The sequence below is a fragment of the Acidobacteriota bacterium genome (genome assembly GCA_016196035.1).
GTDB lineage: Bacteria > Acidobacteriota > Blastocatellia > RBC074 > RBC074 > JACPYM01.
In genome coordinates this window covers 115,344-228,282 of sequence record JACPYM010000015.1, presented here as the reverse complement: position 1 = coordinate 228,282, position 112,939 = coordinate 115,344, and the positions used below count along the sequence as shown (strand labels likewise).

At 58.0% G+C, this 112,939-nt stretch carries 90 protein-coding genes and 1 pseudogene; 27 read left to right on the top strand and 64 right to left on the bottom strand.

The window, feature by feature from the left end:
- Positions 1-478 precede the first annotated feature (478 nt).
- From HY011_05845 to HY011_05710, 28 genes are all read right to left on the bottom strand, one after another.
- Positions 479-3,562, bottom strand: coding sequence for a hypothetical protein (locus HY011_05845; GenBank protein ID MBI3422442.1), 3,084 nt, complete (start codon positions 3,560-3,562; stop codon positions 479-481).
- A gap of 254 nt (positions 3,563-3,816) precedes the next feature.
- Positions 3,817-5,043: a glycosyltransferase family 4 protein gene (locus HY011_05840; protein ID MBI3422441.1), complete on the bottom strand. Its 1,227-nt coding sequence runs from the start codon at positions 5,041-5,043 to the stop codon at positions 3,817-3,819.
- Positions 5,044-5,092: 49 nt separating this feature from the next.
- Positions 5,093-6,994, bottom strand: a complete 1,902-nt coding sequence (locus tag HY011_05835) for an amidotransferase 1, exosortase A system-associated (GenBank protein ID MBI3422440.1) — start codon at positions 6,992-6,994, stop codon at positions 5,093-5,095.
- 144 nt (positions 6,995-7,138) lie between these two features.
- On the bottom strand, positions 7,139-7,369 hold the full coding sequence (locus HY011_05830; protein MBI3422439.1) for a DUF4926 domain-containing protein: 231 nt from the start codon (positions 7,367-7,369) through the stop codon (positions 7,139-7,141).
- Positions 7,370-7,374: 5 nt separating this feature from the next.
- On the bottom strand, positions 7,375-9,327 hold the full coding sequence (asnB, locus tag HY011_05825; GenBank protein MBI3422438.1) for an asparagine synthase (glutamine-hydrolyzing): 1,953 nt from the start codon (positions 9,325-9,327) through the stop codon (positions 7,375-7,377).
- Between the two features lie 92 nt (positions 9,328-9,419).
- On the bottom strand, positions 9,420-10,718 hold the full coding sequence (locus tag HY011_05820; GenBank protein MBI3422437.1) for a putative O-glycosylation ligase, exosortase A system-associated: 1,299 nt from the start codon (positions 10,716-10,718) through the stop codon (positions 9,420-9,422).
- Positions 10,719-10,794: 76 nt separating this feature from the next.
- Complete coding sequence (locus HY011_05815; protein ID MBI3422436.1) at positions 10,795-11,349, bottom strand: cob(I)yrinic acid a,c-diamide adenosyltransferase; 555 nt, start codon at positions 11,347-11,349, stop codon at positions 10,795-10,797.
- A gap of 137 nt (positions 11,350-11,486) precedes the next feature.
- On the bottom strand, positions 11,487-12,617 hold the full coding sequence (locus tag HY011_05810) for a glycosyltransferase (GenBank protein MBI3422435.1): 1,131 nt from the start codon (positions 12,615-12,617) through the stop codon (positions 11,487-11,489).
- A complete protein-coding gene (locus tag HY011_05805; protein ID MBI3422434.1) occupies positions 12,610-14,412 on the bottom strand; it encodes a hypothetical protein in 1,803 nt (600 codons plus the stop codon). The genes HY011_05810 and HY011_05805 overlap by 8 nt, the downstream gene beginning before the upstream one ends.
- Positions 14,413-14,427: 15 nt before the next feature.
- The gene (locus HY011_05800) at positions 14,428-15,351 is read right to left on the bottom strand and encodes a glycosyltransferase family 2 protein (GenBank protein ID MBI3422433.1); all 924 of its coding nucleotides are present in this window, start codon (positions 15,349-15,351) and stop codon (positions 14,428-14,430) included.
- Positions 15,352-15,445: 94 nt separating this feature from the next.
- The gene (locus HY011_05795) at positions 15,446-16,435 is read right to left on the bottom strand and encodes a glycosyltransferase (protein ID MBI3422432.1); all 990 of its coding nucleotides are present in this window, start codon (positions 16,433-16,435) and stop codon (positions 15,446-15,448) included.
- A gap of 342 nt (positions 16,436-16,777) precedes the next feature.
- A complete protein-coding gene (locus HY011_05790) occupies positions 16,778-17,671 on the bottom strand; it encodes a class I SAM-dependent methyltransferase (GenBank protein MBI3422431.1) in 894 nt (297 codons plus the stop codon).
- Between the two features lie 144 nt (positions 17,672-17,815).
- Entirely contained in the window at positions 17,816-18,721 is a 906-nt protein-coding gene (locus HY011_05785; GenBank protein MBI3422430.1) for a glycosyltransferase, read from the bottom strand.
- Positions 18,722-18,774: 53 nt separating this feature from the next.
- Positions 18,775-20,034 (bottom strand): ABC transporter ATP-binding protein, encoded by a 1,260-nt coding sequence (locus tag HY011_05780; protein MBI3422429.1) that lies wholly within the window; start codon positions 20,032-20,034, stop codon positions 18,775-18,777.
- A gap of 66 nt (positions 20,035-20,100) precedes the next feature.
- Positions 20,101-21,018 carry an ABC transporter permease gene (locus HY011_05775; protein MBI3422428.1) on the bottom strand — a complete coding sequence of 306 codons (918 nt, stop codon included), beginning with the start codon at positions 21,016-21,018 and terminating at the stop codon, positions 20,101-20,103.
- Between the two features lie 16 nt (positions 21,019-21,034).
- Positions 21,035-21,235 carry a DUF2283 domain-containing protein gene (locus HY011_05770; GenBank protein ID MBI3422427.1) on the bottom strand — a complete coding sequence of 67 codons (201 nt, stop codon included), beginning with the start codon at positions 21,233-21,235 and terminating at the stop codon, positions 21,035-21,037.
- A gap of 273 nt (positions 21,236-21,508) precedes the next feature.
- Positions 21,509-22,738: a glycosyltransferase, exosortase A system-associated gene (locus tag HY011_05765; protein ID MBI3422426.1), complete on the bottom strand. Its 1,230-nt coding sequence runs from the start codon at positions 22,736-22,738 to the stop codon at positions 21,509-21,511.
- A 7-nt stretch (positions 22,739-22,745) separates the two neighbouring features.
- Complete coding sequence (wecB, locus tag HY011_05760; protein MBI3422425.1) at positions 22,746-23,834, bottom strand: UDP-N-acetylglucosamine 2-epimerase (non-hydrolyzing); 1,089 nt, start codon at positions 23,832-23,834, stop codon at positions 22,746-22,748.
- Positions 23,835-23,910: 76 nt separating this feature from the next.
- Entirely contained in the window at positions 23,911-24,948 is a 1,038-nt protein-coding gene (locus tag HY011_05755; GenBank protein ID MBI3422424.1) for a polysaccharide deacetylase family protein, read from the bottom strand.
- Positions 24,926-25,708: a methyltransferase domain-containing protein gene (locus tag HY011_05750; protein ID MBI3422423.1), complete on the bottom strand. Its 783-nt coding sequence runs from the start codon at positions 25,706-25,708 to the stop codon at positions 24,926-24,928. Before HY011_05750 ends, HY011_05755 begins: the two co-directional genes overlap by 23 nt.
- A gap of 95 nt (positions 25,709-25,803) precedes the next feature.
- Complete coding sequence (locus HY011_05745) at positions 25,804-27,114, bottom strand: TIGR03087 family PEP-CTERM/XrtA system glycosyltransferase (GenBank protein ID MBI3422422.1); 1,311 nt, start codon at positions 27,112-27,114, stop codon at positions 25,804-25,806.
- 258 nt (positions 27,115-27,372) lie between these two features.
- A complete protein-coding gene (locus HY011_05740) occupies positions 27,373-28,527 on the bottom strand; it encodes a FemAB family PEP-CTERM system-associated protein (protein MBI3422421.1) in 1,155 nt (384 codons plus the stop codon).
- 131 nt (positions 28,528-28,658) lie between these two features.
- Positions 28,659-29,558 (bottom strand): DUF3473 domain-containing protein, encoded by a 900-nt coding sequence (locus HY011_05735; GenBank protein ID MBI3422420.1) that lies wholly within the window; start codon positions 29,556-29,558, stop codon positions 28,659-28,661.
- A gap of 611 nt (positions 29,559-30,169) precedes the next feature.
- Positions 30,170-31,582, bottom strand: coding sequence for a hypothetical protein (locus HY011_05730; GenBank protein ID MBI3422419.1), 1,413 nt, complete (start codon positions 31,580-31,582; stop codon positions 30,170-30,172).
- A gap of 819 nt (positions 31,583-32,401) precedes the next feature.
- Entirely contained in the window at positions 32,402-32,968 is a 567-nt protein-coding gene (locus tag HY011_05725) for a hypothetical protein (GenBank protein ID MBI3422418.1), read from the bottom strand.
- A gap of 14 nt (positions 32,969-32,982) precedes the next feature.
- A complete protein-coding gene (locus HY011_05720) occupies positions 32,983-33,480 on the bottom strand; it encodes a DUF2085 domain-containing protein (protein MBI3422417.1) in 498 nt (165 codons plus the stop codon).
- A gap of 21 nt (positions 33,481-33,501) precedes the next feature.
- Positions 33,502-34,560 carry a class II fructose-bisphosphatase gene (gene glpX, locus HY011_05715; GenBank protein MBI3422416.1) on the bottom strand — a complete coding sequence of 353 codons (1,059 nt, stop codon included), beginning with the start codon at positions 34,558-34,560 and terminating at the stop codon, positions 33,502-33,504.
- A gap of 194 nt (positions 34,561-34,754) precedes the next feature.
- Positions 34,755-35,324 (bottom strand): thymidine kinase, encoded by a 570-nt coding sequence (locus HY011_05710; GenBank protein ID MBI3422415.1) that lies wholly within the window; start codon positions 35,322-35,324, stop codon positions 34,755-34,757.
- Between the two features lie 488 nt (positions 35,325-35,812).
- Here HY011_05710 and HY011_05705 point away from each other — a divergent pair, with 488 nt between their 5' ends.
- The gene (locus tag HY011_05705; protein ID MBI3422414.1) at positions 35,813-37,441 is read left to right on the top strand and encodes a Do family serine endopeptidase; all 1,629 of its coding nucleotides are present in this window, start codon (positions 35,813-35,815) and stop codon (positions 37,439-37,441) included.
- A 107-nt stretch (positions 37,442-37,548) separates the two neighbouring features.
- On the opposite strand, the gene HY011_05700 is transcribed toward HY011_05705, so the two are convergent.
- Positions 37,549-38,178, bottom strand: coding sequence for a superoxide dismutase (locus HY011_05700; GenBank protein MBI3422413.1), 630 nt, complete (start codon positions 38,176-38,178; stop codon positions 37,549-37,551).
- Between the two features lie 93 nt (positions 38,179-38,271).
- Complete coding sequence (locus tag HY011_05695; GenBank protein ID MBI3422412.1) at positions 38,272-38,595, bottom strand: TMEM14 family protein; 324 nt, start codon at positions 38,593-38,595, stop codon at positions 38,272-38,274.
- A gap of 828 nt (positions 38,596-39,423) precedes the next feature.
- Here HY011_05695 and HY011_05690 point away from each other — a divergent pair.
- The 3 genes from HY011_05690 to HY011_05680 all read left to right on the top strand — a co-directional run bounded on the left by HY011_05690 (position 39,424) and on the right by HY011_05680 (position 43,315).
- A complete protein-coding gene (locus HY011_05690) occupies positions 39,424-41,907 on the top strand; it encodes an adenosylcobalamin-dependent ribonucleoside-diphosphate reductase (protein MBI3422411.1) in 2,484 nt (827 codons plus the stop codon).
- A gap of 106 nt (positions 41,908-42,013) precedes the next feature.
- Positions 42,014-42,976 (top strand): hypothetical protein, encoded by a 963-nt coding sequence (locus HY011_05685; protein MBI3422410.1) that lies wholly within the window; start codon positions 42,014-42,016, stop codon positions 42,974-42,976.
- A gap of 111 nt (positions 42,977-43,087) precedes the next feature.
- Positions 43,088-43,315, top strand: a complete 228-nt coding sequence (locus HY011_05680) for a DUF433 domain-containing protein (GenBank protein ID MBI3422409.1) — start codon at positions 43,088-43,090, stop codon at positions 43,313-43,315.
- A gap of 44 nt (positions 43,316-43,359) precedes the next feature.
- Here HY011_05680 and HY011_05675 read toward each other — a convergent pair whose 3' ends face one another.
- Positions 43,360-44,865 carry a BON domain-containing protein gene (locus HY011_05675; GenBank protein ID MBI3422408.1) on the bottom strand — a complete coding sequence of 502 codons (1,506 nt, stop codon included), beginning with the start codon at positions 44,863-44,865 and terminating at the stop codon, positions 43,360-43,362.
- 24 nt (positions 44,866-44,889) lie between these two features.
- On the bottom strand, positions 44,890-45,669 hold the full coding sequence (locus HY011_05670; GenBank protein ID MBI3422407.1) for an SDR family NAD(P)-dependent oxidoreductase: 780 nt from the start codon (positions 45,667-45,669) through the stop codon (positions 44,890-44,892).
- Positions 45,670-45,957: 288 nt separating this feature from the next.
- Between HY011_05670 and HY011_05665 the strand changes: the two genes are divergently transcribed.
- Both HY011_05665 and HY011_05660 read left to right on the top strand, forming a co-directional pair.
- The gene (locus tag HY011_05665; protein ID MBI3422406.1) at positions 45,958-46,734 is read left to right on the top strand and encodes an enoyl-CoA hydratase/isomerase family protein; all 777 of its coding nucleotides are present in this window, start codon (positions 45,958-45,960) and stop codon (positions 46,732-46,734) included.
- A 156-nt stretch (positions 46,735-46,890) separates the two neighbouring features.
- On the top strand, positions 46,891-48,117 hold the full coding sequence (locus HY011_05660; GenBank protein MBI3422405.1) for a hypothetical protein: 1,227 nt from the start codon (positions 46,891-46,893) through the stop codon (positions 48,115-48,117).
- Positions 48,118-48,434: 317 nt separating this feature from the next.
- Here the strand turns inward: HY011_05660 and HY011_05655 are convergent, their stop codons facing one another.
- Positions 48,435-49,244 (bottom strand): hypothetical protein, encoded by an 810-nt coding sequence (locus tag HY011_05655; protein MBI3422404.1) that lies wholly within the window; start codon positions 49,242-49,244, stop codon positions 48,435-48,437.
- A 395-nt stretch (positions 49,245-49,639) separates the two neighbouring features.
- On the opposite strand from HY011_05655, the gene HY011_05650 reads away from it, so the two are divergent.
- On the top strand, positions 49,640-51,115 hold the full coding sequence (locus HY011_05650; protein MBI3422403.1) for a magnesium chelatase: 1,476 nt from the start codon (positions 49,640-49,642) through the stop codon (positions 51,113-51,115).
- Positions 51,116-51,155: 40 nt separating this feature from the next.
- On the opposite strand, the gene HY011_05645 is transcribed toward HY011_05650, so the two are convergent.
- Entirely contained in the window at positions 51,156-51,887 is a 732-nt protein-coding gene (locus HY011_05645; protein ID MBI3422402.1) for a carboxypeptidase regulatory-like domain-containing protein, read from the bottom strand.
- A 31-nt stretch (positions 51,888-51,918) separates the two neighbouring features.
- Between HY011_05645 and HY011_05640 the strand changes: the two genes are divergently transcribed.
- Complete coding sequence (locus HY011_05640) at positions 51,919-52,947, top strand: VWA domain-containing protein (protein ID MBI3422401.1); 1,029 nt, start codon at positions 51,919-51,921, stop codon at positions 52,945-52,947.
- Between the two features lie 21 nt (positions 52,948-52,968).
- Here HY011_05640 and HY011_05635 read toward each other — a convergent pair whose 3' ends face one another.
- The gene (locus HY011_05635; protein ID MBI3422400.1) at positions 52,969-53,154 is read right to left on the bottom strand and encodes a hypothetical protein; all 186 of its coding nucleotides are present in this window, start codon (positions 53,152-53,154) and stop codon (positions 52,969-52,971) included.
- Between the two features lie 704 nt (positions 53,155-53,858).
- On the opposite strand from HY011_05635, the gene HY011_05630 reads away from it, so the two are divergent.
- From HY011_05630 to HY011_05605, 6 genes are all read left to right on the top strand, one after another.
- Entirely contained in the window at positions 53,859-54,170 is a 312-nt protein-coding gene (locus HY011_05630) for an HU family DNA-binding protein (GenBank protein ID MBI3422399.1), read from the top strand.
- A 172-nt stretch (positions 54,171-54,342) separates the two neighbouring features.
- On the top strand, positions 54,343-55,206 hold the full coding sequence (locus tag HY011_05625; protein MBI3422398.1) for a DUF1223 domain-containing protein: 864 nt from the start codon (positions 54,343-54,345) through the stop codon (positions 55,204-55,206).
- Between the two features lie 21 nt (positions 55,207-55,227).
- Positions 55,228-55,959: a TVP38/TMEM64 family protein gene (locus HY011_05620; GenBank protein MBI3422397.1), complete on the top strand. Its 732-nt coding sequence runs from the start codon at positions 55,228-55,230 to the stop codon at positions 55,957-55,959.
- Positions 55,956-57,494: a mercuric reductase gene (locus HY011_05615; protein MBI3422396.1), complete on the top strand. Its 1,539-nt coding sequence runs from the start codon at positions 55,956-55,958 to the stop codon at positions 57,492-57,494. Before HY011_05620 ends, HY011_05615 begins: the two co-directional genes overlap by 4 nt.
- 223 nt (positions 57,495-57,717) lie before the next feature.
- Positions 57,718-59,088, top strand: coding sequence for an FAD-dependent oxidoreductase (locus HY011_05610; GenBank protein ID MBI3422395.1), 1,371 nt, complete (start codon positions 57,718-57,720; stop codon positions 59,086-59,088).
- Between the two features lie 2 nt (positions 59,089-59,090).
- Positions 59,091-60,125: a radical SAM/SPASM domain-containing protein gene (locus tag HY011_05605; GenBank protein ID MBI3422394.1), complete on the top strand. Its 1,035-nt coding sequence runs from the start codon at positions 59,091-59,093 to the stop codon at positions 60,123-60,125.
- Between the two features lie 174 nt (positions 60,126-60,299).
- On the opposite strand, the gene HY011_05600 is transcribed toward HY011_05605, so the two are convergent.
- Positions 60,300-61,370: a class I fructose-bisphosphate aldolase gene (locus HY011_05600; GenBank protein ID MBI3422393.1), complete on the bottom strand. Its 1,071-nt coding sequence runs from the start codon at positions 61,368-61,370 to the stop codon at positions 60,300-60,302.
- A 318-nt stretch (positions 61,371-61,688) separates the two neighbouring features.
- Here HY011_05600 and HY011_05595 point away from each other — a divergent pair, with 318 nt between their 5' ends.
- Positions 61,689-63,416 (top strand): transglycosylase SLT domain-containing protein, encoded by a 1,728-nt coding sequence (locus tag HY011_05595; protein ID MBI3422392.1) that lies wholly within the window; start codon positions 61,689-61,691, stop codon positions 63,414-63,416.
- Positions 63,417-63,634: 218 nt separating this feature from the next.
- Here HY011_05595 and HY011_05590 read toward each other — a convergent pair whose 3' ends face one another.
- The 12 genes from HY011_05590 to HY011_05535 form a co-directional block, all read right to left on the bottom strand.
- On the bottom strand, positions 63,635-64,534 hold the full coding sequence (locus HY011_05590) for a dihydrodipicolinate synthase family protein (protein MBI3422391.1): 900 nt from the start codon (positions 64,532-64,534) through the stop codon (positions 63,635-63,637).
- Positions 64,535-64,538: 4 nt separating this feature from the next.
- Positions 64,539-65,825 (bottom strand): NAD(P)/FAD-dependent oxidoreductase, encoded by a 1,287-nt coding sequence (locus tag HY011_05585; protein MBI3422390.1) that lies wholly within the window; start codon positions 65,823-65,825, stop codon positions 64,539-64,541.
- On the bottom strand, positions 65,818-66,066 hold the full coding sequence (locus tag HY011_05580; protein ID MBI3422389.1) for a (2Fe-2S)-binding protein: 249 nt from the start codon (positions 66,064-66,066) through the stop codon (positions 65,818-65,820). Before HY011_05580 ends, HY011_05585 begins: the two co-directional genes overlap by 8 nt.
- Complete coding sequence (locus tag HY011_05575) at positions 66,059-67,222, bottom strand: FAD-binding oxidoreductase (GenBank protein ID MBI3422388.1); 1,164 nt, start codon at positions 67,220-67,222, stop codon at positions 66,059-66,061. The genes HY011_05580 and HY011_05575 overlap by 8 nt, the downstream gene beginning before the upstream one ends.
- Positions 67,219-68,154 carry a 4-hydroxyproline epimerase gene (locus HY011_05570; GenBank protein ID MBI3422387.1) on the bottom strand — a complete coding sequence of 312 codons (936 nt, stop codon included), beginning with the start codon at positions 68,152-68,154 and terminating at the stop codon, positions 67,219-67,221. Before HY011_05570 ends, HY011_05575 begins: the two co-directional genes overlap by 4 nt.
- Positions 68,155-68,300: 146 nt before the next feature.
- A complete protein-coding gene (locus HY011_05565) occupies positions 68,301-69,530 on the bottom strand; it encodes a glycine C-acetyltransferase (protein MBI3422386.1) in 1,230 nt (409 codons plus the stop codon).
- 81 nt (positions 69,531-69,611) lie between these two features.
- Complete coding sequence (locus HY011_05560; GenBank protein MBI3422385.1) at positions 69,612-70,796, bottom strand: alcohol dehydrogenase catalytic domain-containing protein; 1,185 nt, start codon at positions 70,794-70,796, stop codon at positions 69,612-69,614.
- Between the two features lie 249 nt (positions 70,797-71,045).
- A complete protein-coding gene (locus HY011_05555) occupies positions 71,046-72,257 on the bottom strand; it encodes a threonine ammonia-lyase (GenBank protein ID MBI3422384.1) in 1,212 nt (403 codons plus the stop codon).
- Between the two features lie 126 nt (positions 72,258-72,383).
- Positions 72,384-73,619 (bottom strand): S8 family serine peptidase, encoded by a 1,236-nt coding sequence (locus HY011_05550; protein MBI3422383.1) that lies wholly within the window; start codon positions 73,617-73,619, stop codon positions 72,384-72,386.
- 49 nt (positions 73,620-73,668) lie between these two features.
- Positions 73,669-76,515, bottom strand: coding sequence for a CHAT domain-containing protein (locus HY011_05545; protein MBI3422382.1), 2,847 nt, complete (start codon positions 76,513-76,515; stop codon positions 73,669-73,671).
- A 21-nt stretch (positions 76,516-76,536) separates the two neighbouring features.
- Positions 76,537-77,193, bottom strand: coding sequence for a hypothetical protein (locus HY011_05540; protein ID MBI3422381.1), 657 nt, complete (start codon positions 77,191-77,193; stop codon positions 76,537-76,539).
- Positions 77,194-77,297: 104 nt separating this feature from the next.
- Positions 77,298-77,876, bottom strand: a complete 579-nt coding sequence (locus HY011_05535; GenBank protein MBI3422380.1) for a sigma-70 family RNA polymerase sigma factor — start codon at positions 77,874-77,876, stop codon at positions 77,298-77,300.
- A 220-nt stretch (positions 77,877-78,096) separates the two neighbouring features.
- On the opposite strand from HY011_05535, the gene HY011_05530 reads away from it, so the two are divergent.
- From HY011_05530 to HY011_05520, 3 genes are read left to right on the top strand one after another with little or no spacing between them, the layout of a single operon-like run.
- Positions 78,097-79,077, top strand: coding sequence for an ABC transporter permease (locus HY011_05530; protein MBI3422379.1), 981 nt, complete (start codon positions 78,097-78,099; stop codon positions 79,075-79,077).
- A gap of 20 nt (positions 79,078-79,097) precedes the next feature.
- On the top strand, positions 79,098-80,156 hold the full coding sequence (locus tag HY011_05525) for an ABC transporter permease (GenBank protein ID MBI3422378.1): 1,059 nt from the start codon (positions 79,098-79,100) through the stop codon (positions 80,154-80,156).
- Between the two features lie 34 nt (positions 80,157-80,190).
- Positions 80,191-81,900 (top strand): ABC transporter substrate-binding protein, encoded by a 1,710-nt coding sequence (locus HY011_05520; protein MBI3422377.1) that lies wholly within the window; start codon positions 80,191-80,193, stop codon positions 81,898-81,900.
- A gap of 124 nt (positions 81,901-82,024) precedes the next feature.
- Here the strand turns inward: HY011_05520 and HY011_05515 are convergent, their stop codons facing one another.
- The 3 genes from HY011_05515 to HY011_05505 are packed head-to-tail and all read right to left on the bottom strand — an operon-like array spanning position 82,025 to position 83,696.
- Positions 82,025-83,086 carry a mannose-1-phosphate guanylyltransferase gene (locus HY011_05515; protein ID MBI3422376.1) on the bottom strand — a complete coding sequence of 354 codons (1,062 nt, stop codon included), beginning with the start codon at positions 83,084-83,086 and terminating at the stop codon, positions 82,025-82,027.
- 32 nt (positions 83,087-83,118) lie between these two features.
- Positions 83,119-83,433: a type II toxin-antitoxin system RelE/ParE family toxin gene (locus HY011_05510; GenBank protein MBI3422375.1), complete on the bottom strand. Its 315-nt coding sequence runs from the start codon at positions 83,431-83,433 to the stop codon at positions 83,119-83,121.
- Positions 83,434-83,438: 5 nt separating this feature from the next.
- Entirely contained in the window at positions 83,439-83,696 is a 258-nt protein-coding gene (locus HY011_05505; protein ID MBI3422374.1) for a type II toxin-antitoxin system ParD family antitoxin, read from the bottom strand.
- 186 nt (positions 83,697-83,882) lie between these two features.
- Here HY011_05505 and HY011_05500 point away from each other — a divergent pair, with 186 nt between their 5' ends.
- Positions 83,883-85,430: a YifB family Mg chelatase-like AAA ATPase gene (locus HY011_05500; GenBank protein MBI3422373.1), complete on the top strand. Its 1,548-nt coding sequence runs from the start codon at positions 83,883-83,885 to the stop codon at positions 85,428-85,430.
- Between the two features lie 324 nt (positions 85,431-85,754).
- Here the strand turns inward: HY011_05500 and HY011_05495 are convergent, their stop codons facing one another.
- From HY011_05495 to HY011_05475, 5 genes are all read right to left on the bottom strand, one after another.
- On the bottom strand, positions 85,755-87,410 hold the full coding sequence (locus HY011_05495) for an alpha-amylase family protein (GenBank protein MBI3422372.1): 1,656 nt from the start codon (positions 87,408-87,410) through the stop codon (positions 85,755-85,757).
- A gap of 388 nt (positions 87,411-87,798) precedes the next feature.
- Positions 87,799-88,260, bottom strand: a complete 462-nt coding sequence (locus HY011_05490; protein MBI3422371.1) for a PA2169 family four-helix-bundle protein — start codon at positions 88,258-88,260, stop codon at positions 87,799-87,801.
- 229 nt (positions 88,261-88,489) lie between these two features.
- Positions 88,490-90,523 carry a glycogen debranching enzyme family protein gene (locus tag HY011_05485; protein ID MBI3422370.1) on the bottom strand — a complete coding sequence of 678 codons (2,034 nt, stop codon included), beginning with the start codon at positions 90,521-90,523 and terminating at the stop codon, positions 88,490-88,492.
- Positions 90,524-90,550: 27 nt separating this feature from the next.
- Positions 90,551-92,509, bottom strand: a complete 1,959-nt coding sequence (treZ, locus tag HY011_05480; protein ID MBI3422369.1) for a malto-oligosyltrehalose trehalohydrolase — start codon at positions 92,507-92,509, stop codon at positions 90,551-90,553.
- 14 nt (positions 92,510-92,523) lie between these two features.
- Positions 92,524-92,766 (bottom strand): DUF2934 domain-containing protein, encoded by a 243-nt coding sequence (locus HY011_05475; GenBank protein MBI3422368.1) that lies wholly within the window; start codon positions 92,764-92,766, stop codon positions 92,524-92,526.
- Between the two features lie 545 nt (positions 92,767-93,311).
- Between HY011_05475 and treY the strand changes: the two genes are divergently transcribed.
- Positions 93,312-96,269 (top strand): malto-oligosyltrehalose synthase, encoded by a 2,958-nt coding sequence (treY, locus tag HY011_05470; GenBank protein MBI3422367.1) that lies wholly within the window; start codon positions 93,312-93,314, stop codon positions 96,267-96,269.
- 75 nt (positions 96,270-96,344) lie between these two features.
- On the opposite strand, the gene HY011_05465 is transcribed toward treY, so the two are convergent.
- Together HY011_05465 and HY011_05460 are read right to left on the bottom strand one after the other, a co-directional pair.
- Complete coding sequence (locus HY011_05465; GenBank protein MBI3422366.1) at positions 96,345-97,682, bottom strand: aspartate ammonia-lyase; 1,338 nt, start codon at positions 97,680-97,682, stop codon at positions 96,345-96,347.
- A gap of 2 nt (positions 97,683-97,684) precedes the next feature.
- Positions 97,685-97,992: pseudogene (locus HY011_05460) on the bottom strand (plasmid stabilization protein).
- A gap of 494 nt (positions 97,993-98,486) precedes the next feature.
- Here HY011_05460 and HY011_05455 point away from each other — a divergent pair.
- Together HY011_05455 and HY011_05450 are read left to right on the top strand one after the other, a co-directional pair.
- Positions 98,487-100,763, top strand: a complete 2,277-nt coding sequence (locus tag HY011_05455) for a response regulator (GenBank protein MBI3422365.1) — start codon at positions 98,487-98,489, stop codon at positions 100,761-100,763.
- Positions 100,764-100,804: 41 nt separating this feature from the next.
- Positions 100,805-102,373: a sigma-54-dependent Fis family transcriptional regulator gene (locus HY011_05450; GenBank protein MBI3422364.1), complete on the top strand. Its 1,569-nt coding sequence runs from the start codon at positions 100,805-100,807 to the stop codon at positions 102,371-102,373.
- On the opposite strand, the gene HY011_05445 is transcribed toward HY011_05450, so the two are convergent.
- A complete protein-coding gene (locus HY011_05445) occupies positions 102,318-104,903 on the bottom strand; it encodes a response regulator (GenBank protein MBI3422363.1) in 2,586 nt (861 codons plus the stop codon). The two genes, HY011_05450 and HY011_05445, sit on opposite strands and share 56 nt — an antisense overlap.
- Positions 104,904-105,473: 570 nt before the next feature.
- On the opposite strand from HY011_05445, the gene HY011_05440 reads away from it, so the two are divergent.
- The 5 genes from HY011_05440 (at position 105,474) to HY011_05420 (ending at position 108,758) form a co-directional block, all read left to right on the top strand.
- Positions 105,474-105,626: a lmo0937 family membrane protein gene (locus HY011_05440; GenBank protein MBI3422362.1), complete on the top strand. Its 153-nt coding sequence runs from the start codon at positions 105,474-105,476 to the stop codon at positions 105,624-105,626.
- Between the two features lie 59 nt (positions 105,627-105,685).
- Positions 105,686-106,390, top strand: a complete 705-nt coding sequence (locus HY011_05435; protein MBI3422361.1) for a lipid-binding SYLF domain-containing protein — start codon at positions 105,686-105,688, stop codon at positions 106,388-106,390.
- 443 nt (positions 106,391-106,833) lie between these two features.
- On the top strand, positions 106,834-107,076 hold the full coding sequence (locus tag HY011_05430) for a hypothetical protein (protein ID MBI3422360.1): 243 nt from the start codon (positions 106,834-106,836) through the stop codon (positions 107,074-107,076).
- A 128-nt stretch (positions 107,077-107,204) separates the two neighbouring features.
- Positions 107,205-107,480, top strand: coding sequence for a hypothetical protein (locus HY011_05425; protein MBI3422359.1), 276 nt, complete (start codon positions 107,205-107,207; stop codon positions 107,478-107,480).
- Between the two features lie 417 nt (positions 107,481-107,897).
- Entirely contained in the window at positions 107,898-108,758 is an 861-nt protein-coding gene (locus HY011_05420; protein ID MBI3422358.1) for a BON domain-containing protein, read from the top strand.
- Positions 108,759-108,845: 87 nt separating this feature from the next.
- On the opposite strand, the gene HY011_05415 is transcribed toward HY011_05420, so the two are convergent.
- The 5 genes from HY011_05415 to HY011_05395 are packed head-to-tail and all read right to left on the bottom strand — an operon-like array spanning position 108,846 to position 112,855.
- A complete protein-coding gene (locus HY011_05415; GenBank protein ID MBI3422357.1) occupies positions 108,846-109,391 on the bottom strand; it encodes a hypothetical protein in 546 nt (181 codons plus the stop codon).
- 56 nt (positions 109,392-109,447) lie between these two features.
- On the bottom strand, positions 109,448-109,897 hold the full coding sequence (locus HY011_05410; GenBank protein ID MBI3422356.1) for a hypothetical protein: 450 nt from the start codon (positions 109,895-109,897) through the stop codon (positions 109,448-109,450).
- Positions 109,898-109,929: 32 nt separating this feature from the next.
- Positions 109,930-111,771, bottom strand: a complete 1,842-nt coding sequence (locus tag HY011_05405) for a carbon starvation protein A (protein ID MBI3422355.1) — start codon at positions 111,769-111,771, stop codon at positions 109,930-109,932.
- 31 nt (positions 111,772-111,802) lie between these two features.
- Positions 111,803-112,282: a hypothetical protein gene (locus tag HY011_05400; GenBank protein ID MBI3422354.1), complete on the bottom strand. Its 480-nt coding sequence runs from the start codon at positions 112,280-112,282 to the stop codon at positions 111,803-111,805.
- Between the two features lie 27 nt (positions 112,283-112,309).
- Positions 112,310-112,855 carry a hypothetical protein gene (locus tag HY011_05395; protein ID MBI3422353.1) on the bottom strand — a complete coding sequence of 182 codons (546 nt, stop codon included), beginning with the start codon at positions 112,853-112,855 and terminating at the stop codon, positions 112,310-112,312.
- Positions 112,856-112,939: the final 84 nt, after the last annotated feature.

Here is a 112,939-nt window from a genome sequence, read left to right as displayed (position 1 = left end):
TAGCGCGACACGGCCAACCACCAACCAGCCCAGCAAAAGGCCCAAGGCACCCGCCAACAGCCGTGCAGTCAAGCAACGACGTGTGTAAATCTTGGGATGCATAATGGGAAAGTAATCAGTAGTCAGTAGTCAGTAGTCAGTAGTCAGTAGCGGCAGGCAAAGACAATGCGAAGATCAGGTAGAGATTTCAAGAAAAAGAATTTCCGAATCGAACCCGCGAAGCGGGTGGCCAGAGTGTAGCCCAGGGTGGAGGCGTAGCCGCAACCCTGGGTATCGGTGCAGTGAATTACAAGCCCACGAAGTGGGCGACAGACAATGGTCTGCCGCCCGTTTCACGGGCTTATAACTTACGCCATCGCTACCCAGGGCTAACGCCCTGGGCTTTATGCTGCCGCTCGCCTTCGCGGGCTTGCTGCGGAAAAGCATTTTCTTGAAATCTATAGTTTAACGTTAAGAGCTACTGACAACCGACCACCGACTACTTAATCTGCATGGTCACCGTGTTGGCGGTTTTGCCGTCCACGGTCAGCACGATGTTTACCAGTCCGCGCCCAATGAGGCTGCGGGGGATGCGTGCGTTGACTTGATCCAGCCCGGCCAAATCGCCCGCTGGCCCGGCAAAATTGATTTCAGCGGGGGCCTCGCCGATCCGCGCTTGTACAGCATTCAAACTGCTGCGCAAACGAATCCCGGTGCCGAACAACAACACAAAGACGCGGTCTGTTTCCGGCCCCAAATCAACTGGAATTGGCACGTAGACGTTTTGGGCCGTATCGAAGCGCGAGATCAATTCAAAGCTTTGCGAATTATCGGCCTTGATGCGCAAGAGCACGGCGGCGGCCACGCCGCTGCCATTGGCGTTCGCGGTGAACAAGCCGGGCGCGACAGTGGCGACAGTCAGCGTGCCGACCGAGATAGTGCCATCACCGCTGGTTACTGTCACGGTCGCCAGCCCATTTTGCGTGCCCGCCGGCACTAAATAATTGACTTGCCCAGGCGAAACAAAAAAGAGCGCCGCATCACGTTCGAGACCGGCGCTATCACGGACTTTGACATAAGTGCCCGCCAGCGCCGTCGGCAACGGCAAACTGGTGGCGCTCTCGGCGCGCGTTGCCAGATTCGCGCCGAAGGCCGCGATCATCGAATCGCTCGCGACCTCGGCGCCCAAATAACTGGCGGCTGAAAGGTTCGTCACCAGTGGCCGCGCGCCGGGTTTGAGCAACCGTATGCGGTGATTGCCCGTGTCGGTAAACAAAACCTCGCCGTTGCTCAACGCCACGAGATTGGCCGTCAGTTGAATGTCATTGTTCGAGGTGCCAATGGGGGGAAAGTTCAGCCGCGCTTGCGCGCCCGGCCCATCATCGCCCGAAAAGCCCGCCGTGCCATTGCCCGCCAACACGCGCGTCGTCCCCAATTGCTGGGCGGGCGCAAGCAATTCCAACACCTGGTGCGTCCCGGCATTGGTGATCAGGATGCGGCCCGTGTTATCCACGGCCAGGTCGCGGGGCGTGCGGATATTCTTTGTCTCATCGGCGATCACGGCGAACGTCGTGGCCCCGGCATCCTGGCGCAGGATGCGATTGTTGCGCGTGTCCGCGATCAACAAACGGCCCGTGCCATCCAGGGCGATGCCCGTCGGACGGTTGAGCGTGGCGGCCTGTCCATCGCCATAGGCCGTGCGCACGACGCCTTCGCTGGCGTCAATGCGGCGAATGCGATTATTGGCCTGATCGGTCAGCAAAAGAGTGCCCGCGCTGTCCAGCGCCAGATCGGTCATAAAAATGGCCACGCGGTTGGCCGTCAACCCATCCCCAAGAATTTGCGGATTGGCGGGCGGACGCACCCCCGCCAAATCTTTGACTTGCCCCGGCGGCACGATCACCCGCGCATCGCCGCCGTTCGGGAAAAAGGTCACTGCCTGACTCGAGGTATTGAGGAAGCGCAAGACGCCGCTGCGCCGCCCGGAAACCGAATTCGGCGGAATTTTGATCAACGCGCCCGCCTGCGAATCCACGATAAACACGCCTTTGTCGGTCGCCAGCAAGCCTTGCGGCGAACTGAAAGTGGCATTCGTGATGCGGTCGTCCAATTGCGGTTCGCCTGCGCCATTGTTGAGCGTCACGATTTGGCCCGGTTGCACGGTCACGGCTGCCGGTGAAGCAATGAAGAGCGTCACCGGTTGCGTGCCGCGATTGACGAAGCGCAAACGATTGGTGCGCGTGTCGGCGATATACAGATTGCCCTGCGGATCAACCGTCACCCCCGCCGGTTCGCTCAATTCGGCGCTCGTCGCCAACAACCCGTCATAGGGCGCTTCGAGGCCGCTGCCGGCGATGGTGTTGATTTGCAGCGGGTTGATCGTCGTGCCCAGAATCTGCGCGCCCGCGCCGCTCAAATTGATAAAGCGCACGCGCCCAAAGCGGTAATCCGGCAAAAAGATGCCGCGATTTTCCGCCGCGAAAACCAACGTTTCGTTGGCCGCGCTATCCGGCAAATTCAATGCGGCATCGGTCGCCCGCCGGCCATCCCCACAGGTCGGATTGGCATTCGGGTCGCAAGCCAGCAGCGAACTGTTGCCAGCGACCAGCGTGCGCGTCCCAGTCGGAGCAATGCCGATGATTTGTTGCGCATTCCCCAGCGCCGCATAAATGTTGCCGTTCGGCGCGGCGGTCACGCCGGTCGGGAATTCCAAGCCCCCCGCCACTGTGCTGATCGTGTTAGTGCCACTGACCCGCCGCACCGCGCCATCGGGATTGCTCGAACGCGGGTTGCCTCCTTCGGCAATCAGCAAGGTATTACCGGCGTCAAAGGCCAGGCCGCGCGGATTGACCAGGCGGGCCTGGCGCGCCGGGCCGCCATCACCATTGCCCGTCGGCGGCGCGCCGCCACCCGCAATAGGCGTAATCTCGCCCGCGTTATCAATACGGTACACCGCTGATCCGGCAATGAAAAAGACCTCGCGCGAAAGCGGGTGGATGACCACACCACGCAAATCGGCAAACTCCGGCGCGGCCAATGTCCCAATCGTGCCCGGCGCAAAGCTGCGTCCGCCCAGCAGGTAATTTTGCGCGCCGACATTCACCACCCGAATCGCATTGAACGCGGGCAACGCCAACAGCAAAGCATTGCCGGTGGGGTCTGCCGCGAGGCCCGTCACTTTGGCCAAATCGGCATCGCGCGCGGGCGTGCCGTCTTCGATGCGCACCCCACCACCCGCAATCAGATTGATGTTGCCCGGCAAGACCGTCGTCCCGGCGAGCGTGACCGGTGTGGGCGAAGTGTTGACGAAGCGCAACAGGCTGGTGCCATCCACATCGTCCACCACATAAAAGCCGCGCCCGGGCGGATCGAAAACGAGCGCGTGCGGCAATTCCATTGGGGCCTGGCGCGCCTGTGCATTCGCACTCAAGCCGCCACCCGCCACCGTCGAGATAATCACCGGCGGCGCTTGCGCCTCTTGCGCGTGCAGGCGCGGCAATAAGTTGTTGGTCAGGGCGGCGCTGAGCGCAACCCATAGAATGACGCTTCCCCCTAAAAAACGATTTGTATAACGGTAAAACATAACGTCCCAAACTCCTTCTGACAGAACATCAATCAAGCGAACGGGGGATGACTGTATGAGGGGCCTTGCGCGGGATCACGAGGCGAGATAGCGCGACGAATAAAAAAGCAGGTAACAAAGAAATCGCTGAAAGCAGCGGCGGGCTTTGCCAATGAGCACAGTTGACCGTCTTTCAGCAGGCGCGTCATTACACCACTGTGGCTGCGAACAAGTCAACGAAGTTGTTTGGCGCGGCTGGCTATCCAGCGTTAGCGCTAGCGTATCAACGGATGCGCCGCGCCATTGATTCCACGCGCCGCCCAATAGGCCAGCACCTCTTCGGCCACCTCCGCCCAGCCGCGCGCGCCGCCATGCGCCGCCAGCACCTCGCGCTGCCACGTTCGCGCCAAGGCCGCACTGAGTCGTTGCGCCAAACCTGCGGCATGCGCTTCCGCTTCCGGCACCAATAGTCCGAAACGCTCATCCAGCACCAATTCGCCAATGCCGCCCACATCGCTCGCCACCACCGGCGCACCGCAAGCCAGCGCTTCAATCACTACGTTCGGGCAACCTTCGCGTTCGCTGGCGAGACAAAAAACATCCGCCGCCGCATACCAAGCGGGCAATTCGCCTTGCGGTTGCGCGCCTTTCAGAAAGACGTGCTGTTGCAACCCCAGCGCCGCAATTTGCGCTGTCAACGCCGCGCGTTCCGGCCCTTCGCCGATGATGTAAAGCCGCGCGGGCGGCTCCGTTTGCACAACCAACTGCATTGCGCCAATCAGCCGGTCAATGCCTTTGAGCGGCACCAGCGCGCTGACCGTCACCAGGATTTTGTCCGCTGTGTTTAAGTCGAGTTGCTGCCGCGCCGCCGCCTGCTCGCGCCAATGAAACACGTGAGGGTCAATGCCATTGCGAATCACGGCAATCTTGTCGGCCTCGATGCCCAACTCAACCATACGCTCTTTCAATGCCATACTCACCGCGATGATGCCGTGCGCGCGTTCGAGCGTGCGTTGAATCAGCGGGCGAATGTGCGGCAGCCGCGCAAACAAATTGATGTCCGTCCCGCGCGCGGTCACGCAGACTGGCACACCCAGTGCCGCGCCCAGCCGCACCGCCGCATCGCCATCGGGATAGACATAATGCGCGTCAATCAAATCGAAGTGCTGTTCCGCGTACAACTCGCGCACCACGGCTTCAGCACCGTGCGCCATCCAACGCCCATACCAGCGCATCCCGACTTTGGGCGGATTGAAAAAACGCGGATGAAAGGTCGCCAGTCCCGCGATTGTTTCCTGCTCCGCAATGGCCGCCATCTGCCGCCACTGTGCGGGCACAAAATCAAACGCCAACTGCTTTGGGAAATACGGTACCGGCGCGACGACGCGCAAGTTATCCACACCTGGCTGCCGCGCCAGCGCCAGCGCGCGATGTTTGACGAAGACGCCCAGATTCGGCTTTTCGCTGTTGGGCCAGAGGGTGGTGAAGGTGAGAACGTTCATCTGCGTGATTGCGGATTGCGGATTGCGGATTGCGGATTCAAGGCGAAGTTCAATCCGCAATCCGCAATCCACAATCCACAATCGTTTTCTGCCATAGCCGGAACATCAGGATCGTCCAAAGCGGGCGCGCAAAATCGCGTTGCTTCGCCTGATGCTGTTGCCAGAGGCGTCTGACGTGTGCCGGTTCGAGCAAACTGTCTTGCCGCGAAGCGTCGAACAACAAGCTTTCGGCCAACGGGCGCAAATCGCCACGCAGCCATTCGGCCACGGGCAGCACAAAACCTTGCTTGCGCCGCGTCAAAATCTCCTGCGGCAAAATCCGGCTGACCGCGCGTTTGAAGATGTATTTGCCCGCGCCGTTTTTCAGCTTCAGGCTCGACGGCATGCGCGCCGCCAGTTCCAGCACGCGATGATCGAGCAGCGGGCAGCGCACTTCCAGCGAGACCGCCATGCTCGCGCGATCCACTTTGACCAGGATGTCGTCGGTCAGATAGGTCTTGATGTCCACGTACTGCGCGCGCGATAGCGGGTCGTCCGTGTTCGCGCGCTGGTAATGTTCGAGGAACACATCGAAGGGATTGTAGCCATTCAACTCACGCCGCAGCTCGCCGCCCAGCAATGCCGCGCGCTCATTCGCCATCGCGCCATAGACCGACGTGAAATAGCCCGCCGCCGGATCGAGCGACAGATTTTTCAGCGTCGCTTTCGCCCGCAACGGCTGCGGCAACCAGTCGGCTTTGGGATAAACCGCCGCCAGCGCGCCGAACAACGGACGGCGCAAGCCGGCGGGCGCAAAGGCCCGCACGCGATTTTCAGCCGCGTCAAACGCATAGCGCCGATACCCGGCGAAGCTCTCGTCGCCGCCATCGCCCGACAACGCCACGGTCACGAATTCGCGTGCCGCCTGCGCCACATAAAACGTCGGCACCGCCGAAGCGTCGGCAAAGGGTTCGTCGTAATGCCAGGCCAGTTTTTCGATCACTTCGACCGCGCGCGGATTGACGATGCGTTCGTGATGATCGCACTGCAAGCTCTCGGCAAAGGCGCGCGCCGCGGCGGCCTCGCTGTATTTCTCTTCGCTGAAACCAATCGAAGCCGTCACCACAGGCCGCCCCGTCAATTCGCTCATCAGCTTGACGACGGCGGAGGAATCCACGCCGCCCGACAGAAAGGCGCCCAACGGCACTTCGCTCATCAGGCGCACGTCCACGGCTTCGCGCAAGGTGTCGAGCAGCGCGCCACACCATTCCTCTTCGCTGCGCATTTCGGGCTGGCTGAAATCAATGTCCCAGTACTGTTGCGCGCGCAAACCGCGCGGCGTCACGACCAGATAATGCCCGGCGCGCAGCTTGCGGATGTCTTTGAAAATCGTCTTCGGCGCGGGCACGTATTGATAAGTGAAGTAATCGCTCACCGCCTGCTCGTTCAGCACCTGCGGCACCAGCGGATGTTGCAGCAGACATTTCAATTCGGAACCGAACGCGCAGACGCCTTTGACATCGGCGTAATAGAGCGGCTTCTTGCCGACGCGGTCGCGCGCCACGAGCAGCGTGTGGTTGCGCGCATCCCAAATGGCAAAGGCGAACATCCCACGCAGCATCGCCACGCACTCTTCGCCGAACTCTTCGTACAGATGCACGATGGTCTCGGTGTCCGAATGCGTGCGCAACGTGTGGCCGCGCGCTTCGACAATCTTCGCCAGTTCTTTGTAGTTGTAGATTTCGCCGTTAAAGACAATCGCCACCGTGCCGTCTTCGTTAAAGATCGGCTGATGGCCGCCCGCGACGTCAATGATCGAAAGACGCCGATGGCCGAGGCCGACTTTGCCCGTGACATAAAAGCCATCGTCATCCGGCCCGCGATGCGCGATCACATCGGTCATGCGGCGCAGCACGGGTTCATTGACGGGTTGTTCGGTGGCGTAGTTGTAGATGCCAGTGATGCCGCACATAAAGAATCTGACGCGCAGCGTCTTTGGAGTGCGTGCGGCATAGGCCGCCGCTTTGGTATGCCCTTCATCGCTCAAACTATAAAGGGCATACCAAAGCGGCGGCCTGTGCCGCACGCACTCCAAAGGCTTCGCCAATCCATTGTTTCATTGAGCCAGAACAAGTTCATCTGGCAAGAAATCCGCAAGCCAAATAGTTCTACCTTCTGAATCAACGCTCTCCACAATGTAGCCTTCGGCTTTGTCGCTTGTTTGATACACGTGGACAATCGCGCCCGTGTCCCCAATCTGCGGTGGCCGTGAAACCGAATCCGTCCCGTCATAAGCGCGCTCTGGGGACAGCAACCGCACAATTCGCACACAATCGTATTCTTTCAAAATCGTCACCTTTGCAAGTGGCTACGACTTGTATGCATCAGCCACGCCTGAAACATCAACACCGTCCAAATCTGCTCCGCTGCATCGCGCCAGCCGATGTTTGCGCCGGACAGCACTTCCTGCCACTTGGCGCGCACGACCGCCGCGTTCAAAAACCCGTCCTGCCGCAAGCGCCGCTCGTCCAGCAAATCTTCTGCCCATCCGCGTAATTCACCGCGCAACCATGCCGCCACCGGAATCGCAAAGCCGCGCTTGGGCCGTTCGATCAACGACGGCGGCACGTAGCGATGGAGCACCTGCCGCAACAGCCATTTCGTCCGTCCGTCTCGCACTTTGAATGACAACGGCACGCGCCAGGCGAATTCGACGACGCGGTGATCCAGCAGCGGCACGCGCGATTCCAAACTCACGGCCATCGTCGCACGATCCACTTTGGCCAGAATGTCGTCTGGCAAATAGGTCACCGCGTCCAGATACATCATCTGTTCGGTGAAGCTTAAGCCTCGCGCCCATTGCCGCGCGTCATTCAACGCCGTCTGCGGTTCGCGCCCGCCCAACACGACGGATTCGGGCACATCCCAGCGCGATTCGAGATGGCGATAGAGCAATTCGGGCGAAGCGGCGGCGAATTGCTGTTCCCAATTGCCCACTTGAAATTTCAACTTCGCCAGCTTGCCCGGCGCATTCCCGGCCAGATTGCCCATCACCGCCAAGCCGCTGGCCGCCGTCTTTTTCAACGCCGTCGGCACGCGCGCGACGCGTTCCCAGACCCGTTGCGCGCTCTGATAGCGGCGATACCCGCAAAACAATTCATCGCCCGCATCGCCCGACAGGCTGACCGTCACGTGCTGGCGCGCCAGCTTCGCCACCAGATAGGTCGGCACTTGCGAAGAGTCGGCGAAAGGTTCGTCGTACATTTCCGGCAATTGCGGGATGAGTTCGAGCGCCGCTTCCGGCTTCAGATACAACTCGGTGTGTTCCGTGCCCAGGTGTTTCGCGACGGCCTTGGCAAATCCGGCTTCGTTGTAGCCGGGCTCATCAAAGCCGATGGTGAAGGTCTTGACCGGTTGTGTGCTCTGCGCCTGCATCAACGCCACGATGGTCGAAGAGTCTACGCCACCTGACAAAAACGCGCCCAACGGCACATCGGCAATCATCTGATCGGCAATCGTCGCGCGCAGCAATTGATCCAACTGCTCGACCGCTTCATCTGCGCTGCACGACAGCGGCTTCGCCACACCGCGCTCTGCAGCTTCCCGCACCGACCAATACGCTTGCGGTTCGGGCAACGCGCGCCGCTCGGCGTCGGCATAGCTCAATTTCAACAACGTGCCCGGCGGCAGTTTGTGCACGCCGCGATAGATCGAGTGCGGCGCGGGAATGTAATCGTGGCGCAAGAACAAGGTCAGCGCAGCGCGATCAATCTCGCCCTGCCAATGCGGATGCGCGCGCAAGGCGCGCAGCGTCGAACCAAACAAAAACGATTGGCCCAGCCAGCCGTAATACAACGGCTTCTCACCCATGCGGTCGCGGCCAAAATACAACACGCGTTCACGCCGATCCCACAAGCCAAAAGCGAACATCCCCGCCATCCGTCTGACCGCCGCCACGACGCCCCATTGCTCAAACGCCGCCAGCATGACTTCGGTGTCTGAATGACCGCGAAAGCCGTGGCCCGCCGCTTCGAGTTCCCGCCGCAATGTTTTGAAGTTGTAGATTTCGCCGTTAAACGTGATGACAAAACGCCCACTGGCCGAATGCATCGGCTGATGCCCTTCGCTGGAAAGATCAACGATGGCAAGCCGCCGATGACTGAATCCGATTCCAGTTTCCGCATCGGCCCACCAGCCGTGACTGTCCGGGCCGCGCGGCGTCAGTTGTGCGCTCATCCGCGTGAGCAAGGCTTCGTCCGGCTCACCCAGCGGTTCCAAGTTCAAATAGCCTGCAATTCCACACATAACACCCGTCCTTCGCTTGCGGATTGCGGATTTGCGAGCGCTGCCTATTCAAGCTCTATCACAGCGTTCAATCCGCAATCCGCAATCCGCAATCACCCAACGACTGGCACCTGATTGCCGACGACCGGCGACTGGCGGTTGGCAACTAACTGTTTCACATCCGCCTCGCGTTCATAGCCGCGCGCCAAAATGTGCAACGCGGTCGCCAGCGCCGCAATCTCGTAAATCAATTCCAAATCGTAACGGCTCACAAAAAAGCCCGACACCATAAAGCCGATCAAGGCCACCTGCATCCCGTGCGTGTAACCAATCAACGGTGAATCAGGCGCGTGCGTGCGCAACACGCCGCGCGCGCGCCACAGCCGAAAATAGCTAAAGCCAATCAATGTCAGAAACAACAGCAACGCGGGCAGCCCGGCGTCTACGCCAAGTTGGAAAAACGAATTGTGCGCCACGCGCGCATCCGTCGGGTCGCCATAACGTCCGAAAACTTCAACCAGGTTGCGCGCACCGATGCCCGTGAAGGGATAATCGCGCATGATTTGCATTGAGACGTTCCAAGCGCGTAAGCGTTGCTGTGCCGAAGAATCGCTTTCGCGCGCGGTTTGAATCGTGCCGATGCGTTCGGTGACAACGCCGGGCGCGAACGCCAGCACGGCGGCAATCGCCAGCGGCGCGGCGATCAAGCCGGTGATTTTGTATTTCGAACGCACGCCCAACATTACCGCCACCGTACAAACGCCCAGGAAGCCGCCGCGCGAACGCGTGAAGAACACGACGACGAAACTCATCAGCGACAAGCCATAGCAACCTGACTTCAACCACCATTCCTGCGCTTCGCGCGCCGCGTAATACAGCATCGGCGTGATCATCACCAACAACAACGCATAGTCGTTGTTGTCCTCAAACATCCCGCCCGGCCCATACGAACGGTATTCGCCACTGCTGGCCAACACACCAAGGAACGAGCGCACCGCCAGCAAACCGATGCCCACGACTGTCCACACGTACAGCAGACGGATGCGCCGTTCGCTGTCGCATAGCGCTGTCGCCAATAACGCAATCAACACCGTTTTGCTGAACTCGACATACTTCGGTTGTGCTAGTTCGTAGTTATAGGCGAACAGCGTCGCCAACCCGAATTGCGCCCACAACAACACCATCAAGACATTCGGCACCAAACGCGGCAAACGGCGCGGCAGTTCAAAGATCAGATACCCCAACAGCGTCACCGCCGCCACCGCCAGCGAGATGCGCGAATCGGGCATGTACGCCCATTGATGCGGGCGCAGGTACGCGATCCAGATGTACGAGATCAGCCCCGCAAACGGCGAAAAGAACGAGAGCGGGAGGATCAACGCCATCAATCCGAAGATGAGGAAAGCTTTCATAGGCAGTGGTCAGTGGTCAGTGGTCAGTGGTCAGTGGTCGCTATTCAACTGACCACTGATCACTGACCACTGACCACTATTTTCTCTGACTAAAATTCGCCGCTGGTTCCGCCGTGCCGCTGCGTTTGTTGGCGACGCGGGCCATGACGAAGAGCAGGTCGGACAGGCGGTTCAGGTAACGTATCGCGGCGTCAGTGATTTCGGTGCCGGTGGCCAGCGCGACGACGGTACGTTCGGCGCGGCGGGCCACCGTGCGTGCCAGATGCAACGTCGCCGCCAACTGGTTGCCGCCGGGCAGCACGAATTCGCGCAGCGGTTCGAGTTCGGCATTCAGCAAATCAATGTCGTGTTCGAGCGCCACAACCAAGGCTTCGTTCACGCGCGGCACGGCGATGTGAGCGGGGCTGGCTAAGTCGGCGCCGAGCACGAAGAGTTCGTTTTGAATGCGTCCGAGCACGGCATCGAGTTGCGCGTCAGTTAGGCCCACGCGTGCCAGTCCCAGCACCGAATTCAATTCGTCCACATCGCCATAAGACGCCACGCGCAAATCGGCCTTGCTGACGCGGCTGCCGTCCACCAACGACGTGTCGCCCTGGTCGCCGGACTTGGTGTAAACCCTGGTGATTCGCATGTTCCTCTCTGATGCAGTACCGCGCGCGTCAGCAAGCGGTGACTTGAATTTCTGCCGAATAGTTTTGGCTTCCCGACTCCGCTTGCTCACGCGCGCGGTACCGCCCCAACAAGTTTTGGCTTCCCGACTCCGCTTGCTCACGCGCGCGGTACCGCCCCAACAAGTGACAAATACAATTCTTCATAACGCCGCAGCATCGCGGCCAAGCTGTAATCGCGTTCGACCGTCTGTTTGCCGACAGCGCCCAGGCGGCGCGCAAGGTCGTGGTTGATGACGAGCCGTTCCAGCCGTTCGGCCAGCACGGCAACATCGCCCGGCGCAACGAGGAAACCATTCTCGCCTTCGCGCAACATCTCTGGCAACATCCCGACGCGGGTCGTCACCACCGGCAGCGCGGCGGCCAGCGCTTCAAGCACCGAAATCGGCAGACCTTCGGAAAGCGAAGAAAGCGCGAACGCATCCAGCGCACGCAGCAAACGCGGCACGTCGTGGCGGATGCCGGTGATGATGACATCTGCCGCAACACTCAACTCCAATGCCAACTGTTCCAACCGTCCGCGTTCAGCGCCATCGCCGATCAAGAGTAACTTGACGTGCGCCTGACGCTGTCGCAATTGGGCAAAGGCGCGCACGAGTGTTGGCAAGTCTTTGGTTTCCTGAAAGCGCGCGACCGTGCCGATGACAAAGTCAGTTGGCGACAAGCCAAGCTCTTCGCGCACACCAACCGGATCGGCGCGTTCGATTCCCGCCACGTCCACGCCGTTGTGAATCACGCGCATACGTGCCGGCGCGAAGCCCGTCTCGCGGCAAAAGTATTGGCGCATCTCTTCGGAAACGACAAAAACGGCATCGGCCAATTCATACGCGCAACGCCGCGCCAGTTTGCGCTTCGGCGGTTCGTGGTGAATGTAGGGCAAATTGCGCCCGTGTTCGCTGTGCACCAATTTGCCCTGTCGCGCGAGCGTGCGCGCAATTACCCCATCCATCCCAGCCCAGCTTTGCGTGTGAATGATGTCGGGCCGTTCGCGGCGCATGAGCTTGGCAATTTGCCACGGCATCAACAGCGCACGTTCGTCGCCTTTGCCCATGTCAAACCGCTGGACGTGCGCGTCCAGCAAATGCGCCGCCGTGCCCAAGCGCGAGATGCAACAGACGGCTTGTTCAAACCGCGCCGGGTCGAGGCCGTTGGCGACGTTGATGACGACGCGTTCCATCCCGCCGACATTGAGCGAATCGAGCACGTGCAGAATTTTGATTTTCTCAGCCATCAGCCGCGCGCAACGCACACTCCAAACTCAACAACCGCGCCCATTGCTGTTCGTATGGAAAATTCATTTGTAGCGAAGCGTCGAGAAACATTTGCAAGCGTTCCCTGCCCAGCCAATCGCGCAAGCACATCGTGGCAGGTTGCAACAACTCGCGCACGGCTTCCTCGCGCCACAATTGCACGCGCGCTGGTTCAAACGCCCGCTCAACCGACGAAGCGCGCCGCACACCCAACACACGCCAACCTTTGTCCCACACCTTGCGCCCGTAACCGGTCAGCAGCGGCGCGAAACGATGCGCATTGCCGAGCGTGAGCGGTTCAGCCGGATAACCGTGTTCGAGCGGATAGGCCGCCAGCCGGGGTTGCAAGCGTTTGAGCATGCGGCGCACCAACAGGCTGCGCTGGCGCAAGCGCTGTTCGGTTTGCAGCATCGTTTCCAGCACCGGGCGAAACATCAATGGCGATAAACACGTGCGGATTTGATCGGTGCTGGTCGCCATGCGCCCCTGCCAGCGTTGCATGCGCAACTGCAAATAGGCGTGATCCATCTGCGCCGTGTTCGGCCAATCTTGCAAGCCCGCGTTGGCGCGTTCGATCACGGCGGCAAAGTGCGCGATCAGATCAAGCGGCGCGGCGAACAGTTGCGGGCTGCCGGGATCAACGACGTAACGCGCCGCCGCCACTTTGCGCGCAGCCAGCGGCGTGCGCGCGCCCGTGTGCGGCAACAACAACTCCCACCAATAGCCGCGCGCGACTTCGCCAAACGAACCGTTGAGGCTGATGTCGTATTGCCGCGCCGTGCCCGCGTGCACCGGCAAAACATTGCGCGCGTATTCGACGATGTCGGCCTCGCCATCCGTCAACGCCAGCGCCTGTTGCGTCTGCGCGAAACTGACTTGGGGATTGACCGTCACCGGATGATGCGGCTGGCCTGTGATCCCGGCCAAGCCGCGCGCAATCACGACATCCGGCGCATTGGCCGCGCCTGAGACAGTCGTCTCAAACGGCACGCCCGCCGTCAGCAACGCCGCCGTCAACGCGCGCGAATCATAGCCGCCGGTCAGATCGCCGATGATGCGCGGGAACGCTTGCCCGACCTGGCGCGCGGCGGCGGTGAGGCTGGCGCCGAAGGCTTCGACCGCTTGGTCGCCTTTGAGCGATTCGGGCGTCAGTTGGTTGAAATGCCAATAGCGCTGCGGCACGCCCAGCTTACCTGCAGCAAGCTGATAGACGCTGGCTGGCGCGAGTTTGCGCACGGCGCGGAAAAAGCTGCGGTCTTCGTAAACGATGCCCGTGCGCAAAAATTCTTCGCAGCCGAGCAGGTCGAGCGCCGCCGTTTCCAGACTGGCGAGCAACAACGATGAACTCGCCAAGGCCACGCCCCACGGGAACTCTCGATAAAAAGCATGGCGGCTGCCGATCAAATCGGTGCTGACGAAGGTCGCGCCGCTGTGCGCCTCACCAAACAGTAAGGTGAAAAAGCCGGAGAGTTCCTGTGCGACTTGCGCGCTGCCCACTTGCGCCAAGCGCGCCAACAAGCGCGCCTCAGCACCCGTGCCATATCCATCCGCATGAAACCAACTGCCCACGGCCAGCAGCCAATTGCCTGTGGCTTCGTCGCGCAGCAACGGCGCGCCTGAACCGTTTTGGCGGGCGAAGGAAGCCACCCACAAGCCAGCGGTTTCCAAGACACGCGCCGGGGCGCTGCCTTTGAGGCGCTGTGCCTGCGCCAATCCGTTGCGCCAGGCTGTTGCCGCCGCTTCGCCGGTGCCGCTGATGAGTAGGAAATTGCCCACGCGTTTCTTTAGCCTTTACCGCGCCGCCAGTTTGGCCACCAAGCCCGGCACGACACGCAAGCCCAGTTGCACTAGCGAGAGTTTCAGCTTGCGATAATGCGCGTTCGCCAGCGCCAGATGCTGCGCCGCTAGTTGGTAATCGCCGGATTGCAGTTTGGCGCGGTAAAGCGACCAGTTGAGCATGGCGTCGGCGTCGCGCAGTTGCGCTTCGATCAACGCGCGCTGTTCGGTGGTAATGGCCGGATCGCGCAGCCATTTGTGATAGACCTTGCTCAGGTTGTTGAGCAATTTGTCGCTGTTGTTGGAAAGCGACTCGGCGCGCCAGCGGTATTGCACCAGCGGTTCGCGCGTGAAGCCGAAGCGGCAACCTTGCCGCAACATGCGCAACCACAGATCGAAATCTTCGGACGCGCCCAACGCTTCGTCGTAATAGCCAACCGTTTCCAGCAGTTCGCGTTTGAAAAGCACCAGGCCGAAGACATAGCACTCGCGCCGCAACACCTTTTCAAACGTCACCGGTTCGCTAGCCGGGAAAACCGCTTGGAACTCCCGCCCGGAAAAATTCGGCGAGCCCCAGAACCAGGCGTTCGGGAACACCAAATCAAGCGCCGGATCGCTTTCGAGCAAGGCCAGCATTTTTTCCAAAAACTCCGGCACCCAGAGATCGTCGGCATCCAGCAAGGCGATGTAACGCCCGCGCGCGGCGCGCAAGCCCGCGTTGCGCGCTTTGGCCAAACCGTTGTTCGCCTGCCGTTGATAAAACATCCGTTCGCCAAACCGCTCGCGATAAGGGGCGATGGCCGCTTCGGTGTCATCGGTCGAACCGTCGTTGATGACGACGACTTCGTAATCGGTATAGGTTTGAGCCAGCAATGAATCGAGCGTTTCGCCGATGTAAGACGCCACGTTATAGGCAGGAATGATGACGCTAATTGTCATAAACAGACTTCAGACCACAGACTTCAGACTTCAGACTTCAGACTTCAGACCACGGACACCTGTGTCTGTGGTCTGACCGCAAAATTTGCTGACTTTAGCCACTGAACGGTCTGAGGTCTGAAGTCTGTGGTCTGAGGTCTGGTTTTGGCGCGCGCCGGCCTTGCAAAAAGCCGAGCATGAACCAGAAGTGCAACTCTTGCGCGAAACTGCCCGGCAAATCGCCACGCCAGCGCGCCGCCAGCATTTTCGGCAGGGCTTCGACGGTTTGCCGCAACATAAAGCGCGGCACGCCGCAAAAGTAACTGACCGGTTGCGGGTGCAATTGATCGAGCAACGCGACTGACGCGCCGTAGCCGCGATGCCAGGCGCGAAAGTATTTTTTAGTCAGCCGTTCACGCGGTACCAGATGCGAAACCTTCATCTGCGGTTCATACAGGCCGCGGGCGCCGGCGCGGCGCAGGCGCAGGAACAATTCGGAATCTTCACCCATCGCAAAGGTGTCGGCGGTTTTGCCCAATTCGGGGTGATAGCACAGACCGACGCGTCCCAGCACGCTGCGCCGCAAGGCGACGTTGCCGCCAGAGATGCTGCGGGCGCGCTGGTTTTCGTCATCGCGGTAAACGATGCGCCGGTCGCCCCAACTGTTCAGCGACAACACGCCGCGCAACCGGTCGTCATACCAGGGCGGCGGCGCGGCTTGCCAATCGCCCTCCACCGGGCCGGTCACAAAATCAAAGCCTTCGCCGAGCGCGCGCTGAATCACATTCAGCCACTCGGCGTCCATCCATTGATCGTCATCGGCCAGCGCGACAATGTCGCCGTGCGTCGCCACCAATGCGGCGTTGACCGCATGCGATTTGCCTTGCCGTTTTTCGTGCAGGTAACGCACCCGGCTTTGCGCGCTGGTGGGCGTTTCAGCCGTCAGCCGCGCGACCACTTGCGCCGTGTCATCGGTCGAGTTGTTATCCACCACCGTCACCACGGCCTCAAAGCCCCCGTCACAGCGTGCGTCGAGCACACTGCGAACGGCGCGTTCGAGCAACGCGGCGCGATTGAAGGTGGGGATAATGACATCAATCAACATACTTTTGCTGATGACAGACAACGAAGCACCTGTTGTAGTGGGCTTTCATTTTTCGGTAGTGGTAAAAATGTAATGCTCGTCCGTTTTTGTCGCGTAGCGAGCCTCAGTTTCAACCGTCGCGACGCGACGCGGGCACTATGAACGATGCTACCCGGCGTTGAAACGCCGGGCTAAATTCAGGTCGCCGCTACGCGGCTGCAAAATGCAGCATTACATTTTTACCACTACCCATTTTTCATTGTTCGTTTGTCACCGTTCACTTGTCATTGAATTGGAATTGCAGCGCGGCGCACCAGACAATGACCAATGACAAATCTCAAATGACAAATGCGAGCAATTCACTCAACTCGCCCAGCGCAGCCATTGCTGCATGCGGTCGCTCTGATAAACCAAATCCAGCGCCTGATAGCCCCAGCTTCGCACGCGGCTTTGGGGGATGCGTTTGGCGCAATGAAACTCGCGGTGCTGCAATTCCGCACCGAGGTCGCCGCGCAACGTGAGCGCGCGCAATCCGCAACCGCGCAGGGCCTGAAAGATCGGCGCGCCGGTGGGCAAAATATGCATCGGGCGCTCGGGGTCGTGTCCGGCGCGGAAGTTGAACGCAAAGACACCGCCGCCCACCAACGCCTGGCTGATCTGCTCCATTTCAGCCGCCGGGTCGCAGAGGTGTTCCAGCACATCCACCGCCGTCGCAAAGGCGAATTGCTGGCGCGGCAAAGCTTGGTGATTGAGATCAATAAACTCGGCGTGTAAACCACGCCGCTGCAAGCGCCAGCGCGCGAACGCCAGCATCGTGGGAGAAATATCGGCGAGTGTGACTTTCAAACCGTGGCGCGCGAACAGGATCGCATTCGCGCCCACGCCGGAACCAAAATCCAGGTATTCATACGCGCCGATGCCGCGCGCGTAATCCAGTAGGGCCACGTTGACCGCGCATTCCTCCGGGTCGGTCGCGTGCCACCACAGGTGTTCAAACAAATAGCTGCGCGTCGTGCGGTAAAACGCTTCGATGTCAGCGGGCGTCTCGCGCGGATCGGCTTCCCACTCGCGTTTGGATTCGCGTAAGGCCGTCACACAGGCTTCCAACGCATCCACGCGGCTGATGCCGAAATACTCGGTCAATTCGCGCACGCTGCTTTCAATCAAATCGGTCTCGCCTTCCAACAACAGCGCCGCTTGCCAGCGCTGCGCCAACCCCGCACCTGTCACCATGCCCAATGCTAACTCCGTCACCATGCCTGTCACCCTTTCTGTCACCGTTTCCGGCACCATCACGAACCGTACAGCAAGCTTTCCAACTTGCTGCCGCTGGCCGAAAACGCCTCCAAAGCTGGACTGCACTCTCAGCCACGCCTCAGCAAGCTGGAAAGCTTGCTGTACTTACAAGCGTGTTTCACCACTGCGCCAACCCATCACCCAGGGTGAGGTCAGCAACCCTACTAAAATGCCGCGCACATGCGCGCGCCGCCGCCGCCATTTAGCTTCCGGTTCATCCGGCTGCCGTTCCAGCCGCTTCAAAAAACCCAGCGAAGACCAATAAAACGCGCGCGCCGCATAGCCATCGCCCCGCAGTATGTGTTTGAACAGATAGGCCGCATACGATTTGCCGTAGCTGTATTCCAAGTGCTCTGCTTGCGCCTCGGTGACCCGGTCGTGATCGTGATAGACCAGCACGTTGGGCGCGTAAAGCATGTAATGACCGGCCTTGAGCGCGCGATAAACAAACTCGGTATCTTCACCGCCCGCAAAAAATCGGCCCGCGCCCAAGCGCTCATCAAACAAGCCAATCTCTTCAAACAAGCTGCGCCGGATGATCATATTCGCGCCCATCACCGGTTCACCGATGTTCGGGTAACGCACAACCAGGCGCTCATTCACATCCATAAAGGCGACCGGCACCAGTTCCGCCCGCGCCAGCAGCACGCGCCCGCACAGCAGTTGCAATTGCGGATCGGCGCTGAATTCACCGTGCAAATCGCTGAGCCAATCCTCTGTCACCAGCACGTCATCATCCGTGAAAGCCAGCAAGTCGCCCGGGCAGTTGCGCACGGCGGTGTTACGCGCGAATGAGAGTCCCGGCTTGGGTTCAACCAAGTATTGCAAATGCGCGTGCGTGCGTTGCAGTTCGCGCACGATGGCGCGCGTTTCGTCCCGACTGGCGTTGTCCACGACGAGCACGTCGTAGTTAAAGTCAGCGCCTTGCGGTAACGCCAACAGCGTTTGCAACGTGCGCGCCAGGGATTGTGCACGGTTGCGCGTGCATACGAGCACGCTGATCTTCGTCATAAGACTCCGGCAAGGGGGATGGGGATGAGCTTTGGTCTGTCGTACAAGTCGTCTTACAAATCATTCGGCACACTTGTGGGCGCTTCGTTGGGCGGCAACAAACGCCAGTGGTGCGGCGCATAAAACATTCCGCGCACCTTCTTGCCCGGCAACACCTTGAGCAGATATTGGCGCGGCTTCCAGTCGTAGGCGGCAATCGAACCGCGTTTGAGCAGCGTGGCGTCAATCTTGAATACGCCCGGCGCCAGGCCGAATTCGGCGCATTGAATTTCCATCACGCCGCGCCCTTGCAAATTCGGCAACTGTTCGCCCGTCAGCGCCGTGGTGAAATGGCAATGCAGGCGGTCGTCTGCCGAATAGAAGAACAACTCGAACACGGCGTCTTCGATGGGGCGATGCGCGACGTATTCGATCTGCGCGACCAACGGTTCGCCCGTGGCCAACGCATCCACTGACAAACCGTCCCGATCCAGAAAACGCACGTTCAGAATCTCGGCCTCACGTTCGTTGTTACCGTTGTTGGCGGTCATGATCTGGTTTTCCTGCTCCGCCGCTTTGAAAACGACCGCATTGTAATAGGCGCTAATGGCGTCCTGTGGCGTGCCTTGCGCACACACACGACCCTGATGCAGGAAGAACACGCGGCTGCACAACCGTTCAACTGCCGCCATATCGTGCGAGACAAAGGCGATGGTCATGCCGTTGCGCCGTAACTCTTCGATGCGCTGCTGGCACTTGCTCTGAAAGGCGGCATCGCCCACGGCCAGCACTTCGTCCACCAGCAACACGTGCGGGTTGATGTGCGCCGCCACGGCGAACCCCAGCCGCACGTACATCCCCGATGAATAGCGTTTGACCGGCGTATCAATGAAGCGCTCCATCTCAGCGAACGCGACGATCTGATCGAACTTGCTGCGCACCTCGGCGCGCTTCATGCCCATGATCGAGCCATACAGGAAGATGTTCTCGCGCCCCGTCAATTCGGGGTGAAAGCCCGCGCCGACTTCGATCAACGAAGCCACCGAGCCGCGCACGACCAGTTTGCCGCTGGTCGGATAGATGATGCGCGCCAGCAATTTCAGGATCGTGCTCTTGCCCGAGCCGTTCGGCCCAATGAACCCGACGGTTTCGCCCTGTTCGACTTCCAGGCTCACCTCGCGCAAGGCATAGAATTCGTCCGTGCTGCCATCGCCCGCGCGCGCCCCCTGCGCCAGCCGCTGCCCGAAACGCGCCAACTCTTCGCGAATGGATTTCGAGCCGAGGCGGCTCAGCCGATAACGTTTTGAAAGATGATCTACGGTGACAATCTTCATTGAGTAGTCAGTAGTCAGTAGTCAGTAGTTAATAGCCATGCTGACTACTGACTACTGACTACTTCTTCAAACAATGTCCGCAAACTCCCGTTCCAGATGTTTGAAATACTTGTAGCCCAGCCAGACCAGCAGCAGCGAAACGCCCGCCGCCAGGGCCAGATAATTCAATTCCGGCGCCAGGCCTTTCACGATACAGCGGCGATACCCGTCAATGATCGCGGCCATCGGATTGAGCGACATATACAGGCTGCGCCAGCGTTCCGGCACGCTCGACGCGGGATAAAGCACGGGCGTGACGAACATCCAAATCTGAATCACCAGCGGCAGCGTGTGCCGCACATCGCGGTACAGCACCGTGAACGCCGACAGCAGCAAACAGACGCCAATGGTGAAAAGCACTTGCACCGTCAGCAGCGGCAGCACGTACAGCAAATTCCACGTTGGTGAGACGTGATAGAAAAAGAGCATCCCGACAAAGATCAGCGAGGCGATCAGGAAATCCACAAAGGCCGCAAACACCGACGCCAGCGGCACGATCTCGCGCGGGAAATAAATCTTGGTGATGAGATTGGAATTTTGAATCAGGCTCGGAATGGCGAACGACAACGCCGTCGAAAAGAACGTCCACGGCAACAAGGCCGGGTAAGAAAAGAGCGGATACGGCAGCCCCTCGCTCGGCAGCCGGTTGAAATGCCCAAAGAACAAGCTGAAAACCAGCATCAGCGAAAACGGTTGCAACACGGCCCACAGCACGCCCAGCACGCTCTGTTTGTAACGTACCTTCAATTCGCGCTGCGTGACGAGGTACAGCAGTTCGCCGTGCTTGAACAGTTCGCGCAAGTGGGCAAGCAAACTGTCGCTCCACTCGATGGTGTTTTCGAGCATTGGCTCGCTGCCGACTGATGATGACGACGTGGGTGCGCTGTGCTCGCGGGTTTCGCGCGCGGCGGGTTCCAATTCTTTTTCAGCTACGGTGGCTGACATGGGTTTCATTGCGTTACTAAACCGTCTCAAATTGCAGGGTGCGTAACATTTCAGGTTTGACGCGCGCGCTGACCGCGAGGATTTCGAGGCCGACCACTTGGCCCTGCTCGTTGAAATCCAGAATCACGCCGGGTTGTACTTCTTCCGATTCGACAATCGCGGCTTCATCAAGCCGGAAATAGAGCGCGTCGCACTCTTTATCTATTTTCAACCTCATCGCTCAACCTCATTCGCCATTCTCAAATCTGCAAACGGCGATCAAAGAAAACCGTCACTATGATCTGCGGGTCTTTTGCATCATCAAGCACGACGTGCAACACACGCTGCTGTCGCTCGTGAATGCGCTTGGCGAGGTGGAAATTGCCGTCAGCGCCCCGCTAGGTCTTATCAGGCGCGTTGACCGTTTGCCAAACCCAATCCTCAGCTATGCTGCGCTCGGCAAGTACGTCTCGGGTATGACTTGATAGCTGTTTTCCAGGCATAACCGCCTCTATGCAACTGCCGTTTGCTGTCGCACAGCCAGTCCACCATAAATCTCAAGATACCGTTCAACAATCCGTTCCCAATCCCGTTCGCGCACCACAAACTCGCGCCCCCGTTGCGCCAGCGCCTGCCGTTTCCCCTTGTCATTCACCAAAGCCGCCAAACATTGGGTGAGCGCGGCGACGTTTTCCGGTTCCACCAGACAGCCGGTTTCGCCGTCGCGGATCAATTCACGCAAGCCGCCGATGTTGCTGCCAACGACGACGCGCTGTTGCGCCATCGCTTCGAGGGGTTTGAGCGGCGTAGTCAGTTCGGTCAACCGCGAGCGCACGCGCGGGTAGACCAACACATCCATCACGGAATAATAAGCTTTGACTTGGGGATGGGGGACTTTGCCGGCGAAGATGATTTGTTCGTGTTTGTCTGCGGGGATACGACTGCGCAGGGAAGCTTCGACCTCTCCTTCACCTGCGAGCAGCAGTTTGACATCGGCTCGCTGATTCAGCAACTGCAAAACCGCGTCCACTAAAAATTCCAGCCCTTCAAACAGGTAGAGCGAGCCGATGAAGCCAATCACCGTCTTACCCTGCAAGCCATACCTGGCAATCAGTTCGGTATCGGGCGCGCGCGGCGTGAAAACTTTCGTGTCCACACCGTTCGGCGCTTGAAACACTTTGCTGGCGGGTACGCCGCGCGCAATCAGGTCATCTTTGAGCGCTTCACAAATCGTCACGACCCGGTCGGCGCGCTTCAACGCCTCCCATTCCAGGCGGCGCGAGAGGCGGTAGAGCGGCGAATTGAAGCTCAGCTTCTTGCGATCCACTGCCGCGTCTTCTTCGTAATAGCGCACTTCGTAAACGCAGGGCAGCCCCAATTGTCGCGCCGCACGGGATGCCGCCAAACCGTTTAATGAAGGCGAATGCGCGTGCAGCAAGTCCACCTTCAATTCCGCCGCCAGCTTCGTGAGCTGTTTGGACATCTCGGCCACACAGGCGGCCTGCTTGAGCAGTGGCACCGTGTGCGGCTTCGGTAAGACGTAAAACGCCGGCCAGTTGAGGCGGTAATACGCAATGCCATCGCGCGTTTCTTTGGCTTCGGTGAAATCTTCGTGCTTCGGCGACGTCACGACAATCGGTTGCAATCCCAAGCGCTGCTGGGTGCGAATGATGTAATCGCTGCGAAAGCTGTAACCGCTGAAATACGGCAATGAATGATCGAGGACGTGTAAAACCCGCATAACTACTTCAACTCCGCGCCAGCAAAGCATCAACAATGCGCGCTGCCGTCTTGCCATCCCATAACTCCGGCACGCGCCCGGCCAGTTTCAATTCGCCGCGCAACACGGCAAAGGCTGTTTGTTTGATCTTTTCGGCATCACATCCAACCAGGCGGTTGGTGCCCTGTTCAATCGTAATCGGGCGTTCGGTGCTTTCGCGCAAGGTCAGACACGGGACGCCCAGCGCGGTCGTCTCTTCCTGCAAGCCGCCCGAATCGGTCAACACCAGTTTGGCGTTGCTCCACAGACGCAGAAATTCCAGATAGCCCAGCGGATCAATTACGCGGATGCCTGCCGGAACCGCCAGACCGAATTCGCGCATGCGGGCCTGTGTGCGCGGATGCGCGGGAAAGACGAGCGGCAATTCGCGCGCGATTTCGCCGAGCGCCGCCAGGATGCCGCGCAGGCTTTCCGGCTCATCCACATTGGACGGACGGTGCAAGGTCACTACGCCGTAAGTATGCGGCGCCAATTCCAATTCACGCAGGATGGGCGAAGCTTGCGCGCGTGCGACCTGTTCGAGCAGCGTGTCAATCATGACGTTGCCGACGCGCACGATGCGTTCGGGCGCAATGCCCTCGCGCAACAGATTGGCGTCACCATCGGGGCTGGGCGTCAGCAGCAAATCGCTAAGTTGATCGGTCAGAATGCGGTTGATCTCTTCGGGCATGTCGCGGTCAAAGCTGCGCAGACCGGCCTCGACGTGCGCGACTTTGATGCCCAGCTTGCGCGCGACCAGGGCGCAGGCCAGCGTCGAATTCACATCGCCGACGACGATCACCCAATCCGGTTTTTGTTCGAGCAAGACCGGCTCGAAGGCCAACATCACACGCGCTGTCTGTTCGGCGTGCGTACCCGAACCAATTTCCAGATTGATGTCGGGCGCGGGCATGCCCAAATCGCGGAAGAACGAAGCCGACATGGCTTCGTCATAATGCTGGCCCGTATGCACGAGCGTTTGCGTGACCGCGCCCGCGCGCCGTTGGATGGCCGCGAGGAGAGGGGCCATCTTCATAAAATTGGGCCGGGCACCGACGATGTTGAGGAATTTCATCATGCGAAAAACTGTAGGACGGACTTTAGACTGCCCTACGCCTGGCATGACAGACTAAAAGTCCGTCCCACCAGCTAGATCATTGCCTGAACCACCACGTCAGCAACCGTTCAAATTGTGCGCCGTCCCAATCCTGCACCGGGCAGCGCGGCAATTGGAATAGATCGGCTTTCGCCTGTGTCACGGTGCCTTCGGCGGCGCAGGCGCTCAGGAAGCCGGTGGCGCGCACGATGCGCGCGGTTTCCGCCGTGTAGCGTCCGTAAGGATAGGCAAAGCTGGTCACGGGCCGTCCGGTGATTTCTTCCAGCGCGATTTTGCTGTCGTGAATTTCGCCTTCCTGCTCAGCGGGCGACAAGTGCGGCAAGAGCGGATGCGTGACCGTATGCGAGCCAATCTCGATCAATTCGTCTTGCGCCAATGAGTGCAGCTCTGCCAGCGTGAGAAAGCGATGCAAGGGGCGCGGCGCGGCGGTGAATTCAACCTGCGCCTGCAACTCGGCCAGCACGCGCTGTTGTTCGGTTTGCGGCAGCGTTTGCATTTCCTGATACAACGCACGGTACACCGTGTGCCGCAGCGTCGGCGTTTCGGGTTGCCAGGCGTTCCAGGTACGATGCCGCGCGTAATCGGACGGCTGGTAATCGGCGGCTTCGCGCAAATCCCAGGCGGGGCTGTGCCCATTGATGCGCAAACGCAAATGCGCGGGCAAGCGGCCCGGCGTGAGCAACAGCCGTTCCAACTCGTCCGACCAGAATTCGCGCTGACCGCCCAAATAGCCGCTGGCGATAAAAATCGTCGCAGGCACGCCGTATTTTTCGAGTAGCGGTTTGGCGTGCGTCAGATTGTTGGCATAGCCGTCGTCAAAGGTGATGACCACCGCACGGCGCGGCAGCTTGCCTTCGTTCAAGCCGCGCACCAGTTCATCCAGGCGCAACACGGTGGCGTGGCGTTTGATGATGTCCAACTGTTCGGCGAAGCGCGCTGGCGGCAGGTGCAAGCGCCAGGGATCAGACACAGCCTCCATTACCCCGTGATAAAACAGGATCAACGCGCGTGACTGATGTTGTGTGAGGACGTAGCGCGCTCTCGTCAGCACGCTATGCCACAGAGAATGGGGCAAGCGTCGCCTCCGGTTTAACAGCGCGGACTGTAATGGACACTTCGTAGTCCGCTTCCCAATGATCCAACTCGTGGGGCGTGAGCTCTTCTACCACCAGACCGTGCAAAAGCGCGAGCGCTGTCAGCGGATTGCCAAAGGCTTCGACTTGTACGTGTGAGGCGGGAAAAACTTCTTCAAACAGGCGGCGGATGGATTTGGAAGTGAAGCGCCAATAATCGCCCCACTTGTCCATATCCTGCCGCGAAATTTGATGGGCGACACCGGGCACAGTTACCAGCACGACGCCGCCCGGTTTCAAGATGCGATAGATCGTTTGCAACGTCGCCCGCACATCATAAATCATCGGCAAGGTCTGCGTCAGGATTAGGCAATCAAAAGCGTCTGACGGCAGATTCTCGCCCGTCGTCAGATCACCCACCAATGTCGCGCGCGGATTACCCGCTTCGGCGTGCAAAACCTCGCTCTTGGTCACCTGCGCGCCGCCAAAGCGTTCGGTGTAACTGGCCTCGGCGATTTCGAGCACGCGGCCTTTGACATCCGCGCGGTGACGTTCGAGAAAATTCTCGATGTAGTAACGATCCACGGGCGTGCCGCGATCCGCGCCGAACGAACGGCTGATGGGCGTGACGCGCCGCAAATCGCCCAGGTCGGCAAATCCGACTGGCGGAATGTAAGCGTGCCCTTGCCACGCGCCAATCGCCCGACGGCGCAGCGCTCCCGGCAATAAATGGCGCGCCAGCCACTTAGCGAGCGTTTTCATCAAGATGCTTTCAGGAGTTTCTTGTAGGTATCGTTGCCCAACGTTGTACGCTGCGCCCTATCCTGCCAACTGCCATCTGCCAACCGCCAACTGCTTTAGCGCCGTCTGCCCAACCCGCCCTGGTTGAGCAATTCCTGTGCGCCGAGCTTGGCCTTGCCGTTGCGCACGGCCAGCGTTTCGAGCAGTTCGGCGAAGCGCTGCAACAGCGGCACCCAATCGTGCTGCTCTTCGACAAAGCTGCGGGCGTTCTCGCCCAGTTCGCGCCGCAGCTCCTCATTCCGAATCAACTTGACGACGTGCTCGGCCAGCTTGCGCGGCGAATGCGCCAGCAGCAATTGTTCGCCGTCCGCGACATTCAAACCGGCGACGCCTTCGGGAGTCGCCACGATGGCCTTGGCCGTCGCCATCGCTTCGAGGACTTTGTTCTGCACGCCGCGCGCAATGCGCAAGGGCACCACGCAAACGGTCGCCGCCTGTAAATAAGGCCGCACGTCTTCGACAAAGCCGGTGACTTGCACACCCGGCAATTGACCGAGTTGTTTGACTTCGTCAGTCGGCTTGCTGCCGACAATCAGGAATTCGGCGCGCGGTTCGCGTTCGCGCACCAGCGGCAGAATGGATTCGGCAAAAAACTTGACGCCTTCGACATTGGCGTAATAGTCCATCGCGCCCGTGAACACCAGGCGCGGCGCTGACGGGTCGGCAAACCATTGGCGTTCGTGCAGCGGCAATTTATCCAGAATGCGCAACCGCCAGGGTTCGGGCCGGAAATGCGCCAAATCCACGCCGTTGGTCAACGTGCGCAACCGGGCGCGGCGCGTGAATTCATCTACTTGATTGAGCAGTGCCGCTTCGCGCGGGGTAGTCAGCAGCGTGTGGCCGTAGGTGGCGACGATTTCCTGTTCGTAGCGGCGCAAGCGTTTCCATTCGAGCTTATACAACCATGATTTTGTGGCGTTGACCTTGCGCGCGTAATCGAGCCATTTTTCGGAATCCACATCCACCATATCCACCAGCGTGCGGCTCGCCAATTCAGGCGGCACGTATTGCGCCATCGTGGACGAATAAACGAAGACCGCGTCGAACTCTTCTTCCGCCAGTTTCTGTTGCACGGCGGCGCGCATGGGTTTGGATTCGTAATAGCCCAGTGAAAGGGGTTTAGAACTGAACAAGGCGCGCAAGGCGCGCAACTGCGCCCATTGGCGATTGAGCGGAATGATCTGCACCGAGGCGCAAAGTTTGGCGAGGTCTACTTGATAGCCCAGATCGCCGGCGTCATCGGCAAAGGCGAGCAAGTGGACGTCGTGACCGCGCTCGACCAGCGCGCGCAGTTGGTGGAACGAACGAATCTTGTCCCCTTTATTCGGCGGATAGGGAATGCGATGTGCGAGGAAAAGCAGTTTCATTTCAGGCGGTTTTTCCGGTACGGTCAATTTGGTTTATCAGGTCAGTCAAGCTGAAGCCGCCTTGCCTATCACGTTCACCTAATCCCAGCGCCTGTCTCCTGGCTTTTGTTCAGCTTAATTGGTGGTGCGATCGGGGGAGAAGTGGGGGACTGTCTTCGCGTTGCAAGTGGTGCCCATGCTGAAACATTACTGGCACAGCAGCCCCAAACCACCAGAGTTTCTCATAGGCGCGGATAGCCTAACACGGGGGCGCGGGGGTCAGGGCAAATACTTTACGAGCGGCGGCCCGAGCAGCTTTGTCAGACCTAACGGCAACCGTTTCCACAGGTCAATCAGCAATTTGAATTTCGGATTGGCGGGGTTCAAATTGGGCAACTGTTGCGCTTTGACCAGATGAATTTGATAGGGCAAAGCGCGCTCTTGCATGCCCCAGCCGCGCTTAAATTCATAGGCGCCCGTGCCGCGTTTGCTGCGCCCGAAATCAAACTGCGTGAACCCGCGCGCCGCGCTTTGGCGCATCAGTTCCGCATACATAAAGTTGTTGATCCCCGCGCGGTAAAACTCCGCATAGGCGCCCGCGTAATACGGCATCACCGTATCGCGAAAATAAAAACTCAGCACCGCCCCGGCAACCTTTTCGCCTTGCCGAATGACCAGAATGTCGCAGTCCTCAGGAAACTCACGCAGGAATTCGGCAAAGAGCCGCTTCGGAAAGACCGGCGTACCCAGATTGCGCACGCTGGTGGCATACACGTTGTAAAACTGATCGAGTGCTTCAGTGCGCAAAAGTTCTGCGGTGAGATTGTGCTTCGGGCCTTGCCGAATCATCCGGCGCGTATCGCGCGGAAAGGTCTTGAGCAAAGCCTCTTCATCCGTCGTGATGGGATGATCGAAGGTGACGTAAAGCTGATCCTGAAGCTCAAACCCAGGCTCCGCGAAAACCGGTTCATCGGATTCAGCAGCAGGCGGATTACGCAATTCGAGGAAGTCCACCTGAAGCTCTGCGCCCAATTGCCGCGCGCGCGCGAGCAAAGCCTCGTAGGCTTCGGCATCGTCCGCCACGACGCCGCCATAAACCGCATTGGGTGATGAAATCAGCATCGAACCAAAGAGTGGACTTTGCACGTGAAAGAGCGGCAGCACACCGACGATTTCCGGCCCGCGTTCGGCGTAGAGGCTATGATTGCGATGTTGCCAGGTACGCTCAATCACACGCTGCCACCCGGACAAATGACAAAACGTCGCCTGGGCAGAGCGTTTGACATACTGATCCCAACGTCCGCGCTCCGTTTCATCGGCTGGATTATGCGTTTTGATCGTCAGACACACCGGCTGGGCGGCAGGTGCTGGTGAGGGTTTTAGCAGGGTGGGTACTGCTGGCACGAGTGCTTGAGCCGCCGCTTCCGCAGTCATAGGTGAACAACTATCCTTATGTTTACCGGCATGTTTATCGGCGCAACGAACAGGGAGTGCCGAAGAAATAAGTGCGGCGCTGCGGGACTGCGCCCCTATATATCAGATCAGAGCAAGTCGCGTTTGCCGGGCTATTCGTGCACATAAACCGGCCCAGAACCGATCAAACTTGGTTCGGTTTCAGCCACATGCACCGGGCGCTCGCTCAGGCGCAAAACGTTGCGGACGGTAGTGAAGCGAAAATCGCCCAACAAGCGCGCCAGCCGGGGTTCTGTTTTGTGCAGGTTGAAGCGGTGCCGCCAGATATTGAGTTGGGTGCCAGGCACCACTGGTTGCCCTTCGTCAACTTCCCAGGCATGGATCATGAAGACCGCGGCTTGCTGTTCGATTTTGTTGATATGGTTCAGCCCCCAACGGAACCATTGATAGGGCAAAAACCGGAAATATCCGCCGCCCACCATCGGCATGTTCTGCCCAGCCAGACGCACCGTTGAAGGGGGGAATTCCAAAATCTCCCCAGCTTCGCAACGAATCACATGAGGGAAACGCTGCGCATCAGGAATCCCATAACGGTCGTGGTGAATCGGAAAGATCGAAGAGTCATAACGAAACCCTTCTTCGACCAAAATGTCCAAGGCCCACAATGACGCGGCAGTAATCGAATAGGTCGGCGCGCGATACCCTTCGACCTCCATGCCGATCAAATCCTCAAGCCGCGCTTTGGCGCTGCGGACATCGGCCCGAAACTCATCCCGCGTTTGGCTGCCGATAAACCGGTGGCCATACCCGTGACAGGCAATTTCATGACCCGCCTCGGCAATTTTGCGCACCATCTGGGGGCAACGCTCGGCCAGCCAGCCCAGGACAAAGAAAGTCCCACGGGCATTGTGGCGGCCAAATAGATCAAGCAACCGTTGCGTGCTGTGCTCCACTCTCGATTCCCACTGCTCCCATTCCGAACTCGGCACGACATTGGCAAAGGCTTCGACCTGGTAGTAATCCTCCACGTCCACGGTCAGAGCATTTAGCATTTTATTGTTCTTCTCCATAGTCTTTTCGCTCACGGGTGAAATGGCGATCCGAACTAGCTTGTGGGGAGAGCTTCAAACGCTGTAATGCGATGTCCGTCATTGAGCGCAATATAAATCACTGCTCAAAACAGCTTCCTGCTACAGCTCATCCGTCAATGTTTACAAAACGTGTTTGGTATCGTTCAGGAGTTTCCCCGAAGCCAGTGGTATTAAGACGACCACAGCTACCGGGCACCAGGCCATTTCGAAATTGGCAGAACGAAGTGTGGAGGGGATGGTACAACTATCTGCTACGTGTCTGCCGCAGCTTTCTCACATGCATATTGCCTATCGCCTTTGCCAACAAACGCGAACCTGAACACTGTAGCAACGGGTCAACCACCTAAGTGTCAGTTTGCAACGATGCCGTGGAGAGGTGAGGGGGCAAGATCACCAGAACACAGAACTTCAGAAACTCCGTCTATGTCTTTGCTTGAACGGCGCAGATCATAGCTGTGACACTGCAAGCAATCAAGTTGAAACCCGTTCAAACACAGAAAAGAAAATTAGAACTCAGCATCTGCCCACCGACCACCCCAAATCTTTTTGGTCTCCTGCCAGGCTGCCTGTGGCTAGGCAGCCTGCATTACCTCAAGCATTTGTAGTGATCTGGGCCTCACAGGATATTGATTTGGCAACCATGCGGTATCCCATTCCGCTGACCTTACTTCACACGGGATAGAAGAGGGTTGCTCAGGCAGCGCCAGCCGCCAGCGTAACTGCTCACTTAACTCTTCGGTGAAATGGCGCATTTGGTCAATCGTAAGGTTCAGTTTGCGTAACTCGGCTTCCAATTTGCGGCGATAATCGCTGACCGAAGAATCCGAGATACCGACCAGATCCGCAATCAACAATTGCGACGGCTCAGCCGGATCAAAGAAGCAATGCCATAACACCCGCCACAAACGTTCGGTGCGCACCCAATTCGATTTGGTGGCGTGCAGCAGCCCGTCAAGAAATTCATTTGCAAGAAAGCGAGCCTGCCGCTCACTTTCCTGTAACAAAGCAAGCTGTTCGGGACCGGCTTCCGCAGAAATCAGCGCGACTGCATAGCGCCGCTGAAGCCGCTCTTCATTCATTTCCTCATCCAGCGAACCGATCTCGGCGTCATAAACCGGCAGTTTTGACAACGCCAACTGACGTAACACACGTAAGGGAGCCGGCGAATCAATGGCGCGCAAAATCTCGACCATCAATTCGGTTAGCTCCTGATTCGTCACGATCACCTGCGCTTCCCCGCGACAGCCCACGCGGCGCAGGTTACGCACCCGCATAGGGAGGTGCGCGATTAAATCCATGAAAGTCCCGCTATCACGCATCGGCTTGCCGTCCGCCCAGGTGTGTAAGCCATAGATTACATCCGCCGCTTGACGGTAACGACCCGACTGACCGATTTTTTTGTGGAAGACTTTAAACTGGGCTTCGCTTTCCAGCACCCCGCTCACACGACGCACAATGCGGTAATTCTCTGGACGGCGGCGGCGTAACCGTCCAATGAGAAAGTTTGTCAATTCGATCTGAAAAATCTCACGCTCAATTTCAGCGTCCGTCATCTGGCTTTCCAGGTAATGGTTAAAGCGCCCTTTTTCAAGTAGCAGCAAATACAAATCCTGCGTTAAATCATGCGTCGAAAAAATCGGCGCCAATGTGGCCGAAGCTTGCTGTCCATTCAGCGTCGAACGCACTAACGGATGCACAGAAACCAAGCGGTGCAGCGAATTTAATAACCCCTGCGCATCCTCCTCGATGCTGGTTTTCCACTTGGAAAGACTCGCCAGTTTGCTGCCGGGTTTGGCACCCGCTACTGGGGCCGCTTGGTTGAGAAAGTTGATTACAGCCTTGGGAGCAAAGCTATTTTCAGGGGTTTTGTCTGTTTTATCGAGTGGAACGTCTAAATTCCGATAGACGACGAAATTCGACACTGCGCGTGGCATGGCCAACCCAGCCGCACAGGATGCCGCCCGTGAGGACGATAAAGCCTTCATTTGTTTCCCCGAGTCTAAGCAGACCAGTGAGGGGTCTGGACATCCGTTCGGCTTGCGCCTTTCGACTCTGCCGTTCGACTCTGATGGATGCCGTTGTGTGTAGTTTGTTATCCGCTTCAGTGTCTAGCGCACCAATAGCAGTTCTTTAGATAACGGACGCCGGATGGGATGCTTTCGTTGGGAAGCAACAGTAATAAGTAGAATGGCACCGCCATTGCGACCGGTATCTCGCACGTCATCAGGACAAAAATGCAACAAGCTTGCACGTGAGCCTGCTCTTTATGAAAAAGCGCGTTGGGAATCAAGGCCAAGAGGTCAAACTGCCAATCTCAAGACTCGTGTGGCCAGCTCATACCGATTGGCCGCTGCCAATAGACTGTGCTAGCAAGGACAAAAAACAAAGACTCTCGCCTAATGCCAAGCCTTTCTCTGGCGGCCTTTCCTGTGATGAGTCGCGCAGGGATAGGGCCACCACAGAGCAGAGTTCACCATAACCGCCCTTTACAGCTCTATAGTCTGCTCAAAAACCTATGCTTAACTTAGCGTATGCGGCCGCTGCGGGACACATGGCCGCTTTTCTGTGAGTGTTGATGCCGTTCGGTGAGGAACAACATCGAAGCTGGCGAGTTCACTGAACTCGCAATTTCGCCCGAATAGACGTTGGCATTATAATCAGGCACTGCATGGCTGGCTAGTGCTTTTTTGTGGGAAATCAAATTTTTACTCAGTCCATCGGCTATTCACAATCTAGCACAACAAGCCCATCAAACGTATCTTCCTCTTCACGCATGGAAAGAGGCTCACAGACTTGCAGCTACCTCATTGGTCATCATCGGTGTTTTTACCGTATGTTTCCGCTCCCTCTGCTGACCCTTCCGAGGAACCTCCAACGGGGCCAGGTGCGGCGGGCCTTTTCTCATATAAGGCCACGCCGAGCAACCCGCCCAGCACCGTAAAGGCAAATAAAATCAGCGCCCCCAAAATGCTGGCTGGCAATAAAAATTGAAATAATGCCTGGGCAGTGGAAAGCTCCTGTAATTTGCTCACCATCTCTAATAACTGCTGCTTTTGTGGATCGGCCAAGCTCTTGGCTACTTCTTCCATCGCTCTTAACGAAGCCGGAAAAGTCGCCAGCTCAATTGGGGTGCCAATAAAAACGCGTATGACAGCGCCCAGCAAGCCTGCAATTGACGCCACGCGCGCGGCTTCAGCCCAGCTTACGCGTTGTGCCGAGCGATCAATGTAAAGCTTTGCCGTGGTCACGCCGCCTACCCACGCCCACAGGCAGCAACAGAAATTGGCGGCTTGCACCAGCGGCAACACCGACAAGACGCCGATGAGCAAACCGCCAATTAAAGCCGGTTGGCTGCGCTCCGTTTCCGGCATTCCTTCGGTCTCCATTAAGTCACTTCAGTTCTGCTTGATGCGGATGGCAATAATGCCAGCCTCAAAGCTGGGAAAACATAAAATGCAATCACGGCACCGGCCATCAACCCTGTCACCAAGCGTGTGCCGGGATTCTGCCTGAACACACCCGCCACGCCCAAGACCCAATCCAATGCTAACAGCGTCGAGGCCAACAGCAGATAGCGTTTGGCCGGCACAGATGCGTTATCCGGACGATAGCAAAACGGATACAATAACAAGCCAAGCAACGCACCCAGGTAAATCCCCGTGCAGCGCACACAGACCGCCAAGGGCCAGCCGCACCAATGGAACGAACGCTCATTGCGTTGATGGCATACGAGGGCAAACGTGCGATACAAAATCAGCGCTACCCATTCAGACCCGTTGCACATTAACTTTGGCGCCGCCACAACCGCCACTAACCAGCCACACGCCAGCAGCACTAACGCGGAGTATAAAATCCAAGCCGGATTTGCGACCTTCACGTTCATCTTGCAAGTCGCGTTTGACGATCATTTATCAAACCGTACAAACGCGTCGGGTCCGCCCTCGACGTGTACAGTATCTACGAACCGCACATGCTTGGTCTCCGTCGTCATGATCAGCGAATGCGTGCGCTTGCCGTGCCCAAAGAAACGCACACCACGCATCAGCGTCCCCTCGGTCACACCGCAAGCCGCGAAAATAATTTTATTGCCCGGTGCCAGTTCGGCGGTGCTGAAAACACGGGTCGGGTCTTTGATGCCCATCGCCTGCATACGGTCGAATACCCCATCGGCAATCTTGGCGCGGTCTTCAGCCATTTCGAGTTGCTCTTTCATGACAAAGCGCGCCTGAATCTCGCCGTTCAAACACCGCATGGCCGCCGCCGTAATCACGCCCTCAGGCCCGCCGCCAATGCCCATCAGCGCATGCACGCCCGAACCTGCGACCGCCGCCGAAATGCCCGCCGATAGATCGCCATCAGAGATCAACTGAATGCGCGCGCCAGCGGCGCGAATTTCGTTGATCAGTTTTTTATGGCGCGGACGATCCATCACGACGATGACGAGGTCTTCGACTTTACGGTGCAACCGCTTGGCAATCGCTTTCAGATTCCGCCGTACCGGCGCGTCAATATCCACCGCGCCTTTGACCGAAGGGCCGACGACAATCTTGTTCATGTAAATATCGGGCGCATGCAACAACCCGCCTTTCTCAGCCGCTGCCAACACCGCAATGGCATTGGCCGAACCGGTCGCGCATAGATTCGTCCCTTCCAGCGGATCAACCGCGATGTCTACTTTCGGATAATGGCGCCGATTGCCTTTGTGCGCGCCCAGTCCGAGCCGTTCGCCAATGTAAAGCATCGGCGCTTCGTCACGCTCCCCTTCGCCAATGACGATGGTGCCGTCCATCGGCATCGTGTCCATCACGGTGCGCATCGTCTCGACCGCGACGTGGTCAGAGTATTTGCGCTCACCTTGTCCCATCGTGCGCGCTGAAGCGATGGCGGCGGCTTCGACGACACGCAGAAAATCATAGAGCAGATCGTATTCCAGCGGGCGCGGAGGCAGGTTCGGATTATTCATAGCATGGACTCCCTGGGAAAATGACGGTCGTTTGCTGGTACGTGCGAGCCTAAGAAAGCAGGCCACCGATTGAACCGAATGCCTCGCCCGTGGCGAACTCATGACGAAATTGATGCGATGGCATCCAATGTCAGGCATTCAATCTCAACCGGTGGCCCATTTTATTCCACCGTCATTAACCGCCTTGCGCGGTTTCAATCAGTAGCGTTTTCTTTGGCCTCGCCCAGCCGCGGATCGAAACAGGCCCGGCAACGCGCTTCATAAGCATCCGCAGCGCCGACGACCACACGTTCACGGCTGGCGATCAGACGTTGCGTGTAGGTGGCCGGACTGCCGCATTGAATGCACACGGCGCGGGTCTTGGTAACGTCCTCGGCAATCGCCATCAATAGAGGCATCGGCTCAAACGGACGGCCCAGATAATCCATATCCAGCCCCGCGATCACGACGCGTTTGCCCTGCCCCGCCAGTTGATTGGCCACGGCGACTAATTCCTGATCGAAAAACTGGCCTTCATCAATGCCCACGACTTCGGTGTCAGCCTCGACCAGGGCCACGATTTCGTGTGCGGCGGCCACGGCTTCCGATTCGATCTTCATGGCCGAGTGCGAGACGATGTGCGTCTCGGAATAACGCGCATCAATCACGGGTTTGAAAATCTGGACTTTCTGCCGGGCGATTTGGGCGCGGCGCAGACGGCGAATCAGCTCTTCGCTTTTGCCGCTGAACATGGAGCCAACGATAACTTCGACTGAACCTGCCATACTATTGCTATCTTGCAAGGGCTTGCCGAGCTGCTTCAACTTGGATGTTTCCTCTCTGCTACTGGTCTGCTGCTGGACTTGCGCTCGTCTGGTTGTTGCGGGACTGGTTTGCGCGGGCTTACTGCTGCCTGACGACTTATGCTTTCAAGTTCTACACCAAACGTTGCGGCTTGTGCAAGACAGCTTTGGAGCGCCGTTCCTAAGCCTTGCAACGGCCCTTGCGCGGCTCTTTGTAGCGTCTGAAACAGACGTCGGCATTGCCGGTTTCTCACGTTTGTTAAAGATGTTAAGAGCGACTGTAGTGATTCTTGAAAAGGCACAGTGCCGTTGTTAAGATGTGCAACGTTCGCTGAACCAGCGACGCCAATGATTCGTACAGTCGCGGTGGAATCGTTCAAGCGTCCTGCTTGCAGACCCTATTTGGATATATTGGAAGACAGTTGGAATTGCAGAGGAAATCAAGAAGTTTTTGAGGGAGTGTGAAGTCTATGAATAATGAATTCGACAACATCATCATTGCGCGCGAGCAACCGCGCCGTCCAAGCTGGAAGTTGCTCAGTGGCGTCGCCGCCGGGGTGCTCATGCTGGGCACGTTGCTGGGCGCCGTGGTTACCGCCAAGGGCTGGATGCCCTTTTCAAGTGCGCGGGCTGAAGAACCGAAATCAGCCGTCGCCGCACCAAGTCCGGCTTTAGATCAGAACATCGTTTTGAATGGCGGTTTTGCGCAGATCGCCAAAGCCGTCACGCCCGCCGTCGTGACCATCGAAGTTTCCGCGCGACAGGATCAACGCCGTCAGGGGTTTGGTTTTATTGATCCATTCCGCGATTTCTTTGGCTTGCCGGATCAGGATGATGAAAGCACACCGCGCCGCCGCGTGGTCCCGCAACCTCGTCAGCCACAAGGCGAAGGCCAGGAGCGCGCGCCGCGTTTGGTGCCCAACGGAGTCGGCTCTGGCGTGCTCGTGACTGGTGATGGGTACATCATCACGAATAATCACGTCGTGGAAGGGGCGGAAAAAGTCGAGGTCGAATTGCCTGACCGGCGCAAAGTCGTCGCCAAAGTCATCGGCACCGATCCGCCCAGTGACTTGGCTGTCATCAAGATCGAAGGCAGCGGCTACCCGACTGTAACATTCGGCGATTCCGAAGCTGTACAAGTTGGCGATTTAGTCTTGGCGATTGGCAATCCCCTAGGTGTCGGCCAGACCGTCACGATGGGCATCATCAGCGCCAAAGGCCGCAGCACCACACGCACCGGTGACATTCGCAGTCAGCCCTACGAAGATTTCATCCAAACCGATGCTGCCATCAATCGTGGCAATTCGGGCGGGGCGCTCGTGAATTTGCGCGGTGAATTGATCGGCATCCCCTCGCAAATTTTGGCGGGCGGCAGCGGTGGCAGCATCGGCATCGGTTTTGCCATCCCGGCCAAGATGGCGCGCAATGTGATGGATCAACTCGTCAAGGGTGGCAAAGTCCGGCGTGGCAAGCTGGGCGTTGTGGTCAGCGCAGTATCGAATGAGTATGCCAAAGAACTCGGTTATAACGGCACCTCTGGCGCGTTCGTTTCGGATGTCGAAAAAGGTCAACCCGCCGATCAGGCTGGCGTCAAACCGTATGACATCATTACCGAGATCAATGGCAAGCGCATCGTGGATAGCAGCGAGTTGCGTAACATGGTTTCGCAAACGTCGCCGGGCACGCCCGTCAAAGTAAAAATTTGGCGTGACGGTTCCGAGCGCGATTTGACCATCAAACTTGCCGAAGTTGAACCGGTGGCGAAGGAAAAAGAAGAAACGCCTATCGCCGCGTCAGCCAAAGCCAGCGGCCCGCTCGCCGGTGTCAGCGTAGACAATCTGACACCAGAAAAAGCGCGCCCATACCGCTTGCCCGAAGGCACGACCGGGGTGGTGATCACCGATGTTGACCCTGGCAGCGATGCCGCTGCGGCTGGCTTGCGCCCTGGCATGGTCATCATTGAGGTCGCCCGCCAACCTGTTAGCAATGTCAATGAGTTCAACGCTGCCTTAGCGAAACTCGGCGGCAAGAAGCAGGCGTTCATCCGCGTCCGTGACACGGGTGGTGCGCGCGTCGTGCTTGTGCAACCGCAAGAATAGCCGTCAACTGCTAGCTAACAATCTTAAACAAAACGAAAGCCCGCCTTTTCATCAAAGGCGGGCTTTCGTTTTTCAGTTCGATAACCACCGGCGCTTGCCAATTGCGACTAGCCAATCACTGCCGGGCGACTCGCGGCGCCTTTGGTCAGGCGTTCATCGCAGGCATCCCAGTTGATGTTCGAGAAGAACGCCTCAATATATTTCGGACGATCTGCCGGAGCGTAATCGCGAATAAAAGCGTGCTCCCAAACGTCCATAATCAGTACCGGCACAAAACCCGCCACATTGCCCGACTCGTGCAGGTTGATCCAGTGGTTCGACAAGCCGCCACTGACCGGATCAAGGTAGGTCGCTGCCCAACCCACCCCGCGCATTTTCCCCACAGTAACGAAGTTCTTTTTCCACTGCTCATAGCTGCCGAAGCTGGCCGCCGCCGCTTTGGCAAAAGCCGAATCCGCCGCCGGGTCGCCACTACCATCGTTTTTCAAATTGCCGAAGTACCACTCGTGCAAAACCATGCCGTTATATTCAAATCCCAAACGGCGCGTCAGTTCCGAATAAACCGGCATTTCGTTCGCGGTGATCTCACCTTTGGCCATGGTGGCAATCTTCTCGTTCAGAATGTTCGTGTTGGTCACATAGCCTTCATATAATTTGAAGTGCATCGCTAGCGTCCCATCAGAGATGCCATTCAGGTTGCTCAAGTTGAAGCTTTGCGCTTTATAAACAGTAGCCATTGGTTAGTTCCCTCCTAAAAGTTAATTCAAAAAAGTATACGAGCGGCAAGCCCAAGCAGGCCTGCCCAGAAGTGCTATTCATTCAAGACAGTTTCAGCGACTTGCTGTGCGATTCATAAACAATGCCGCCAACACAATGAGGCTAACAATGATGACCATCCCACCGGGCATAAATTTGAGCCCGCTGGTCAGTGCGGCCTTCCCAAAGCGGCCCAACAACAACAATGTCACCACCAACGAAAGCCACCAGCCATTTTGGTAATTCCCCTTTAGCATCAGCGCCGCACCGCCAGCCAACAAAAGTCCAGATACGGCGCCAGCCACCAGCGAAGCGGTGCTGCCCGCCTTGGCGTAGCCCATCACGCCACCAGCCGCCACCAGAATGCCATAAATCAACACTACCCACGGTGTACTCATAGTTTGTCCTCAGACGCTACGCTGCCTGCACGGCGCACAGCCTCCGTAATCAAGGTTGTTATTGGAAGTGCAACTGGAACAGCTTGGTAACTTGCGCAAGCAGCTTACCGCATCCTTTGCTGAGCGCGCAAACCGGTTTCTACACTGCCACGTGTCCGCTAAATCTGACAGGCCAACCAGCGCTCAAGCTCACGCTGCAATGCGCCATTTTTCTCTTGCTGCACACGAAAGCAGCAGCTCAAATTGGCCTTAAAACTATTTTGCCTTTACGATCTAACACTTAAGTAAAACCACTATATCTTGTTGCAAAATTCGTTTGACAGTCCCGCATCTAGTGGCCTATATTCCGAATCGCTCAAACGCTGGAAATCGAAGTAATTAAGCAGTAACAGCTAAAGGAAATACTTCACGGCTTGATGCTTTCTCAGTTTTGGTCCCACTAGCGCCCTGGATTGGTGGTGTGGTGTATGGCGAGACTACCCGCAGAAGAAATGCGCAACACTGAGTGAGAGCATCTGAGACGTTTTCCGGTATTTGTCATTTTTGAGCGATCACTCCACGCACAATCAAACACAACGTCAGTAGTTCTTTATTCGGTTTCAACGCGAATGCTTGATCGTTTTGCGTTCACAGCAGTCCTCCCCCAGGCCGGTTCACGGTCCTGCTACTGCTCAGTAGATTGAGTGTTGCCCTTGAAGCTTGCATCCCCAAGAATCTTGGCGGGGCGTGCCCGTCAGGTACTTGTCAACAGCAGGCGGTTTGCCTGGCTGTCACTGTGAGGCAATAAACTTCGGATCGGATTTCGGAGGAAGGCAGGTCGGATACAACATGAGCGTCAGTAAACTAAAGATCGTCGAATTTGCAAGCCCATACAAAAAACCATTAGGTACCAACGCACAACAAATCGTAGCCAAGCGCTACTCTCTCAAAGACCTGAAAGGCAATCCGCTGGAAACCTGGGACGACATCGTCAAACGTGTCGTCAGCCACGTGGCGAAAGCGGAAAAGGACTTCATCAAACGCGAAGAGTTCACCGCCAATCTGATGCGGCTGATGGACGAGCGCGCTTTCGTGCCCAACACTCCGTGTCTGGTCAATGCCGGCAAACCCAAAGGCCAACTCGCGGCCTGTTTCGTCTTGCCCGTGCCTGATTCAATTGACGGCATCATGGAGCACGCCAAGTATTGCGCCCTCATACACCAGTCGGGTGGCGGCACCGGGATGACCTACGAACTGTTGCGCCCCGCCGGTACGCCCGTGGGCGAAGGCCGTGGTATCGCCTCCGGCCCCGTGTCGTTTATGCAGATCGTCAACACGATGACCGAGACGGTCAAACAGGGCGGCGTGCGGCGCGGCGCAAACATGGGCATTCTGGCCGTCGGCCATCCCGACATCCTGCGTTTCATTCACGCCAAGAACGATCAGAAGAGCCTGACCAATTTCAATATCTCGGTCACGGTTTCCGACAAATTTTTGAAAGCGGTCGAGCACAACGAATGGTTCCAAACTGAATTCGACGGCAAGCCCTGGGAGCGCCCGATTTGGGATCCGAAAGCGAATGACGGCCAAGGCGGCGAATACACTTACAAACATGAAGCGCCCCCCAAGCCGGGCATGGTCTGCGCTCCCGACATCTGGGAGCGCATCATCTCTTCGACACACCGCTGGGCCGAGCCGGGCATCATCTTCATTGACAACGTCAACAAACATAACCCGTTGAAAAATTCGATGGGCTTAAAGAAAGCCTCAAACCCCTGTGCCGAGCAGATGCTGCACGATTACAACGCCTGCAACCTCGGTTCGATTGATGTCGCCAAGTATTACGACGAGCGCGCTGACGACCTCGATTGGGATCGTTTCGCCGCCGACATTTATTGGTGTGTGCGCTTCCTCGACAACGTGATTGACTCTTGCGACTGGCCGTTGCCGCAAATCCACGACACCGTGCATCGCACGCGCCCCGTGGGCCTGGGCATCATGGGTTTCGCCGATCTGTGTCTGCAAAAACGCGTCACCTATGGCAGCGAAGAATCCGCGTTGCTGGCCGATCAAATGATGGATTTCTTCCGCAAAGAATCATGGCGCGCCTCGCTGATGCTGGGCAAAGAGAAAGGCGCGATGCCTGAATTCGAGCCGAACCGCAATCTGTATGAAGACCTGATTTATAAAGAGGTCGGGCTGGATCGTTCGATGGAACTCACGCCGCGCAATTACGAAGTCACCACCGTCGCCCCCACGGGCACGATTTCGCTGGTGGCTGAAACCAGCAGCGGTTGTGAACCGAATTTCAGTTACGCCTACGTGCGCCGCGACACCATCGGCACGCGCACTTACGCGCATCCGCTGGCGGCCAAAGCCTTGGGCCTGGAACTGGATCAGCACGATCCCGAATCCATCGCCCGCGCCGCCGAAGCCATCGTGGCGAACCGCGACAAGCTGCCCGAATACTTCGTGGACGTGCTGACGCTGATGCCCGACGATCACCTGCGCGTGCTCAAAGCCTTCCAGGATCACGTAGACAATTCGATCAGCAAAACCGTCAACGCCCCGGCCAGCTATTCGCGCGAAGACACCGACCGCGTCCATCGTCTGGCTTGGAAGATGGGCGTCAAAGCGGTCAGCTACTACCGCGACGGCTCGCGTGACGGCCAAGTGTTGACGGCGGTCAGCGCCGAGAAGCCAGAGAAGAAAGACGAAGCGCAAGCCGAGACGCCCGTCGAGGTCAACGCCGAAGCTGCGCCCGCCCCCCAAGCGGCCCCCGCAGCCAAGCCTCAACTCACACGGCCCAAAGTGGAACGTCCGCGCGAACTGCTCGGCTCCACTTGGCGCATTCAGTTTGACGGCCAGAACCTTTACGTCACGATCAATCACGACGGCACCCGCGTGCTGGAAGTCTTCGCCACCGGCGCGGGCCTCTCCGTCTCGGTCGGCCTGCTCGCCTCCAAGATGTTGCGGGGCGGCTTTGAAGCCGAAGAGGTCGCCGCCAGCCTGACCAAAGTCATCGGCAACCACTCGGTCTGGTTCAACGAACGCCTCTGCACCTCGACCGAACAAGCCGTCGCCGAATGCATCATGCTGACCAAGCGCCGCCTGGTGAATCAGCCCGATTCCGCCCGCGCCGCCGCCAAACAAGCGCTGGCCGCGCAACCCGCCGCCGAAGTGAAAACGGCAGCAGCCCCCACGCCGACGCCAGCCGCTGGCCCAAACGCCAAAGCGCGGATGACGTTATGCCCGGAATGCGGCAGCGGGAGTTTGGAATACACCGCGAGTTGCTATACGTGTCGAGATTGCGGGTTTAGTAAGTGCGTGTAGTACGCAGGTAACGCAGGACAATTTCGGCAATATACCGAAAGCCCGATCAAGTGCTTAAGTCACTTGGTCGGGCTTAGGTCGTTTCTGGTTTCTCAACGTTTTACTTATGAACCCAATACAAGTTTTACGCGACGCCGCCAAGGAGACTCCGGCTGTTAAATATGCTTGGGGCCTTGTTGGAATTGCAGCAGCATTTGCCATCATTACTGGCCTGATAAAAGATCTCAAGATTGCACTTGTCGGTATCTGTGTCCTGCCAGTACTAATGTTGGTCTACTTCCTCTTCACACAGATTGTTCAAGATTTGCCCGGGAAAAGATGGCTAACAGCATTACTGGCTTGGGCAATGGCTATTTTATACGTGGCTTTCTTATTTTGCCTCTTTACAAGCTTTGTATTTGGATGGCCGCCTGCTTTGGCAAATACATTGGGAGTAAGACCAAACTCAAGCTTACGCTCCGAGGAACCCTTGACCAGACAAATCACGGAAAATGATCTGGCCGCTCAGCCTGGGCCACAAGTACCAGTTGCATCAACGCCAATAGCGCAAGCGCAATCAGTCTCCCCCAAAGACAGACCATCTCGAATCAGACATCTACAAGATCCTCCCCAAAGCACCTCTGAGAAATCAATCAATCTCAATAACAGCCCTTCTCCTGGAGCAGTCTTTAACACTGGTGATAACGTAACCATCAACACCAGACCGACTCCTCGTGCTTTAACGTCAGCCCAGAAGAGCAAGTTAATCTCACTGTTGAAGTCAGCTCCTGCGGCAAATATCGAAATACTCTATCCCCCAAATAACGAGGAGGCGCGGTCATTCGCATTCCAACTTGGCAAGGCGCTAGCGGCTACAGACTGGAACCTTATTGGAGTTGTAGCAAACCCCTTTGGATCATTCCCGCCAGGACTAACAATCCTAGTACGTGATGCGAGCGATCAACCAGTAGGTGCGAAAACGCTTCAGTCTGCGCTTGGCACTATAGGCTATCCGGCAGCGGGCGGTTATGAAAAAGAACTTCCAGGGCACAGGGCAACTATTCTTGTCGGCCCACAGCCAAATCAATAGGATACTTTTCGCAAGAAATTGTGCTGCTACGTCAGGCATATTACGTGTTAAACCACCAAGGGATGAGTTGGTTGATTTTCAGGAAAACTAAGGAACTGATGGAGTCAAACAATGCAGCTAACCAGAATCACATCTGATCCCAAAGTTATGGACGGCAAACCTTGTTTGCGCGGAATGCGCGTAACCGTTGGAACTGTAGTCGGGTTGCTAGCGGCTGGACATTCAGACGAAGAGATTTTGCAGCTTTACCCATATCTCGAATTAGCCGATCTGCGAGAAGCCTTGGCATTTGCGGCTTGGCGTGCACAAGAAATTGAACCGCCTTTGGCCACGACTTGAAAAGCGCCAGACCAACTTCTTCCTAACGTCCGCTCAAACTAGCCTCACTGCACCGACCACCGCAACGTAAACTGATGCGCCTGTCCGCCCCGCTGCGCACTGTCGTCAATACGCACGATGGTTGTATAGCCATTTGTCGCCGCAGGTTGCTGGACGATTTGGATCGTGCCACGTCCGCTGGTGGAAAGCAGCTTTACAGAAACAGGCGCGCGGGGAACGGCTGCGCTGAAAGAGGCGCGGGTGTCGCGCACGGCTTCGCCGCTCAGGTGGCGCACGGCGGCGCTGCCACCACCGATGACGATTTCGTCAACGCCATCCACGACGCCGCTCCAGGCGACGGTGCCGGAGCGTAGCGCATCCGGTTCAGCTCGGCGCGGTCGGGTTGGCGTCCGCTCTGCTTCCAGGCGGCGCGCTTCTTCTTGCTGTTGCTGGCGGCGCGCGGCTTCTTCGGCCTCGCGTTGCTTTTGAGTTTCGGCTTCGCGCTGCTTTTGAGCCTCGGCTTCGCGTTGGCGTTGGGCGTCGGCTTCGCGCTGGCGTTGCTGCTCGGCTTCGCGTTGGCGGGCGGCTTCCTGTTCGCGCTGTAGGCGTTCAGCTTCCCGCTGGCGGGCGCGTTGGGTTTCGGCTTCCGCTGCTGGGGAATTCGCTTCGGCAGCGGGATTGGCTGGCAAAGCAGCATTGGTGGACGGCGGATTCAAACTGGCTTCGGTGCTGGCGGGCGTGATCGCGGGTTGTGCAGTAGGTTGCGCCATGGGCGAGGGCAGCAGAGACAAGTCTGATTTGACGGCCAGGTTGTTGACGATTTGTTTGGCCTTGGCTAACAGCCGTAAGACGTTGGTGGCGCCTTCTTTTTCCGGTTGGTGTTCAGCGCTGCCGTCGAGGGTGACGACGCCGTCTTTCACCGTGATTTTGTAGCGCGCAAAGCCGGTGGGATTGTAAGCGGCCAAAACCTTCTTCGCTTCTTCAAACAACACCTGATCGTCAATTGAGAGCGGTGGCGTGGGCGAAGGCGACGCGCTTGGATCGAGCGTCGGGCTGGCGACGGGCAGGGCGAGCGCGGCGGCGGATTGACTGACGAGCGGCGGCTCGTTCAGCTTCAGCGAAGTGTCGGCCTTTTCGCGCGACCAAAGCAGGAAGCCAATCAACAGACCTATTCCAAGCAATGCTAGGCCGACCAGGATCAGAATGATCTGCGCGCGGGTGAAGAGCGGAAAGCGCCGCACCTCATCCGGCGGCGACATCACTACGGTGTTGGGCAGCGTGGGTTGGAATTCTTCCTGTTGCGCGGCGCGGCGCCGCAAATCATCCAGCGGAACGACGGTGGTTTGGGCGGGAGCCAGCGCCTGTTGTAAGGCCGGGACGGCGGCGGCGGCTTGCGAGGCGGTGGTAGTGCGGGCCGTTTCACTATGAAACCGCAACATATCCACTTGGTCAGGAGCGGCAGACCTGGGCGCGGAGACGGCCTCGCGTTCCGCGCCACAACGCGGACAGCGTGTCATAAACGGTCGCAGCGTGATGCCGCAACCTGTGCACAAAACGGTGTCAGTTGCCATCACCGTTGATCCTCTTCACAAGATTCATACTTGCCCCTCGGTGCGTCGCAATTCCAGATTGAGCGGGCGCAATACGACTTCACTCAGCCAGGCTTGCGCCGGTTGTTCGAGCATCGCCACAATCACCGAAGCGACTTCCCCCGCCGTCATTGAATAACCAATCTCGCGTGGGGCGTTGTCGTCGTCGTCCGCCGCTGCCCGTTTCGCTACGCGGGAAAAGTCCGTCGCGACGGAGCCTGGCAACAATGCGGACACGCGAATGTTGTGTTGGCGGACCTCCAAACCGAGCGCTTCAGTAAAACCAATGACGCCGAATTTGGCCGCGCAATAAGCGGCCATCTGCTTAATACCGTTGCGGCCTGCGCCGGATGAAATATTGATGATCTGGCCGCCGCCTTGTTGTTTCATCGTGGGCAGCACGGCGCGACAGGTTAGAAACGTCCCAGTCAGATTGGTGTCGAGCACAGTGCGCCAATCCTCCAGCGTGTAACCATCCACCGCGCCATTCAGACTCAGGCCCGCGCTGTTGATGAGCACGTCAACGCGGCCCCAACGCGCCAACGGCGCGGCAACGGCGTCGTTAACGGCGGCTTCAGCACGCACATCGCAGGCGATTGGCAGTACGTCTGTTGGAGTGCATTGCCCCACCACTTCAGTCAGCTTCTTAGCCGAACGCGCCAACAGCGCCAGGCGCACGCCACGCGCGGCCAACGCCAAGGCGGTGGCGCGCCCGATGCCGGAGGATGCCCCTGTGATGAGCGCTACGCTGTTGTTATCCAACTGAAAGACAGATGCCATGACCATTGACGATTGCATGCGTAAGACGACTGCTTTAAGGATGAATCGCACTATAGCCAGAACCGCCGCACGCGCGCAAGCACAGCACAGCCGGTGTTGAGACGGGCCGCTTGCGTTCGCCGTTTGGCCCAACGCATAATGCCCCCGCTGGGACAAAGAAGCAGACCGTAACCAAGCCAAATCCATCAAACGGCATGACATCACCAAGATCACTTTCACGCAGTCAGCCTGGACTGCTGGGCGTGTGTCTGCGTTTTTGAAGTTGAGATTTGAGATCGAAGAGGATTTCTATTTATGGCCGAAAACACCTTGCTCGAACGGCGTGGCCGCATCGCGCTGTTGACCATCAACCGTCCCAAAAAACTGAACGCTTTGAACATCGCCACGCGCGCCGAATTGGCCGAGGCCCTTGATGAATTGCGCGACGATGCCGAAATCCGTGTGGTCATCCTGACTGGCGCGGGCGAAAAAGCCTTCGTTGCGGGCGCGGACATCAACGAATTCGCGGGGCGCAGCGCCGTCCAGCAGCGCGCGGTGATGAAGGCCAAGAGCATCTTCACCGCCGCCGAAGAGTTCCCCAAACCGCTGCTTGCGATGATCAATGGTTTCTGTTTGGGCGGCGGCTGCGAACTGGCGCTCGCGTGCGACCTGCGCATCGCCAGCGACCAGGCGCGTTTCGGCCAACCCGAAATCAATCTGGGCATCATCCCCGGCGGCGGCGGCACGCAACGCCTGACGCGCCTCGTCGGCGAAGGCAAAGCCATGCAAATGATTCTGACCGGCGAAATGATTGACGCCGCCGAAGCGCACCGGCTGGGCTTGGTCAACGAAGTTCATCCTGCCGCCGAATTGGCCGAAAAGACTTTTGCGCTGGCTGAACGCATTGCCGAAAAAAGCCCGGTCGCCTTGGCGATGGCCAAAGCCGCCGTCAAGAACGCCGCGCGCACCACGTTGCACGCGGGGCTGGACGCCGAAATTGATCTTTTTGCACTTTGTTTTTCCAGCGTGGACAAGGAAGAGGGCGTGCGCGCGTTCCTGGAAAAGCGCAAACCGGATTTCAAAGGCTGTTGAGCCGAAAGGATCTGGCGGGGCTCCCTTCCTCACTAACATGGCGTTATTGCTCTGCCCGCGTATTTTGTGCTCCCCTTAATGACACTCATAAACACGGATTCAATAACAACGATCCCAATGGCTGCGCGGGCATCGTTGATTCAGGAGCTGACACGAATGACGAAAATACGATTTTGCAAATTTCTTTTTTTGCTGAGCGCGCTGGCACTTTTTGCCAGCCAGGCGGGCGCATTGCCCGATTACCTGAAGCTATACAACGCCGACCCCTTTGCCAAAGCCGACCTCAAAGGCAAATGCGGCACCTGCCACCTCAATCCGGCGGGCGGCGGGCCACGCAACGATTTTGGCAAAGCCTTTGCGCAAGCTGGTCACCAGTTCACCGCCGAGTTGCGCCAACAATTCCCCGACCGCTTCGCTAGCGGCCAGGACACACCACCTGTCACGTTCACTTCAGACAACGAAGCCGTGGTCGAAATCAACGGCAAGCGTTACACGATCAACACGCGCGCCAAAACGGTGCAGGAAGTCAGCACTGAAACCAAACCCGCCGTCATCGCTCAGGCACCAAAGCCCGCGCCGACGCCGGAACCGAAAAAGTCCGATGTTTATGAAGCCGTGGACGTGCGCGTCATCAACCTGCCCTCAGCGATCCCCATCCCCAAAGGTTCACTCTGGACGGATTTCACGCACCGTTTCCCCTTTGGCGATCCGACCGACCACGCCGGGCTGTTCGGACTGGATAGCATCGCGCTACCCTCATTCGGTTTTGTGTATGGCATCAATGACCACATACACGTTGGCGCGTACCGTTCGCCCGGCGGCATGGGCCGCCCCATCGAACTGTATGCCGGTGCGCAGTTGTTGCAGGAATCCAAAGGGCATCCGCTGAGTTTGCAAGCGCGTTTTGGAGTAGAAGGGCGCGACAATTTCCAGCGCAACTTTGCCACTAGCTTTGAATTCACGCTGGCGCGCAGCATCACGCGCCACGCCCAGGTTTACTTTGTGCCGACGATTACGCTGGGCGACCGGCCATACACTGTCAGTTCGACGCGGAATGAGCAGGGCGAAACCGCCGTGGCGCTGGGTGCCGGGGCAGCGGTCAACATCCGGCCTTCGGTGGCGTTAATGGCCGAGGCCAATTACCGCGTCAATGAAGCGGCGCGCTATGCCCCGCCGGGCAGCTTCACTGGCATTCATCGCCCGGTCGTGGGCTTTGCGATTCAGAAAGCCAGCGCGACGCGCCGCCACTCGTTCACGTTGACGTTCACGAACGGGCCGGGCACGACCTTCTCAGAACGCTCGCAAACGCGCGGGCTGGTCGGCGCGGATGATTCGCTGCAAGGTTTCACGATTGGCTTCAATTTGTCGCGCCGCCTCTTCTGATGCTGGACAGTACCGCGCGCGTCAGCAAGCGGTTCGTCATTGGTACATCAAGCGGTCAACGATGAAGCCGCCGCTTGCTGACGCGCGCGGTACTGATTCAACGCAAAACGCGGCTGACGCGGAGGCAACATCGCGGCTCGAATTTAAGCACCCCTGCGAAAAGTCCAAACCGCTGCGTTGCCTCCGCGTCAGCCGCGTTTTGCATGAACTACGCTGTTGCAGTGCCGCGCGCGTCAGCAAGCGGAGCCTGCACTCGATTGCGTTTGGCAGACAACTTCAAGCTCCGCTTGCTGACGCGCGCGGTACTGTTCCAACGCCTATTGCCGTCGAATCGAAACGCCGCCGTTGGTCGTGCGCACGCGAATCGGCGCGCCGCCGCCGCCGATGTCGGTGTTCAACTCGCGGTCAATCTTACCTTGCACCGTGACGGGGAAATCAAAGGTCAGTCCGCCGTTGACCGTGCCCGTTTCCAGATGCGCCGCATAACCCTCAGGCATAATCACCTTCACGCCGCCATTGGTCGTGCGCACATCCAGCCCTTCGCCATCCCAGCGCTGACCGTCCAGCACGATATTCGCGCCGCCGTTGGTGGTCGTGCCTCTCACATTGCCCGCCAGCTTCGTCAGGCTGACGCCGCCATTGGTGGTGTCGAATTGGATGTTGCCGCGCACCTCGCGCACGCTGATGCCACCGTTGTGCGCCTTGAGCATGAGGTCGGAACGGCGCGGCACGAAGACTTCAAAACTGACTGACCAGCCTTTGCGCCCCTGTGTCGTGGGACCATTGGAGCGAATATTCGTGCCGCTGATTTCGACTTGCACCTGCTCGGCCAGCGCTCTGGCTTCATCATCGGTATTGGCCCAGGTTTGTACTTGGGCGCGCACAAAAACGTCCGCGCGATCCCAGCCTTTCACCGAGACGCCGCCATTCGTGCGCCCATCCACATTGATGACGCCGCCGGGCGTCGCATTAAATTCGCGCATCACGCAATGATTGGCCCGGTCGCTATTCCAGCGATTGTTGTTGTCGCAGTTCAAACCGCGTTCATCTTTTTGCGCCCAGGCGACGGTGCTGAGCAGGCATAAGGCGGCGATGGCGGCGACGGTTTTGAAGAATTGATTGGTCATGGTTTCTCTCTCCTGAATTGAAATGTGTTGCTTGTTCGCGCTTGCCGTGCCGTAAGTGGCGGGGCGCAAGCGAAGGTTTCAGCAGTCGGCAAAAAAACGTGTCCGTAACCCGGCCATGAGCGAGGGCAAGCCCCACTTAAAGTCCAGCGGTTCCAACTCCACACTTGCCTCTCTCACGGTCAGTGCTCTTGCAAAGTCGCCAGCGCGAGCGCTCGAACGGTCAAAGGTCTTTGGCGGATGTTTTGAGGACTTTGCAAGAGCACTGCTCTCACGGTCGGGCGATGGACACACGCTTGCCGCAGCCACTCAGCGAAAGTAAGATCGAACCCGTCGTTTGAATCATCAACCCGCAGCACGCCTTAAAGCTGGCTGTAATTCCCAAGGCATCCGTTTTTATGACAAAACCGCTCACACTCGGTGCACTCAAAACCAGCGGCTACCAACACCGCGATGTCAAAACTGAAATCCGCCGCAACCTGATCGGCAAGCTCAAGCGCAACGAGCCGCTCTTCCCAGGCATCGTCGGCTACGAAGACACCGTCATCCCGCAAGTCGTCAACGCGCTGCTGGCACGGCAAAACTTCATTTTGTTGGGGCTGCGCGGTCAGGCCAAAAGCCGCATCCTGCGCGATCTGACGGCGCTGCTTGACGACGAAATTCCCGTGCTGGTCGGCTCGGAAATCAACGACGATCCGTTCGCGCCGCTCTCGGCCTACGGCAAACAACTCATCGCCGAACGCGGCGATGACGCGCCCATCGCCTGGGTTGACCGCGACGCGCGTTACGTCGAAAAGCTCGCCACGCCCGACGTGACCATCGCCGACCTGATCGGCGACGTTGACCCGATCAAAGCCGCGCGCGGCGGCCACCTGCTCTCCGACGAATTGACGATCCATTACGGCCTGTTGCCACGCGCCAACCGCGGCGTCTTTGCGATTAATGAATTGCCTGACCTGGCTGGGAAAATTCAGGTGGGACTCTTCAACATCTTGCAAGAGGGCGACGTGCAGATCAAAGGCTATCCGATACGCCTGCCGCTGGACGTGCTGCTGGTCTTTTCGGCCAACCCGGAGGATTACACCGCGCGCGGCAAAATCATCACGCCGCTCAAAGACCGCATCGGCGCCGAGATTCAAACGCATTACCCCGCCTCGCTCACGCACGGCATGGAAATCACACGGCAGGAAGCCTGGACGGAACGCAGCAGCGACGGATTGGAAGTCGTCATCCCGTCCGCCATCCGCGAAATCGTCGAGCAAGTTGCTTTCATCGCCCGCGCCGACAAACGCATTGACGCGCGCTCCGGCGTTAGCCAGCGCCTGCCGATTTCGCTGCTCGAAAGCGTCGTCTCGAATGCCGAGCGCCGTGCGTTGTTGAATGACGAAAGCGTCGTCGCGCCGCGCCTAAGCGACATTTACGCCGCGCTGCCCGCGATCACCGGCAAGCTGGAACTGGAATACGAAGGCGAACAAATCGGCGCCGAACGCATCGCCCGCGAACTCATTCGCAAAGCCTGCGGCGAGGTTTTCAGCGAACGTTACAGTGGCATTGACCTGCGCCAGGTACTCGACCATTTCAACCACGGCAAGAGCCTGCTGATTCACGAACTCGCCAGCAGCGCCGACGTGCTCGCCCAATTCAACAAAGTCAAAGGACTGCTCGACGCCGTGCGCAGCGGTTTATTGGAAGACGAAGCCGACGGCACGCTGATCTGCGGCTGCGAATTGGTGCTGGAAGGGTTGCACGCGCAAAAGAAACTGGCGCGCAGCGAGGCACGCGGTTCGGCGAGTTATAGCCAGGTGGCGCAGGAACGCCCGTCGAAACGCCGCGAGCGGGATTTTGATGATTGGAGCGGGGGGCGGTTGAATTGAGGCGACAACTGTGAAGATAGCCCATCAACAAACAGTTTGTTTACTTTACCTGTTGCAAGGTCAGCGCGATGTTGCGTACTTCGTCGCCCTCGATTGTGATCTCCTGTGAAGCGGTGACAAAACCAGGGGCGGCGGCAGTGATACGGTAAGTCGCCTTGTCCGCTTTCAAGCGAAAGGCAAATTCACCTCCATCGCGCGAGACCGTTTCTTCTTTGAATTTTTTTCCGCCATCAATTCGCTCAATCGTTACCACGGCATGCGGCAAGGTAAAGCCCACCCCGTAAAGCACCGCGCCACGGATGACGGCAAAAGGGTCGCCTTCTTTCGCCATTTCGATCAAGCTACGCAGTTTGGTTGTCTCGCCTGACAGCACTTCCAATTTGCGCGTGGTAAAGCCTCGATAACCCGGCCTGGAAAAACTGAAGACATAATCGCCGGTGGCGAGGCCGGTGACTTCAAAATCGCCTTTGCTATCCGTCTGCACTTCGCGGGCGGACGCTTCCGTCTCCTGCCGCGCGCGCGCGCTTTGGGCGCCAGCGCCAGCGGCTTTCACGACGCGCACAACGACCCCTTCGTGGGACTTGCTGTCCTGCAATTTTACGCGGCCCTTGACGATGCCATTGGCGGTTTTGCTGGCCGGGGCCTTTTCAGCAGCAGCCTGGCTGGTTTGTGCTTTGCCGGAAATCGCGCTACAACCAAACAGAACCAATAAAGCGGCAATGGCGTATTTGCCTTCATCTTGGAGCGTTGGACTCAGAAAATTTAACCGCATAGAAACTCCGTCGAATGCTAATAAGCTTGTCATGAAATCCGGGACCTGGGCGCTTGGCGCAATTTTTATCATCACATCGCTCTGCCTGGCGCAAGAGCAACGTAAATCAGACGAGTTGCAGCGCGTCATCGGGGAACGCGGCTGGTCATTGCCTGTGCCCGCCACCCAGAAACCCGAACAGGAAAAACCGAATATCACGCTGCGCATTGACACCGACCTGGTCACCGTGGACGTTGTCGCCACCGATAAGAACGGAAACTATGTGCTTGATTTGCGCCCCGATGAAATTCAATTGTTCGAGAATGGGCAGCCGCGCAAGCTCGACCTGTTTTCGGTCAATGATGAAAGCACGATTTCGCGCCCGCTCGCCGTCGTTTTTGCGCTCGACCTCTCCGGCAGCCTGAAACCGGCGGAAACCGTCACGTTACGCGAGGCCGCTTTGAAATTCACCACGTTGATGAAAGGCGATTCGGTCTTTGCCGCCATGGCCTTCAACTATGAAGTGAAAATCCTGCAAGGGTTCACTGCCGATCCACACCGCATCGAGAACGCCTTTTCCAAAGCCGATCGGTTTGAAGGTTCAACGCGCATTTATGACGCGCTCGACCGCGCCATTACCTTACTTGAACGCAATGCCCCGCGCACACGAAAAGGCCGTCAGGTACGACGAGTCATCGTCGTGATCACTGACGGCTTCGATTCGGCCAGCATCATTGACCGGCGCGAGTTGATCCGCCGCGCCAATCTGGCCGGCGTCACGGTTTATTCAATGACGCTGCCTTCGTACATGCTCTCGGCGACCCCCTCGCACGAACGCGTCATTACGCCCTTGGACGCCACGCGGATTGTGATGGCGACGGGCGGACGCGATTTCTCAGCCGACACACATGATTTCACTCCCATTTTCAAAGCCCTCGCCGAAGAGATGCGCGCCAGTTATGCGTTGGCTTTTTATCCTGAGCTACGCGACGGCCAGTATCATCAATTGCAGGTGCAAACCTCGCGCCCCGGTGTGCAGTTGCGCGCCAATCGCACCGGCTATCAAGCGACGGCCAAATAGCAAGCACGCGGGCCGCCACGTTCAATACTCATCTTCCTCAAGCGCATCTTCTTCCTCTTCGTCATACACCACGTCGAGTTCAATGGGATCAAGCCCCACGACCTCCAGTTTCGTATCGCATTCTTCGCAATGCATGTTTTCGCCCTTGTCAATCTCTTCATCAACGTGAATCTCGGCTTCACATTCCGGGCAAGTTGCTAACGGCATCGTTCCTGAACCTCCAAAAATTTCTGGCCAATAATTTCTGACGCATAAAAGCGGCGCGCAGACATGCTTTGCAAAAGCTGGTTTGCAAACCGGCACGTGAGCAATCATCAATAAAGACGCGGCTCCAGGCACGCAACGCGGTGCAGACTCTAAACTAAACCGCTGAGTTTTGGCAATGCCGAATCAACCTTGAAAAGTGCTTGCTTGCACCGGCAACCAAGCTCCAACCAACGCAAGGGAGCCGTCGCACCACAGTGTTTGCAGCACGCCCCCATTTTCATGCTGCCAGCCCTAGAATACGCAATACTGACGCGGCCTTGCCACGCCATCACGCATTTCCCCCTGCAAAATCAGGCTTCTCGTCTTGCGTGCCTGAATTCGCTAGGCTATACTGCCGCGCGTTTTAAGTATGTAGTTCTTTCAATTTCAAACTTCAGACGCGGCAACGCGGCTGAGGTTATTTTGGTAAGCGCGTGTGAGCGTCCCCTCGGGCAAGACGAACTATTCGAACAAGCGTTCGAGCAACGAGCACTCATCATTGCATCTCGCTCTTGCGCCGCGCACCGCAAGTCGCTTCTGATCTCAACCCGCATCTGACAGCTATTCATTCGTGGCGCCGGCGTCCGGTTCACCCGGCAGCAATACGGCACACGGCATTCAATGAACAGTTGTAGGCCCATTCAATTCAAAAAGGAGACAACACAATGGCAGCAGCAGCAGCTAAACTAATGACCAAGAGCCAACTGGCCGCTCACTTTGCTGAGAAGTTCGGCCTGAGCAAAAAGACCGCCGGCGAAGTCCTCGATGAAATGGCCGCCGTCGCCTTGGCGCAAACCAAGAAGGCCGGCGCATTCACCATCCCCGGTATCGGCAAATTGGTCAAAGCGGCTCGCAAAGCCCGCAAAGGCCGCAATCCGGCGACCGGGGCGGAAATCAAGATTCCCGCCAAGACCGTCGTCAAATTCCGTGTGGCGAAGGCTTGCAAAGACGCCATCGTGCCGCCCAAAAAGAAGTAGTTCGGGTGGCCTCACAGGCTGACTAAAAAGCGCTGCGGCAGAGGTCACCTCTACCGCAGCGCTTTTATTTTTGGTCTTTTGATTTGGCTTGGTTACCAGCCATACAGAACGATTCCCGCGAACTGACATACAGTGGGCGCGCGCAATGATCTCGTCGCAAGGAGTTTCTGTCATGAAAAGTATTCTATTCAGTTTGATTGCCGCCGCCGCCTTGTTTCTGGCTTTGAGCGCCTTACGCACGCGCCCGGCTAAAAACGCCGTCGCTAACGCAGCCGTCACACCCGCGTCCATTTCCGCCTACAACGGTTCCGCCTACAACGGCCCGCGCGTTCCCGTCGTCGTCGAGTTGTTCACCTCGGAAGGCTGTTCGAGTTGTCCGCCTGCCGACGCCTTGCTGATGCAACTCGATCAAACTTCGCCCGTGCCCGGCGCTGAAATCATCGCGCTGAGTGAACACGTGGATTACTGGAATTACATCGGCTGGTCTGATCCGTTCTCTTCCGAAGCCTATAGCGCGCGGCAACAGGGCTACGCACAAGCCTTGCGTCTGACCGGTGGACGTGGGGACGTTTACACGCCACAAATGGTCGTGGATGGACAGTTCGAATTTGTCGGCGGCAACACGGCCAAAGCGCGCGAGGTCATCGCCCAGGCAGCGGCCTTTCCCAAAGCTGAAGTAAAAGTGTCGCTCGTCAATCCGGAACGCAATGATGAAGTGAAGCTACACGTGCACGCGAGCCAGTTGCCACAAGTGCATGCCAATGACGAGGCCGAAGTCGTGCTCGCCGTCATCGAAAACAATCTGGCCTCCAGCGTCACGCGCGGCGAAAACTCTGGCCGCAAGCTGCGTCACAGCGCCGTGACCCGCGAGTTGCGCCCGCTCGGTCAATTCGCCGCCGGACAAAAAAACTTCGAGACAGAAGCCACGGTCAAGTTAGCAACTAGTTGGAAACGCGCGGACGTGCGGCTCGTCGCCTTCATTCAAGAACACCTCAATCGCCGCATTCTGGGCGCGGCGGCAATCAGACTGAACTGATCTTGCAACGAGGCAGTCATCATGCAAAAGCTGAAACCCTTGCTGCTCCTCGCGCTGCTGCTCGCCACCGGCAGCGCCTTTCTTTTTCTGCCGATGCGCCAATGGTTTCTGCTCTTGCAAGGGCACATCGAAGCGCTCGGCGTGCTCGCGCCCTTCGTCGTTGTCGTGGCTTACGTCGCGCTGACCGTGTTGCTCATCCCTGGCAGCGCGCTGACTTTGGGTGCCAGCACGATCTTTGGTTTCTGGAAGGGCCTGGCCATCGTACTGGCCGGCGCCAATCTCGGCGCACTGTGTTCGTTCCTACTGGCGCGCACGCTGATGCGGGAAAAAGTCGCGCTTTGGGCCGCCGCCCATCCCAAGTTCGCCGCCCTGGATCGCGCCATCGGCCAGAACGATTTCAAGATGGTCTTCCTCGCGCGGCTCAGCCCTGTCTTTCCGTTTACGCTGCTTAACTATCTGCTGGGTCTGACGACGGTACGCATGGTGGCTTATATCCTCGCCAATCTGTTTGGCATGCTGCCGGGCACGGTGCTTTACGTATACCTGGGCGCGACCGCGCGCGAAGCCCTGGCGGGAAGCGCCGCAACCGGCGCGACGCTTTGGCAACAGGCGCTAAAAGTCGTCGGCTTGCTCGCCACCATCGCCATCGTCATCGGCGTCACACGCAGCGCACGCAAAGTCATGGCGCAAGCCGACGCTGAAACGGCGAACTCAACCGTGAGCAACTCGCCAACTTCGGAGACGAGCCGATGAACAAAGAGGCAGCCAGCTTGATCGAACACATGCTGTCGGTGGACGACCCGCACGACCGCGTCGTCATCGAAAACTGCCATCCGCCGCAATACGTCAACCCGACGCCTACCGGCAAATACAATCTGATCGCCATCGGCGCGGGCGCGGCGGGCCTTGTCAGTGCGGGCGGCGCGGGCGGCCTGGGCGCCAAAGCCGCGCTGATCGAACGCGCGTTGACCGGCGGCGATTGTTTGAACACCGGCTGTGTGCCCTCAAAAGCCGTCATCCGCGCGGCACGCGCCGCTTACGATTTGCAACATGCGGCGGAGTTCGGCATTCATCTGAACGCCACACCGCAGATCAATTTCGCCGCCGCGATGGAACGCATGCGCCGCTTGCGCGCGCGCATCAGCGCGGTGGATGCGGTCGCGCGCTTCGGCGGCAAATACAAGGTGGATGTTTATCTAGGCGACGCGCGCTTCACCGGCCCGTCAACGCTGGAAGTCGCCGGGCAGCGTTTGGAATTTGACCGCTGTGTCATCGCCACCGGCGGACGCGCGGCGGAGTTGCCAATTCCCGGCTTACAAGAAGCGGGCTGTTACACCAACGAAAATATCTTCACGTTGACTGAACTGCCGCGCCGCATGGCCGTGATTGGCGGCGGGCCGATTGGTTGCGAACTAGCGCAAAGCTTCCAGCGCTTCGGCAGCGCGGTCACGTTGCTCAACGACGTCGCGCGCCTCTTGCCGCGCGAAGACGCCGATGCCGCTGCATTGATTCACCAACAGCTCGAACGCGAAGGGCTGACGATCATCAACCAGGCCACCATCCTGCGCGTCGAACAGCGCGGCGCTGACAAAGTCATCGTTTATCAACGTGACGGCCAGCAACACGAAGTCATTTGCGACTTGATCCTTTCCGCCGCTGGCCGCGTGCCGAATGTCGAAGGCTTGAATCTGGAAGCCGCCGGCGTGCATTACGACCACACCGGCGTGTTGGTGGATGAGCGTTTGCGCACGGCGAATCCGCGCATCTATGCGGCGGGCGATGTCTGTTCGCAATTCAAATTCACGCACGCCGCCGATGCGACGGCGCGGCTGGTCATTCGCAACGCGCTCTTTTTCGGCAATGCCAAGGCGAGTTCGCTGGTGATGCCCTGGGTCACGTTCACTGATCCTGAAGTTGCGCACACAGGCTATTACGAAGCCGAGGCGCGCGCCGCCGGTTACGACGTCGCCACGTTGACGGAAAGTTTTGCAGACGTTGACCGCGCGATTCTGGATGGTGAAGAAGATGGTTTCGCGCGCGTGCACTATGACCGCAAGACGGGCCGCATCCTCGGCGGCACCATCGTCGCGCGCCACGCGGGCGAGATGATCAGCGAATTGACGCTGGCGATTACACACGGCCTGAAGCTCGGCGCGCTGTCATCCACCATCCACCCTTATCCAACCCAAGCCGAAGTGCTGCGCAAACTCGGCGATGCTTATAACCGCACGCGCTTGACGCCGCTGGCGCGCAGGCTCTTTGCCAAATGGTTTGCTTGGCGACGCTGACCCTTGGGTACGCACGCTTCCCAGCGTGCGGCATAGCGATATGGCGTAATGAAATCAGCGTTGCAGCCTGCCGCCTTTGTGTTTCCAACGCCACGACTGCCCGCAAGGATGCGGGCGTACCCAGGTAGTGGCGCAAATTCGACTTCTGCGTTATTCTCCGCGCCGCAGTAACAGGCGTTTTGTTGACCGCTCAATAACAACCTTTTCCCTACCCAATACACCTATGGCAGAACAAAACAGCGGACATCTCGTCGTCGTCGTCGGCGCAGGCCCGGCGGGCATTTACGGCGCGCGCAAACTGGCCGAAGCCGGTCATCAAGTCATCATCATCAATCGCGACATCAAACCTGGCGGCCTGGTCGAATACGGCATCTATTGGAATAAGCACAAGATGAAAGAAGGCATCCGTGCGCAGTTCCGCAAAATCCTGGCCGACCCGCGTATCCATTACGTCGGCAACGTGAAGATCGGCGCGGGCGCGGATTTAACCTTGGATGAATTGCGCGAGGTGCTGAAACCGGCGGCGCTGATCGTCGCGGCGGGCGCACAAGGCACCAAGTCGCTTGGCCTGAAAGGCGAAGCGGCGCAGGGCGTCTTTCACGCCAAAGATTTGGTCTATCATTACAACGGCCTGCCGCCGTTCAGCGAACGCCAATTCCCCCTCGGCCAACGCGTCGCGATCATCGGCATCGGCAACGTGATGGTGGACATCGCGCACTGGCTGGTGCACGACCTCAAGACGCCCGAAGTCATCGCCGTCGCCCGCCGTGGCCCGGCCCAGCGCGCTTACACCGACATCGAGATCAAGGCCGTCGCCGCCAACATTGACCGCGCGGCTTTTCAGGAAGAATTGCAGCGTTGCGCCGCGCACATTCATCTCGACAGCGAAGGCCTCGATAAGCTGCACAAAGACCTGACCAAGCATTGCCACGAACCCGGCAAAGAAGGCGCAAGCCCGACGAAACTGACCTTCCGTTACCTGAGTGCGCCGACTGAAATCCTGGCTGATGAAGCGGGCCGCGTCTGCGCCTTGCGCATGGAAGACACCACGCTCGTGCCCAAAGGCGAAGACTTTTCGGCGCGCGGCCTGGGCACTTATCACGATCTGGCCGTGGACACAGTGATTTTCGCCGTCGGTGACCGCGTAGACGAAAAGCTGGGCCTGCCCTTCGACGGTTCGGTCTACATCAAAAACACCGCGCCCGATCCTGACAATCCCGGCGATGAGGCCTATCAGGTTTTCGATCCGCAAACGGGTCAACGCATCCCCGACACCTTCGTCATCGGCTGGTCGCGCCAAGCCTCTGACGGCCTCGTCGGCAAAGCCAAACAGGACGGCGAACGCGGCATCCATGTCGTCAATCGCTTCCTGGCATACGCTACATCGGGCAGTGCTGAAGGCACTGAGGGTAAGCTGAACGCCTTGCGGCAATTGCTGGCTGAACGCGGCGTGCGCACGGTGGATTATGCCGATGTGCAGGAACTGGAAAGCATTGAGAAACAGGAAGCAGCGAGCCGTGGAACGGAGTTCTACAAATTTTCGGCAAATGATGTGATGTTGAGGGCGCTTGATGCCACTCAAGCCCAAGGCTAGTTATGGAGTCTATCTACTACGTCGCCACCTTTCTCTGCCACCGCACCTGCCATCATTGTTACGAAGACCGCTTTCGTCCCTACTATGGCGCAGACTTGCAACGCGTCGTGGATGAGAGCGTCAACAACCACGCGCGCATCATCGAGAATTTCCCCGACCGCATGACCTATCTCGATCTGGAAGATTGCGATCCCGCGACGGGCCAGCCAAAAGAAAAGATCGGGCGCGTGATCCTGGCGGGCGGCGAGATTCTGCTGAAAGAGGTGCGCGAACGTGTGCTTTATTCGGCGCTTGATCTGCTGCACGCGAAATACGGCGGCCAGGTCAAACTCATCGTCCAAACCACCGGCGACACCGTGACCGAACAGATCGTGGACGAATTGCTCGAACATCATACCTGGCACATCTCCGTTTCCGGCATTGACCAGCATCATCAGGGCATGGAAACCAAAGAGGCACAGCAACGCCAGGTGGGCAAACTGACGCGGATGTTTGAGTCGCACGGTTTGAACCACCACCAGCATCTGATCGCCGATCAGGCGGGCAATGCCGAGCTGGACAATCGTTACTTCTCGTTTTTCGGCGCAACCGAAGACGCCTGGATCGGCCCACTCTGGCCGCGCGGACGGGCGTGGGAGAATGAATTGTCGAAGGCGACGTTGCGCGACAACTTCTGCAACCGCTGGTCGGGCGCGCTGAACTTTCTGCAATCCCGCTACAACGGCTCAGAAGTCTCGGTTGACCCGCAAGGCAACGTCTTCCCCTGCTGCATCAAGACCAAAGCGCCCATCGGCAATCTGCTCAACGACAAGCTCGAAACGATTCTCGAACGGCTGCTGGGTAATCCGGTTTACGAGGCGCTCTCGATGGGACACCCCGAACGCATGGGCATCGCGCACGGCTGGCCGGTCGAAAAGTTCATTGAGGCTTCGACGGTGCGGCTGCCGTCGGGCAAGCTTTATCAAAACCTCTGCCTGGGTTGCGACAAGTTTCATGAAGAGGTACTGATTCCGCTGACGGCGGCCCGCAGCACCTAACTTTGACGTGAGAAGGTGTCTGGTCTGTGTCAGTAGCCTGCGCGTAAGCAAGGGCTCTAGTGGCGCAACAGTGCCCTTGCTTACGCGCGGGCTACTGACACGCTCGCACAAAAGGCCGCCAGCACCTCATCAAGTGCTGACGGCCTTTTCGTTTCGTTCGCTCAACGCGAATGCTTACGCCACGGTAATCTCACTCGCCAAATACACATCCTGAATCGCATTCAAAATTTGCACGCCCTCAGTCATTGGCCGTTGGAAGGCTTTGCGGCCTGAGATCAACCCCGTGCCGCCCGCACGTTTATTGACGGCGGCGGTCAGCACGGCTTCGGCCAAATCGCTCTGGCCCTTCGATTCGCCGCCGGAATTGATCAGACCGGCGCGGCCCATATAACAATTCGCCACCTGATAGCGCGTCAGATCAATCGGGTTATCGGCGGACAGTTCGGTGTAAATCTTCGGATTGGTCTTGCCGTAGGGGTTTTCCTTTGACGAGATGGCGTTATAACCGCCGTTATTTTGCGGCAGTTTCTGTTTGATGATGTCGGCTTCGATGGTCACGCCCAGGTGGTTGGCCTGGCCGGTCAAGTCGGCAGAAACGTGGTAGTCCTTATCCTTCTTAAACGCGTTGTTGCGCAGATAGCACCAGAGCACGGTGTAGAGGCCCAGTTCGTGCGCGTAGGCAAAGGCCTTGCTGACCTCTTGAATCTGGCGTTTGGATTCTTCGGAGCCGAAATAGATCGTCGCACCGATGCCGGTCGCGCCCATATCGAAGGCCTGCTTGATGCCGCCGAACATGATCTGGTCGAACTGGTTCGGGAAGGTCAAAAATTCGTTGTGGTTGACTTTGACGATGAAGGGAATCTTGTGCGCGTACTTGCGCGACACCGCGCCCAATACACCCAGCGTCGAGGCCACGGCGTTGCAACCACCTTCGACCGCCAGTTTCACGATGTTTTCCGGGTCGAAGTAAATCGGGTTCGGCGCAAAGCTCGCGCCCGCCGAATGTTCGATGCCCTGATCCACCGGCAGGATCGAAAGGTAACCGGTCTTGCCCAAGCGGCCCGTGTTGAAGGTGCTTTGCAGATTGCGCAGCACGTTGTTCGGACGGTCGGAGTTAATCCAGACACGGTCAACGAAATCGGGGCCGGGCAGATGCAACAGATTTTTATCAATGGTCTTGCTCGTGTGTGTCAGCAAAGCTTCGCCATCAGCGCCTAAAAGCTGCTCAATCTCTTTGATGTTCACTGCGGTAATTCTCCGTTTGGGATTGTTGGGATGAGTGAAGGTAAGCGCGATTATAACGGAGAATATGGGCTGGTCAAACCAACAGGGCACATTAGAGAACCAAGATTGATAGGGAAATTCATGGTTTGACGCTCCACCGTGTAAAGGTTACACTGTGCCCCGTTGTTAGCGACCCCACTCGCTGATTGATCCCGTCAAGACATCACTCAATGCTGCTGGGGTTCCCCCTTTCCATTCACATTCTCGCTAACACGCTCCCTGAACGACACGACATCAAAATAGCTGGGTATGAAAATTTTTCGAGAGGATTTACGACTAATGCTGAAGCATAAATTTGTGGTGCTCGCTGAAAGCATCTTAGTCCTTGTCGCTGTTCTTTGTTCGCCCGTAGCGCTGGCGCAAACGCCGCTGCGACAGGACACGCAACGCGTCATTGACCGCTCCAACGAACAATTTCAAAAGGGCGAAGAGTTTTTCCAAGCGGGCAGCTATGAGCAAGCCCGCCGCTCCTACGACAAGGCCGTGGACATCGTGCTCGAAGCGAACGCCGATGATTCGCAATTGCGCGACTATTACCGCCGGTTGGTAGATCGCATTTATCAACGCCAGATGGCGCTGTTGAAAAACGCTCCGGCGGCCAAACAGGCGCCGAATTACGCAGAAAGCACGTTGCCCCAAGATCAAACGAAGCCGGTGGTCGCGCAACAAACGCCGCCTGCTTCCACTACGCCTCCCGCTGGGGATGATCGCGGGTTTGGGCAACAAACCTATGTGCCTTCCCCGCTGGACGATCTGACCAAACTGAAATTGACCGAAGCCGAAACCAAAAACGTTTCCACCGAACAAATTCAAACCGCTGTTAGCGCCGCCAAGCTTGATTTCAACTTCAAGCCGAATCCGTTGGTGCAAAGCTTCATCAACTACTATCAGGGCCGTGGCCGCGCGACGATGGAAAATGGGTTGCGCCGGTCGGGCCGCTTTATTGCGATGGCCCGGCGTATCTTCAAAGAAGAAAACGTGCCGCAAGATTTGGTGTGGCTCTGCCAGGTCGAAAGCGCCTGGTCGCCCATTGCGCGTTCTTGGGCATCGGCAGTTGGCCTGTGGCAATTCATTCCGGGCACGGGTGGCAACTACGGCTTGCAGCAGGATTACTGGGTGGACGAGCGGTCGAGCTTTGAAAAAGCCACGCGCGCCTCGGCGCGTTACCTGCGCTGGCTGGCGAACCGCTACGCCGGCAATTGGGAACTGGCGATGGCCGCCTACAACTCCGGCGAAGGCCGCATTGACTCCTGCATTTCGCGCAGTGGCTATGCCGATTTCTGGGAAATCTATCCGATGTTGCCGCAAGAAACGCGCAACTATGTGCCCAACATTCTGGCGACGATCATCATTGCCAAGAACGCACAGCGTTATGGCTTTACGCCCAAACCGGAACCGCCGCTGGCCTATGATTACGTCACGGTCAACAACGCGGTGGATTTGCGCTTGGTCGCCGACGCGGTGGATGCCAGTCACGACTACATCCTGGGCCTCAATCCTGAATTGAAACGCGGCGTGACGCCTCCGGCCACGACTTATGCTGTGCGCGTGCCGCCGGGCAAAGGCAAAGTTTTGCAAGTGGCGCTCAATCGCATTCCGCCCGACAAACGCACGTCCTGGCGCATGCTGACAGCGCAGGCGGGCGACAACTTTGAAATGATTGCGCGCCGCACCGGCGTTTCAGAATCGGCGCTCGAACAGGTTAATGGCGGCGTGCTGCGTCCCGGTCAAAAGATCGTGGTGCCTGCCAATGGCGGGATGCGCAACGTAGTCTTTTCGGCTCCGCGTGGCGCTTCAGCGCCAGTGGCGGCGGCAACAGCGCCTTCGACCGCCAGCACGATGGCCAAGCTGGTCACCTACAAAGCCAAAGACGGCGAAACGTTGGGCGATATTGCGGGCCGTTACAACACTTCGGTGCGCGATTTGGCGACGCTCAATCGGTTGAGCGCATCGGCCAAGCTCAAAGCGGGCCAAGTCATCAAGGTGCCGGTCAAAGCGCGGCGCTAAACAAAACCGCATCGCAAGACAGGAAAGGCGCGCAAGCATCCCAGCTTGCGCGCCTTTTTCTTTGCCGCAGATGAACGCAGATAAGTAATCAGCTTCTTCTTGTCTGCGGCAAAAACTAGAGCGATTTGCAAATACATTTACGGGAGCGCGTTGTGGCGGGACGGTACCGCCGGGCGACTTTTCCCAGACGCTGATGTGAAAACCGATCTAACTTGCGCTTACAATGCGGGCTTCGTGGCCAACGAGCCACGAATCGTCGCTAATGCCTCTTCCAATTCCGCCCCGACAATCTCCAACCGTGGCGGGCGCACGCGCGCGTTGCCCATCCCGACTTCCTGCTGCACCAGTTTGATGAGTTGCACGAATTTCGGCACGCAATCCAATCGTAACAGTGGCAGGAACCAGCGATACAACGCCAACGCCTTTTCGCGCTCACCCTTCAGCGCCAAATCGAACACCGCCACTGACTCTTGCGGCAAGGCATTGACCAAGCCGGCGACCCAACCGACCGCGCCGACCGCGATGCCTTCGACAATCGCGTCGTCCACGCCGACAAACAAATTGAGCCGGTCACCAATCAGCGCCTTGATGGCCGTCACACGCCGCACATCGGTGCTCGATTCTTTGACGGCTTGAAAGTTGGGATGTTCGGCGGCCAACTCGGCAATCTGTTCGGGCAGGAAGTCGGTGCCATAAGCCACCGGATTGTTGTAGAGCATGCACGACAGGTCAGTCGCCTTGAAGGTTTCGGCCACGTGGTATTTCATCTCGCGCCAGTCGCCCTGGTAAACATAGGGCGGCAGCACCATCAGACCGCGACAGCCTTTTTCTTTCGCAGCCTTGGCCATTGCCACCGACTCGGACGTGCTCAGCGCCGAAATCGCCGCCACCACCGGCGCACGTCCTTCGGTGGCTTGCACCAGCGTCTCCCACAGTTGCAGGCGTTCGGCGAAGGTCATCGTATTGCCTTCGCCCAGCGAGCCAGGCGCAACGATGCCGGTGCAGCCGCTGTCGAGCAACCACTGGCAATGTTTGGCCACAAAGGCGTGGTCAATCGTCAGGTCTTCGTTTAAGCCGGTCGTCATTGCGGGCATCACGCCGCGCCATTGCATAGTCATGGTGTCAGTCTCCTGAATTTGATGATGATGAAGCGGCAACTTGCGCCAAGCTGCCAATACTGGCCGGAAAGGCCGGTGGACGCACCGACGCTGACTGCCAGCCGAATAAATACTCGACCGCCGGGCCACAGACGCGCCCCTGACACGGCCCCATCCCGCAACGGGTATGCAACTTCGCCGCGCGCCATTCGGGCTGGGTTTGCAACCGTTCAAAACTCACGTCCTCGCAACGGCAGACCAGCGTGTCGGCCTGGGGCAACTGTTTGAGTTCGTCGCGCAAGGCAACCGCCCGGTTCAGCGCGCCGGCGAAACGTTGCGCCTTGGCGCGGGCCGCGAAAAGCGGGCGGGCGTCATGGTGCCGGTCGCTGGCAGCCAATCCGGCGATTTGCCCTTCGATCAGCGCAACCTCTACACCGCCAATGCCGGTGGATTCGCCAGCGCAATACACACCAGCCACAGCGGATTGCTGAAACTCATCCACCGCGACGCAACCATCGCGCACGGCACAACCCAATAGCGCCGCCAGTTCTACGTTGGGCACGAGGTGAAAGCCACAGGCCAAATAATCGCAAGCAAGATCGAAAGTTCGCGCTCCCTGCCGCAGCGTCACGCGTGCCAATTTGCCTTCGCCATGCGCGGCCAGCGGCCAACAGTCGAACCGTTGCGGCACACCGCGCAATTGCCCTTTCAGTTCAAGCGCCTGTTTGAACTTGCTTACGCTCCGCGCGACTTGCAACCCAAAGCCAATCAATTTGGTGAAGGGCGCTTGCTCGGCGAGCAATAAAACCGCCGCGCCGCGCTTTTTCAAATACGCCGCCACCGCCAGCAATAGCGGCCCCGTGCCCGCAACAACGACGCGTTTGCCCGCGATGGACAACCCGCCTTTGACCAATGCTTGCAAGCCGCCCGCGCCAAACACATTCGGCAACGTCCAGCCCGGAAACGGCAGGAAACGTTCGCGCGCGCCCGTCGCCAGAATCAGTTTTTGATAGCGCAGGCTGAGCGTCTCGCCATTCGTCATTTCAGCCAGCAGCGCGCCGTCGTCCGTTTGCGCGAAGATGCGCGCGCCGTGAATGAATTGCGCATTCGTCGCCCGCACGCGCTTGAGCCATTCAGCAGCGGCAGTGTCAGATGGAGTTTGCGCTTCGCCGCGCCAGATTTGGCCGCCGGGTTGCGGGTTGTCGTCGAGGATGGTGATGCGCTGCTTGCCGTCGTGCGCGGCGACTGCGGCGGCGATACCCGCCGGGCCTGCGCCAACGATGAGCAGATCAGTAGCGTGTTGCTCAGGCATCGGTGCGCACCTCCATCCCTTCAGCACACACAATCTGGCAACTGCGCGCATGCGCCTGCCCGTTGACCGTCACGCGGCATTCGTAACAGATGCCCATCCCGCATAAAGGCGCACGCGCTTCGCCCGTCACCGAACGGCGGAAAGTCGTCACGCCACTCAACAGCACGGCCGCCGCCACCGTGCTTTCCGCAGGCACACGCCAAGGCTGGCCGTTGATCGAAAGCGTCACGGCATTAGGCATGAGCAGTCTCCCGTTTCTGCACGGCAACTCGCGCAGGCAAATACGGCTCGCACGGAATCGCGGACGGGCGTTGCAGCAATTGATCCGCCAGCAGCCGCCCCGTGCCCAGCGAAGTCGTGATGCCCAGCCCTTCGTGGCCGGTGGCCAGATAGAGGCTGTCGCTGCCGGGATACGGACCAATCAGCGGCAAATGATCTGATGTCGCCGCGCGAAAACCTGTCCAGACGCGAAGGGCAGAAAGCTGAGCCAGGCCGGGCATGTATTCCGCCGCGCGCCGCAACATCCAGGCCAGCATCGGCGCATCAACGTCGCGCGTGTGCACGCCGAACTGGCGCGAAGAACCGATCAGAATTTGCCCCGTCTTGCGCGGCTGGGCATTGAACGCCACCGAAGCCGCATTGTGCGAGTGCGCACTTTTCAAATAACCAAGCTCGATCAACTGATGCCGGACAAAACCGGGATAACGATCCGTGATGACCAAATGTCCCTTGCGCTTTTGCACGTCAATGCCCGGCGTCAATTCGGGCGACCAACTGCCCGTGGCGTTGACGATGAAGCGCGCCGCGAGAAATGTGCCATCGCTCAATTGCACGCACTCTGACTTGATCGCCTTCACCTCTTTCCCCAAAAACAATTGCGCCGAATGCCGTTGCGCTTCGGCCAACAAATAGCCCGCCGCGCAGGGCGGATAGCTCACGCCGTCGCTCGGCACAAATAATCCGCCCGCCAAGCCTGGGCGCAAATGCGGTTCGGCTTCAGCCAATTGCTGTGCATCTAGCACTTCAGTCGCCACGCCGCGCGCGCCATAAAATTCGCGCTTGCGGTGAACTTCGGCCATCTCTTCGTCATCCGCCGCCACCCAAAGCGTGCCGCATTGCTCATACTCGGCGGTCGCAGGCCATTCATTCGCCAATTCCTGCCAGAGCTGTTGCGAATAGCGCGTCAAGGCGAACTGCGCTTCTGAATCATCCATCACCACGATGTGGCCCATGCCTTCCGCCGTCGCACCGCCGCCGATGACGGCGCGCTCGATGATGGCGACGCGCAATCCGCCCAGAGCGCATTCACGCGCACAGGCTGCCCCAACTATGCCGCCGCCAATGATGACCACATCAAACGCGGTATGTGAATTTGAGGTTGGAGATTGGAGATTCACCGGATGCCCCAGCAGAATGGGTCGCGTTCGTCCAGGATCAATTCAAGCTCAGCGTTGACGAACGCGGAGCCTTTGATCGTCGGCTGAATCATTCCATCCGCGCTGCGCACGCTGCCTTCAAACACGCTGCCGACCACGCTCTCTTGTTTCCAAGTCTCGCCTTCTTTCAGTTTGCCGTCGGCCACCAGACAAGCCAGCTTCGCGCTTGTGCCCGTGCCGCAGGGCGAGCGGTCATAGGCTTTGCCGGGACAGAGCACGAAGTTTTTGCTTTGCACGCCATCGAGTTGCGAAGGCACAAACAATTCGATGTGATCAATCTCCTGCCCATGCGCGCCCGTGATGCCTTGCGCCGTGAGTGCCTGCCGAATCTTCCAGGTGTAAGCGGTCAGGTCGTCTAGATGTTGCAACGTCAATTGCTGGTCATGGTCATTCACTAGAAAGAACCAATTGCCGCCCCAAGCGATGTCGCCGCGCACGACGCCGAGGCCAGGCACATCTACAGTTACATTTGCTGCGTGACGATAGCTTTGGACATTGGCCACACTGACTTCATTGTTCGCATGCAAGGTGGCGGCGATTGTGCCGACGGGCGTTTCGAGGCGCTGCGTGCCGGGTTGAATGCGGCCCATGTGCGCGAGCGTCACCATCAGGCCTATCGTGCCGTGCCCGCACATGCCCAAGTAGCCGACGTTGTTGAAAAAGATCACGCCCGCCGCGTTGGCCGCATCAACCGGTTCGCACAACAACGCGCCGACGATGGCGTCGTTGCCGCGCGGTTCGTTGACAATGGCCGAACGATACTGATCGAACTCGGCTTTGAACCGCCGCATACGTTCGGCCATCGAGCCTTTGCCCAAATCGGGGAAGCCGCTGACAATAACGCGCGTAGGTTCGCCGCCGGTATGTGAATCAATTGCTTTGAGACGTTGCATATTGGTTAAGGAAAGAGAAGCAATCGGAAGAGGAGATTACGGAACAGACGGAAATAACGGAACAGACGGAAGGGATCAGGCCAGTTGTCGGTTCTTTTCAGTCTGTTCCGTTATTTCCGTCTGTTCCGTAATCTCTCTTTTCTGCGTTAAATAACGCCCAGCTTTTTGCCGACCGTCTTAAAGGCCGCGATGGTTTGCTCCAAATCCGTCTGTGTGTGCGCGGCAGAAATCTGCGCGCGCAAGCGGGCTTCGCCTTTGGGCACAACCGGATACCAGAGGCCTTTGATGTAAACGCCTTCGTCGAGCAGCGCGCGACTCATCTCCTGCGCCAGCGCCGCTTCACCGAGCATGATTGGCACGATGGCGTGGTGGCCGGGCAGGATGGTGAACCCCGCGTTGACGATTTCGCGGCGGAAGAACGCCGTGTTCGCGTGCAATTGATTGACGATGCCCGGCTCATTCTCAATCAAGTCAATGGCGGCAATCGAAGCCGTCACGACCGCCGGCGGCACGGTGTTGCTAAACGTGTAAGGCCGCGATTTCTGGCGCAGGAATTCGACCAATTCGCGCCGCCCGGCGATGAAGCCGCCCGACGCGCCACCCAGCGCTTTGCCGAAAGTGCCGGTGATTACGTCAATCTCGCCATGCACGCCCAACTCTTCGGGCGTGCCGCGCCCGGTTTGCCCGAGCGCGCCTGAGGCATGCGATTCGTCCACGAACAGCAACGCGCCGAATTCACGCGCGAGCGCGACCAGTTCGGGCAGCGGCGCGAGGTGGCCTTCCATCGAGAAGACGCCATCGGTGGCGATGACTTTCAGCCGGTAATTCTTGTCGCGATCTTCTTCAAGCAGTTCGCGCAAATGCGCAACGTCACGGTTGCGATACAGTTTCGACGCGGTTTGTTTGGCGACCGCGCGGCACAGACGCACACCGTCAATGATGCTGGCATGGTTGTACTGGTCGCTGTAAATCACGTCTTCGTAATTCGTCTCGCCAAAATCGTTGGCATACAGGGCCGTAAAAAACGCTTCGTTCGCTGCGAAGCAGGACGAATGCAGGATCGCTGCTTCGCAACCGACGAAGCGGGCAATGCGCTGTTCCAATTCCAGATGAATCGGCTCGGTGCCGCACAAGAAGCGCACCGATGACATGCCGAAACCCCACTTGTCGAGGCCCTGTTGAGCAGCCTCTTTAATACGCGGGTGATTCGCCAGCCCAAGATAGTTATTCGACGCCAGCATCACACACACACGGCCTTGCACGCGGACGCGCCCGCCCTGTTCGCTTTCGAGCGGCACTTCGTACTTGTAGGTCTGCGCCTCGGCTAGCTTATCGAGTTCATGTTGTAAGGTCGAGTAAATCAGTTCGGGATTCATAATAGTTCAGCATCGGTATCGCGAGCGGTAGCGAGCGTGCATTTGGCAAACCGCGCGCTCGCTACCGCTCGCGGTACTGACTTATGCCTCCACCTTAAAATTTGGATCAGGCGTCAGCAACACCTTGACGGCTTCCTGCGAGCGCACCATTTCAAAACCGCGCTCGAAATTTTCGAGCAACACGGGCTGGCGGGCGATGATCTTTTCGAGCTTGGCTTTGAGGCCAGATTTATCCGCCGCCAACAGATCGAGCATCGTGTACCAGGTGTCGAACATGCGGCGGCCAAAGATGCCGCGCATCGTCACGCCTTTCCAGATGACGTGGTTGCCGATGTCAAAGGCCGCCAAGGGGCGTGACGGAATGCCGAGCAGCATGATGGCGCCACCGTTTTTGACCAGCCGACCGGCGTCGTTGTAAGCCGCCGCCGAACCGCTCATTTCGAGCACGACATCCACGCCGCCGCCGTGTTCGTCAGCGACGCGCAAAAAGAGTTCGGCTTTTTGCCCTGGCGCGTTTTGTTCGTTGGTGTCGAAGCAATAATCCGCGCCCATCTCTTTGGCGATGGCAAAGCGTTTGGCGAGATGGCCCGCGTCAATGCCGCCGCTGGTGACCGAAAAATCCGTCACGTAAATACGCGTTGCGCCCAGCGCACGCGCCACCGCTGTCGCCATCATGCCTTGCGTGCCGCAACCGAGAATCGCGACCGTTTTGCCAGAGACATCGCCTTCCATCACGGTATGCACGGCATTGCCGAGCGCATCCAGAAAGGCACCAAAGCGTGGCGGAATCATGGCCTTGCCGCCGAAGCGTTCCAGGTTGATTAAGTTTTCAAAGGGCACGCAGACGTATTCGGCGAACGTCCCGTCGAGGTGCACGCCTTTGATCTGCACGTTCTGACAAACGTGTTTGCGCCCGGTCATGCATTGATGGCAATAGCCGCAGGCGATGTGCATTTCGCTGGTGACATAATCGCCCACGCTGACCAGCGCGCGCGGCACACCCGCGCCGATTTCGACGACTTCACCGCAAAATTCGTGACCGATGACCAACGGTTGGTAGCGGTTCAACTCGCCGCCCAACAGGCGCAACATCTCGTCGCGAATGCCCTGGCGCGTATCGGAGTGGTAAATGCCAAAATCGGTGCCGCAAATCCCCGCTGCAAAGACGCGGATTTTGACTTCCGCCGGATGCAAGGCAGGCTCTGGTGCATCGTCAATGTAGCGCAAGCCTTGAACATCAAGCTTGTCTTTTCTTAGTGCTCTCATGAATGTACCTATGAATTCCTTCTGTTGTTTTCAAGCAGATGTACAGCCAGCTTTCCAGCTTGTTGTCGTTTGGTCAACACTGCCTTCGCGTCACCTGCGCCGTTCGTAAGCCGAAGCTCAGCACGTAGAAAGGCTCACCAAGACTCACGGAATGCGCCGGTACGGAACCGGGAGCGATAGCGACCGGGTGACTCCGTGTGAGACTTATTCGAGGGCACCCGGTCGCTATCGCTCCCGGTTCCGTACCGGTTACTTCACTTCGCTGGCCTCGATGCCATCCTGACGCAAGACATTCAAAAGCTGCTCGATTTGCTCGCGTCCGCGCGTTTCCAGGGTTAAATCAATCTCGACGCCGCCGACTTCCAATTCGGAGAAGGCGCGGTTGTGTTCGACTTCCATAATGTTGCCGCCGACCTCGGCGACGTGCTGGCAAATGCGCGCGAGTTCGCCGGGCCGGTCGCGCACGATCGTCCGCACGCGCACCAAACGGCCATCTTTCGCGAGGCCACGTTCGATGATCTTGGTCAACAGATTCGGATCAATGTTGCCGCCGCAAATGATGACCGCGACGTTTTTGCCAGCCAAACCAGTCAGTTTTTTGAAGAGAAGCGCGGCCAGTCCGGCGGCGGCGCCGCCTTCGACAACGGTTTTTTCGATTTCGAGCATTTTGAGAATCGCGCTCGAAATTTCACCTTCGGTAACGGTGACGATTTCGTCTACGTAGCGCTGGACGATTTCGAGTGGACGTTCGCCCACGCGTTTGACGGCCAAGCCATCCGCGATGGTCGGTTGACCGGCGACTTCGACGATGTGGCCCTGTTCAACCGCCGCTTTCATCGAAGGCACATAGGCCGGTTCGACACCGATGATGCGAATGTTGGGGCGCATGGTTTTCAGCGCGACGGCGATGCCGCCGATCATGCCGCCGCCGCCGATGGGCACGACGACCGCATCGAATTTGACGGCTTCGTCCAGCAATTCGAGGCCGATGGTGCCCTGCCCCGCAATGATCGCGTCGTCGTCAAAGGCGTGGACGAAAGTATAACCGTGTTGCTGTGCGAGGGCGGTCGCGTGGGCAAAGGCTTCGTCATAATTCGCCCCGTGCAGGATGACTTCGCCGCCCAGGTCGCGTGTGTTGGAAACCTTGATGAGCGGCGTCGGCTTGGGCATCACAATGACAGATCGGAGGCCGAGCCGCGTGGCGTGATAGGCGACGCCTTGCGCGTGATTGCCGGCGCTGGCGGCGATCACGCCGGCGGCTTTTTCGGCATCGGTGAGTTGCAATAATTTATTCAGCGCGCCGCGTTCTTTGAAGCTGCCGGTCATTTGCAAATTTTCGAGCTTGCAATAAATTTGCGGGCCGCACAGTTTGCTGAGCGTGACGGAGTGCGGACAGGGTGTGTGATAGATGGCTTGGCCGAGCCGTTCGCGCGCGGCCTGAATATCAGCGATGGAGATCATAGTGCCGCAAGACGTACCATATTTTCCCGACTGCCGCAAAGGCCCGCCGCCACAAAAAAAGCGTGCGTGACCTGACGGTCGCGCACGCTGAAACACTGTGACGCTGTGGATAGAAATCGAAAAAGGTTATTTGCTTTTGAGGGTCTGATTGAGCGCCGACAGATAATCAATCCGCACCTTGCCCAGCTTGCCGTTGTAGGCCGGATTGAGCGAATTGATGCTCGGCCCGCAACTGGTGATGATGCTGCTCACGTTCGAGCGGTTCAAATTGGGCCGCAGCGAGAGCATCAACGCCGCTTCACCGCTCACCAAGGCGGTCGAAAATGAAGTGCCGCTCCACCACGCCCAATTGTTGCCGGGATAGGCGCTGTAAAGATTGACGCCCGGCGCCGCGACCTGCACATCGGCGTTGTAATTGGCAAACGCCGCCTTCAGATCATTGTCCGTTACCGAGGTCACGCCCAAAGTCTTGCTCTTAAACGAAGCCGGAAAATGAATCGCATTCAGATTGTCATTGCCCGCCGCCGCCACCATGTAAGTGCGCGAGTAGGCGTAACTCAGCGCATCCTTGATAAATCCATCGGGTTGCGACAGCCCAAAGCTCAGGTTGATGACTTGCGCGCCGTTGTCGGTGGCGTAGCGAATCGCCTTGGCGATGTTGAAACTGCTGCCCGTGCCATCCGGCCCAAAAGCCCGCAACGGCATAATCGTCGCTTGCGGCGCGGTCAACGCGATCAAGCCTGCGACAAAGGTGCCATGACCATAACCGTTGCCGCCCGGCTCTTCCTGCGGGCTGCCGTCGTTATCAACAAAGTCGAACATCGGCCAGGCCAGCCGCCCGCCAAAGAGCGGATGATTCATATCCAGCCCCGTGTCAATCACGGCGACACGCACACCCGCGCCACGCGCGATGTTTTGCGCCTGCGGCAGATGCAGATTGGCCAGCGACGGCTGCCCGTAAAAACTGGCCGGGGATTGCGTGTCGAGAAAGGCGTGGCTGATTTGATCCAAAAAGGCGTGACTGATCTGGCGGACTTCCGCCGGTTTCACCACAAAGTTGTGCTCGGCCACGACCACGTCATTGTCGCCAGCGACTTCAGCCAGCTCGGCGTCTACGCTCACGCCTGACGCCAGACCTAACAAATAACTATCGCTGCCGGGCAATTGCTCGATCACATAAGTGTTGTGCAGCGCATTGAAGGCATTGATGTCCGCGCCCGGCTGCAAGACGACCGTGATTTGCCCGGACAGAAATTCATCCGTGCCCGCCGCACGGCTGGCCGGATGGAAGGCGGACGTTGGCCCCAACACGCCTAACAGCAAAACAAAGATACAGAGTAAGGATGATTTTCGAATCCACATTGTAAAGATCCTCCACAGACTAAACTACAGGTCACACAGTTGAGCAGTCTCAGTTGCGTCCGATCAACACGAACGGCGCCCAAAAATAGGGGTGCGGGTATTCGTGCCGGGTCGCCAGAGCCGCTTCGCGTAAAGCCGGGCGCGGGGCCACGCCAGCTTGTAAGCGTTGATAAAAAGCCGTCATCAAGTGCGCGGTCGCCTGATCGTGGACGGCCCACAGACTGACCACCAGCGTGGTTGCGCCCGCCATCAAAAAGCCGCGCACCAAACCCAAGAGTTCATCACCCGCCAATACACGATTGGCTCCGGTGCTGCACCCGCTCAGGGTCACTAATGACCCCGGCAGGTGCAGCGCACAGATGTCGTAAAAATTCAGCCAGCCATCCGCCAGCTTGAGCGCGGAAAAGAGCGGATTGTCTTGCCGGAAAATCGCGTGCGAGGCGATGTGCAGCAAATTGCTCTCTGACGCCAGCGCCGCCAGTTGCGTCAACGTGGCGTCAGCACCTGTCAGACAATGACCGTCCGGGAAAAGTTGACGAATTGCTTCGATCTCGGCGGTAATTTGCGGCGCGACGGCATCTGCCGCGCCCAGAATCAGCGCGCGGTCACGCTTGGGCGCAGGCTTGCTGGCGGCCCAAGCGTACAACCGCGCACTGGGCGCAAACACCATCTCGTGCCGGTCGAGCAGATACTCCGTGCCGTCATAGAGCGCCTGGAACGGTACGCTGTGCAAGAAATCAAACGGAATGAAGATCAGCTTGCGGCCTGCCACGCGCGCGGCAACAGGCGCAAACAACGCCTGATGAAGTTCGTGCAAACAGGCGTTGAGGCTGCGCAGCAATTGTTCCTGATGCGTGCTGAAATAGGCCGTGCCGTAATTGAATTTCTCGAATTGAAACTTCAACTCGGCGATCAATTCTTTCAACGCGCCACGCTGGCCGGGGCTATGCGCCACCGTCGCGGATTGCCGGTCAATGACGAAAATCTTCAACTCTTCTTCATCGAAATAGTATTCGATTAAGGCTTCATCCGCCGCCAGCACGGCTTGAACTTCGGACACTGAGAGACCGGCGAGATTGTGCAGCCAGTCAAAATCCGGGTCGTGCACTTGCGCCTGACGCGCCAGCTCAGTCAGCGCCAGTTCGCGCGTCTGAATCTCGGTGCGCAAGCGTTCATCCAACGCCAAGCGCCGCCGTTGATCGTTGGCATCGTTCCGGCTGAGCTTGCTGTAATACCAATGCAACTCTTCGCGCAGTTGTTGCCAGCGTTGATACAACCCTTGATCGGTTTGCGGCGCGCCGCTGGGCGCGGGTTCCAATTCGTTGACCAGCAGATCAACCAGCGTGCGGGCCTTGCGGCTTTCCAGAAAGAAAAACGCCTTGGCGTCACCCTCGGCATCGCCGTTCTGTAGGCACAGGCGAATCAATTTTTCAAACACGCCCAGCTTGTTTTTAAAAAACGCGCTGCGAAATTCGTCCACGCGGATGCTGCCGCGAATGCGTTCGATGCTGGCGACGGCGTGTGTGTATTGCTCATAAGCGTGTTGCGGCTGGTCTTCAGCCACCAACAGATCGCCTAGTAACTCGTGGGACTGTGCGGCAAGCCAGGGCGCTTCCAGCGTGCGGCAATTTTCCAGCGTGCGCTCAGTCAATTCACGCGCTTGGGCCGCTTGACCTGACAACAGCCAGGCGCGGGCGGCGACGAGTTGCGCGTAACAGGTCTTGGTCTTCAATTCCTGCTCGGCAAAGCAGCGTTCCGCTTCGGTCGCCAGCCGCAAGGCAGCGCCGGCTTGTCCGCGTTCCAGCGCCAGTTCGGCCAAATAAACATCCAGCAAGCCCTGATAAACCTCGTTGCCCTCGGTCACAAACTCCTGCCGCGCCTGTTGCAAGAGGCGCTCGGCTCCGTCCAGTTGAAGCTGCTGCAACTGCGCCAGCCCGGCAAAAGTGAGCGCCTTGGCCGCTTCATAACGCAGCCCCAACGCGACGAAACGCTCGCGCGCGCGTTGGGCCAGCGGCGCGGCTTCCTGATGCGCATTGAGTTGCAGGTAAATCTCGGCCAGATCGAGTTCGCAGAGCGCGCGCAACCATTCATCGCCATTGCTTTCGGCTTCGGCGGCGGTGGCGTGCAAGACGCGCATGGCCTGGTGGTAGTGGCCCTTGAGAAAGCGCAGGTAGCCGATGCTGTATTTCGCGTGCAGCGCCGCCTGCGTGCGCCCTTGCTCGGCGTAAAGTGAGTAAGCCTGTTCGTAAAGGTCTTCGGCCTGCCGAAAGTCGTCCAGGTTGGAATGGACGTTGGCGCTGTTGAGCGCCAGGGTCGCCAGCGCCAGTTGATCATGGGCGGCGGTAAAGACGGGCCGCGCGCGCTCATAACATTCCAGCGCCGCGTGATTTTGATCAAGCCGGTGATAAATGTTGCCGACGTTGGTCGCCAGTTGCGCGGCCAGCAAGTCCTCGCCTTTCGTCTCGAAAACAGCGCGCGCTTGCGCGGCCAGTTCCAGCGCCTCTTCGTAACGGCCCAGGTACATCAGCGCGTCAACCATCGCGCGGGCGACGCGGGCGGCTTCGACAGGTTGTTCGGTTTGAGCGTACAAGCGGCGGGCCGCTTCGTATTGTTCGAGGGCTTCGGCGTAGCGGCCATTGACGTGCAGCGCTTGGGCCTGGGCGCGGGCACCTAACGCCCGGGCGCACAGATCAGGCGTGAATTGTGCGTATTGCCGGGTGAATGTCGCCAGTTGCAAAGCGCGGCGGGCGTCCGTGCGGATTTGGACATCCACCTCTTTTTTCAACCGTTCGATCAGCGGCAGGTTGATCTCGGCGGTTTCGAGCGCAAGCGCCTCTGCCAGCCCGTTCAGTTCGTGCTGGCGGATCAAATCGCGAATTTGGGTTTGTCGCTCCATGCGCTCTATCGGAGTGCGGCGTTAGGCACTCTGCGTGGTTTCCAGGGAATCGAGACAAATTTCGCCATCAGCCAGCAGCAGCCTGATCTGATAGCGGCCGGGGGCCACCTGATTGAATTTGAAAATGCCGCGCGCGTTGGTTTGCACCTCGGCTTGCAACAACTCGTTTTGCCAAAGTTGCACGGGCAGATTGCTGAGCGACTGCGGATCTGCAGCGGTACTTAAGATTTGACCGATCAACTCTTCGGTGCGGCCATCTTCGCCGACCTCAAAGCGCAGGTCAATATCATAAGGCTCAGCGCGGAACAGCAATTGACGGCTCTGAGCCAGCGCCGGCGCGCCCGATCGGACAGTGGCCAATTGCGGTTGCAACATAGTATCGAACACCAATTGCGCCAGCCATTGCCGCAACGTGGGCCGCTGTTTGCGCCATTCTGTTTTGAAAAGCGCCACCGTGCGGGCCAACGCCGCCGGTGAGAAGTCAAAAGAATGATCGCTGGCCGCCAATTGCAGCACTTCGGTCAGCCACGCCTGATTTTCCAGGCAGGCTGGGCAACCGGTGGTCAGGTGCGCCGCAATCGAGTCGCGTGTGGACGGAGCGCCATTTCCTCGTAAGTAGTCGAGCATATTTTCCAGGGTGCTACACTCGTTGGGTGTGCCGGTATTCATGGTTTTCATCTAGCTTGGGCAGCTTGGGCGAACGATTTGGAACCAGGGACGGGAGCGTTTCGACACTCCTGTCCAGTGAGTGTCGGCCAGGCGGGCAAAAAATACCTGGGCCGTTAAAAAAATTCTTCCTGCGACAAATTTTCTTTCAACTTGTCCAAACAGCGGGCACGGGTGGGGCCGATGCTGGCGGTGGGCATCCCCAGTTGCTGGCTCAATTCGGCGTAACTGGGTGGTGAGTCGGTGTAAAAGAGCCGTTTCAGCAAATCGCGGCAGCGCTCTGACAAAGCTTCGACCGCCTGGCGCAACAGATGTTGTCGTTGCAGCGTGAGAATGGCCTCGTCCATTTGCAGGTGGCTGTCATCCGCCGGATCGTTGGCGGGGTTCCAGTCCGGCGCATCCAGCGAATCGGTCTTGCCCCGGCGCTGGCGCATTTTCCAGCATTCGCGCACGGTGACCGTGATGATCCACGAACTCAACTTCGCCTGCTGCCGCAAGCTGGCCAGTTGTTGAAAGAGCGTCAGAAAGACGGCCTGTAACACGTCCGCCGCGTCTTCCTGCGGAAACCCGAATTTGAACGTGATCGAAGCGATCAGCCGTTGATAGCGCTGCACCAATGTTTCCCAGGCGGTTGCGTCTTCCGCCAGGCAGCGCGTGAGGAGTTCGCTATCAGGGAGCCGTGAGTATTCGGACATGAGGTTACGATATGGGCGCTCTCCCATGATGTCAACGAACAGCCGGATTCCCAGGCCGCCTGTCGAACAAGCAGGAAACTTGCGTTGCTGGCGTATTTGGTGGCAACGCCGCTAAGACAGCGGCGTCAATTTTTTTTGCGCCCGCTCTCAGTTGCCGCTGGCAAATGCCTCCGCATTTGTTAGGCTCTCGCCGCGTCATTTTCAGGAAACAGGAAGCACGTTGTTACGCCAAACTCTCATTAAACTCATTGCGAAACGCCTGCTGCTCTTACTGCCGCTGTTGCTGGCGGTGGCCTGCGGTGCGTTCGTGCTGGTGCGGCTCGCGCCGGGTGACTTTCTGACCGAACTGCGCGAGAACCCGCAAATTTCAGCGGAAACACTGGCAACCTTGCGGCAACAACATGGTTTGGATCAGCCCTTGCCCACGCAATTCGGCAAATGGCTGTGGCGCGCGGCGCAGGGCGATCTGGGTTATTCGCTGATCTATTACGCGCCCGTCAGCACGCTCATACGCGAACGCCTGTTCAACACAATTTGGCTGGCGGGCGCGAGTCTCGCACTGGCTTGGCTGGCGGCTTTGCCTTTGGGGGTGTTCGTCGCCAGCGGGCGCGCGCCCTGGTTGGATCACGGCTTGGCGTCGTTGTCGGCATTGTTGCTGGCTGCGCCGTCATTCTTGCTGGCGCTGTTGTTTTTACTCTTCGCCGCACGCACGAACTGGTTTCCGCTGGGCGGTGTGGTCGCGACGGATTCAGAAAACCTGGCGTGGCCGCAACGCTGGGCCGATTTCGCCTGGCATTTGGCTTTGCCTGCGTTGGTACTGGCGCTACGGCAATTCCCGCACTACTTCCAGCAAGTGCGCGCCAGCGTGCGCGAATGCCTAACACAGGATTACATCGTGACAGCGCGCGCCAAGGGCTTGAGCGAAGGTGCAATCCTGTTCAAACACGCCTTGAAACCCGCCGCCAATGCCTTGATCACGCAGGCGGGCAATTCCCTCGGCGCGCTGCTTTCCGGCGCCTTCATTGTCGAAGCGGTGTTGTCGTGGCCGGGTTTGGGCGGCTTGACGGTGAATGCGCTGCTCAGCCGCGATGTCTTTGTCTTGCTGGCGTGCCTGCTGTGGGCCGCGCTATTGCTGGCGCTGGGCAATCTTTTGGCGGATGTGCTGTTGTTGCTGGTTGATCCGCGCTTGCGGCGTTCGTGAATACCTTCCTGAATACTTTGATGAAAGCACGTCTCAGATTATTGGCTGGCGGCGGCTTGTTGGCGCTCTTAATCGTGGGCGCGGTGTTCGCCGATTTTCTTGCGCCGTATGAACCCGCCGAACAGCACCGCGAATATCCATTTGCCCCACCTAGCCGCTGGCAGTTCAAAGACGCGCAAGGCCGCTGGCGATGGCCGCCGCGCGTGACGGTCAGCAAATTGCTGGATCAAACCACACGGCAATATAGCGAAGCTGCCTCCGCCGTTTATCCATTGAAATTCTGGCGCCGGGGCGCGGCCTATCGCTGGTTGGGCTTGCTCCCATCTACGACGCATCTATTCACCGTGGAAGAACCGGCGCGCGTGTTTGTGTTGGGAACCGATGGGTTGGGCCGCGATGTGTGGACGCGCGTATTGCATGGCGCGCGCTTTTCTTTATTGCTTGCCGCCGCCGCGTTGTTGCTGGCCTTGCCGCTGGCGTTGATTGTCGGCCTGGTGGCGGGGTTTTATGGCGGCTGGCTCGATTTCGGTTTGATGCGTTTGGCGGAATTGTTCCTGGCCTTACCAGCGCTGTATCTGGTCATCGCTTTGCGCAGCGCTTTACCGCTAAACTTGGAACCGGAGCAGGTCTTCGGCGCGCTGGTGCTGGTCATCGGCTTTTTTGGCTGGGCGCAGTTGGCACGGCTGACGCGCGGTTTGGTCTTGGCGTTGCGCCAGCAAGAATACGTCACCGCCGCCCTGGCGTTGGGCGCAAGCGATGGCTGGATCATGCGCCGCCACCTGCTGCCGCAACTGGCGGGCTTCACGCTGACGCAAGCGGCGTTGGCCGCGCCCGGCTACATTCTGGCCGAAGTCACGCTGTCGTATCTGGGCCTGGGCCTGCCGGAACCGCTACCGAGTTGGGGCAACATGCTGGGGGGCGCGCAAAACGTGCAGACCTTGACGAATTACTGGTGGAACCTCGCGCCTGCCGTGGCGGTGTTCATTACCAGTCTGGCGTTTTATTTATTGGCTGAAGGATTGAAAGACGTCTTCGATCCGCGCGCGCAAACGTCTGCTGTTGATTCGCGCGGTTGGTGATGGCGTTGAATTACATTGACGATGGAGTGACAAAATGATGAAGCACGCGCTTGGTTTTTTCTTGCTCGCCTGTCTTGGCCTGCCGCCGCTGGGTGCGGCGCAACCCAACCAGCCGAAACGCGGCGGGCGTTTGGTGCTCTCGAAATCCGTTGGGCCGCGCACCTTCAATCGCTTGCTGGCCGCCGACGATCAAACCTACAGCATCACCGATTGCTTGATGGGCGCGTTAATTCGCGTCAACCGCCAAACCCAGCAACCTGAAACCATGCTGGCGCGCGCGTGGAAATTCTCGCGCGATGGCAAAGTGCTAACCTTCAACTTGCGCCAGGGCGTGCGGTTTTCTGATGGACGGCCCTTCACCGCCGCCGACGTAATCTTCACCTTTCAAGTGCTCAACGATCCGCAAATCGCTTCGCCGCTGGCCGATCTCTTCAACCTCGAAGGCCAGCGCGTGCAGGCGCAAAAGCTGGATGACGCAACCGTTGCCTTCAACTTCCCCGCGCCCTACGCCGGGGCCGTGCGCTTATTCGACGGCGTGCCCATTTTGCCGAAGCATATTCTGGAACAGCCCTATCGCGCCGGACGCTTCACGCAAGCCTGGACGCTCACGACGCCGCCCGAACAGATTGTTGGCTTAGGCCCGTTCAAGCTGCGCGCTTTCGTCCCGGGCCAGCGCGTCGTGCTCACGCGCAATGAAAACTATTGGAAGACCGATGCCGCCGGACAACCCCTGCCGTATCTCGACGAACTCGTCTTCAGCCTCGACCCCGACCACAACACGCAATTGCTGAAGTTTCAAAAGGGCGAAACCGATTTGCTCAGCCCCGTCAATGCGGATGATTTGGCGACGCTGAGCGACCTGGAAAAACAGGGCCAAGCCAAGGTTTACGACCTTGGCCCCAGCCTGATTCGCGAAGTCATGTGGTTCAATCTGAATGACGGCAAACAGGCGAATGGCCAGCCGCTGGTTGATCCCGTCAAACTGAACTGGTTCAAAGACGCCCAATTCCGCCGCGCCATTTCGCAGGCCATTGACCGGCAGGCCTTGGTCAATCTCGTCTTTGCAGGCAAGGCGTCGCCGCAATACGCCTTTCTCTCGGCGGGCGACAAACTCTTTTACAACGCCAATGTGCACAAGTATCCCTACGACCTGAATCGTGCGAAAAGCTTATTGGCCGATGCGGGCTTCCGTTACGTCGCGGCGCGTCAAACCTTGCTCGATCCGCGCGGACAGGCGGTGACATTCACGTTGATTACCAATGCGGGCAATGCGCTGCGGCAAAAGATTTCGGCCTTGTTGCAAGCGGACTTGGCCAAACTCGGCATCAAGGTCAACGTCGCCCCTATCGAATCACGCGCTTTGCTGGCGCGTATCAACGAAAGCTTTACCTACGAAGCTTGCCTCTTGGCTGTCTCTAGCGGCGATGTTGATCCGAACGCACACATCAACATCCTCTTCAGCCACGGCGCCAATCACTGGTGGTATCCCAAACAGGCGCGCCCCGTCACGCCGTGGGAAGCGCGGCTGGATGAGCTGATGAAACAACAAGCCGTCACGGTCAATCCGGTGGCGCGCAAACGCCTATTTGACGAGGCGCAAGCAATTCTGGCCGAGCAACAACCCTTCATCATGCTAGCCGCGCGGCACTTGCTGGTCGCCGCCCGCAACGGCATCGGCAATCTAAAGCCGGGCATACTCAACGATTTTGTGTTGTGGAATTGCGAGGAATTGTATCGGCGCTGAAAGATGCCGAGGTCAGCAGGATTGCCACAGAGGCACGGAGCCACAGAGCAAGCAAGAACGATTCGTTTGCCAACCGCTCTCTTTCTTCCTCTGTGGCTCCGTGCCTCTGTGGCTAACTCCCTATTTATTTGGCTTTGAGCATTTCGGGAAAAACCTTCACGTCTTGCGAGCGATCCAGCGGCGCGATCATCACGGCGTCGGGCGTATCCACCACCACCAATCCTGCCACACCCAGCAACGCGACTTTGCGATCCGTCGAAGAAAACACCAGATTGTTGTGGGCATCGGACACCAACGTGTCGCCCAACAGCAGATTCCCCTGCGCGTCGTATTCGCTGGCGCGTAATTCATACAATGCCTGCCAACTGCCAACATCGCTCCAACCAAAATCAGCCTTGAAGACATAAATCGGCTTTTGCGTCCTTTCCATCACACCATAATCAATCGAGATGGATTCCAGCCGTCCGTAAACGCGCTCGACCACGGTGTCATAGGCAGGGGAACCGATAGCCAATTCGATTTCCAACAACCCGGCGTAAAGCTTCGGCAGACAGATTTCGATCTCCTGCAAAATCGTGCGCGCAGTGAAAATGAAAATGCCGCTGTTCCAGAAATAATCGCCGCCCGCCAAATAGCCGACCGCCGTTTCATAATTCGGTTTCTCGACAAAGCGTTCGACCTGGAAATACGGCAAGCCGTTCGTTGCGCCTTGCGCCGCGCCGGTGTGGATGTAGCCGTAGCCGGTTTCAGGGCGCGTCGGCTGAATGCCCAGGGTCACGACGGAACCGTTGCGCGCGGTTTCTGCCGCCGCCTGAAGCGTGGCGGTGAAGGTTGCGACATCGGCGATGAAATGATCGGCGGGCAGAATGATGATCGGCTCATCCAATCCGCCCCATTGCTTGACGTGCAACGCGGCCAGCCCGATGCACGCGGCGGTGTTGCGGCCAAAGGGTTCGATCAGCACCTTGACTGGCTGCGCGCCAATTTGCTGGTTCGTCAATTCAGCGTGCACGCTGCCAACGACGACGCCGATGTGGTCAAGCGGCGTGAAGCGTTCGGCACGGGCAATGGTTTCAGCCAGCATCGAACGGTCGCTGGTGATGTTCAGAAATTGCTTGGGATAATGCGCGCGGCTGGCCGGCCAGAAGCGTGTGCCGGAACCGCCCGCCATAATGATGACAAACATCTGTACTTGTTTACTCCTCTTATGTTGTCACTTCAGATTTCATCTGCCAGAACGGCCGCGATGTCTTGCGCGGCATGTAAGACACGAATGATGTCAATTGCGTCATCGAACACCAGATAGAAAATCAAATACTTTTCAAAGCCTTTGACGGGCCAGCGGCGCAAGCCGAAAAGAGCAGCATTGTCGGTAAGTTGTGCGACACCGATATAGGGCATTTGGGCAAGACGTGTGGCCGAGGCTTCAAAAGCCTCCAAAAACCGGTCGGCAATAGCAGGGTCAGTCAGCGCCAGATAGAAGGCACAATCGGCAAGATCTGCCAAGACCTGTGTGCGGCGAAAAACATTCATCGCATTTACTTTCCCTTGGCGGCTAAGCGTTCCCGCACTGTGCGTTTGACTTCTTCCAAGTCAGCCTTGGTCAAAGGTTCCGCCGGGCCGGAATTGAGGCCCTCGACCAGCAAAACCTCCAGCTTTTCCTGCGCTTTGCGGCGCTGATCAGCCAAGACCAAGGCGCGAAAATACTCGTTCACATCAGCGTAACCATCGGCACGAACACGTTCTTCGACAAAAACACTTAACGGCGCAGGTAACGAAATATGCAACGTCTCCATATTCGGATTCTCCTTGGGTTGAGTATAGCCACAAGGCGCAAGTTACAAAACCAATTTCGCGCCAGCCACAGTTTTGGCGTTCCGCGCAATCGGCGCTATGATGCGCGCGGTCCTTGGGTCTTCACGCTTGCAAGCGCTGCGGCGAATAGGCCAATGACCGCCGCCATTTTTCCTCGGAGGTAAGCCGTGCTTTTCAAAACGCTCAGCGCCGCTGTTTATGGCATTGACGCCGAATTGGTCGAAGTCGAAGTTGATCTGACGCCGCGCCCCGGCGATTCGCAGAGCGAAACCATGATCATCGTTGTGGGTCTGCCCGACCTGGCCGTGCGCGAAAGCCGCGAACGCATCCGCGCGGCGATTACCAACAGCGGCCTGTTCTTCCCCGTTTACAAAACCACGATCAACCTCGCGCCCGCCGACATCAAAAAAGAAGGCTCGGCCTTTGATCTGCCCATCGCCGTCGGCATCCTCGGCGCGAATGGCGACCTGAAACGCGAACATTTGGACGACACGCTGCTGGTCGGCGAACTGGCGCTGGACGGCCGCATCCGCGCGATTCGCGGTGCGCTGCCCATCGCCGTGGCGGCCAAACGCAAAGGTCTCAAACGCCTGTTGCTGCCGACCGAGAACGCCTGCGAAGCCGCCGTGGTCAGCGGCGTGGACGTTTATCCGGTCAACACCCTGCGCGAAGTCATCACTTTGCTCAACAGCGAGCCGCCACCCGACCCATTGCGCGTGGACATCGAAGCGCTCTTTAATGCCGCCGATCAATACGCCGTGGATTTCAGCGAAGTGCGCGGCCAGATGCACGCCAAACGCGCACTCGAAGTCGCCACCGCTGGCGGCCACAACATACTGATGATCGGCCCGCCCGGCTCCGGCAAAACCATGCTGGCCAAACGCCTCCCAACCATCCTGCCGCCCATCACCTTTGAAGAAGCCCTCGAAACGACCAAGATTCACAGCGTCGCCGGTTACACCGACGCGCGCGGACTGCTGACGATTCGCCCCTTTCGTTCGCCGCACCATACGATCAGCGATGCCGGTTTGATCGGGGGCGGCGCGATTCCCCGCCCCGGCGAGGTCAGCCTGGCCCATCACGGCGTGCTCTTCCTCGACGAATTGCCGGAGTTTGAAAGGAATGTGTTGGAAGTCATGCGCCAGCCGCTCGAAGACCAAAAGGTCACGATCAGCCGCGCCGCGATGTCGCTGACCTTCCCGGCCAGCTTCATGCTGGTGGGCGCGATGAACCCGTGCAATTGCGGCTATTTCGGCGATCCCACGCATGAATGCCGCTGCTCGCCGATGCAGATTCAACGCTACGTTTCCAAAATTTCCGGCCCGCTGCTCGACCGCATAGACATTCACATTGATGTGCCCGCTGTAAAAGTCAGCGAGTTGTCAGCCAAGGAAAACGGCGAGAGTTCGGCTTCGATTCGCCAGCGTGTTTTACGCGCACGGCAACGCCAGCAAGAACGCTTCACAGGCGAACACGTCTTTTGCAACGCCCAGATGCCGCCGCGCCACATTCGCAAATACTGCCAGCTTGAACCGCCCACACAGCAAATGCTGGAACGCGCGATCCTTAAACGCGGCCTGTCGGCGCGCGCCTATGATCGCATTCTCAAAGTCAGTCGCACCATCGCCGACCTCGATGGGCACGAGCAAGTCGGTGAAGCGCAGATTGCTGAAGCCGTGCAGTACCGCACACTGGATCGCACCTATTGGCAATAGTGCAGAATGTCGAAAGCTCTGGCGTTAAGGCTGGTGCGCGTTCGCCCTGCGCGGTTTCTACGTCGTAACATCAAACACAAGCATTCACATTAAACGGGCGCGGTATAACGCCGCTCAATCGCTTCTCGGATGCGGGCGCGGCTCTCTTGCGCCGCGAGGTCAACCGCGATTTCGATCCGCTCTGCTTCAGCGGCTAGGCTCTCATCCTTGATGTGAGTTCGGAACTAGCCCGAATATTCCCGCCGCCGCAGGTGATGCAACCAGGTTTCGTCATCCACGCCTTCCGATCGGCGGATTTCCCGATGGCAATGATCGTGTCCACGATCACATCTTCACGCGTCGTATGGCGTAATTCAGGCTGCCGACTCTGTACCAACGATAGCCATAGGCTTCGAGCAGAATCTTGTATTGGCCTTGTGCATCGGCGGCGCTTTCCTCTTCGGCCAGCAAATTGATCAAGCGCGCTTCACCACGACAGTTCGGTTTGATTTCGATCTCATGCGGCCGATCGTCAAAGTTATGAATCGTCACCAGCGAAGTTCCGCGCCAGTCATAACGCAACGCCAACACCTTTGCCGAGCCTGTCGGCAGAATCTCCCAGGTTCCCCAACCGATTTCCGGGCACTCCTTGCGCAGCCGAATCATCTGTCCTGTCCAATTGAGCAGCGAGTGCGGGTTGCGTCGCTGCGCCTCGACGTTGACTTGTTTGTAGTCGTATTCGCCCTCGGCAATCACCGGACAAACAGTCTTGGGGGCGGCAGAGAAACCGGCGTGCGCTTCATCTGACCATTGCATCGGTGTGCGCACCGAATCCCGCTCGTTCAGATTCAGGTCTTCACCCATGCCAATCTCATCGCCATAACGAATGACCGGTGTGCCGGGCAGCGCGAACAGCAAGCTATAAGCGAGTTCCAAGTGGCGGCGATCACCGAGCATCGGCGCCAGGCGGCGGCGCAGGCCGCGCTCATAAAGCTGCATCCGCGCTTCAGGTCCGAAGCGCGCGAGCACTGCCGCGCGTTGGTCCTGACTCAAGCGCCCTAGGTCAAGTTCGTCGTGATTGCGCAGGAAGTGCGCCCACTGTGCGCCATCCGGCAAGGTCCTGGTTGCTTCGAGCGCGGCGGCCAGCGGCGGTGTGTCGCCGGTCGCCAGCGTGTAAAACAGCCGTTGATTGACATGGAAGTTAAACATCATCTGAATGCCCTGGCCTTGCGCGCCGAAATAATCCAGATTTTCTTCCGGTGCGACGTTGGCTTCGGCAAGCAGAATCGCATCGCCGCGCCGCCATTGCAGGAACTTCCGCATCTCGGCGAGGAATTCGAATCTATATTCAATTGCTTTGTCGTCAATCGGCGGCGTTTCGATCAGGAACGGCGCCGCATCTACACGAAAACCGGCCACGCCGAGTTCGAGCCAGTACCCCATAATGCGACGAATCTCTGTGCGTACATCGGGATTATCCGTGTTGAGGTCGGGCATGTGTTCATAAAACCGATGGAAGTAGTATTCGCCCGCTTCCTTGTCATAAGTCCAAATGGCTTCCTGCACGCCGGGAAAGATCATGCCCAGATTCCAAGCCAGCGGACGCGTCTCTGACCAGACGTACCAGTTGCGATAGCGGGAATCTTTGCTGTGGCGCGCCGCCTGAAACCAGGGATGCTGATCGGAAGTGTGGTTCACGACAAGGTCAATGATCACTTTGATGCCGCGCTTGTTGGCTTGATGCATGAATTCGACGAAGTCGCCGCTCGAACCGTGGCGCGGGTCCACCCCGTAATAATCCATCACGTCATAACCATTGTCGCGATTGGGCGAGGGCTGAAACGGCGCGAGCCAGACGGTTTCTACGCCCAGTGAATGCAGGTAATCAAGCCGCCGCACCAGTCCCTCGAAATCGCCCACCCCATCGCCGTTCGCGTCCATAAACGTGTCGAGATCGAGGCTATAAATAATCGTGTTTTTGTACCAGAGGTCTTCAATCATAGGCAGCCACGTCATCAGAAAAGCGGTGCGGCAGTAAACTATGCTCTTTGGCCGCGTCCCCCCGCTAGCATCTGGCGGCAAGTTCGTTTCGTTTGTCGGATGCCTAGATCGGTTTTCACTTCGGTGTATGGCAAAAAGCCGCGCAGCGGGACAGTACCGCGCGCGTGAGCAAGCGGCGCTTCGGCGTTGCGTCAGTCAGCCGTGCTTGCTCACGCGCGCGGTACTGTCCCGGCGCGGCGCGCCTACCGTACACGCAAATGAAAACCGCTCTAGGCACGCGGATGATGCAGATACATACGGCGCATCTGCGTCATTCGCGCGCCTGGTGAACCCGAACCTTTGAACTCAATCTCCTCCCCTGCCAGATGTCAGTTTGGGAGCGGTAACTTCACGCGCGGGCGCTCGCCACTTTGACTCGATCGCGCCAATCGCGCACCGCATTGTGTGTGGTGACGATGGCCTGATATTGGCGGTTGGCCAAGCTGTTGAGGCTCGGCGGCAAATTTTCTTTCAACGCTTCCTGGTAGTTTTTCACCGCCGAATCTTCGCCTCGTTCACACTCTTCCAGAATGCTGTGCTCGTTCTTGCCCGTGACGGCAGCTTTGATATTGACCCAGCCGCGATGTAAGGCAGCCGCGACGCTGCCTGTCGTTTGTGGATCGCCGCCAAGCGCGCGTACTTCCCCTTGCAGTTCAGAGACGAACAGACTGCGTTGTTGCGCGTATTGAAAGAACACTTCTTTGAGCGAAGGATTGGTGACGCCCTCGACGGCGGCTTGAAATCCGGCCTGTCCATCGCGGCAGGTTTCGATCAGATTGTTGAGCGTGGAAATTACTTCATCCCGAGTCATGATCGTTGTCGTTGTCATTAGGTAGCTCCTTTCAAAGCTGATTGGTGGATTAAATGGTTTGTGCAACATGATTTTGCAACTCGCTATAGTGCAAACACTGCGCCAAGCAGCAAGCGGCGAGTTTTGCGTTGATTTACAACAGATATTGCAAACCGGTGTACCGGCGAACGACAGCGCGTGTACGGCGCTCCAACATTGCGGCACGTTCGGCGCTCCTTACCAGACTTTGCTAGGACGCCGTCTTAACCCAGGTTCGCAGCACTTCGGCCACGCTCCAGGCTTGCGCCATACAACCACGCGGCTGGTAAGGCGGTTCAGCGTCGAAGATTTCGCTGATTGAGCCAACGCAGGCTTCGTTCAGATGCAAATCAAATTCGCTGAGCAGGCGGCGCGCGCGCGGCGCATCTGCGGGAAAGACCCGTAACCAGGCATCCAGGAAAGGCCCAAGCAGCCAAGTCCAAACGGTACCTTGATGATAGGCCGCATCGCGTGTGCGCAAGTCACCGTCATATTTTACCTGGTAATCAGGATGTCCCGGCGCGAGCGAGCGCAAACCCACAGGCGTCAGCAGGCGGGCTTTAACAACTTCCAGCACCGGCTGCCAGCGTTCCCGCGCGAGTACGGGATGTGTGAGGGAAAAGGCCAACACCTGATTGGGACGACAGGCCGCGTCGTCGCCGTGTTCGCCGTCTATCACGTCGTAGAGGTAGCCGCCCGCGCCATACCAGAAGCGGGCATTGAAAGAGGCTTTCGCCTGCTCGGCGTAGCGCTTGAAGCTCTCGGCCTCAGCCGCGTTCTCTTCCTGACTGACCCATTGCGCCAGCAAGCGCAGTGCGTTGTACCAGAGCGCGTTGATTTCAACGGCTTTGCCCCGGCGCGGCGTCACGACCCAATCGCCTACCTTCGCATCCATCCACGTGAGTTGATAGCCTGCCGCGCCCTGGCGCAGCAGCCCGTCGCGCTCGTCCATGCCGATGCCGAAATGCGTGCCGTTCAAATGCTGCTGCACGATCTCCCGTAATGCGGGCAGAATCACGCGCAAAGTCTCACGGTCTCCTGTCGCTTGCAGATACCGATCCAACGCATGGAAGAACCAGAGCGAAGCATCCGCCGTGTGATAGAGCCCTTCTCTTTCGCCTTCCGGGAACACGTTGGGGATCAGGCCGTCGCGCACGTAATGCGCGAAGGTACGTAAAATCCAGCCCGCTTCAGCGAGACGGCCCGTCGCCAGCGTCAGACCTTCAAGCGAGATCATCGTGTCACGCCCCCAATCAGTGAACCAGTGATACCCGGCGATAACGGTGCGCACCTCGTCACCAGCGGCGCGGGCGCGGGCGGCTTCTTCGATGCGTCCGGCGGGAACGATGATGAATTGATCCGCCGCCAGCACCAATTCCGCGCCCAGTCCTTCCTGCGCTTGCGGTGGGGCGGCTAACAGCAACCGCTCACGCCGCTCGCGCTCGGCTGAGAGCGCTTCTTCCGGCGCCAGTGCGTCGACGGTCTCCCAGGCTTCGCTCGAGGCGATCAACGTAGCCGTGCGATTGACTGACAGTTCGGTGGTAAAACTACCTGGGCTCCACAACACACCTTGCGCGTCATAGCCGCGCCGCGCTTCGACTCGATAATGCAAATCGCGGATCAGATCGCGCTTCAAGGTCAGAGCGGCCTCTTCCCCTAACAAACGCAACCGCAGCGGTGGGTGACCTTGCCGACCACTAATTTCATACCGGTCGCCCTTTGCCAGTAACGTATAAGGCTCAAGCAGCGGCTCATCCACACGCCCTTCGTGCGGACGAAAATAGAGCGCTGGCCGCAATTCGAGTTGGACTGGCCCGGGACCTGCGAGCAGCTTGTAACTTATCTGCACGGTATTCTGCCGATGTGGCAGCAGCAGATATTTTTCGAGCACCGTTTGGCCGATCTCGAACCGCCAGACAGGCAAGCCGCGCTCAAGCCTGAATTCGGCCAGGTATTGGGCCACGATGATCTCAGGGGCATCGGGCTGGCTTTCTTCTCCACATAACGAGATGGCGGTGCCTTCGGGCAGATGAAGCGTTTCACTGAGCCGATTGAGCATCATCGTGCGCCCGAACGGCGCGGGTAGTGCGGCGATCAAGAGACCGTGAAAGCGGCGCGTGGCCACGCCACCCAATGTGCCTGAAGCATATCCGCCCAAACCGTTGGTCACTAACCATTCCCGCGCCAACAACGATTCCGCGTTTTCTTTTCCAGGCCACACAAGGCGACGCACGATTTCGCTCATAACAAGCTCCTGTCCTGCCCTGGTTGTTCAATCCAGCTTTTGACCCGCCGCTTTCAACAGCATTTCCTGTTGCACTTCAGGATGGATCAACGAAGCTTCCACCACTGTCGTGCCCGCCGCCGGTTGCAACACGACCGCCGCATGACCAGGGATCAGCCAGTTAGCCGTCGTTTCCAGCGGCGGAGTGCCTAACCCGCCGTAACGCGGGTCTTCGCTCGACCACAACACGTCCCAATGCTGACCTGACGGTGGCGCTAACAAAGGCTCCGGCGCGGGGCTCAGCACCAGATCAACACCCAGATTGATCAACAACAAGCGATCGGCGTGCCCTTCCAAATCGTCACCAAAAAAGCGCAGCACAAAAGCTTCAGCGCCCAGCACCGCACCATCCAGCGCGTCTGGTTGCTGCGCGCGAAAAACCGCTTCGTTACGGCGCAATTGCAACAACTCGCGGTGCAATTGATACACGTGGGCGTGGCGTTCGCGCTCGGCAAAATCAAGTTTGGAGCGTTCAAACGTAGCGAGGTCACCCGGATCGGCCAGCGCCGCCTGCATCTCTGGCGTGGCCAGGCCGCGAAATTGGGCGAGCGCGGCTGCGCGCCCTTCTCTGACCAAGCGTTTTAGTTCGCCCTCAAAATCAGCAAAGTAATAAAAAGGGCTCGACGAAGCGAACTCCTGCCCTTGAAAGAGCATGGGCGTGCCAGGCCCCAGCAAAAGCAGGGCCGTCAGCGCGCGATACCGTCCTGGGCTTGTCAGCCGATGGCAACGTTCGCCACGGCCTGAATTGGCGACTTGATCGTGATTTTGCAGGAAGGTGATGAAGGCCGCCGGAGACTGGCGCAAATCGGACGACCCGCGCCGCCGCTGTTGCCAACGATACCATTGGCCTTGATAGAGAAAGCCATATTTGGCGGCGGAGATGAATTCCTGCGGTTTGCCGCAATAATCGGTGTAATAGGCTTCGGTGCGTCCGGTCATTGCCACCATCGCACTGTGATGGAAATCATCATTCCAAAGCGCGTCGAGTCCGTAGCCACCGCGCTCGGCGGGATGCACCAAGCGCATGTGTTGCGGCTCATTTTCGCCGACGATGAGCGTCTCTCGCCCCTTTGCCGCCGCGCGTACCGTGCGCGTCAACGCCGCCAGAATGTGCTCAGCCGAATCGTCGTAAAGGCTTTGTGTGGCATCGAGGCGCAGACCATCCAGGTGATATTCCGTAATCCAATACGCAGCATTGGTGAGAATGTATTCGCGCACCGGTTGGCTGTTGGGGCCGTCATAATTGAGCGCCTCCCCCCATTCGGTCTTATGCTTGGTCGAAAAGTAATCCTCGGCAAATCTCTTGAGGTAATTCCCGTCCGGCCCCAAGTGGTTATAAACAACATCCAGAATCACACCGAGGCCGAGCGCGTGTGCGTGATCAATAAACCGGCGAAAATCATCCGGCTGGCCATACAAACGTGACGGCGCGAACAGATTCACGCCGTCATAGCCCCAACCGAAACGGCCCGCAAAATCGGCCACCGGCATTACCTCTAACACCGTCACCCCCAACTCCGCCAACTCCGCCAACTCCGCTTGCGCCGCCGCCCAAGTGCCTGCGCGCGTAAAAGTCCCGATATGCATTTCGTATATCATCTGACCTTTGAGCTTCACGCCTCGCCAGGCTTGATCTGTCCAAGGAAAGTCACGCGGATGCACCACCTGCGAAGGACCATGCGGCCCGTCCGGCTGAAATCGCGAAGCGGGATCAGGATAAAGCCGTTCCTCTTCATCGAGGCGGAACCGGTAACACGCTCCCGCGCTCGCCTTTCGCGTCGCCCCAGCAAAGTAACCTGACGCTTCCGCTTGCAGCGGGAAGTTTAAGTTTTCGAGGCCGTCAAAAACGACTTCCACTTTTCGGTGCTGTGGTGCCCACACGCGAAAATGGACGTCGCCATTTTCCAATACCTCCGCGCCGATGGGCAGACTGCGATTGTTTTTCATCCCGGTATTCAGCGTTAAAAAGCCCAGGTAGTAAGCCTTCGGCTGCCAGCCTTGTTTTTGGTTTGGGAAAAGTTGTTAACCTCAGACGCGCCTAATGCCGCCCGGATTTCCGCCTCGGCTCGATACCAATCACTGAGGGCGTCACCACCGTCGCTGCCGCGCTGCTGAAACAGGGCGTAAGCACGCTGGCGGATTTGTTCCTGAAAGTCTGGCGCCGCCGCAGTATTGTGATCGTAGGCTTGCCCTTCTTCATGCAATTCTTTCTGCTTCGTCTTAGCTCTCATCGTTACACCTCTTCAAAATAATGAGTTACTTACTACCAGCCAAATGGCACTACAGTAGACTTGTTGCCCATTCCTGGGCAGTGGTAAACCTCAATCAAGACGGCCTCTGCAAGAGAATGGAGAATATAGAATGGAGAATGATGGTCGCCCACTGGGTTTCAGTGTCCCCGTCGCCAATTTGCTAAGTTGTTGTTTCCAAAGGTCGCAACAACTCTAGTAATCAGCTCGACTTGCGACGACACAGGGTTCCTCCAGGATGCTGTTGAAGAACGAGTCAAGCCAGTCCCCATCGTGCAATTTACGCGCCAGCTTTATCGCAAAATCGGACTGGAACCGTGCACACAGCCACTCCGCGCAATCTCCTGGACTGCTCTTATTCAATTACAGCGGGCCGACCCCGGTATTAAAACGGTGGCGCGCCACTTGCCATCCAGTGAAACAAAGCTCTGTAAGGATGGCCTATGTCGCGTGGCGATACAGTGTGTCTGTTCGGCGTGCAGTGATTGCAATGAGATGAAATGACGAAATCCGTGACCCAAGTTGACGCGCGTATTCCCTTGGCCACTTACCGCCTGCAATTTCATGCTCAATTCACGTTGCCACAAGCAGCCAATCTCGTCGGGTACCTGGATGCGCTCGGCATCAGCCATTATTACGCTTCGCCCTTGTTTGTGGCCCGCCCTGGCAGCTTGCACGGCTATGACGTGACTGACCCCACCCAGCTCAATCCTGAGCTGGGAACTGAGGAGAACTTGCAGGAGTTGGCAGCGGCGCTCAGGGAGCGTGGAATGGGGATGCTGCTCGATGTTGTGCCCAATCATATGTGTATTGCCGGAACCGGCAACGAATGGTGGAATGACCTGCTGGAGAATGGTCCTAGCTCGCCGTATGCCGCGTTCTTCGATATTGACTGGCAACCACCCAAAGAGAATCTGAAGAACAAAGTCTTGCTGCCGATCTTGGGGGATCAATATGGCCGGGTGCTGGAAAACCAGGAACTGCGCCTGAGCTATCAGCGCGGCGGGTTCTTTGTTCAGTATTACGAAACCAGGCTGCCTATCGCGCCACGCTCCTCGATTTTGATTCTCAAAGCGTTATTGGAATCAATCACCCTAAAGACCGAAGAGGCTCAGTTACAGCGAGCCGAACTCGAAAGCATCATGTTCGCGCTTGAGCATCTGCCACCGCGCGAGGAACTCAATCCAGAGAAGGTGAAACAACGCCGCCGCGAAAAGGAAAGCGTCAAACGCCGGCTTTCCGCGTTGGTCAATTCCAGCCGCGAGATACGGCGCGCACTCAGGCGTGTCGTGCGGAGCTTCAACGGAGTGAAAGGCGAGCAACACAGTTTCGATCAATTGGAGAAATTGCTGGCTGCCCAGGCTTATCGGTTGTCTTTCTGGCGCGTAGCTGCCGATGAGATCAATTACCGCCGCTTCTTCGATGTCAACGAACTGGCCGCCATCCGCGTCGAAGAGCCAAAGGTTTTCACCGCTGTGCATCGGCTGGTGTTTCGTTTATTGCGCGAAGGCGTTATCACGGGCCTGCGCATTGATCATATTGACGGGCTGCTCTACCCCGAACGTTATCTGGAACAATTGCGGCGCATCTGCCAGCGCGCGCTGCGCTCGGCAGGCGGCTCCAGTGCCACTCAGCAAACCACTGGCCAGCAAACCAGGACTCAGCAAAGATGCTACGTTGTGGTCGAAAAGATTTTGGGACGCGACGAACGGCTACGCGCGCGCTGGGCGGCCCACGGCACGACGGGCTACGAGTTTCTCAACCTGCTGAATGGCTTGTTCGTAGATGAACGTGGCCAAGCGGCTTTTCAACAAATCTGGCAACGAGTTTCCGGTGAAACCTTGGGCTTTGAAGAGGTGGCCTATGCGGGCAAAAAGCTGATCTTGCGCGCCGCCATGTCCGGCGAATTGCATGTGCTGGCACGCAGTCTGGAGCGCATCGCTGAACAGCACCGGTACTCACGCGATTTCACTCTCAATAGCCTACACCAGGCGCTCGGTGAGGTAATTGCGTGCTTTCCGGTTTATCGCAGTTACATTCACCCTCGGAAAAATGAATCCCAGCCCCAAATCGGCACCCCTGAAATCAGCGCAGAAGATCGGCGTTCCATCCAAATTGCCGTGCGACGCGCGCAGCTTCGTAACCCAGCGCTCAGCAAAACGATTTTCGACTTCATCCGCTCGCTGTTGTTGCTGGAAGAACCGGGCGACCTTGCGGCGGAGCAGCGTTTAGAGCGGCGCAATTTCGTCATGCGCTTTCAGCAACTAACCGGCCCGGTCACGGCGAAAGGGGTCGAGGATACGGCGTTTTACCGTTATTACCCGTTGGCCTCGTTATGCGAAGTCGGTAGCCATCCCGCGCGCTTTGGGCTTTCTCCCACCGCCTTTCATGCGGCGAATCAGCAACGCTTGGCTGAGTGGCCACATACGCTGCTCGCCACCTCAACCCACGACACCAAACGCAGCGAAGACGTCCGCGCGCGGCTTAATGTCCTATCTGAAATACCGGCGCGCTGGGATCGCGCCCTGCGCCTGTGGCAACGCCTTAACCGGAAATTCAAAACGGACGTAAACGATTTGCCTGCACCGGACGCCCGCGATGAGTATCTGCTCTATCAAACGCTGGTCGGCGCCTTTCCATTCCAATTCGAGGATGACACGGCGCGCCAATCCTTTCTGCAACGGATGCAGGAATACATGGTCAAGGCTCTGCGGGAAGCCAAACGACACTCAAGTTGGCTCAGTCCAAACGAGGACTACGAACAGGCCATGCGCGATTTCACGACACGCATTCTGATGCCAGACGGTCCATTCCTGCCGGCCTTCCAGGAATTTCAAGCGCCGCTGGCGCGGGCGGGCGCTTTCAACTCGCTTTCGCAGACGCTGCTCAAGCTGACGGTACCCGGCGTGCCTGATTTTTATCAAGGCACGGAACTTTGGGATTTCAGTCTGGTTGATCCGGATAACCGCCAGCCCGTTGATTACGCCAGGCGCCAGCAGCTTCTTATTTCACTGCGCCCGACCAATGAGCCGGACGCGCCAATGTTCGCGGAAGAATTGCTGCGGAATCTCATGGACGGAAGGATTAAGCTATTTGTGACAAGCCAAGCGCTCAATTTTCGACGTAAACACCGCGAGGTATTTGAATGCGGCCAATACTTGCCGCTGCAAAGCATGGGCGCACGGGCGCGTCACGTCGTCAGTTTTGCGCGCCGCCACAAGCAGCAGACCGTGATCGTTGTGGCAACGCGCTTTTTCCTCTCACTGCTGGCAGAGGCCGAAGCGCCCACAGGCAGCCGCGTCTGGGACGATACTGCCATCCAAATGCACGCTGAGCTGCGGGGTTGCTATCGCGACATATTCACAGGCAGCCGTATTTGTATGAATGAGGCTGAAGCGGAGTTGCGGCTAGCCCAGGTCTGCGAGCGGCTTCCGTTTGCAGCGCTTGAGCGTGTATGACGGCTCTTCAATGATACTCCGCTGCTCCGGGTAACATGTTCTTACTCATCCTCATCAGCGTACTGACAAAATCTGTTAGCGTTCACGAAGCAGCTCGTCAATACTCTTGCCAGTTTCAATGGCGCGTTGCGCGATTTCAGCGGCACCCATAAAACCGAGTGTTTGGTTGAGTGAAGTAGCCCGTCCGACGCTCCGTTCGGCATACTCCCGGCAACGCTCCGGATGCGCACGGATCCCCCGGACGCATTTTTCATCGAACGCCTGCGCCGCATTCTTCATGATTTCGAGCGCTTCGAGCAGAGCATAAGCCACGTAAGGCATCATCACATTCAACTCAAGCTGCCCAGCCTCCGCGCACAAGGTGATGGCAAGATCATGACCAATCACGTGGAAGCAGACCATATTGACCATTTCAGCCATCACTGGATTGACCTTGCCGGGCATAATCGAAGACCCTGGCTGCACGGCTGGCAATTCGATTTCATCAAGCCCGGTATGCGGCCCGGAACTGAGTAGCCGCAAATCATTCGCAATCTTGTTCAACTCCACCGCGTAACCACGCAACGCGGCGGAGAGCGCAAGAAAATCTCCGAGGCTATGTTGGGATTGAATCCGGTTGGGTGCTTCGCGTAGGGCTAAGCCTGTGATTCGACTCAGGCATGTGACTGCCAGCCGCGCATAATCAGCATGCGTATTGATGCCGGTGCCGATGGCAGTTCCGCCGAGCGGAACCTCCAACAATGAATCTTCCACTACCTGCAACCGCCTGAGTGCACGCGCCAGATTTTCCGCATACCCGGCGAATTCCTGACCGAGCGTCATTGGCGTAGCGTCGTGCAAATGCGTGCGGCCTGATTTGGTGACGCCGGAAAATTCCAGTGCCTTTGTATCGAATGATTCGCTAAGCCCAGCTAGCACCGGCGCCAGTTCGTGCAGCAATCGCAACGCGGCAATCCGCATCGCCGTCGGCATGACGTCATTCGTAGACTGCGACTGATTGACGTGGTCATTCGGATGAAGCTGCGCATAAGCGCCGCGCTCGAATCCTAGCAATTCGAGCGCGCGATTCGCGATCACTTCATTGACATTCATGTTGTAAGAAGTTCCGGCGCCCGCCTGAAAGACATCCAGGCAAAACTGCTCCCGCCACTGACCGGCGATCACTTCCTTTGCGGCCAGGATCACAGCTTCGCCCAGCGTGGCGGAGTGGCGTCCAGTTTGGATATTGGCTTCAGCGGCGGCCTGTTTGATCTCTGCCAGCGCCGTAATCAAAGCGTGGTGGATGCGCAAGCGACTGATCGGGAAATTGTTCAACGCCCGCTGGGTCTGCACGCCGTAGAGGGCTTCCGACGGAACACGCACCTGGCCGAGCGGGTCTCGCTCCAACCGATATTTATACTTTTCCTGCTGCATGATCACTTCGTTCCAGCATTACGGGCGCGTGTCCGGGCGGCTTTTTTCGCCGAAGCACTACGCGCCGCAGCGGGGCGGCGCGCGGCACTAGCACCGCCGCTTCGCCCTCCTTTTTTCGCTGGCTCTTTGTTGACGGCCTTACCGCGCCCGGAACCGCCCTTTTGCCTCCTCCGTGGATTTTATTGACGCTAGCCCAGACACGGGCTTCAGCCTCCCCTTCCGGAACACCACGTTCCCGGTATCCCTCCTCAATGTGCTCCGCTTGCCGCTTCTGCTTGTCGGTGTATTTTGATTTGTCGCCGCTTGGCATAATAATTTCCCTCCGCATCAAACGGCCTAACTCAACTTGACAATCCGTTACATGGCAATTCTCCGGCCAGAAAACCCCCAAAAGGCTTGGCGTAATGCCTGTTCGCTGAAGTGAGCGCAGGTCAGACGACAGCAGGTCTGGCTCGAGCGCTGACCAACCATATCGTTTTTCTAAATTCTCCGGTTGCGCGTTGCTACCTTGCTGTATGCACGCAAGCGCTTTTAATGCCGGGCAGAGTGCGGTTGCCGCCGTCACAGATAGGCAAGTGGTTATTATTAAAACCATGGGTACAAAGCTTGCGATGGGGTATTTGGTTAGCGTAATCGTACTTGGCGCAGACAATGTCGTACTGATTTTGAACACAAACGACCGATCCAACGTGGTGGTGAAAGTTGCCTGGATGTTTTACCTGAATACACCACAAGCGAGAAGATCAGTGGCAAATTGTCACGCGAGTGCGCATTACAGTGAGTTGAGGAAAGGAATTTGCAGCGATGTCGAATCCCCTAACAGGAAATACGGAACGGCTGATTCTGGTTGTTGAAGATAGCCGGATGCAGGCCCAAATGCTGTGTTTCCACTTGGAAGAAGCTGGTTTTTCATGGTTGCTTGCAGAGAACGGCAAACAGGCGTTGGAGCTGTTGCGCGCACACCGTCCGGCGCTGATTGTCGCCGAGGTCGCCCTGCCTGAACTGGATGGCTTTGAACTGGCGCGGCAAATCAAAGCCGATGAAAACCTCAACCACATTCCGCTGATTCTGCTGACAGTGTTGACTGACGGCATGGAGGTGTTGCGCGGGTTGGAATGCGGCGCGGACAATTTCATTACGAAACCCTATGAGCCTGCTTATTTGCTGGCGCGGATCAATTACTTGCTGGCGAATCGCCCTTTGTGCGAGCAGGGCAAATCACCAGCCGGACTCGAATTGGAATTCAATGGGAAACGCCACCTGATTACGGCGGAACGTCGCCAGATTCTCGATTTATGGCTGTCCACATGCGAGCAATACGTGCAACTCAACCGCCATTTGCATGCGCGCGAAAAAGACCTGAAATCCACGAGCAACCGCCTCAGCGTGTTACACGATATTGCAGTGACGATTAGCCAATCGCTCGACCTGGATGAGATTCTGCAAGCCGCGCCAAAAAAGTTGCAAGCGACGCTCAATGTCGAAGTGGCCGCCATTTTTTTGCAAGAAGAAGAAGGGCTGGTACTCAGAGCGCACCGCCACTTGCCGAAATCAATGTTGCGGGACTTGGCGACTACCAATTTGGCCCAAAGCCAGTTGGCTGAGATTTGCCGCCAAGGAGAAGTAGCGCTGCATCCGCTGAGTCCAGCCTTGTTCGCGACGCCTGGCGAGGCCTTGCCTAGCGCGGCTCCGACGAAGCGCGCCGAACCCTATCTTGCAGGCCTAATTTTCATGTTTGTGCCATTGAAAGCCAAAAAGACGGTCAGCGGGTTATTGGTGGTCGGCCCGTTCGATCCGTTGGGCGCCGTCAATGAAATGAATCAGGAGTTGATGGAAGCCATCGCCAATCAACTGGCCGTGGCCGTCGAAAATGCGCGCCTCTATGAAGCGGCGCAAAAGGCCCGGCAGCAGGCCGAAGCCGCCAACCAGGCCAAAGACGGCTTTCTGGCTTTGGTTTCGCACGAATTGCGCGCTCCGCTCAATGCCATTCTGGGCTGGACGAGCGCGCTGCTGAACAAAGCGGTAGATGACGAGGTGCGACGACGCGCGTTGGAAACCATCGAACGCAGCGCCCGCACGCAAACCCAACTGATCGAAGACCTGCTCGATATGGCACGAGCCGTCAGCGGCAAACTACGGCTCGAAGTCCGCCCGGTGGATTTGAGCGATGTCATCAATGCCGCGCTCGATGTCATGCGTCCGGCAGCCGAGGCCAAAGCCATTGACTTGCGGGTGCAGCTTCGCGCCAAAGACGACATCATCACGGGCGACCCGGATCGCTTGCAGCAAGTTTTCTGGAATCTGCTTTCCAATGCGATCAAGTTCACACCCAATAACGGCGTGGTCGAGATCAAGCTGGAACGGGCCGACCCGCATGTGCAAATCACCGTGCGCGACACCGGCAAAGGCATCGTGCCGGAGTTTCTGCCGTATGTTTTTGAGCGCTTCCGGCAAGCCGACAGCTCGAACACGCGCCGCCACAGCGGGCTGGGGTTGGGGCTGGCGCTCGTCAAACAACTGGTCGAATTGCACGGCGGCACCGTCCAGGCAGAGAGCGCAGGCACAGGCCAGGGCGCGACATTCACGGTCATGTTGCCGGTGCGTGCCGTGCGCGCACAAACTGCGGGGACGACCCAGGAAATGCTGGCACTGAAAGGCATTAAGACCGACAAGCGGATGTTGCTGGCCGGGCTGACGATTCTCGTCGTGGACGACGAACCAGATGCGCGGGAGGTGGTCACCGCCGTCCTGGAGCATTACGGCGCGGACGTATTGTCGGTCAACTCAGCCGCCGAGGCGCTTGATTTACTGCGCAAAGTCAAACCGCCTGAACGCCCGGATGTCATTGTTTCCGACATCGCCATGCCAGGCGAAGACGGTTATGCGCTGATCCGTCAAGTACGGGCGTTGCCCGCAACGCACGGCGGAAGCATTCCCGCCGTGGCGTTGACCGCGTTTGGACGCAGCGGTGATCGCGTGCGCGCGCTGACGGCCGGTTTTCAAATGCACGTGCCAAAACCGGTGGAAGCGGCGGAGTTGGCGTTGGTCATCGCCAATTTGGCGCGGCGGAATTTGCAATAAGAGAGGCACAAAGCAGAGAGCGTTTTTAGCAAGGCAAGCACATGAATAAACAAACAGAACTGGAAAACAACGTCAGGATTCTGGTCATTGATGACGATCCCACGGTGCTCGAAATCACCGAGTTTCACCTGAAATCAGAAGGCTATGAAGTGGTCACGACCGCGAGCAGCCTGGAAGGCGCACGGCTGGCGGAAGAGGACGCTTTCGATCTGGTGCTCACCGATTTGCAGATGCCTGAATTGGATGGCCTCGAACTGGTTAAACGGCTGAAAGAGTCGGTACCGCATCTGCCGGTCATTATGATTTCCGGCCACGGTTCGGAGGCCAAAGCCCGCGAAGCCACGGAGCAAGGGGCTTTTTACTTTGTGGATAAGCCGGTGGATTTTTCAAATTTATTGCTTTTGATCGGGCGTGGGCTGGAATTCGGACGCCGGGCGGTCAAACTCAAACAGATCGAGGATCGCTGGGGCAACCGCGAGGCATATTACGATCTGGTCGGTTCCAGCAAGGCGATGCAAGACCTGTATGAACTGATTGACAGCATCGCAGAATCCGACGCCAACGTGTTCATCAGCGGCGAAACCGGCACCGGCAAGGAATTGATCGCCAACGCCGTACACGAACGCAGCTTGCGCCGGAAAAAGCCGCTGGTGAAAGTCAATTGTTCCGCTTTGCCAAAAGAGTTGATCGAATCGGAACTCTTCGGCCACACCAAAGGCGCGTTCACTGGTGCGACCGGCGAAAAGAACGGTTTGATCGGCCAATCAAATGGCGGCAGCCTCTTCCTGGATGAGATCGGCGAGATGCCGTTGGAATTGCAGCCCAAGCTTTTGCGCGTATTGCAGGAACGTGTTTATTACCGCGTCGGCAGTGAGAAACCGCATGCCGCCGATTTTCGCTTGATTGCCGCCACCAATCGCGACCCACTGCAAGCCGTCAGCGAAGGCGGCTTGCGCGAAGACCTTTATTACCGCATCAACACAATTCTCATCCGCGTGCCACCCCTGCGCGAACGTGCCGAGGACATCCAACGCCTCGCCCAGCATTTTTTGCAGATGTATGCGAAACGGTACGGCCGTCCGGCGTGCGGGTTTTCGCAGCAGGCTTACGCCGCGCTCTTTGGGCATACCTGGCCGGGCAATGTGCGCGAACTGCAAAACGTGATCGAACGCGCTGTGCTGCTATGCAAAGGTGAGGCAATTGAACGCGAGAATCTGCCTTTCGATCAAACGATCGCCGCGTCCTCAACGCTGCCAGTCGCACCGTTGCCCGCGCCGCCAGGGTGGTCAACGCCAGCAGTGGCGCGGGCGGCAACCGCAACAGCCAATGGCGCGGGCACGGCTGTCGCGCCCGCGCCCGCCGAAATGGAGCTACTTGATTTATGCCGCATCATCGTCAGCCGCGCGCCCTTGCCGGAAGTCCATGGCGAAGCCCTGGATTTGTTTGCACAATTGGAAGGCCCGCTGGTAAATGCCGCGCTCGAACGCACGCGCGGAAATAAACAGGCGGCGGCAAATTTGCTCGGCATCTATCGCCCTCGCCTTTACAGCATTATCAAAAAATACAAGCTGCTGGGTGAAAATGATGAACACCATGATGAGCAAGCCTGAGCATCCGTGTCGGTGACGCTTGGCTTTCTGCCGCCTTGCTTGCCCCCTCAGCCGCCTGGGAAAAGGAGCGAGTTATCCTTGCTTGCCAGTCCCGGCTCAACGCCGGTGAGCGGTTTTTTTTCAGCAAACTGGCCGCGACCAATATCAGTTCCGCCGGTTCGACAGGTTTGGCGATGTGCATTTGAAAACCTGCGGTCAACGCGCGCAACCGCTCTTCGGTGCGCGCCTGGACGATGACCGCAATGACGGGCAAGCCTTCCGCCGAATTCAGCCCGCGCGCCGTTTCCCACGCGCGCACTTGGCGAATAAACGAATATCCATCCTCTTGCGGCAAGGCGAGGTCGCAGATCAAGAGATCGGGCACCGTTGCAGTGTCGTCGGCGAGCAACTCGAAAGCCGCGTTTGAGGTAGCGACCGTGACAACGTGGGCGCCACAGCGTTCCAAAATCAACCGTATGACTTCGCGCGTCTCTTCCTCGTCATCCACCACCAGTACAGCAGCGCCCGCGAGCGAGGGCAATTCGTCGAAGGCCGTGTTGGCAAGCGTTAGGGCTGCGAATTGCGCCAGCGGCGCAGAGATGGGCGAGCGCGTTTCGATCTGCACGAGTTGTAAGGGAAATTCCACCGTAACCGTTGTGCCGTAGCCTTCCCCTTCACTCTCGATCTGTATTCCGCCGCCATGCGCTTCGACCAAATGCCGTACTAACGCTAACCCTAAACCTAAGCCGCTATGGCGGCGCGTGCTCGAACTATCGGCTTGCCGGAACTGCTCAAAGACGTAGGGCAGAAACTCTGGCGCGATCCCGTGGCCGTTATCGCGCACGACCACGCGCGCGTGATCGGGGGCCTGTTCGAGACGCAATTCGACACGCCCGCCTTCCGGCGTAAATTTGATCGCGTTGGCGAGCAGATTCCAGATGACTTGCTGTAAGCGATCCGGGTCGCCGGTGATCGGTCTGAGTTCGCGGTCGAACGCGGCTTGCAGGGTAATCATTTTGGCCTCGGCTGTTGCACGCACGACATCAAGCGCCGCTTGTGCGACGGCGGGCAATTCAACGGTGCGCAAATCCAGCTTGAGTTTGCCTGTCACGATACGCGAGGCATCGAGCAAGTCTTCGATCAAACGCCGTTGCACACTGGCATTCCGGGAGATGACTTCAATTGCTTTGGTCAGCGTCTTCGGTTCCGGCGGGGATTGCTGGCTGAGCAGGCGGGCCCAGCCCAGCATGGCATTGAGCGGCGCACGCAACTCGTGCGAGACGACGGCCAGAAACTCATCTTTCGTGCGGTTGGCGGCTTCGGCTTCGGCGCGGGCTTGCTGGGCGTGCCCGAGGGATTCTTCCAGTTGCTGTTCAATCTGCTTGCTGCGGGTAATGTCGAGCACCGCACCGATAATCGTTTTGGGGACACCATTCGGCAACCGCTCAAACACTTTGTCGCAGCGTTGCAAATACAGCCAGTAACCGTGCTTGTGCTGCACCCGGTACTGCAATTCAAGCAGCGCCTCATCGTCAGCTTGCCGTAGCCGCTCAAAGTAATCGTGGATATTTGCTTGATCTTCGCGGTGCACCAAACGCTCGACCCGCTCTGGCCCCATCGTTTCCAGTTCCTGGATGGAATAGCCGAGCATCTCTTCCACACGGGTCGAGAGGTAGACCGGCTTGCGCGCTTGGAGGTCTTGCAGATAAATGGCCACGGGCGCGGTATTGAGGATGCTTTGAATGAAATGCTGGTTTTCGAGCAATTGCTGTTCGGCCTGTTTGCGGTCGTGGATGTCGCTGAGAGAACTGACCCATTCGCGGAAACTGCCGTCGGCATTTTTCAACGGCACGCAACGCAACACGTAATACCGGTATTGGCCGCTGCAATGCAGAATGCGGAACTCCACTTTGAACGGCGCTTCTTTGGCGTCAGGCGCGGCAAAGGCGGTCAGCAGCTTTTTCCGATCCTTGGGATGAATCTTACTCAACCAACTGCTTGCTCGCGCTTCTTCCAGCGACTGGCCGGTGAGCTTTTCCCACATCGCCCAGTCCTTTTCTTTCGGCCCGCTTTCATCAATCGTCCACACCGCCACCGAAGAAGCTTCGGTCAACGCCCGGTACCGTTCGCGCTCTTCCTCTAATTCACGGCGGAGCGCGGCCTTTTCAAGCGCATGCTGAACCGCCTGCCGTAGTTGTTCCGGACTGACTAGCGCTTTATCCAGGCAATCGGAAGCGCCGCTGCGTAACGCCTGCACGGCCGTGCTGGGATAATCGGAGGCCGTCAACATCACCACCGCCGTATAACGCAACTGCGGTTCTTGCGCCGCCTGCTCGATCACTTCCAGCCCGCTCAGGTCCGGCAGCCGCGCGGCGATCAGCACACAGTCCGGTTTGGCGCTGCGCCAAAGTTCCAGCCCTTGACGGCCCGTTTCGGCCTCGCGAATGTGATAGCGTGACTGTTGACCCGCACCCAAGTGGCGTTGCCAAGCGGCGCGGTCTTCCGCCGAATCGTCAATCAACAGAATAGTGTGCTCAACCGGGGCGTGCATCTTGTCTCCTGCCAATAAAGTCGTGCAGCGCGAAGAACTCTTGAACTTTTGCCCGCGCCGAACGCGCGTGTCATGAGCCAGCTTAGCCCCGGCCACACGTCTGAACAAAGCCCATTCGCTCGCCGCCAAAGCCATCTCGCACACTGCACTGCCATCTTACGGTCTGCATTTTAGCAGTGCGCCAACCGTTTACGTTGTTGTACAGCGTGAAGACATGCCGCCACGCGCTTTGGGGTTTACCTTGATTTGCCCCTGTCTTTAGAGGGGTAAAGGGCACGATAGCGTGTGGCCTGGACTTTGCACTGGGTGCAACTGGCTGCCCAACAAGAGGCGGCCTTGAATAAGCAAGTGTGGCTTTAGATCAAAGGTAAACGGGAGAGGCAAAGCAGGAAACGAGCGAAGCATCTCCTTGCCGAGGAGTAAGTCATGCTTGGGTGGCTTTGAGTAAACAGGACGTTCTTGCCTACCAAACCGCGTGCCGTTTTAGCGATGCAGGACGCGGGCAACGCGGTTTGGTTTGGCTTGAACGAATAACTCAGGAGCCACACGTTCGCTGGAAAGGAGAACAAAATGCTTTGGACGATTTTCGTAATTTTGCTGATCGCTTGGTTGTTGGGGATTGTCAGTTCATACACGCTGGGCGGCTTTATTCATTTGCTGCTGGTGGTTGCGTTGGTCGTACTGCTCATCAACATCATCACGGGGCGGCGGGCGGCCATTTAGCAGTCGAACCCTGAACGGCGTGTAGTGACACAATGAACATTCACTTAAAAGGAGATGAGATGAAAACTACCTGGATGCATGGCGCGCTGGCGTTCTGTCTTGCTTGGGGACTGACCGCCACGGCGCAAGCGCAATCGAAACAACTCAAAGATGAATCCAACCAGTCAAAGAAGGCCGCGACGGTCTTTCGCGAAATCATGGACACGCCGGACAAAGAAGTGCCGCGCGATTTGCTCGACAAAGCTGCTTGTGTGGCGGTCTTCCCGAATGTCATCAAGGCTGGCTTTATTGTCGGCGGGCGCGGCGGACGCGGGGTGGCGAGTTGCCGCACAACAGCGGGTTGGAGCGCCCCGATCTATCTCAATTTAGGCGGCGGTAGTGTTGGCTTGCAAATCGGCGCCCAATCAACCGACTTTGTCCTGTTGTTTATGAATCGGGACGGCATCAATAGTTTGCTTTCCGACAAGTTCACGCTGGGCGCAGACGCTTCAGTGGCGGCAGGGCCGGTCGGCCGTCAAGCCGGTGCGGAAACCGATCTCAAGCTCGACGCGCAAATCCTTTCCTATTCGCGTAGCAAAGGGTTATTCGCCGGGCTGGAACTCAAAGGCGTGGTGATCAATCCTGACAAAGACGATATGTCGGATGTGTATGGCGCAGGCATCACAGCCAAAGAAGTGCTGGCTGGCAAGATCAATGCGCCTAGTTCCGTATTGCCTTTTCCGAGTACGTTGGGACGCTATTCTGCTAGCAAAGCTGAGCAATAAGGATTGACGTCAATTTACCAAAACAGCGGGCGGGCAACGCGAGTTGACCCGCCCAAGCTATTTGCGCGGACAAGTCAGTAGCGCAATTTCAATTTGATGAAGTGTAACGAGGCCCAGCAACGTTCAGGCTAGCTATGGCGCACTTCGTCAAAATAGAACTCCAAACTGGAACTCCCCCAAAGAAGTCTTCTCACAGGCGTCCTGCGGCAGTTCTGTTTGCAGCCGTTTTGAAGCCCAGCCGCTGTTTGCAAGGGCCACGACTCTCATAAAACAAGCCTGTACTTCGGCAATTCACCAAGCTGCAAGAAAAGTATTCACTTTTCCCGCGAAACGCTGCGGAACGCCGGAAAACACTTGTGGAACAGTGGTTGCTCATTAGGAAGGCGTTGCCGTAAGCGCAACGCTTGAGACAGTGAATCAAGACAGTGAGCAAGGAGGACACTATGCATAAAGCCAGATTGATAAAACTCGGAGCACAGAGCAACCAGCGAACCAAACAGGCGCAATCTGCCCAGCGTGTGCAAGCCGCCAGCCTTCGCACTGCGGTGAAAACGGCGCGGGCTTGGGTGAAAGAGCATCAGACAGCCGCGCGGCTTACCCCGCAGCAGCAATTTGCGGCGTTATTCTCCGGTCGTATCGGAGGCCATCAAGACGCCGCCGACAACCGTGCTAACAGCATCCCATAGCACGGTTGTCTTTGGGTTCCCACTTACCAGCAATCACACTCAGACGAACTGCCGCTGCCCCGTAGATACCAGGCAATCGCTGAAGGACAAAACATCCGGAGACGAAGATAAGGTCAGGGAGGTGAATTATGAGTACAGCGATTCAATTGATTCATTCCACGCCCGCCGCCATGCCGCCAGCAGAAGCAGGCGCAGCGCCGAGCGGTGACGTGCTTGAATTTGTACGGAAGGAGCCGAGCCAGGCACGTGCCGAACAGGAGACCTTGCTCGAAGAAGAAAACGTTGCTTTGCGGCGGGCCTTGATCACTATGCAGCAGGCCCTCACGCAAAAAGATGCTTTATTGAAAAATGCGCGCATCCGCGAGATGGAATTACGCGGCGACTTGGCGCGATTGATGTGTTGACCTGGCTGGCAATACTGCGGCGATCTCAACGTAAAGGGAAAGACGATGACACAACCAACAGAAATCTGTGCGCACCTGAACTGTCAGTGCCCAGCCGTGGCGGATAAAGGTTATTGCAGCGATTATTGCGCCAGGGCGATTTACGATCCGCAAGCGCCGACACTTGCTTGCGGTTGCGGTCATCCTGAATGCGAGAAAGCTGTGGTAGCCGTGGCAACGCTTGTCCCGCAATGACCATTTGCTGTCCATCAAAACGTCCCTGCCAAAATTAACACACGCAACCTTGGGACAGTCACGCGCCGGTCATGGAGAGGAGATGCCGGCATCTCCTCTCCATGACCGGCGCGCCATGTTGTCTCGATTGCGCAAGCAAACGTGGTCCGATTTCATTTTGCGGATTTGCCGCACGAGGCCGTTATGAAAACTGAAAAGAACAAACTGGGACGCAAACTTGTGGCAGCGGGCACGCTCGTCATCCTGGCGAGCGCGTTGCTGTATTTCTATTTCTACCCGCACTCGCCCGTGCCACGCGCGGCTGGCGAAGTGTTGCAACAGGCCTCTGACGCTACGACAACAGGCAAAGTCGCGTCGGCTTTTGCCTTGTCCAAGCGGCTTTCGGCCTATGACATTGGGGTAACGACGCAAGCTGCGGTGGTGACGTTGACAGGGCGAGTGCCAAGCGAAATTGATAAGGAACTGGCTGAAAACGTGGCGCAAGACACCACTGGTGTCAAACAAGTTCTCAATCAACTCCAAGTTGAGCCGACCGTCAAACCTTCCGAAGTTAGTTTACGCGAGAGTGGACGCATCGCCGATCTGGAAATACAGGCGGATTTACGCGAACGCTTGGCGACCAGCCCGGAACTGGCCGGCAAACCCATTCAAGTCAGCGTGCAAAATCGCACGGTGACCTTGACCGGCCAGGTGGAGACACCGGCGCAAAAAACCGGCGCGGAGCAGTTGGCGCGCAGTCTCGCCAATGTCGCGGCGGTAACCAATCAGTTGAGCGTTAGCAATCCGGCAACAGCGCAAGCGGAAGTGCCCGGCATTTCTGCCAAAGATACCGAAATCAGCCGCCAAATTGGGTTTGCATTATTTACGGAACGCGAAAATTTCCAGGATGTCGGCGCGATCAAAGTGGAATGCAAGCAGGGGCGCGTCACACTTTCCGGCACGGTAGGTTCGCGGGCTGAACGCGCGCTGGCCTTACGGATTGCCCGCGAGGTGAAGGACGTGGCCACCATCAATAATCAACTCCAGGTCGCCACCGGAATCTAAAAATGAATGTTCGCTTTGATCGCAAAGTTGCGGAGCGGCAATAACCTTGCTGCCCCGCAACTCTTTTGGACTGCCGAAGCTCACCCGCTATTGGACGATCAAATCGCCACCCGCCGCCCGCCAGCCATCAATAATTTTTTGTTCTTCAGCGGCAGAGCGCGGATTGACCCCAAGAATGATCTTGCCTTGTTTGATCTTTTCCTCGTAGGCCTTGGCATGGGATTCAGGAACGCCCACGCCGATTAACGATCCCATCAATCCGCCTGTCACCCCGCCAAACCCCGCGCCAATCAAGGTTGCAGCGAGCGGGCCGACAATCACCAACCCTACACTTGGGAAGGCTAGCGTTGCCGCCGCGCCAAGCATGGCGCCGAGCAACGCCCCCGTACCAGTACCAACGGCGGCGGCAAGCGCGGGTTTTTCGCGCATCCCTACGCCCACGACTTCGACTTTGAGGCGTGTCGCCTCAAAGTACATCAAGTGCGTTTCATCCGACATCAAGACATTGATCTGATCTTCGGGATAGCCTAAGGCTTTCAGTAAGCCGTAAGCCCGATCAGCGGAACTCTTTTCTGAAAAGACTGCCACAACCGCTTTATCGGCTGGCAAATGGGCTTTGGTTGCTTGATCCATACGTTTATCTCCTTCTTCCATTCGAAATTTCATCTCCTTGGAACTTCTCTACTCTGTTAGGCTGCAAGAACCATGCCAACTATGGAAATCAGAAATTCAGACAACTGAGCGATCAACAAATACCGAGTGCGTTTCCTCAGCAAGCAGTGGGTAAGCTGGACAAAGCAATGCTCTATAGCAACGACTGAAGCGACGGCTGAGCATACCGTGAGTTGTCGTTCGAAATAGGTTTCCAAGCCACTCGCCATAAAAGCAAAAGGACGGAAGCTCTGCCCCTTTTCGATTTCGGTTACATAATCATTGATTTGTTTGATTGCGACGCGCGGGTCGCGGCTTGTTCTTTTGGCTTCGACCACAGCAATGATTTCACCGTTCGGTTGGTACAGACAGTAATCCGTCACCCCATTCCAGGGTTCTGCGCCCGCTCCATCAACCGGAATTTCAAGTCCAACTTGCAATGAATCGTTGCGGTTCCACCCGGCAGTAGTCAGTCGCGCGTCAATCAGTTCTTTCCTTGTTTGGAACTCATTTCTATGTGTTAATCGTGCCCGACCGCAACCGGGACGGACAACGGCGGCGCTTGATGCGGCTCACCCTTGATCGCCACGCGATACCATTTCAAGGCCGAACCGGCAATCACGATCACCAAGCCGATCATCAACGCCACCGTGATGCCGGTGTTCAAATACAAACCTTTCGGCCAATAGTTGTTGACCACGTTCTGATAGCCCGCTGTCAATTCGATCACCGTCAGGAAAGCCAGCGGCAGCGTCGTCACCCACATATACCGCGCCTTGCCGCGATTGACCAGAAAGGTCGTGCCCACACACAGCGCCACGCAAGCCAGCATCTGATTCGCCATGCCAAACAGTGGCCAGATCGTCGCAATCGAACCGGTCAAGATCAGATACGTCCACGGCACGACGGCCAGCACGCTGGCGATGATCGAGCCTGGCAGCCAGTCGGTTTGGGCGAACTTCTTGCTCACCGTGCCCAGCGTCTCTTGCATCATAAAGCGCGCCACCCGCGTCCCCGCATCCACCGTGGTCAGAATAAACAGCGCCTCGAACATAATCGCGAAGTGGTACCAATAACTCATCAGCCCGCCCAAGCCCGGAATGCTCGAAAAGATTTGCGCCATCCCTACGGCCAGACTGACCGCGCCGCCCGTGCGTCCGGCCAGACGTTCCTCGCCCACCGCGCGCGTCAGCGCTTCCAGGTTGGATTGATCGAAGCCCATCGCGCGCAGCGAAGCGTTCAGCTTGGCAAAGGCCTCGACCGGCACGTTGATCTGGAAGTAATCGTGCGGGAACATCGAACTGGCCGCGATCAGCGCCATCACGCCGACGATGGATTCGCACAGCATCGCACCATAACCCACGGCCCGCGCGTGCGTTTCTTTATCAATCATCTTCGGCGTCGTGCCCGACGAAACCAGCGCGTGGAAGCCCGAAATCGCGCCACAAGCAATCGTGATAAACACGAACGGAAAGACCTTGCCCGGAATGATCGGCCCGCCACCATTCACGAAGGCCGTCGTCGCGGGCATCTTCAGCGTCGGCATCACGGCAAAAATCCCCAACGCCAGCAAGCCAATCGAACCGAGCTTCATATACGAACTGAGATAATCGCGCGGCGCCAGCAGCAACCACACCGGCAGTACCGACGCGACGAAGCCATACGCCGCCACCATCAACGTGATGCCCGTTTTGCCGTAGGTAAAATACTGGCCCGCCGCCGAATGCTGCACCGTTCCGCCCAAAACGACGGCCAGGATCAGCAGAATCACGCCCGCTACGGTCGCTTCGGTAATGGCGCGGTGCGAACCGGCGCGCCAGCGGTACATATACATCCCCATCAACAGCGCAATCGGGATCGTCATTGCAATCGTGAACAAACCCCACGGACTTTCAGCCAGCGCATTGACCACGGCCAAACCTACACCGGCGAGCGCCACGATCAGGATGATCAGTATCGCGCAGGTCGCCACGGTGCCCGTAACCTTGTCAATTTCCCTTCTTGCAATCTCGGCCAGCGATTTGCCGCCGCTGCGCATCGAGGCCGTCAGGACGATAAAATCGTGCACCGCACCGCCCAAACAGACGCCGATGATCAACCACAACAAGCCCGGCAAAAAGCCGAATTGCGCCGCCAGCACCGGCCCGATCAACGGCCCCGGCCCGCTGATGGCCGCGAAATGATGGCCCCAGAGCACGTACTTGTTGGTCGGGATGAAATTCGCCCCGTCATTGTGCGTGTGCGCGGGTGTCACGCGGGCATCGTCCAGCGCCAGCACTTTGGCGGCGATGAAGGCGCTGTAATAACGGTAGGCGATGGCGTAAATGCACAGGACGCCAAGCAAGATGGGGACGGCATTGATAGTCATAAGACTTCCTCAGTCGAAGAGCGAGTTACTTTCTGACTGCCTCGAATTTTCCAATCGCGGCGCAACCTGCAAAACCACAAAAGAGGAATTCACCGCGCATCGCGCTGTTTTCAAGCTCGCCTTCCAATACATCGTTAGCATCGGCCATGTTGAGGTTGAGATGTATTTTCACCTCATTGCCGCGCACTTCTCCGGCAAACGCGCTTGCCGATGTTTCGTTAGAGCGGTGAGCGAAACTCGGATGATTATTCTTGAAGAAATGCAGTTGCCAACGCCCTTGCATTGCATTGTGGGCAAAGACGGTGACGATGATTTTTCCCTGCGCAATCTTGTTTCCTTCATTGTCAGCTACGTCAAACGTGTACTCGCCAAACGGAGGCGACAGAAATCTGTTCCTGAGATATGGCTGAAAAGCAAAAGCCAAGCTTCCCGCCATAAGCAGCAGGATAAGGAAGCTTACCTGCAAGGTTGATTTTCGTTTGAACATCATAGCCTGAAGCAACAATCACCCTTCCGCCAAGCCCAAGACATTTCAGATAGCGGCATAACCCAAATGCTCCGGTGCAATATCTGTCAACAAGCGCCAGTGTTTTGCTGTGGCGGGACGGTGTTCGAGCAAAAAACGCCGCTCGGCGTTGGTGATCGAAGCGTGACAGAGCGTGTCTTCGCGCAAGAGCCGCGACCGCTCCAGCGCCGCTTCTTCACGCGCCAGCAAGGCGGACATTTCCTTATCGCCGCGCTGCTCTGCCACCCGCCGTGCCATGTTTGTGATAAAGCCCAAGCGGTTTTGCAAGCCGTCGCGCAGTGCGCCATCACGCAACCAATCCCAGTCCAATGCGGGGTAAGCCAACAAGACCCACGGCAAAGCTTCAACGACACGGCATTCCAAATCCGCCTGGCCCAGCGCCATCAGCACGACTTCGGCAGGGTTGAGTTGCCGGGGCGTAGCGCGCAGGTAAACAAACCCCGGATAACCCAACGCGGCCAAATCCGCTGCCAATGCGGCTGATGCGGCTGATGCGCGGGCTTTGTCTTCACGCAGTTGTTCAGGCGTTTTACGCAATTCCAGTCCGATCATGATGTTCCTCGTATGGTTGGCGGATGATAGTACAACTTTTGCTGGAATGCTTGTGCTGTACCAATGTTGCGCGGCCTGTTTTAG

What these genes read in the sequence shown, in the direction of transcription:
- HY011_05835 (MBI3422440.1), bottom strand. Translation starts at nt 6,994, where the DNA reads ATGTGCGGCATCACTGGCATCTACAACTACGCCACCGAACAACCCGTC.
- HY011_05700 (MBI3422413.1), bottom strand. Translation starts at nt 38,178, where the DNA reads ATGGCTACTGTTTATAAAGCGCAAAGCTTCAACTTGAGCAACCTGAAT.
- HY011_05675 (MBI3422408.1), bottom strand. Translation starts at nt 44,865, where the DNA reads ATGGCAACTGACACCGTTTTGTGCACAGGTTGCGGCATCACGCTGCGA.
- HY011_05695 (MBI3422412.1), bottom strand. Translation starts at nt 38,595, where the DNA reads ATGAGTACACCGTGGGTAGTGTTGATTTATGGCATTCTGGTGGCGGCT.
- HY011_05570 (MBI3422387.1), bottom strand. Translation starts at nt 68,154, where the DNA reads ATGCAACGTCTCAAAGCAATTGATTCACATACCGGCGGCGAACCTACG.
- HY011_05735 (MBI3422420.1), bottom strand. Translation starts at nt 29,558, where the DNA reads ATGCTAAATGCTCTGACCGTGGACGTGGAGGATTACTACCAGGTCGAA.
- HY011_05705 (MBI3422414.1), top strand. Translation starts at nt 35,813, where the DNA reads ATGAATAATGAATTCGACAACATCATCATTGCGCGCGAGCAACCGCGC.
- HY011_05625 (MBI3422398.1), top strand. Translation starts at nt 54,343, where the DNA reads ATGAAAAGTATTCTATTCAGTTTGATTGCCGCCGCCGCCTTGTTTCTG.
- HY011_05495 (MBI3422372.1), bottom strand. Translation starts at nt 87,410, where the DNA reads ATGATTGAAGACCTCTGGTACAAAAACACGATTATTTATAGCCTCGAT.
- HY011_05430 (MBI3422360.1), top strand. Translation starts at nt 106,834, where the DNA reads ATGCATAAAGCCAGATTGATAAAACTCGGAGCACAGAGCAACCAGCGA.
- treY (MBI3422367.1), top strand. Translation starts at nt 93,312, where the DNA reads ATGACGAAATCCGTGACCCAAGTTGACGCGCGTATTCCCTTGGCCACT.
- HY011_05455 (MBI3422365.1), top strand. Translation starts at nt 98,487, where the DNA reads ATGTCGAATCCCCTAACAGGAAATACGGAACGGCTGATTCTGGTTGTT.
- HY011_05590 (MBI3422391.1), bottom strand. Translation starts at nt 64,534, where the DNA reads ATGACTATGCAATGGCGCGGCGTGATGCCCGCAATGACGACCGGCTTA.
- HY011_05815 (MBI3422436.1), bottom strand. Translation starts at nt 11,349, where the DNA reads ATGCGAATCACCAGGGTTTACACCAAGTCCGGCGACCAGGGCGACACG.
- HY011_05720 (MBI3422417.1), bottom strand. Translation starts at nt 33,480, where the DNA reads ATGAACGTGAAGGTCGCAAATCCGGCTTGGATTTTATACTCCGCGTTA.
- HY011_05650 (MBI3422403.1), top strand. Translation starts at nt 49,640, where the DNA reads ATGACAAAACCGCTCACACTCGGTGCACTCAAAACCAGCGGCTACCAA.
- HY011_05525 (MBI3422378.1), top strand. Translation starts at nt 79,098, where the DNA reads ATGAAAGCACGTCTCAGATTATTGGCTGGCGGCGGCTTGTTGGCGCTC.
- HY011_05620 (MBI3422397.1), top strand. Translation starts at nt 55,228, where the DNA reads ATGCAAAAGCTGAAACCCTTGCTGCTCCTCGCGCTGCTGCTCGCCACC.
- HY011_05555 (MBI3422384.1), bottom strand. Translation starts at nt 72,257, where the DNA reads ATGATCTCCATCGCTGATATTCAGGCCGCGCGCGAACGGCTCGGCCAA.
- HY011_05780 (MBI3422429.1), bottom strand. Translation starts at nt 20,034, where the DNA reads ATGAAGATTGTCACCGTAGATCATCTTTCAAAACGTTATCGGCTGAGC.
- HY011_05610 (MBI3422395.1), top strand. Translation starts at nt 57,718, where the DNA reads ATGGCAGAACAAAACAGCGGACATCTCGTCGTCGTCGTCGGCGCAGGC.
- HY011_05790 (MBI3422431.1), bottom strand. Translation starts at nt 17,671, where the DNA reads ATGGTGACGGAGTTAGCATTGGGCATGGTGACAGGTGCGGGGTTGGCG.
- HY011_05725 (MBI3422418.1), bottom strand. Translation starts at nt 32,968, where the DNA reads ATGCCGGAAACGGAGCGCAGCCAACCGGCTTTAATTGGCGGTTTGCTC.
- HY011_05750 (MBI3422423.1), bottom strand. Translation starts at nt 25,708, where the DNA reads ATGAAAACGCTCGCTAAGTGGCTGGCGCGCCATTTATTGCCGGGAGCG.
- asnB (MBI3422438.1), bottom strand. Translation starts at nt 9,327, where the DNA reads ATGTGTGGAATTGCAGGCTATTTGAACTTGGAACCGCTGGGTGAGCCG.
- treZ (MBI3422369.1), bottom strand. Translation starts at nt 92,509, where the DNA reads ATGAAAAACAATCGCAGTCTGCCCATCGGCGCGGAGGTATTGGAAAAT.
- HY011_05710 (MBI3422415.1), bottom strand. Translation starts at nt 35,324, where the DNA reads ATGGCAGGTTCAGTCGAAGTTATCGTTGGCTCCATGTTCAGCGGCAAA.
- HY011_05690 (MBI3422411.1), top strand. Translation starts at nt 39,424, where the DNA reads ATGAGCGTCAGTAAACTAAAGATCGTCGAATTTGCAAGCCCATACAAA.
- HY011_05765 (MBI3422426.1), bottom strand. Translation starts at nt 22,738, where the DNA reads ATGCGGGTTTTACACGTCCTCGATCATTCATTGCCGTATTTCAGCGGT.
- HY011_05730 (MBI3422419.1), bottom strand. Translation starts at nt 31,582, where the DNA reads ATGAAGGCTTTATCGTCCTCACGGGCGGCATCCTGTGCGGCTGGGTTG.
- HY011_05775 (MBI3422428.1), bottom strand. Translation starts at nt 21,018, where the DNA reads ATGTCAGCCACCGTAGCTGAAAAAGAATTGGAACCCGCCGCGCGCGAA.
- HY011_05605 (MBI3422394.1), top strand. Translation starts at nt 59,091, where the DNA reads ATGGAGTCTATCTACTACGTCGCCACCTTTCTCTGCCACCGCACCTGC.
- HY011_05820 (MBI3422437.1), bottom strand. Translation starts at nt 10,718, where the DNA reads ATGAAAGCTTTCCTCATCTTCGGATTGATGGCGTTGATCCTCCCGCTC.
- HY011_05845 (MBI3422442.1), bottom strand. Translation starts at nt 3,562, where the DNA reads ATGTTTTACCGTTATACAAATCGTTTTTTAGGGGGAAGCGTCATTCTA.
- HY011_05685 (MBI3422410.1), top strand. Translation starts at nt 42,014, where the DNA reads ATGAACCCAATACAAGTTTTACGCGACGCCGCCAAGGAGACTCCGGCT.
- HY011_05450 (MBI3422364.1), top strand. Translation starts at nt 100,805, where the DNA reads ATGAATAAACAAACAGAACTGGAAAACAACGTCAGGATTCTGGTCATT.
- HY011_05665 (MBI3422406.1), top strand. Translation starts at nt 45,958, where the DNA reads ATGGCCGAAAACACCTTGCTCGAACGGCGTGGCCGCATCGCGCTGTTG.
- HY011_05540 (MBI3422381.1), bottom strand. Translation starts at nt 77,193, where the DNA reads ATGAAAACCATGAATACCGGCACACCCAACGAGTGTAGCACCCTGGAA.
- HY011_05580 (MBI3422389.1), bottom strand. Translation starts at nt 66,066, where the DNA reads ATGCCTAATGCCGTGACGCTTTCGATCAACGGCCAGCCTTGGCGTGTG.
- HY011_05795 (MBI3422432.1), bottom strand. Translation starts at nt 16,435, where the DNA reads ATGTTGATTGATGTCATTATCCCCACCTTCAATCGCGCCGCGTTGCTC.
- HY011_05490 (MBI3422371.1), bottom strand. Translation starts at nt 88,260, where the DNA reads ATGACTCGGGATGAAGTAATTTCCACGCTCAACAATCTGATCGAAACC.
- HY011_05800 (MBI3422433.1), bottom strand. Translation starts at nt 15,351, where the DNA reads ATGACAATTAGCGTCATCATTCCTGCCTATAACGTGGCGTCTTACATC.
- HY011_05445 (MBI3422363.1), bottom strand. Translation starts at nt 104,903, where the DNA reads ATGCACGCCCCGGTTGAGCACACTATTCTGTTGATTGACGATTCGGCG.
- HY011_05465 (MBI3422366.1), bottom strand. Translation starts at nt 97,682, where the DNA reads ATGCAGCAGGAAAAGTATAAATATCGGTTGGAGCGAGACCCGCTCGGC.
- HY011_05545 (MBI3422382.1), bottom strand. Translation starts at nt 76,515, where the DNA reads ATGGAGCGACAAACCCAAATTCGCGATTTGATCCGCCAGCACGAACTG.
- HY011_05645 (MBI3422402.1), bottom strand. Translation starts at nt 51,887, where the DNA reads ATGCGGTTAAATTTTCTGAGTCCAACGCTCCAAGATGAAGGCAAATAC.
- HY011_05640 (MBI3422401.1), top strand. Translation starts at nt 51,919, where the DNA reads ATGAAATCCGGGACCTGGGCGCTTGGCGCAATTTTTATCATCACATCG.
- HY011_05660 (MBI3422405.1), top strand. Translation starts at nt 46,891, where the DNA reads ATGACGAAAATACGATTTTGCAAATTTCTTTTTTTGCTGAGCGCGCTG.
- HY011_05595 (MBI3422392.1), top strand. Translation starts at nt 61,689, where the DNA reads ATGCTGAAGCATAAATTTGTGGTGCTCGCTGAAAGCATCTTAGTCCTT.
- glpX (MBI3422416.1), bottom strand. Translation starts at nt 34,560, where the DNA reads ATGAATAATCCGAACCTGCCTCCGCGCCCGCTGGAATACGATCTGCTC.
- HY011_05485 (MBI3422370.1), bottom strand. Translation starts at nt 90,523, where the DNA reads ATGAGCGAAATCGTGCGTCGCCTTGTGTGGCCTGGAAAAGAAAACGCG.
- HY011_05615 (MBI3422396.1), top strand. Translation starts at nt 55,956, where the DNA reads ATGAACAAAGAGGCAGCCAGCTTGATCGAACACATGCTGTCGGTGGAC.
- HY011_05425 (MBI3422359.1), top strand. Translation starts at nt 107,205, where the DNA reads ATGAGTACAGCGATTCAATTGATTCATTCCACGCCCGCCGCCATGCCG.
- HY011_05520 (MBI3422377.1), top strand. Translation starts at nt 80,191, where the DNA reads ATGATGAAGCACGCGCTTGGTTTTTTCTTGCTCGCCTGTCTTGGCCTG.
- HY011_05585 (MBI3422390.1), bottom strand. Translation starts at nt 65,825, where the DNA reads ATGCCTGAGCAACACGCTACTGATCTGCTCATCGTTGGCGCAGGCCCG.
- HY011_05680 (MBI3422409.1), top strand. Translation starts at nt 43,088, where the DNA reads ATGCAGCTAACCAGAATCACATCTGATCCCAAAGTTATGGACGGCAAA.
- HY011_05550 (MBI3422383.1), bottom strand. Translation starts at nt 73,619, where the DNA reads ATGTGGATTCGAAAATCATCCTTACTCTGTATCTTTGTTTTGCTGTTA.
- HY011_05510 (MBI3422375.1), bottom strand. Translation starts at nt 83,433, where the DNA reads ATGAATGTTTTTCGCCGCACACAGGTCTTGGCAGATCTTGCCGATTGT.
- HY011_05565 (MBI3422386.1), bottom strand. Translation starts at nt 69,530, where the DNA reads ATGAATCCCGAACTGATTTACTCGACCTTACAACATGAACTCGATAAG.
- HY011_05810 (MBI3422435.1), bottom strand. Translation starts at nt 12,617, where the DNA reads ATGGCTGAGAAAATCAAAATTCTGCACGTGCTCGATTCGCTCAATGTC.
- HY011_05635 (MBI3422400.1), bottom strand. Translation starts at nt 53,154, where the DNA reads ATGCCGTTAGCAACTTGCCCGGAATGTGAAGCCGAGATTCACGTTGAT.
- HY011_05630 (MBI3422399.1), top strand. Translation starts at nt 53,859, where the DNA reads ATGGCAGCAGCAGCAGCTAAACTAATGACCAAGAGCCAACTGGCCGCT.
- HY011_05655 (MBI3422404.1), bottom strand. Translation starts at nt 49,244, where the DNA reads ATGACCAATCAATTCTTCAAAACCGTCGCCGCCATCGCCGCCTTATGC.
- HY011_05395 (MBI3422353.1), bottom strand. Translation starts at nt 112,855, where the DNA reads ATGATCGGACTGGAATTGCGTAAAACGCCTGAACAACTGCGTGAAGAC.
- HY011_05670 (MBI3422407.1), bottom strand. Translation starts at nt 45,669, where the DNA reads ATGGTCATGGCATCTGTCTTTCAGTTGGATAACAACAGCGTAGCGCTC.
- HY011_05770 (MBI3422427.1), bottom strand. Translation starts at nt 21,235, where the DNA reads ATGAGGTTGAAAATAGATAAAGAGTGCGACGCGCTCTATTTCCGGCTT.
- HY011_05740 (MBI3422421.1), bottom strand. Translation starts at nt 28,527, where the DNA reads ATGACTGCGGAAGCGGCGGCTCAAGCACTCGTGCCAGCAGTACCCACC.
- wecB (MBI3422425.1), bottom strand. Translation starts at nt 23,834, where the DNA reads ATGATGAAATTCCTCAACATCGTCGGTGCCCGGCCCAATTTTATGAAG.
- HY011_05535 (MBI3422380.1), bottom strand. Translation starts at nt 77,876, where the DNA reads ATGTCCGAATACTCACGGCTCCCTGATAGCGAACTCCTCACGCGCTGC.
- HY011_05505 (MBI3422374.1), bottom strand. Translation starts at nt 83,696, where the DNA reads ATGGAGACGTTGCATATTTCGTTACCTGCGCCGTTAAGTGTTTTTGTC.
- HY011_05515 (MBI3422376.1), bottom strand. Translation starts at nt 83,086, where the DNA reads ATGTTTGTCATCATTATGGCGGGCGGTTCCGGCACACGCTTCTGGCCG.
- HY011_05420 (MBI3422358.1), top strand. Translation starts at nt 107,898, where the DNA reads ATGAAAACTGAAAAGAACAAACTGGGACGCAAACTTGTGGCAGCGGGC.
- HY011_05440 (MBI3422362.1), top strand. Translation starts at nt 105,474, where the DNA reads ATGCTTTGGACGATTTTCGTAATTTTGCTGATCGCTTGGTTGTTGGGG.
- HY011_05415 (MBI3422357.1), bottom strand. Translation starts at nt 109,391, where the DNA reads ATGGATCAAGCAACCAAAGCCCATTTGCCAGCCGATAAAGCGGTTGTG.
- HY011_05840 (MBI3422441.1), bottom strand. Translation starts at nt 5,043, where the DNA reads ATGAACGTTCTCACCTTCACCACCCTCTGGCCCAACAGCGAAAAGCCG.
- HY011_05435 (MBI3422361.1), top strand. Translation starts at nt 105,686, where the DNA reads ATGAAAACTACCTGGATGCATGGCGCGCTGGCGTTCTGTCTTGCTTGG.
- HY011_05745 (MBI3422422.1), bottom strand. Translation starts at nt 27,114, where the DNA reads ATGAAACTGCTTTTCCTCGCACATCGCATTCCCTATCCGCCGAATAAA.
- HY011_05785 (MBI3422430.1), bottom strand. Translation starts at nt 18,721, where the DNA reads ATGACGAAGATCAGCGTGCTCGTATGCACGCGCAACCGTGCACAATCC.
- HY011_05560 (MBI3422385.1), bottom strand. Translation starts at nt 70,796, where the DNA reads ATGAGAGCACTAAGAAAAGACAAGCTTGATGTTCAAGGCTTGCGCTAC.